Origin of the sequence: Christensenella intestinihominis, assembly GCF_001678845.1 — a bacterium.
Classification (GTDB): domain Bacteria; phylum Bacillota; class Clostridia; order Christensenellales; family Christensenellaceae; genus Christensenella; species Christensenella intestinihominis.
Map to the genome: position 1 here is coordinate 1 of NZ_MAIQ01000003.1, position 115,343 is coordinate 115,343.

Genomic DNA, 115,343 nt, shown 5'->3' on the forward strand with positions numbered 1-115,343 from the left:
CGGCTTCGCCTTTTTTGAACTCCCCCGCGCAGCGGGGGGATTTCGCTTCGCATTAAAAAAGCCCGGATATCCGGGCTTTCCAGTACAGTATCATTCTTGCCCCGCAGGGCCGCACACTGCCAAAACCTTTTTCATTGTTTCCCTTGTACAACGGAGAATTCAGGCTGTTATCACCTGTACGCCCGCGTTCGCCGCCTTGGCGCAATTCTCGTGCATTCACCCCAATATACTTCCCCTTAAAATTGTCTCAAGGATAATAAGCCCTATGGGCAAAGCGACCCATGAAATCTGATTCCTTTTCACTTTTTTTGCAATTTTCTTTTCTAAATCCGGTTCAGTATCGGTTTCGCTGTATTTTTGATATATTCTGAACGGAATATACTCTAATAGCATTATCATTCCCCACATCATACAGAATAGGATCGAAAAGAGAATTGAATACCATATTTCATAAGCATGAAAAAACAAGAATATTATGATTGCGGCGGCAATTCCTGCCCCTGCTACCTCCATAGCAATAAATAATTTTTCCTGCTCGTCGCAATCCAAATTCCTCAACGCAGTTCTTTCGGCTCTGTCCTGATATGGAAAATAGTTTTCCCGCGCACTAAGCATTGTCCAAAACCAGTCCCAATAATTAGGCCTTCTCTTTATTGCCTTCATAAACGCCTCCTAAAAGTCGGTCGTTAAAAATTGCCTGCATTCCTTTTCGTTCATTCCTATCCTCCCTTCATCATATAACACTTTTGCTGCAAAACAGCCGAACGGAGTTGTTTTTACATTGATACCGCAAGCAAATATACTGTCGACACGATCGAAAGGCAAATAACCACAGGGTATTTTGCCGTTTTTTGTCCCCATGAGTATACTAAATAAATGATCGACAAAACAAGGACTCCAAATCCTGCCACCAATGTTACGAGAATAGATAATCCTACAAGGAAGTCTCCCATATGCCCGGTTACCGGTATGTCTAAAAATATAGTCCATACCGGTGAAGTAACCCATACGGTCAGCAGGGCAATACAAATCGGTTTTATCTTTTCAATTCCCTTCATTTTCTTGTATCGTATAAAACTGACAGCCGCGATTACAGTCGTGACCGCGGCTGCCATCGCGCTTATATCGGATACTCTTGTAACTATTGCATGAGCCTTACTGTCCGTAAGATAGATTCCCTCCCCGGCAAAAATGCCTCCCACGTAGGCAACCATTAAAACGATTGTTGCAACAAATGAAATAATCCATATTTGTCTTGCCCTGCTTTGCTTCATTTCCTCCCCTCCCATATTTCGTTCGTAAATTAGGTTTAATTTCCCCATTTATCCGCGTCATCCATTCCCATCGTCTGGAAATACTTTATTTTTTGCACCCACCTCTATCGTCTGTCGATAATAATAACCTTTTTCATTCTCTTCCCTCCTTTTTGGATAATCCGTGTTTCGCCTGTTTTCATGGAAAGACTGCCGGGGCCGACGCTTCTATGATTCTCCGCTATACCGTAGTCGTCAAACAGGCCATGCAGAGCAATATCCCGAAAACAAGGCATACGACCATCCCACTCGTGCGCCGTCCCTGCTTCTTTGCTTTGATAAGATAAAAAACCGCTAACCCGATCACGATCAGGCTCGCCAACCCCCGCGTCCCACGTAGCCAAACCTGTGGATGATAAGGCCACGTTTCCGGCACCATGTGGGGGATCGGGCATATAAAGAACAATATAATTAATGCACCGCAAATCGGTTTCAGCGCCTCCAGCGCATCGAGGCGCAATGCTTTAATATAGACGATTGCTAAGGCAATCGCCGCACTGCTTCCCAAGCATGCACATACCAAAAAGGGAATACCTTCTATATCGCTAAATGCTGCCCATAGCGCAAAAATAACGACTGCAACTGCCGCAATATGAAGCGGGCTCATCCTTTTGGTATACAAATCCTGTTCCCATCTTTTCCTGTGTGCTTTTTCGTCCATTCCTATCTTCCCTTCACAATTTATGACTTAGCATATTAGGCTTAGATGGTATCATCCATTCATCTTTATCATTCATTCCCATCGTCTGGTAATACTTATCATAGATTTCACCACCGGCGGAGCCTATGCCCTTCTTCCCAAAATTTTTTAACCATTGGAAAAATGCATCTATGCTCGCGGCACCATATCCTTCCTGCTTGCTATATCCTTTTTTCGTTGCAATCACGCCCAGCGAATAGTTCCCAAGCTCCTCCGCATTCATAATCTTATCCCCTACGCGGAAATATCCGTAGCCCTCCTGCATCAGATAAGAAACTCCCTCGACCCCGCCGATGCGTTTTGCCTCGTCCATAATATCCTTCGGAATCTGGTCTCCGCACAAATCTTCAATTTTCTGCGGATCATCCTTCAAATAGTATTTTCCCCTAAACGGCCCAAATCCAAGCATTTCTGTCTGCCATACCGGATTATTCATCGAACCCTCTATCATTTCCTGGTATTTGTCGGTTACATCGACTACTTTTTCCGGGTCTGCATTTTGCTTATCGTGCTCCGCCCTTAAAAACAGTAATGTCCCTTCCAGCAAATCATTCCTGTCTTTTTCACTTACATCCGGGTATTGTTCCTCAATCCTGTCTTTGATTGCCTCCCGGTAGTCTCCAATTATATTCCCTTCATTATCCAGTTCAAAATTCATTTCCCGCCCAAACGATTCCTCTAATCCTTCAAATGAAATTCCTTTCCCGCTATCTCCTTCGCCAAGGATATCATACATCCGCTTTAATTCATCCGGCGCATCCTCATAGCCCGGTTGCTTATGCCCGTTATTTGTCTCCGCGGCCAAGGACTGCACCATATCCTTCCGGCCGCTCGCCCTCATCTTCTCGGCGTTCAGTCCGTTCGGAAGCGTTATGCCGGGGTTCCCCGCAAGATACTCCCGCAGCGTTCCCTCGTCCGTTCCCATTTTTCCTGCCGCTTCCGCAAGCGCTTCCCAGGCGTCGTATCCCTTCGTGTCGGCAGACCCTTCCCGCGGTTTCCGTTCCCCCGCGTTCCATGCATCCCGCGCTTTCCGGCCTTCCCCCTTGTGGACTGCGCGGAGCCGTCCCTTTGCATCCATTGCCAACCATTCCTGCTCCGAAATCCCTTCCGGTTTCCCGATTCGGTACGGCCCGCTCCACACCGCGTCCTTGTTTTCTTCCGGCCCGCGGCCTTCCTGCGTCCCACGCCCCGCGTTGCCTTTATTATATACCATTCCCGTGCTTTCCGGTATGCCTTTTCTCCGTCTCTCTTGCTCCTCCTGGATATACACCATCCGGTCATATTTTCCGCTGTCCGTCAGCTTGTCCCAGTTTCGCGTCCGTTCTACACGCCTGTTGAAATCCTTCCCGCCTTCCGGCATTCCGAACAGGTCGTAATAGTTTTGGTTATACACCGTATCCCCCGTGCTCCTGTCAAGGTGGTCGATAAGCCCTAAATCCCGTTCCCGCAGCATCTTTTGGGTTTCCTCCATCGCTTTGCTGAATGCCGCGTCAATTTCCTTCCGGTCCTTTTCCCGCTTCTTCCGTTTCTCCTCGTAATAATCGTTCGCCGTTTTTTTCTTTCCCGGCTGTGCCGTCTCCCATGTTTGCGTCCTGCCTCCCGCGGGCGCTGTGTTTGCCCGCGCCGCTGCCCGTTCCCGCCGCCGTCTCGCTTCCGCCTCTTCCCTGCTTCGTCTCTCGTTTGCTTCCCGCGCTTTCCTGCTTCTCTCTCCTCTCATTTCCTTTTCCTCCATTTTTTTCCATAACAAAAGAGAGCACGCTTTCACGTACTCCCTTCACTTCTTCCATACTAGCATTCTATCACAAATTCCCGGCCTTTTACATGACATCCTCCCGACATCTTTTGCTGGAACCGGAATCGCTTTTACTCCACAAACGCCAGCATCGTATTCAGGCGAATCACATCCTCCGGCCGCAGCTTAATCGTGTGGTTAGGGTCGCCCGTGCTCCCATAAATATAGTCGTGTATTGTCATTCCCTTATCAAATAAAATGGGCAGGCCGTGGCCGATAAGCGGCAGGAATTTCGCTTCATATCCCGTGGCCTGTTTAACAATTTTCGGGTCCGCCATGCCGCTTACCTTATATCCGAGTACATAATTGATCGATTCCGTATCCATGCTGGTTCTGCTGGCATTCACCACCATCGCCGCCAACCCACGCTCCGTATTGATTGCGTACACGGCGGTAACCAGCTCCGCGTCGAAATATTTCGCCGCGTCCTTTGCCCCGGCAAGCGGTTCCTCATGCTCCTGCAACTCGAAAACAACTTTATTTTCCGTAAGATACTCTTTTAACTGCTCTAAATTCATCATAATTGCAACGTTCCTTCAAATATCCTTCTATTCCCGTACAAGGTCGGCAATTTGCGCTTTTGCCGCGTCGGCCAAATCCTTCGGCGCAAGCTCTATCTGCTGCCCGATTTTTCCCGCGCTCACCAATATTTCCGAAAACGCTTCGCACGACCGGTCTATAACCGTTCCATAAGCCTTTTTCATCCCAATGGGCGAGCATCCTCCGCGGATGTAGCCTGTCACCTTGTTTAAATCTTTCACGTGGATCATCTCCACATTTTTTTCACCAACGGCGCGCGCCGCTTTTTTAAGGTCAAGCTCGCGTTCCACCGGGATGACAAATACAAAATACTGCCTGTCCGCGCCCTGGGTTACCAGCGTTTTAAACACCTTTTCCGGCGCAACTCCCAGCTTTTTCGCCGCGGTCACACCGTCCACAGCGCCATCCGCCGCTTCATAGGAATGCGTCTTATAAGCAATTCCCGCGCGGTCCAGCATGCGCATTGCGTTTGTCTTTACGTTTCCCATAAAAGCCTCCCCTACTATTATACCGGGCCGACATTTTTTTGCAAATACAAACGCCTGTTTCTTCCCTTATATAAAAAACCGTTTGCATACAGGGGGGCTGTGCGCAAACGGTTCTTTATTATGAAACTATTTGGACGTTTTACGTTGCACCGCGTTGTTGGCTTTTGTTCCGGCCTGGTGCATTTTGGACGACGCCTTGCTGATGCCTTCCTTGGTCTTGTCCGCCGCCTTCGTCATCGCTTCGTCCACTTTTCTGCCTGCTCTTTCCATCGCTTCCATGTTTAACACCTCTTGTTTTTGATTCATTTCAAAAACCGGTGAGATTCAGCGATACGTTGATTTAGGACGTTCGATTATCCGTGATCCGCCGGTTTTCTTTGGTATTAAGATACACCCTTCCTCCATACGGAAACATTAAAATTTCGAGACGCTCCCGGATGCGGCGTCATGCCGCGTCTGCCAGCGCGCCGCCCCAATCTTCTTCCACCAGACAGGCCTCGAACAGTTCTCCTATACGCCGTATTTCCCCTTCGTCAAACGGACTTGCAAGCCCTGCCGCCTGTGCGTTGGCAATAAAGTCCGTGCTTTCCTCCCGGAGAAGGAGTTTTTGGTAAACATCCATGGCGGCCTGCTCGTCCGCCAGCGAAAGCTCCCACAATTGCACCGCAATGTCGGCGGAGGTCGCATAGGCGAATGTATAGTAAGGCGACTCGTAAATATGCGGTATGGCAACCCAGTCGTATGCGTACTGGTCTTCATAACGGTTTGATGTAAGCCCGAACCGTTCCGCCTGCCGCCCGGCGATTTCTTCTACCGCTTCGAGCGTAACCCCTTCCGGGTCAAGGGAATACACCTCCTGTTCCACCGCCGTATAATAGGCCTGCTCAACAAAGGAGTCCAGTTTGTCAGAGAGCGTATTATACTGCATTTCATACCCGGTTTCTTCCCCAAAATACTCCCCGTAATGGTTGGACGCCAAAAGTTCCAGCGCCTGCGAATAGATTTCCGAAACATCCCTCGCTTCCGCAATCACTCCCGTTTCGAGGTAATTATTGAAATGCCCGAATTCATGGACAAGCGTTGTCATGCTGTATTCGTCTCCCGTATAAGACATCAGTACAAACGGTGAATAATATGTATCCAAATAGGTCGTATACGCTCCCGGGCTCTTATCCGTGCGCGGCTCCCAATCGATCAGGCCATACTCCCGCATCAGCTGGAAATTGCCGCCCAGCGTACTGTCCATATCATAAAACGTGCTCTGCAGGAAATCGGCCCACTTTTCATATTCGGCTTCTCCCTCGATCGGGTAATCCCAAATTTCCGTGTAAACAGGAACAAGGTACTCGACGATTTCACCGGTCATGGTTTCCATCATTTCAGGCGAATAATCTTTGCCATTCTGCGCGAATACCATTTCAGTATAATTATCATAGCCCAGCACCTGTGCCAGCTCGTTCCTGGTTTTAACGAGCTCCACATAAATATCACCCAGCACAGGCTCATACGCCTCATGCCACGCGGCAAGCGCGCCATAATATTCGTCTGTGTCTCCTATCATATTGATATCTTCATAGGAAAGCTCCTGCCCGTCCCACAAGACCTTCGCCGTCGCGCGCTTCTGCGCATATTCGGAGAGCAGGGCCGCCTCGCGCTCGTAAAGCTCCCGCGTCCCTTCCGCATACCATTCCTCGTCCTGAACTACATTGTCAAAATATCCCGGCTGCCAGTTTTGCTCGATTTCTTCACGAAACGGGGAGTAATACAGCGCGATATAATATTCCTCATACGCCATATCCACCGCTGTGAATCCCTGCGCGGTATACGCTTCCTCTTCCGCCCATTTTTCGTCCGCAAGGTCCATGGTGCTCATCAGCGAGGCGAGGTTCATCATGGTGTTATAATCCTGGTAAAGGGCTTCCCCCTCTTCAAACAGGTCCTTTAACTCCTGTGCATCCTCACATACGTCGATTTCATCCGCCATTTCATAAAACCGCGCGGCGGTTTCCTCCACATCGGGATGCACATATTCGATTTCGGAAAAAGGCGTCGCCTCCGTATCCTGCGGGTCAAGCGACGGAAACGGCTGCGGGGAAAAGGACGGAGATGGCCTTGCGCTGCTTATCTCGTCGAGCGTTTCTGTAACAATCGTGCGCATAAGGCCGCATCCGCCTGCCACTGCCGCCACAAGCAGGATCGCCGCCGCCAGGGCCGTAATACGTAAATGCTTTTTCATTGGGTCGTCCTCCGTGTTATCATTCTACCATAAATATCCTAGCATGGAAAACCGCCTTTGATTGTAGACAAAAGCAGAAAATCTCCGGTAAACCGGAGATTTCCACTCTCACTCTGGAGCACTGGCTCCTTTCAAGATTCATAAATAAGTCGATTGGACAGATATAGCTTTACCGGAATAATACGCGCCGCTCCCTTACCATCGCCACAGCATTATTCCATCCTTTACGTACGTAATTTCTAAAATACAGGGATGTTGGCACCAATGACCAGTGAATATATTCTTTGCTTTCAGACGATGCCGAGTAAGCAAAAGCCGGAAGTTTTTCCGAAAGTTCTGTAAATACGGCTCCAGTCACGCGCTGATCGATTCGGGGAACAAACGGCGGATCAAGCTCGTTCAATTTTTGAATAAAATCGTAATTCACGGTGACAGCCATATCCCCCGGAACCATTTCCGTAAAATGATAAGCCTCACGGCACCCTCCAAGAATCCGGCAATTTATATCCTGGTAGTTTTCATACCAAATCTTATAAAGCTCTTTCGCAATTTCGCATCCTGCGTTTGCAAGGATATCATGATCTATATCGATTCCATTGGCTTTGACGTATTTTTCCAAGTATTCATCAACATGTCCTGCCAATATTGTGACATATAACCGCGGAACGATACCTTTCGCTTTTTTGCAGCCACGGACATAGGCCTCCATTGCTTCCACGCCATATCGTACGGAAAACCCGCAGGTTGCAAGCGTCGCTTTCCCTTCGGCAGTCATCGTCTCAAGCGCTTGTATTGCTTCCGCCGTTGCCGGAAATTTAACACGCATATTGGGAATGCAGTGATAGAAACGTTTAGCTTCCGCAATCATAAAATCATAGTCCGTGTCACGGTTGGGGTTTCCCTGTATTGCCGCCCATCCAAATTCGCCCTGTGATTCTTCATACATCGGCATGAAGTATTTTGCGCAATTGCCTACGGCATGCTGGGCTGCAAGAGCAACAATCAGTTGGTCGTCCTCGATGCCTTCTTTGATATATTGGTCAATTACGGCAATCGTATCGTCCCGCGTCTCCGGCATTGTCAACATCCGCTGGAGATAATTACCATTGGTGACCATGCCAATTACATTGCCAACTTCCAGCGCGTCTTTCGCTTCGGAAGGAGTCGGATTATTTACAAAAAAGCGGGTTGGGCATTCCTGTTCAAGGCGTTTGGAATAAGTCATACTATACCTCCTGTATGGGTAGATTTTTTTCAGTTTTCCGGATTATACGTGGGTATCTGTGAATTGTGCACAGCCTTCCGGTTGGTTCGAATTCATTTTACATTTGGAGGCATCCAATTACATTGTCCTGCCTTAAGGAATACATTGTCGAATCATAATGAGTGCGTTGACATACCGAAATGAGTGGATTAAGATCGAAACAAAGGAAACGTCCTATCGAAAAATTCTCGCACACAGGGGGGAAATAAGATGGAAAAGAATCAGCTGAACCTGCTTGCATTAGACCTCGGGTCCAGCAACGGGAGGGGAATACTGGGGCGCTTTGATGGAAAAAAAATAACACTCGAAGAAATTCATAGATTTGAAAACAGTTATATTGAAATGGGTGGGATGGTATACTGGGATATCCTGCATATCTTTTCCAATATCAAATGTGCGTTTCAAAAATTCGGTCTGATGGATGTCGGCGCGCTATCATGTTTTGGAATCGACGCGTGGGGAAACGATTATGGATTGATTGATAAAAACGGATATCTGCTCTCCGATGCGCGCAGCGCCCGGCATACGACTGCCGAAGATATGGATCGAGTTCATAAAATCATTCCGGGCCGTGAGCTTTTTTACCAAACCGGGAACTCCAGCTACACGATCAATACGCTCTATCAGCTCTACCGCAGGGTATACGAAGGTGACCCCGGCATAGAAAATGCACAGGCAATGCTCATGATCCCGGACCTTTTAGCGTTCTTCTGTACCGGGGAACTGCACAGTGAATATACCATCTCTACAACAACAGCCATGTACAATCCAACCCTAAAAGACTGGAACCGTGAAGCAATCCGCAGACTCGGCATTCCCGAACATATCCTGCAGCCGCTTATGCCAGCGGGTACGCTTTGCGGAGAGCTCCTGCCCTCGATTGCAGAAACAGCGTCTTTAAGGCATGTTCCCTGCGCTCTTGTCGGTTCTCATGATACAGCCTCCGCTGTAGCGGCGGTACCGGTATCGAGCAAAAATGAAAGCTATGCTTTCTGTTCCTCCGGTACATGGTCTTTATTTGGCATCGAAACCGACAGTCCTATTTTTCAGGATGAAATGTATGAAAATGGTTTTTCTAACGAGGGAACGGTGCAGGGGGGCTTTCGCCCGCTTAAAAATATAACCGGGCTCTGGTTGCTCCAGGAATGCCGAAAAGAATGGAAACGCAATGGGAAAGATTGGTCCTATGGCGAGATTACAGCCGCAGCGGAACTTGCTTCTCCGCTTCGCTCTCTAATTGATCCAAGCCATAGTGATTTTTTTGGCGTAACAAGTATGCCGACACAAATCGCAAAATATTGCAAAAGAACCGGACAGCCTGTTCCTGAAACGGAAGGTGCGCTCGCCCGCTGTATTTATGAAAGTCTGGCTCTCAAATATCGTTGGACTATAGAACATCTCGAATCACTGACTGGCAAATCCATAGAACATATTTATATCGTCGGTGGTGGAACACAAAACAAATTATTGAACCAGATGACTGCCGATTGCACCGGGAAACCGGTTACAGCCGGACCAATCGAGGGAGCATGCGTCGGTAATCTTTTGACACAGGCAATGGCTCTCGGCGAAATCGCAAATATCGGTGAATTACGTGAGGTTGTCCGCAATTCCTTTGTTCTTGAGGAATACGAACCGAAACAGAGCACCGTTTGGGACGACGCCTCTGAAAGAATGAAAATTATTTCCAAAGACGGAAATATATCTGGAATATAGGGCGTTTTCCCATTCCGGCAACAAATATTTGCTTTACATTTTTCTCAAATTCAAAGCGCCGACTGCCGGAAGGAATTCGTGCGGAATTTTGAAGGAAGCACCTTGTATTTTTCTTTAAATATCCTATAAAAATGGCTGATGTTGGAGTATCCGACGAGCGAAGCAATTTCGCTGACCGGGATTTCAGAATGGTTGAGTAAAAGGCAGGCCTTTTCCAGTCTGTAACCGCGGACCAATTCAGTGAAATTCTTTCCCGTTTCCTTGCGCAGGAGTGCGCAAAGATAGTTTGGATGGTAATTGAACTTTTCCGCTGTTTCCTTCAGCGTCACATCAGCATAATTGCAGCGAAGGAAATTAAGGATTGGCAGGATCACATTATTCCTTTGCATATGCACATTAAGTATTGTGCAGTTCCTTGCTAGCAATGAAATCAGCGTTACGAACAGTCCGTCCAGAACACGCGTATAAAATCGATCCATTCGGGTATATTCAAACAGGATATTTTCTATGATCTGCCGTATATCGATACTTTTTTTTCCTTTTACGACCATATATTGCCCGATATTTCCGCTGCTCAATGGGTTCATAAAGAAATGCAGCATGTCCGTATCTTCCGGTATATACGATAAATAAGACCGCAGGCAAAGCTCCTTTTTTATTGCGAAATAGACGACACATGTATCCTGGGCAACCGGAGAGAGTTTTTGTCTGGATACACAGTGGCTGACATTTGGCTGCGCAAGGAAGGTGTCTCCTTCCTGGAGCAGCAGTAATTTTCCATTTATATTTTCATACACATATCCCCTATAGATATATTGGAATACAAAGAAATCACGTTCACGTGGTATTCCTGAAATATTGTCGCCGTCATAAACCCATATCACCACATCGTCCTTCCGGTGTGGCGGAACCGACGGCGGCATTTTTCGCGCTACTTCGTATTCATTTTTTAAAAAACCTTCTTTTGACACTTTCTGGAGAAAAAGGGCGTCTCTTTTTAGCTGTGTCAAAACGCCAGCCAAGGCCTGCTTCATGAACGTCCCTCCTTTTCTTTTAAACCTGAAGCCCATATCTTCTCAAGCTTTTTACATGCTCGCTTTGTATTTGATAAAAAAGGACGCCAGAGCCTGATTGAAATTGATTTCTTTCCGGCCCCGGCATCATATTTGTATGCAGCCTTCAACAGGCAGCCTGTTTCATCCTATCCATCTTGTCTTTTTATACCCTGGCTTCCGTCTTAATCTCAAGAAGAAAACCATCCGGGTCCTTAAAATAAAAAGCGCGTACTCCTTCGTGTGTTCCTCCCTCGATGCGGACTGCTTTGCTCGCGCAAAGCTCTACACCTTTTGCACTAAGCTCTTCGTACGCCTTATCCGCATCCTTGGCATGAAAACAAAGATGTGCTGTTCCTCGTATATACGGCTTCGTATCAATTACGATCTCCTCCGGGTAAACATACTCCAGAAATTCAAGGGTTATGCCATAGCCCTTCATAAACATAATCTTAAATTTTACCCCTGGAACCCCCGTCAGGTCTTCATAAGAAGGGTATGCCAGCACGTCGTCTCCGTTTTCCGTTTGTAATTGGCCTGCAAACTCGAATCCCAATATGTCTTCATAAAATTCTCGTGTCTTTTTCAAATCGCGTACAGTGATCGCATAGTGGTCAATCTCAAAAATATTATCTTTCATCATATCTTTTTCTCCTTTGATATTTTCCAAACCTTTTCTTAACTTTTTGTATCATCTGTTACCGCGGGTCGGCCCCGCAGAAGCCCCTTCCCCTCCGACTCAGCTTTCCGCATTTTTGGCTTTTCTTACCGGCCTGCGTATTGTATTAATATAGACAGAGAAGATAATAATGAGCCCTTTTACAATCAACTGTACAAATGCGTTAACTCCAACCAAATTAAGGATATTGCTGATAACGCCCATCAATACGGCACCAATCAGGGTCCCTGTCAATGTGCCCGATCCGCCCGAAAGGCTTGTGCCACCTACGATACAGGCGGCAATCGCATCCAACTCGGCGCCTTCGCCGATCGTCGGCTGGCCGGAATTCAGGCGTGATACCAATATGATTCCCCCGAAGGCGGAAAACACGCCTGTCAGCACATAAGCAAGAAAAATCGTCTTATCCGTATTAATCCCCGAATATTTAGCGGCCGTAAGATTTCCGCCTACCGCATAAATATGGCGTCCAAACCTTGTCCGGTTCAGAAGCATCCACAGAAAGACGAATGCAATCACTACATAAATAACTGCAATCGGCACTTGGCCCAGAAAGCCCGCTCCAATATTTTCAAACAGGCTATCCGCTGTTACGGAGACAGGCTTGCCTCCGGTGATTGTATAGGATATCCCACGCATTATGTTCATCGTCGCCAGAGTTGCAATAAACGGAGGCATATTCATTTTGGTAATAATCAGACCGTTTGCCGCACCAAACGCCAGTCCCACTCCAATTGAAACCACTATAGCCAGAAACGACGGAACCGCATACCATGAAATCAATATCGTAGTCAGGCATCCCGCAAGGGACATAAACGAGCCTACCGAAAGGTCGATTCCGCTTGTAAGCACGACAAAGGTCATAGCGAATGCACATAGGGCTGTTGTAGAGATTGTCCTCAGGATAATCATCTGGTTATTGAACGTTAAAAACTTTGACGAGACAATTGAGGCGATAAAAAATACAATAATAAATGCAAGAATAACGCCTCCATTCGTTTTTAACGCCCCCATAAAACGGACTTTAAAATTATTGAATTCGCTTTTTCCCGTTGTAATCTGATTCATTCTTCATACCCCCAAGGCATATTTCAGTATGGTGTTTTGTTCCAGTTCATCTTTATCAAGACACGCCTTTATTTCACCGTTACACATTACATAAATGCGGTCGCTCATGTTAATAAGTTCGGGCATTTCGGATGAAACCATAATGATGCTGACGCCGTTTTGCACCAGTTGATCGATCAGTGCGTAAATTTCCGCCTTAGCGCCCACATCGACACCGCGCGTCGGCTCATCAAGAATCAGGATATCCGGCGATATGGCAAGCCATTTAGACAGCACAACCTTCTGTTGGTTCCCACCCGACAGGTTCAGTGTCTTTTGCTGTATGGAAGAAGCTTTTATAGAAAGCATATCGACATATTTTCCGGCTATTTCATCTTCCTTCTGCCTGTTCAGACGGAATGTCGATAAAAATTTATCCAATACGCCGATTGTAATATTGAATTCGACGTCCCGTTCCAAAAAAAGTCCTTCCAGCTTTCGGTCTTCAGAGACAAACCCAATTCCCAGTTTCATCGCATCCCTGACATGTTTAATCCTGACAATCTGGTTATTAATCCTGATTTGCCCCGTCGAGGCCTTGTCTATTCCAAAAATCACCTTCATCAGTTCGGTCCGTCCCGAACCAACCAGACCGGCAAAGCCGATAATCTCTCCTTTGCGCAGTTCAAAGCTTGCGTTTTTCACCCGTTCATCCAGTCGCGTTACATTGCTCACTTCCATCAGGGTTTCGCCGATCTTGTGTTCGGTGCGCGTATAATATTCTTCCAGTTTTCTGCCAACCATCATGTTGATTAGTTGTTCATTTGTCGTCTTTTGGGTTTCCAGCGTATCAATCTTTGCTCCGTCGCGTAATACGGTGATTCTGTCGCAGATGCGAAAGATTTCTTCCATTCTGTGTGATATATATACGATTGAAATTCCTTCGGCCTTCAACGTTTCTATCAGGTGGAACAATGCGTCTACCTCTCGGTTGGAAAGCACTGCTGTCGGTTCGTCCATAATAATAATTTTCACATTCATACTGAGCGCCTTTGCAATTTCCACCATTTGCTTTTGCGCTGTCGAGATCATTCCAACCAACGAATAGGCGCTGATGTTTCCTCCAACTTTATCAATTAGCTCTTGCGCTTTCGAATGGAGAACTTTCCTGTCGGTCAAGCCAAATTTTCCTATCGGTTCCCTACCCATAAAAATATTGTCTGCAACGGAAAGCTGTTCACTTAAGGCAAATTCTTGATGGATCATACTGATCCCGTGATCCATGGCATCGTTCACTGTATTGATTGCAATTTTTTCCCCAAACAGAGTAATTTTTCCGCTGTCCGCCGGATATACACCGCTCAGGCACTTCATCAGTGTTGATTTTCCAGCCCCATTTTCACCCAGTAACGCGTGCACCTCTCCTGCCCGCAATTCAAAGTCTACATTTTGCAGTGCTTTTACACCGGGAAAGCTTTTTACGATGGATTCCATTCGCAAAATCGTTTCATTCATATTAGCCACCTTTTTTCCGGCCGGAGACCAAGGAGGTCCCCGGCCGGGACAATTTTCCCGTCTCTTCTAGAATTTTCAATTTTTAAAGATATTCGTCTACGTTGGAAGCGTCCACAAAAATTGTGGGGATATATACTTCCCATTCATGGTCAATAGTTCCGCCATTCAGCACAGTATATACATCTTCTGCAGAAGAAATTGCCATTTGATCCGGCTGTTGTTTGCTTGTGCCTGTCATTTCCCCATTTTTGATTGACGTCATTGCATCCGGCGATCCGTCTACGCCATAAACCAAGACGCCGTCCAGCATATTAGCCGCTTTCAGCGCCTGTACAGCTGCCAGGGATACCACATCATGATATGCAAAAATTGCATCGATATTATCGTACTTTTGCACCCAGATTTCCGCCAGTTCCAGCTTCGCTTCCACAGAATCCGCGCTGGGCTGGGACTGTTCCAGGATTTTGATGTTGTCATGTCCTGCAATCGTGTCGACGAATCCATTAACCCGCATCATGCCGCTGCTGTTTTGTTTCATTTCCATAATACATACATTCATTTCTTTGCTATCCGCGCGTTTGATCAGGTCTTCCGCCACGGCTACCCCAGCCTCATAATTCTGCGAAATCGTCTGCGAAAGAACCAGCCCTTCGTCTTCCGTTGTTTGCAAATACATATCGGCGGCGGCTACCGGGATACCCATTGCCTTGACTTCCTTCAGGATAGCAATAGGCGCTTCATCGTCGCATGCTTCAAGCACAATGCCATCCACCTGCTGCGACATCAAATCTGAAATACAGTTGATTAATGTTTCCGGATCGCCCACCGCATCCAATACAATCGCTTCGTCACCGTATTTGTCTTCCACAATGCTCCTGAAGCCTTCTTCAAATAAGGTACAATGCGGGTTGGTTCCATCTAGAACGACTGTACCGATCGTTCTTTTTTCTCCCGATTCCACTGCTGCGGAAGTCTCAGTCTCTTTTTCTGACGTTGCTGTTTCCTCGGCAGAGACCGAAGGTGCTTCAGACTCTTGTGCAGCGGGTTGTTCCGCGCCTGAGCACCCTGTTAAAAGCGTTGCAAAAACAATTAGCAACGCGAGCGATAATACTACTAGCTTTTTCATTTTCTTCCTCCTCATATTTTTTTATTCCGCTTTATAAGCGGCAAACAGGGATTGATTCAATTTAGTTTTGATTTATTGTCTTTTTGTTTTGATTTGTTATTTATTTTTTGATTTTTTATAATAGTAGCACAATGATTTCCATATTGCAATAGAAAAATTATATTATTTTACTTTTTCTTTCATTAATTTTTGAAATCACTTCCTTTTACTTTACTTATATAAACTTCTCAGAGGTCACTTTTACAGGATACCTTATCTCCTATTTTTTATTTTGATTTTATTTGTTTTTTTTAAATTATTTTTTATAACTTGGCGAAATGCTTATTTTATTGTATAATTTAATAAAGAGTTATTGGAAATTCGGTGGTGATGATAGCAGATGTTTGCAGGGCAACGCATTAATATTATAAAAAAAATATTGCTGGAGCAGAAGCAAGTAGATATCAATACGTTGACCTCCCTCCTCAATGTCAGTGATGTAACCGTCCGCAAAGATTTGGACAGCTTGGAAACCGATGGATTTCTACGCAAGGTTCATGGCGGAGCGATCCTGCTTGAAGATGCCCCTTTGGATATACCCAAAAGTGATATTCCGGACCTGCAGGAAAAAGAGATGATCGCTGATCTTGCAATAACTCTGATTGACGATGGCGATAACTTCTATCTGGGTCCCGGCTCTACCTGCTTAATACTGGCAAAAAAACTAAACCAGAAAAAAAATCTTACCGTCATTACGAACAACGCTTCCGCCCTTTCCTATATTGATTGTTCCTCTGTAAATTTGCTCTTTATTGGCGGGAATGTTGTTGATTATAATAATATGATGTTTACCCACGGGGAAAAAGCGCTGGCTTACCTGGAAGATATTTTTGTGAATAAAGCCTTTATCGGTGCCGATTGTGTTGATCTTGAAGCCGGCCTTACAATTAACCATTCCTATTCCTTGGACGTTTATAAAAAAATTCTCGACAAATCCAGACAGACCATCCTGCTGGCGGACAAAAGTAAATTCGATAAAATCGCCCTCCAGCTCCTTTGCCCTATCAGTGCAATCTCTGCTCTTGTTACGGAAGGGGACCTCCCTGAAAAATATAAGCGCTATTTATATCAAAATGACATTAAGCTGTTAACATCTTTTGATTTGTAAACATTTTTAGGAGAAAAAAATGTCTTCCGCAAATTCAGAATTATATGAGTCGGTTTTCAAATTAGCCGGTATATCAAAATCATTTGACGGCAGGCCCTTACTTAAAAATATTGATTTGGATTTTTATCCGGGCCAGATTTGCAGTATCCTCGGGGAAAACGGCGCAGGGAAATCGACATTAATTAAAATCATGGCAGGGATTTTGCAGCCAGATCAAGGCGACATTTTTATACAGGGTAAAAAGGTACGTCTTAAAAGTCCGTATCTTGCCAAAAAAATGGGAATTCATTTTGTCCTTCAGGAGCCCCATCTTGTTCCATTCCTCAATGTGGAGCAAAATGTCTTTTTGGGGAATGAGATGAACCACGGTTTATTTATTGATCAGAAAAAACATCTTGATGCCTACCATAAGGTAATACAATTCATGGAATTGGATATTGATCCTGCGATCCCCGTTTCCGAGCTTAATCCTTCCCAGAAAATGAATGTTGAATTAGCAAAGGCCATCGTTATGGGCGCGCAGGTTCTGTTACTGGATGAAATCACCGCGCCCTTCAGTGAGCAGCAGACCAAGAAAATGTTTCGGATCATCAAAAAATTGGCACAGCAGGGTGTCTGTGTTATATTCGTCTCACATAAAATGGACGAAATACGCGATATTTCCAAACGCCTTGTTATCATACGTGATGGAAATATTACGGCAGATATCGAAAACACGGAAGATGTCGTTTCCGATAAAATTGTACAGCTCATGACAGGCGATAGTTTTCGTAACCGTTATCCCAAGACCCGTGCACCCAAAGGCCGTATTTTACTTGAGGTTAATCATGTTTCCAACACCTCCGGAACAGTAAAAGATATCGATCTAAGACTCCATGAAGGCGAAATTGTTGGTCTTACAGGCCTGCGCGAATCCGGGAAGGGTACGTTGGCTCAAATGCTCGTAGGGATGGAAAAAATTGCCTCCGGCACATTGAAAATCAATAATGAAGCCGTCAAATTAAAAAATCCGCATGAGGCCATGAAGAATGGTATTGTTTTTTTCAGCGGCAATGATACGAATAATTTGTTTTTACAAAAAGACTCTTATTTCAACGTTACGATATCCAATCTGTTTCGTCTGGCTCACGGCGGTTATCTTTCGCCCCGTGAAGTACAGAAGGCTTCTGAGTCTTATTTGCATAAACTGAAGGCCGAAGTGGACCCCAATCAAAAGGTTCACGTCTTAAGCACGGGCAATAAACAAAAGGTCGCTTTTTCCAAAATTCTTTTTACAAACCGTAAGATATTGATTCTGGAAAATCCATCGGCCAATCTGGACATCCCGTCAAAGGTGGAACTTTACAACATCATGAATACGCTGGCCCATAAGAAATGCGGCATTCTCTTGATTTCCTCTGATATCCACGAATTGATCGGCATGTGTGATCGTATTTACATCATGAATAAAGGACAGGTTAAGAATGAATTGGAATATGACGAAGCCGATATCCACAAAATTTTTTACTATTAACTTATTTTACTGGTTTTTCCAAATAAAATACATTTTATTCGAAAACCAAACAAAACGGCGCAACTGAGTTGCGCCGTTTGTTTTATCCCTTTTCCGCTATTCCTTTTTTTCGGGCTCTGCTCCCGCAGGCGCATCCCCTGCCTTGGGCGCTTCCGGCACTGCTTCCGGCTTAGCCGCTTCAAGCTTGGGCGCTTCCTTCGGGCTGATTTTTTTGCCGAGGAACTCAGGAAGCTCCATCCCCGCCATCTCAAAAATTTCATTCATAGGCGGAATGCTCTTCATAAGCCCGGAAAGGAAGTTGGCTGTGGACGATTTCCCGTCTTTTCCTTCGCCGCTGTCCCATACGGTAACCTTGTCGATCTTAAGGTCGCGGATTGCTTCCACCTGTACCTTCATCAGGTCTTCCATCTTATCTGCAAGCATCAGCATCAGCGCATCCTTGGCGCTTCCGCCTGCCGCGTTTACGATGTCCGCAAAACCGGCGGCCTGCTTTTTCAGAATTTCCTGCGTACCGCGCGCTTCCGCCTCCATTTTCGCATAGATGGCGTCCGCTTCACCAGCGGCCTGCCTGCGCAGGCGTTCCGCCTCCGCCTCGGCGGCAAGCTCGATCTGGCGCTTCTGGATTTCCGCCTTAACGATAACATCCGCTTCGAGCGTCGCTTTCTCGCGTGACGACCTTGCAAGCTCCGCCGCTTTTTCCGCCGCATACGCTTCTTCAAGGGCCTTTGCGGATTGCACTTTTTCCGCCGCGGTTGCGAGCCTCATGGCCTCCGCTTCCTTTTCACGCCGCGCGGCGTCCGACTGAGCAATTTCAATCTTCGCCGTGTTTTCACCCGTGATCGCCTTGGAGTTCGCGGTCGCCACCTCTACGCGCTGGTCGCGCTGTGCGTTCGCCTCGCCGATGGAGCCGTCGCGTACCTTTTCGGCAACCGACTTCTTCGCGTCGTTGATGGCCTTCGCGGCCGCTTCTTTACCAAGCGCCGTGATGTAACCCGATTCGTCGCTGATATCCGTCACGTTCACGTTGATGAGCCGTAGGCCGATCTTCTTGAGCTCGGATTCCACGTTGCGCGAAACCGCCTCGAGGAATTTATCCCTGTCCGTGTTGATCTCCTCGATATCCATCGTGGCGATCACCAGACGCAGCTGTCCGAAAATAATATCCTTGGCAAGCTCCTGCACCTCTGCCATCTGGAGCCCCAACAGACGTTCCGCCGCGTTCTGCATCACACCCTGCTCCGTCGAAATGCCGACCGTAAAAATGGAAGGCACGTCGATGCGGATATTCTGGCGCGAAAGCGCGCTCTTGAGGTCCACCTGGATGGAAAGCGGCGTAAGGTCAAGGTACTGGTACGCCTGGATCACCGGCCACACGAAGGCCGCGCCACCGTGGATGCACTTTGACGTACGGTTCGTCCCGTCCGTGTTCTGCCCCACCTTACCATAGATGACCATGATCTTGTCCGACGGACATTTCTTATATCTCGTCAGGAAGATCAGCAGGCACATGAACACCAATACAACGATTACGACTATCAGGATTAATGATTCAATACTCATTTTGTCTACCCCTTCTCCGCATCTGCGGAAAACTCAGAACCTACTATTATTACATACCCTACCGTTTTGGAACAAGGCCTTGCCTCCGCTCCAAAAATCTTTTATTTTTTGGCCACGATCAGCGTGTTTCCATTGGATATTCCCACAACCGTCACTTCCGCGCCGGTCGGGATGGCCTGATCCCCGTCTGTGACCGCATCCAGCTCCACCAGCCTGTCCTGCACCATAATGGACACCTTTCCTGCCGCGCTCCGCTTTTCATGGATAGGCAGGTACACCGTACCCGACTTTCCAAGCGCGTTGCGGATATCAAGCGTCCCGTCGGACTGGAGCCGCATCATCGCGCGCATTGCGATGGCAATCAACACCATGGCAATGATACCGAAGACAATCGCCAGGATCACGCTCGCCACAGGCACTACGTCGGACTTGAGCATCAGCAGCCCCGACCAGCCGAATACCGCGAAAAACGCCACCAGGCCCTGCAATGTAAACAGGTGCAGCCCGCTTTCGCCAAAGTGCGTATGGCCTTGGCCGTCCATCGAATCGACACTGTCCGCCATTCCGCCATGGATATCCGTGCCGGACGAAATGTCTACATCCGATATTCCATCCGCCGTGATGTCGCCAATATGTATGTCCATATCCTGCGGCATGTCGGCATCTCCCGGCGCGTCAAGGTCAAAATGCGCATCCCCGGGGGAATCAAAATGTACGTCCCCGGAGGCGTCCGCACCGCCCACATCCGCGTCGCCGCCATGTCCTGCGCCAATCAGCAGCAGGATGACCTCGATCACAAGCAGTACCGTTGATGCAATGCCGACCACCGCGAAAATTTGTTCAATCAGCGTCATGGCCTCCCACCAAGCCAACATAATATGTTACCTCCTTCCTTCGTCGAAACACGCCCTTTTGCTCGCTTTTTCCCTTCGGTCAAACGTCTCGATTACAGGCGGTTTCTCCTCTTCCCCACAAAACTCATTGCGCTTCGCGCCATTCGAGTTTCGCGGGGGCCCCGTCTTATAAGCGTTCGCCTTGCTTGCTTTCTTAGGGCGAAACATGCCCTTTTGCTCGCTTTTCCCTTCGGTCAAACGTCTCGCTTACAGGCGGTTTCTCCTCTTCCCCACAAAACTCATTGCGCTTCGCGCCATTCGAGTTTCGCGGGGGCCCCGCCTTATAAACGTTCGCCTTGCTTGCTTTCTTAGGGCGAAACACGCCCTTTTGCTCGCTTTTTCCCTTCGGTCAAACGTCTCGCTTACAGGCGGTTTCTCCTCTTCCCCACAAAACTCATTGCGCTTCGCGCCATTCGAGTTTCGCGGGGGCCCCGCCTTATAAGTGTTCTTCCAAACAAGGGCGCTTTCTTATTTATTCCCGATACGGCGTGGCTTTCGCCGTTTTCTTCAAATGCTCGTGGGAATAGGAAAAACGTAGCTTTCGCCTTTCCCACTCCCGCGAATTCCGGACCGGCTTCTTTTTCATTCCAGCGCGCCCAGAAGCTGGTTCGCTTCCGCTTTGATTTCGGCGGATAAATGTGTGAGCAGCATAATTTTCAGCACCTTTTTGAGCCGGTCTCCCGCCTCGAGGCCGCCCGGTATTTTTTCGTCGACCACCTTCCCGATAATATCGTCAATTCCCGTCGCTTCACGAATCGCATCTCCCGGGACCTGCCGCAGCAGGTCGACAAAGCAGGTATAAATCAGCGTCGGAGCTCCCTTTCCGCACAGGGTTTCCACATAGCGGATCATCTGTGTTACCTGATCGATCTGGAAGATATCATTCATCATGTTAATCATCACAATGGTGCAAAACTGGTCGCAGTCATATTTCTTATTCACAGGCGGGGACACAAATTTCCGTTTAACCCAATTTTGGATCGTATGCGCCGATAGTCCCGTAAGCTGCAATACCTGCGAAAGCACCAGCCCGTTTGCCGCAAACAGGGAATTCAGGAAATCCTGTATGCCGTGGTCAATATTCATCTCAACCGTCGTGCCCGGTAAAAACCGTATCATTGGCTATCAGTCCTCCTTTTCCAGGGCCGGCCCTTTCCGCAAACCGGCAGGGCACCCTGTTGGACAGCTCCAACCCGTATCAGTCCGGTACGCCTTCCCCATGCCATGCCTTCGGGCGCCCGCGTGTTGTTTCCCGCGGCACGCCTTCTCCCGGACTACGCAGGTCTTTCTCCGTTCCTTTTATGTCCACATTATAGCACGTAGTCATATGACTGTCAAATAATTTCGCATGACTTTTCAGAAATATTTTTAACCAGATCAAAAAAGCTGCTTCCGTCTTTTGGAAACAGCTTTCCTTTCGTCTATTGAATGACATTTTGCGGCGTTCCCGCCAGCCACTTTTCCACATTACCGAGGACAATCGCCGCCCGTTTATAAAGCGCCTCTCCTGTCGCAAACCCCACATGCGGGGCAAGCACCGTACGCGGCGCATGCAAAAGAGGCTCGTCTCCCGCAAGCGGCGGCTCCGAGTCAAATACGTCGATCGCCGCCCCGCCAAGCTTCCCTTCGCCCAGCGCCCGGGCAAGCGCCGCATTATCCACCAGCGGCCCGCGGGCCGTGTTGATAAGCACCGCGCCGCGCTTCATCATCGCAAGCTCCCTTTCCCCGATCATATTCCGTGTCTCGCCGGTAAGCGGCGCATGCAGGGAAATAATATCGCAGGTCGAAAGCAGCTCGGGAAGCCCCACATACCGCACGCCCGGCACGTCCTTTTCCGTGCGGCTGTACGCGAGCACCTTGCAGCCAAACGCCCCGGCAATCCGCGCCACCCGCAGGCCGATCGCGCCCGTGCCGACCACGCCAAAGGTCTTTCCTTCAAGTTCGCTTCCAACAAGGCCGTCCCGCGTCTTGCCCGCACGCACCGCCCCGTCGCATTCGATGAGCTTCCGCTCCAGCGAAACCAGCATACCGAACACAAGGTCTGCAACCGCGGCCGTCGAATAACCCGCGCTGTTGCACACGGTGACCCCATTTCTACGGCAGGCGTCAAGCGCGATGTGGTCGACGCCTGTAAACGCCACGGTAAGCAGCTTCAAATTCTTGCATCCGTCGATCACCTCCGCCGGGAGCGGCAGGTTTGAAACCGCAATCACCTCCGCGTCCCCTCCGCGGCGTATGAGTTCCCCCGTGTCTGCCGTGCGCGTATCATAAAGCACAATTTCAGCGTCCCCCGGCAATGCCCTTTCCGCCATTTTCCGCAGCGTTCCTTCCCCGACCCCAAGTGGTTCTATCGCAACAAATTTCATGTCTGTTTCCTCCGCATCCAAATCTCTTATTTATCATATCACATCCGTTCCGGTTTTCCAGCCTGCATAAAAAAAGAGCAGCCTATGGCTGCCCTTTCGTTCGGAATCTAAATTACAGCGAAAAATTATCCGGATCGTTCGTGGGGCCGTCCGGGTCGACCATTGCGTTAATCACCGCCATATCGTCCGCCGCAATTTCAAAATCAAATACCTTGGCATTGTCTGCGATCCTCGACGGCGTAACCGATTTCGGAAGCGGCAGCACATCGTTTTGGAGCACCCAGCGGATGCAAATCTGCGCCACTGATTTTCCATATTTGTCCGCGATACCCTTAAGGGTTTCATTGCCGAGCATCTTGCCCGTGCCAAGCGGGCTGTAGGCCTCGATCAGCATGCCTTCCTTCTGCGAATATTCCACAACCTCTTTTTGCATCAGTCCCGGATGATATTCAATCTGGTTTACCATGGGCATAATTTTTGCCGTTTTCTTCAGCTCCTCCACATGGTGGGGAAGGAAATTGCTGACGCCGATCGCACGAATGCGCCCTTCATTATAAAGCTCTTCAAAAGCCTGCCATGTTTCGGCATTTTTCTTCTGCCAGTCGTTTCTGAATTTCACCGGAACCGGCCAGTGGATAAGGTACAGGTCGAGATACTCGAGTCCAAGGTCCTTCAGCGTCTTGTCGAACGCCCGCAGCGTGGTTTCATATCCGTGCTCGTCGTTCCACAGCTTGCTGGTCACAAACAATTCGTCACGCGGAACGCCCGACTCCGCAATTGCCCGTCCCACGCTTTCCTCGTTTCCATAGATAGCCGCCGCGTCGATGTGGCGGTATCCGTCCGCAAGTGCCGCCTTAACCGCATTCACTGCCGTTTCGCCGTCGGGTGTCTGCCATGTGCCAAAGCCTACGCATGGAATCTCCACGCCATTTGCCAATGTAAACGTCTCCATTAAACCTTTCAATTAAACCCCTCCTCTTATTTACATAATAATATGGATTATTCATACCCATTCTGTTTTAATCTTAAACGGTTTTGGAAAAGAAATCAATGGAAATCGCCGCCCGCAGCGGGTATAATAGCAAAGAGGTCATTTCAAAAATTCAGGAGCCGGGAGTATTTTTAATGCGGAAACAACAAACAACGCAGCTTTATATTGTCATTCTTCTTGCGACTTTTGTCTGTTATGCGCTGTATGTCGTGCTGTTTGGCACGCTTTCCACCACCATGATGGACTTTTACAGCATTGGCACCAGTGCGCAGGGCGTATTTACCATGGTCGGCAGCATCGGCGGTATTGCCGCGGCGCTTTTTTGCGCGCTGCTCGGCGAGCGTTATTTCAAACCGCGCGTCGTTGCCTTCGGGGTGCTGATCCTCGGAATCGCGACGACGCTGATCGGGTTTGCCCCGCCCTACCTTATCGTGTGCGTGTGCGCGCTGCTCGCCGGCGTCGGCTTTACGGTGATCGACGTCATGGGGCAGGCGACCGTCACGGAATATTTCCCGGATAAAACCAAAACCTTGCTGCCTATGGTGCAGATTTTCTTCGGCGCAGGCACCATGATTGGCCCTATTATGATGGCGGCCATGCTTTTTCCCGGTGATTCGCGCAGCTTTGTGAATCCGTTCCTGTTTGTGGGAATCCTCTCCCTTGCCGTCACGCTTGTGTATGCGCTTTCCCTCAAAAAAGCAATGCCGGAGCTTTCCCGCGTTGATCTCACCGCCATTGCGCAGAGCGCCCGGGAAAATCCTGCGGAAATTTTTAAATCCCCAAAATCCTGGGTCATCCTTCTTGGCTGCGGGCTGTTTTCCTGCTTCACCACTACTATGGCGGCATGGTATCCGGCATTTTTTTCCACTGTCCGCGGCTTTTCCGTGGATACGGCGGCGCTCATGCTTACGCTTTATTATGTAGGGACGCTCGCCATGCGGCTGCTCGGGCCGTTTATCTTTCGCAGGCTCCAGCCGCAGCGCGTATATGTGCTGTTCAGCATTATCAGCATCGCCTGCATGTTCGGCGCCGTCAATATTGCGTCCATCCCCGTCGCCATGGTACTGACCACCCTCGGCGGCGCGTTCTGCGCCCTCAATGTGGTCAGCGTCGTTATGATCTCCACCGCGCTTTTTCCTGCGCGCAAGGCGTCCGCAACCTCCCTTGCCGTATTTGCCTACAATATCGGCGGCATGGTGGCCCCGGTGGCGGTCGGCGCGCTCGCCGAGTCCTCCGGCCTCCAGCTTCCGCTGAACATGTTTATTGCCATATTTGCCGTAAGCGTCGCGGTAATGGCGGTATTGTGCGTCAAGTGCAAAAAAGAACTGGCGGATGCGTAGAACCGCCAAAGTATATCCGCACGGGAAGCCCCGCCAGCGGAAGTCCCTGCTTATGCAAAACAAACAATGCCGCATACATGAAGCTATGCGGCATTGTCATTATTGAAGAGCCCTGTTGCGTAGTTGAATTTTCCCGGCAGCGTTACGGCATGCGCCCTGCCTCAGGCCAGGGTGTCATACTCGTTGCAAAGCACGTATTTCCTGTCTTCGTCTTCCTCGATTTGTGAAAAGCGGCGTACCGGTTCTGCAAAATAGTTGTCGGTTTTATCGTCGTTCGTGGAGGAAACCTCTCCCACAACGGCGATGCCGCCCTTTCCGCCCCAAAAAGTATGGTACATATACGGGGTAAGCGTAATGCTTTGCCCGTTTTCGATTGTGATGCATTCTCCCGCATGCACCATCCGTTCCACACCGTCGCAGAACACCCGGACGTCTTTTTCCCGGTCCGGTTTTCCGTCGCTTCCGGTATTCCACAGGCGTATTTCAAAGCCCGCGCCTGCGCGGCTGATGATATCTTCCGTCTTGGTTTTGTGCATATGGATGGGAAGCCGTTGCTTTTCCTCGAGGATAATCAGCTTTTCCGCATACGGCGTTCCCGTTGCCGTCCCCGCCACGCCATTCCTCAGCGTGAACAGCACCGCGCCGGTATTCCTGAAATCATCATTGCCGAAATCGGTCACATCCCATCCCAGCATGCACCGCTTCAGGGAATCGATGCTCCGTCCCATTCCCATGTAATCTTCCCGGGACCATCCCGCAAAGGGCGGAAGCGAAATCCGGAAGGCCCCGAGGGCCTCCCGCGCCTTTTCGATCGCCGTCTGTATTTCCGAACGTTTCATAAACAGTCCTCCCGGATCAATCCTTTTTCTTGTTTTGGAACGAATTAATCAGCACCGCGCCGATAATCAGGGCGCCCTGTACAATATACTGGACATATTCGTCCACCCCGTTCAGCGTCATCGCATTGTTGATGATGCCAAGGAACAGCAGCCCGAGGAACGTCCCGCTGGCCGTACCCCGGCCCCCTGCGAGGCTGGCGCCGCCGATAATGACCGCCGATATGGCCGTCATTTCCCAGCCTCTTCCAAAGGAAAACGTCCCCGACATAACCTGGGAGGAAAGCAGGATGCCGCTGATTGCGCAGCATGCCTGCACAATCATCATAACGGACGTTTTGACTTTATTTACATTGATCCCCGAAAGCCTTGCGGATTCCGGATTACCGCCCACGGCGTAGACGGCGCGGCCAAACCGCGAATATTTGAGGATAATCAGAACAATGATAAACACGGCGACAAGGAACACCGCGGGTACGGGCAGTATCCCGCCGATCGAGCCTGCGCCGAACACGCTGTACCACGACGGCAGCGTCGTAACGGGGAAACCCGACGATATAACTGCGGCCACTCCATAAAGCAGGTTCAGCATGCCCAGTGTAATAATAAACGAGGGCATTTTGAATTTCGTCAGCAGGAAGCCGTTGAACAGTCCGATGCCGATCGACACGATGACCGCAAGAATCATTCCCAGCACCACAGCGCTTTCCATAGGCATAATCCCCGCTTCGGAAAGCTTCCCGGCGGTAAGGGCCGTAATTACGCCGCTCAGCGCGACGGTCGAGCCGACCGAAAGGTCGATCTCCCCGGCGATAATCACAAAGGTCATCCCAAACGCGATGATACCGGTCATGGAAACGTTCCGCAGGATATTCAGCAGGTTCCCCGGCTTTATGAATGCGTCCGACGTAATCGCCATGATAATAAACAATAAAATCAGTATGATCTCCAGCATATGCTTGCTGAGAATAGCCGGAGCATTTATTTTGGTCTTTGCTTGTGCGTCCACTTTACATACCTCCCATGCAATATGTATAAAGCTGTTCGTTGGTAAGCTCGTCGGGAATGACTTCGCCCACGAATTTCCCAGCCTGCATAATCAATATCCTCTGGCATACCTCCAGCAATTCTTCAAGCTCGGTCGAAACCATAATGCAGGAAACCCCTTTTCTGGATTGCTCCCATATGATTTTGAATATCTGCTGTTTTGCGTTGATATCGATGCCCCTTGAAGGCTCGTCGAAAATGATAACCGACGGATCGGTATTCAGCCAGTTGCCGACCACTACCTTTTGCTGGTTCCCGCCCGAAAGGTCGCTTACGGGCATGGAGGTGTCGGCCACCTTTATTTGCAGGTTTTCAACCTGCCTGTCAATGTATTGCTTCTGCTTGGCCTTGTCGATCATCCCGTTCGGGGTCAGCGCCTCAAGGCTCGCATAGCACAAATTATCCCCGATGGGCGCGTCCAGGATCAGCCCTTCGTGCTTCCTGTCCTCGGGCGTCAGCGCCATCCCGAGTTTTTTCATCCGGATCAGGTTGGCGCTTTTCACATGCTCGCCCCTGAATATAATTTCCCCGGAATGGAACGGGTCCGCGCCAAAGATGGATTTCAGCAGCTCGGTCCGCCCCGAACCCAGCATGCCCGCGATTCCAAGTATCTCGCCCTTTTTCAGCTGGAAGGAAATATTTTCAAATTTGTTCCTGCGCGTAAGGTTTTTTACCTCCAACACAACTTCGTCCGAAACCATCAGGTCGTCCGGCCGCTTGGGTATGCTCACCTGCCCGAACATCATGTTAATCAGGTCGCTGTGCGAGGTCTCCTGCATCATAACCTTGCCGATCAGTCTGCCGTCCCGCAGCACCGTGCATGTGTCCGCAACCTGCCACAATTCATCCAGCTTATGCGATACATAAATAATAATGACGTCTTTTTCCTTCAGGGAACGGATGATTTTGAACAGCGATTCCACCTCATGCTTGGCAAGGGAGGACGTGGGTTCGTCAAGCAGCAGCACCTTGGGATGAAAGCTCATCGCCTTGGCGATTTCGATCATCTGCATCTGCCACATGCTCAAATCCCCGACAATTGCGTCCGGCGATATTTCTATTTCCAGCTGTTTCAATAATTCCCGCACATTTTCCCTCGCCGCGTGCCAGTCCAGAAGACCGCCCTTTTTCACCGGAATGCGGTTAATAAGAATATTTTCCGTTACGGTAAGCGTAGGAATCAGACTTAACTCCTGGTATACGGTCGCAATTCCCTTCGACATAGCGTAGGTCGTATCAAATTTTTCGATTTTTTCGGAATCGAGGACAATTTCGCCTTCCGTCGGCGCGTGGGCCCCGGAAAAAATTTTCAGCAGGGTGGATTTCCCCGAGCCGTTTTTTCCAACCAGCGCATGGACCTTCCCGCTTTCAAACGAAACATTGATGTCATCCAGCGCCAGTGTGCCGGGAAATTTTTTTACAATGTGATGGGCTTCCAGTACACTACTCATAACAACCTCTTTTTATCAATTTATTACGGGAATGGGCGTCGGCCCATTCCCGTAACCAGTTTCTTCCACAAACAATCGGTATGCCTGTCCTCAGTTGCCCGTACGTTCTTTCAGGTTTGTCAGGAAGGTCTCGATTCCGGCCTGGTCCGCCCTGTCGAGCAGGATGCCGTCAACCGTGAGGATATCCCCGGTGGCGTCCGCGGTCCCCATAATGTTCTGGATCAGCATTTCCATTGATTTGTAGCCCATGCTGTATGCGTCCTGTCCGGTTACCGCCTGGAGGATATTGTCGTCCTCCTGGAGCATCGCGGCAATCTGTTCGCTGGCGTCGATGCCGAATACGAACACTTCGCCTGCCTTGCCCGCGTTTTTAACCGCCATGGTCGCGCCGACCGTGCCGCCGTCGTTGGCCGCAAATATGATATCCACGTCCGGATGTGCCGTCAGGATGTCGTTGGCAACCGTAACCGCCTTATCCTGCACCCATGCGTCCTGGTCCGCGATAACCTCCACGCCGTCCATTCCTTCAAGCTCGCCGAGGAAGCCGTCTACGCGCGCCGCGCTCTTTTCGGGAAGCAGAGATTTAAACTGCACCACCGCGATCTTGGCTTTTCCGCCCAGTTTTTCCTCGATGAATTTCTTGGCGATTTTGCCCGTGGAAGAGCCGAGTTGGCCCTGGTCGGACGTATAGCCGCCTACGATAAAGTCCGCATTGGAAAGCGTGCTGTCCGTAAGTGTGATTTTCATTCCCTTGGAAGCGGCGTCCTTAAGCGTCGTAATAGAGGATTCCTCGTTAAGCGGCGCGATCGAGATGCCGTCGAGGCCCTGCTCCACATAGGTGTTGATGAGCTGTGTTTCCTTGGACTGGTCGTTATTGACATTGCTGGTGGAGCACTCCACGCCCGCAGCGTCCGCAGCGTCCTGGTATCCTTTTGAAAGCAGCTTCATGAATTGGTCCTCAAGGTAAACGATCCCCGCTACCTTGATGTCCGCCGGGTCCTTCGCCCCGGCCTGGGATACCTCTGCGCCCTGCGTCTCCTCTGCCGGCGCCGTGGTCTCTGCCGACGGTTCGTTCGATGCCTCGGTCGATGTTGCGGGCGCGCCGCAGGCTGCCATTGATAATACAAGGACAAATACCATGCAAAGCATCAGAACTTTACTCATTTTTTTCATAATGTCTTCTCCTTTTTCTTTTTTTATTTTGAAAAACAATTGATGGTGAATTGATCTGTTGGTTTTATTGTATTGAAAACAAAAAACAATCACAATATGACTGTTTTTTGTTTTCTTGTATTATTTTTACCAATATGGGGCAAACGCAGTTATCTTACAACAGGAATCTTGATAAAGACTCCCGTGCCGACATTTTCCTCGCTGTAAATATCGAGGCCGTAATTTTTCCCGTACCGCAGCTGGATTTGGGTGTTGAGGTTTTTAATGGCAAAATTCCCGCTCTCTTCCATATTGTTGTCCCGCAGGGCTTTCCTGATCTCCTCCAGCTTGGCGGCAGGAATCCCGACGCCGTTGTCTTCCACGCAAATCTGGAGCGTTCCGCCGTCTTCATGGGCCGTAATGTTGATGGTTCCTTCCCCTTTTTTGGCTTCAAGCCCATGGTAAACCGCATTTTCGGCCAGCGGCTGCAAAAGCAGCTTCAATACCTTGCAGTCAAGGAGCTCCTCCGGAACGGAAAGGGAAAACCGGAATTTTCCGTTGAAGCGTATATTTTGTACGGTGAGGTAGCTTTTGACGATTTCCAGCGCTTCCTCCAGCCGGACAATTTCCTTTCCTCCCGAAAGGCTCACCCGGAAAAACTGGGAAAGTGCAAAAACCATTTTCGATATTTCGGGCACATCGTGCAGCTGCGCGATGCTGTAAATCGAGTCCAGCGTGTTGTAGAGGAAATGGGGGTTAATCTGTTCCTGCAAAAGCCTTATTTTTGCTTCCTTATTAAGCGCTTTCTCGTTGGTCAGGTTGCGGATCAGCTCATTGAGCTCGATCACCATGTCGTTGAAGCCCTGGAACACCTTTTGATATTCGTCCTTCCGCGGTTCGTTGATGCGGATGTCGAGGTTGCGGTTTTGTATTTCCTGCATTGCGTACACAAGCTTTTCCGTGGGCTTTATGATGGAACGGGAAATAATAATGGAAATGACGGGCGTTGCAATCGCCATCATCACAATAATAAGGATCAGCAGCTTTTTGGTTTCATAAAGACCGCCCAAAAAATCCGTCGTTTCAAGGATTGTCGTATAGGTCCAGCCCGTATTGGACGACCGATCGGTCACAACCAGATATTCGTTTCCCCCCTCGTTTGTCATGAAATACGGCCGCGGTCCGTCGGGGAGGCGCGCTTCTATATCCTTTTCAATCCGCAGCAGGCTGCTGTCCGTCAGATCGGGCAGGTTGTTCCTGCTCAAAAGCTTTCCGCCCGCGTCATAAACTGCCATGCCGCCCGGGACATTCAGCATCGTGTCGTTGTATGCCGTCCGGAATACGCTGCTTTTCAGGTTCAGGGCATAGATTCCAATCACCTCGCCCGCTTCGTTGTAAAGGGATTGGTTGTAGGTCAGCAGGGTTTCATCCACGGGCCGCCCCTGCAGCGTATCGAAGTTGATCGGGCTGCTCACATACCATTCCCCCGCGCCGGGGCTTTCCAGTTCATGTTCAAGGAAGGATATGTTTTCGTGGTCTACGCCCTCATAATAGGTGGTATTTGTGGTAATCACCGTGTTGCGCCCGGGCAGGAACAGGTACAGGGAATCGATATCCTGCACAATGTTCGGCGCTTTGATGCTTTCAAGGAATGAATTCAGTTTCGTATACAGCTCCGCATAGGCCGTATTCTTTTCCGCCTCGGAAGCCCTGTTCGCCTGCTCAACAGAAAGGATAAAGCCGTTGTCGTTCTGCATCCTTTTGCTCAATGAGACAAGCGCTTTCAGGCTCGAATCAAAGGACGACATGGCTTTATCCATCCCGGTAATCACGCCTGCCGCCGTCTGGTTGACCACCGAATTTTCCGCCTGCGTATAAATCAGCAGGTTGGTGATAATCGCGGGCAGCAAAATCGCGAGAAATATAACAAAAAACGTTTTGATTTTAAAACTCATATCATAATCTTAGTCGTTTATCATCACGGCCTTGACGGCATTCTCCGCATCCTTGAGGTACCGCTCGAGTCCCTCCACGGATTCAAGCAGGGGGAACGTATGGGTAATCAGCGATTTCGTATCCACAAGGCCCGCCTTCAGCATATCGATGCACATCGGGAAATAGAGGGCCGGTATGGCGTTCGAGCCCCTGATCTGGAGCTTATCCAGATGGACCTTGTTGGAATCAAACGAAACAACCGCGTCGGGGCCGTAGCTGATCCCGAGGAACGCCACCACGCCGCCGGTCCTGCATACATTAACGGCGCTCGTGATCGTGGAAGGCGGCGCCGATACCATGACTTTATCGACTCCTCCTTTTTCAAAGCCGTAATCCTCCAGTTTCACGCGGTCGGTATAGATCAGCTCGTCGGCGCCGAATTGCTTTGCCAGCTCGCATCTCTTTTTGTTGGCCGAAAATTCCGCCGCATAAATTTTCCTTGCCCCGCTTGATTTTGCCATTTGCAGCGCCATCAGGCCAATCGGGCCCGCCCCCAGCACAAGGACGTCGTCGTTCAGGCGGATATCCGCCGTTTTCACGAGGTCGAGCGCCACTCCGAGCGGCTCGATCACACTGGCTTCTTCAAAGCTGAGCCCGTCGTATTTCACGCAAAGCTCATGGGGAACGATGGCATATTCGGCAAACCCCATGCTGTTATCCTTAAGCTCCATGAAGCTTGGCCCGTTGACGGAAAAATCCACCCTGCCGTCGCGCGAGCAATCGGCAAGCGGATCAAAGGTCGAGGTTTCCACAACCACCGTGTCCCCTTCCGCGAGGCCCGCGGTTCCCTTCCCGGCCTTGGCGACGATACCCGAAAATTCATGGCCGAACGGCTCCCATTCCTTGGCGGCGTATTTGGCGAGAATATTGTCGTGTCCGCAATAACCGCATGCCTTGATTTTGACTAAAACCTCGCCGTCGCGCAGTTCCCTCAGGTCCACGTCCCGGATTTCAAATTGGTACGGCGCCCGTAAATAAACAGCTTTCATTGATACATCCTCCCCGAATTTAATATTGTATAGGAATATCATATACCGGCGCAAAGCCGGTAAGCCATAGTCTATCTTTGTTTTTTTTATATTATCTTATCCCGATACTGCGTAGGAGACATCCCCTTGAGCGTCTTGAATATCTTGGTAAAATACTGGACGTCGTTGTACCCGACCATATTCGCTATCTCGTATATCTTAAGCGTCGGGTCCTGCATAAACTCAATCGCCTTTTTAATGCGGTAATTCATAATGTATTTTGAAAACGTCTGCCCCGTTTCCAGTTTGAATATCTTGCACAGGTAGGTCGGATTCAAAAACACCTCCCCGGCAACGTCCGTAAGGACAATCGGTTCCCGGTAATGCTGTTCGATATATTCGATCACCAGCTGGATCACTTTCCTTTTATTGTCCGATGCGGACCGGCGGATATGCCCGGACAGCATTCCCAGCATGGCCAGCAGGCTTTCCCTGAAGCCGTCCGGGCTTTTAAGCTTATCGAGGTGGGTAAAAAATTCAAGGTTAAAGGAGGGGTAGGTTTCGGATATTTTTTCAAATCCATACGAGGTATTGACGATCCCCATAATAATTTCGGTGTACAGCGATTTCAGGTCGACAGGCTTGATTTCCTGCTCCGCAATCCTCCGCACCAGCTGGTCGACGTGCTGTTCGAGGCTGTCCGCGTCCTGCGTTTTCAATACGCCGAACCATTCGTCCGCATCGAAGGCAAATTTAATCCTTGCCCGGCTTTCGTCATTGACCCCGTCATACCGGTAAACCTTGTTTCCGCCTAAAAAAGACCGGTACAAAACGGCCTGCTTTGCCTGTTCAAAAGACCCGGCCAGGTCAAGGACGTCGGAGCAAAATTCCCCGATTCCTATGGTTACGGTAATTCCAAATAGTTTTTCGACAACGCTCTGTATTTTCCGGGAATTTTCTTCGGTCAGCGCAAGCGCCTCGCCGTCTTCCTCTTTCGTAAACAGGACGAACGCAATTTCCCCAAACTGCATAAATACGGATTCGCATTTCCCGGTCATCGAATAAAATTCGGCGGCAATATCCTTGATTCCCGCGCACATAAGGTGGACGTCCGGCTTCTTCGCGGAGTCGTCGTCCGGCTGGATTACAATACAGGCGCAGCGGTATTCCCCTCCGGCCGGGATATTAAAATATTCCAGGTCATACCCGATCGCCTGTTCATCCACATACCCGTTCAGCAGGTCAAACAAAAAACGTTCCTTCAGGACGGGCCTGTCCCGTTTCAATTTTTCCTGCAGGTCTTTCAGAATCGCCTTTTTCTTGCGCTCGTCTTCGATGTCGGCGATGCACCTTTTCACGATGCCCAAAAGCTCTTCGCCTTCGGCCGGCTTCAGCACATAATCATACGCGCCCAGCTTCAGCGCCCGCTGCGCATATTCAAAATCGTCGTACCCGCTCAGGAAAACCACCCTCGGGTTCATCCCGTGTTTCTTAATCTCATGGATAAAGTCAAGGCCGCTTAAATCCGGCATCCTGATATCGGTAATGATAATATCCGGCTTCGCCTCCAATGTGGATTGAAGCGCCTGCCGTCCATCCTCCGCTTCAAGGACGTCCCGGATTCCAATGCTGTCCCATTTTATCGTGTCGATCAGGCGGCGGCGAATCCACTCTTCGTCATCCACAATCAAAAGCTTGTACATAAAAAACTCCCCTTGCCGTGTCGTTCCCTTACTATAATATATCCTTTGTCCTTGTTTTTCCATGAAAATTCGCAAACGCGGCACGGAATGCCAAAAAACGCATCCCGCCGCCGGGCGGCACAGCCGCTTTACACCAGGCAAACAGGATGCGTTTTCATTTTATAATTGATCGGTTCTATTTCTTGGCCGAGGCCACAATCCCCCATTCGACGATGCTGAGGATGCCGTAAATGGTCAGGCACACGCCGAGCAAAATGCCAAGCGCGTTGGAGCCCGCGATGATTCCCACGATCATAATGATGCCAAGCACCAGCTCCGCAAGGCCGCTGATAAGCGCCACCTTCCATGCGCCCGTGCTGAAATCCTTCACCTGGGACGCTTCCATCAGGCTCATCACACCCGTAATGATCGCCCATACGCCGATAATAAACGGCAGGATCACATTTGCAACGCCGCCCCGGAAGACGATCAGCAGGATACCGATAATGATTGCGATTACCGGAATGGCAAGGCCCGCGTTGGCGTCGCCCCGGTTGCGTTTCGAAAGGTTGATTAACAGCTGGATAATACCATAGGCAAGCACCACAATGCCAATGATTACCACAATCACTTCCATTGCAAACGTCGGCGCGCCGAGCAGGATGAGACCAATAATCAAAAGAACGATGCTCAATATCAGACGTATCATTTCCCTGGATTTCCAAGACTCAGAATTCATAATTTCCCCCTCCTGTTTCTGGTGTGGATGATGCGATGCAGCACAAGCCGATTCAAATATGCCGCATCAGTTTCCCTGCAAGCAGCCCTGCGCGGCCGTTTTAGGGCTGTTATAATAATACCCTGCTAATGCCGCTTCAAACCGTTTTCATTAATCACATCTTATCATATTCTTTGGGGATAAGCAAAAGGCTTAATACCGCCGCAACAGCGGTCAGCGCAAAGATAACCCAGTAGGCCGCGTCGATGGAGGCAGCCTCGATCACATTGCCCACAATCACCGGGCCGAGGAAAATGCCGATCGCAAAAATGGACTGCAAAATCCCGGTTGCCGTGGAACGGTAGCGCGGTTCCACCGCCTTGATAACAAACCCGGCCAGCGCGCCGCAGGTAATGCCATAGCAAATGCCGGAAAGCGCCTGCATCACATAGATCGCCGCGAGGTTCATGTGGTAAAACATGGGCAGGCACGAGAACGCGCCGATCGCAAACGACAGCGCGATGCACTTGATCCCGCCGATTTTTTTATACAGCTTTGTTCCCACAAACAGGGACGCCGCGCTCGTCACCAGGAAATATACCACCATCAAAAAGCCCAGCTGCGAGGAATCCGCGCCGAGGTTCTGCGCCGCAACCGACGTGAAATAGCTCGGCAATGCAAAGCACAGCAGCTGCCCGAATACGGCAAGGATGGAAAAAATAATCAGGTGTTTGTTTTTCAGGAGGGCGACAAGCTCCCTGCCGCTTGGCGGCACGATTTTCTGCGTCTCCTTCGGCGTTTTGAACAATAAAATACAACCGATTCCCACAATGGCTACGATAAACGCAAAGTAAAACGGCGCGTGCAGGCCGAATGCCTGTGCGAGGAGCCCTCCCGCAAGGGCCGCGACCACCTTGCCCATGTTGGACGATGCGTTGAGGATTCCCTGCGCCTTCACCTGCTTGTCCTCGTCGTTATATTTCGCGTAGGATGCGCAGATCACGACCCACCACGCCGCGGCCGCCCCGCCCACGCCCCGGGCCATCATCACCCAAAACGTATCCTTCGCCATAATAAACATCAGTCCCGAAACGGCAAGGATCACAAACCCCACCAGTAAAAGCAGCTTATCCCTGCCAATTTTGTCGGATATAATTCCGAGCGGCACGCGCAGCGCAATCTGCATAACCCCGTATGCCCCGCCAATCGCGCCCACCACGGCGGCCGTCGCCCCGAGGGACGTCGCATACGCGGGCAGCGTCGGCACATAGGAATACATGGACATCCATAAAAACGCCGCCACCAGGTTGATAATAACAATATTCCTTTTCAAATCCTTCTCCAAAACCTTTCATAAATTCCCATATCACAGGCGTGCATGGGGCGGATACCAATCCGCAGCAGGCCGGACGGCCGTGCCGGGGTGCGCTTCATTTATATTCGCGTCTCCACCTCAAAGCTGTTCCACGGGATATCCACTTCTTTTCCGTTGCTGATAATATCGTCCACATGCAGCATCAGGGGGAAATCCTCCGCATTCGCCTCCCCCCGCGCAATCAGCTTCCTGACCGCGCGCGCCGTGCGTGTGGCGATCACAATGGATTCGAGGGTAATGCCGTCAAGCTCTTTCATGGCCTCGTCAAAGCTCATCCCGCGCCCGAGCAGCGTGCCGATCAGGCGCGTGCGCCCCCCGAACACCGTTACATACAGGTCTCCCGCGCCATACACAATGTTGTCGTCCCCGCCGCCCGCCAGCGCAAGCAGCTTGCGCATCTCGCGGACGCTCTGTCCAAACAGCGCCGCCTGCGAATTGTAATGCAGGGTGCCGCCCACGCCCTCCAGCCGTTCCGAAAGGCCGACCGCCAGCGTCACCGCCAGCGCGTATGCATTTTTCATGGCTACCGCGCACTCCACGCCCACAACGTCCGTGGAAAGGCTGATGTGGTAATAATCCGTTTCAAACATCGCCTTGATTCTGCGCAGGGTTTCCATATCTTCCCCGCAGAAACACACCTCCGTCGGGTCGTGGTCCGCAAGCTCATAGCTCGTACACGGCCCGCCGACCGCATTCAGCGAAAGCCTGCGGTCCAGTTTCTGTGCATAAAGGTGCGGATAGGGAACCAGCTTGCCCTCCTCCGTATCCTGCATCCCCTTCGTGACCGCAAGGACGGGCAGCGTTTCCGGGATCACCGGCAAAATTTCGTCAAGGAACCAATCCACACCGAAGCTCGATACCCCGCTTACCAGCAGGTCGGCGCCGGAAAGCGCCTCCTCCAGCTCTTCAATCTGGTAATATTTGTATCCCGCAGGAATTTTGCGTTTCAGGGTCAGGTGTTCCCCCGTTTTGCGCGCATGCCCGATGATCTCCCGGTCGAGCGGCGTCCCCACCAGCCGGATTTCATTGCCGTTGTCGCTCGCTGGGAAGCCGATGGCCGTTCCCATCATTCCCGCTCCTACAATTGTAATAATACTCATTGACCGCCTTCTCCATCCTTCGTTTTCTTTCCGGGGGAAAGCGGGATGTTTTTCCCGTGCTTCCTGTCCCGGAGCCATTAAATTTCCTTATTTATTTTACTCCCATTCCCCCGCAATGGAAAGCCTATTCACAAAAAAAGACCGCATATTGCGGCCTTTTCCCCATACATTATGATTTCTGATAAATGTTTAGAATGCTCTTACGGGCATGTGCTTCGGCCCCGTCTTATCCTCGAGGTATATCAGCACATCCTCCACCGTATCCAACAGCCGCAGGTCCCTGTCCGGAATTTCGATCCCGAACTCGTCTTCAAACGCCATCACAACCTCCATCAGTCCAAACGAATCCATTTCGAGGTCGCTGACTAAATGCTTTTCCGGCGTAATCTCTTCAATCTCCCTCGGAGAGGCCATTGCCAGAAGCTGCTGCACCTTTTCCAACTCTACCATTGTGGTTCCCCCCTTTCCATGGCGAAGGCGGACCCTCCTGCCGGTGTTCCGCCCGGCTCCTTATTCCCGCAGCCTTCCGCGCCGTATTTCCTTGGCGCCCCGGTCGCGTCTTCCCGGTTTCATTATACCACTTTTTACATCCCCGGGCACATATGCCCGCGTTTTACATTGCAAACCGTTTGATTGACTTTTTCGTGGTTTTTTCAAACTCCCTGCCGCGCACATGGAAGCGTCCGATGTGTTTATAGGTAGGCAGCGTTTTATTCACCGCGGAAATATCCTTCTCGAGGTTTTCCTCGATTTCCCGCGCGCTGCGGCCCGCCGAATATTCCTCCGCCACAAAAATTTCCGCGCAAAGCTCGGTTTCGTTGAGGCCGTCCGTAAGCGGCGCGTACACAACCACTTCTTTAATATAGGGAATCCGCATCAGGTATTCCTCGATTTCCTCCGGATAAATATTTTTTCCGTTGGAGAGGACGATCAGGTTCTTTTTGCGCCCCGTGATGTGAAGGAACCCCCCGCCGTCGATGCGGCCGATATCGCCGGTATTGAACCAGCCGTCCTTCATCACTTCCTTTGTGCCTTCCTCATTTTTGTAATACCCGAGCATCACATTCGGGCCCTTGACCCAAATTTCCCCGTCGCCGTCCTCGTCCGCGTTTTCCACCTTCACATCGCAGCAGGCGATCGGAATCCCAACCGCCCCGTCGCAATAGTAACGGTTTTTATTGACCGAAACAAGGGGGGCGCATTCCGTAATTCCATACCCGTTTAAAAGCAGGATACCGAACTCCCGGAACTCGCGCATCAGCCGCGCGGAAAGCGGCGCGCCGCCGCAGATAATAAGCTTCAGGTTCCCGCCGAAAGCGTCATGGATGTTTTTAAAATATTTCCCGCGGTTGTCCTCGCCGCGGCGAAGCTCTTCATTGCTTTTCCGGAGCAGCCCGCGAAGGGCGTCCGCCTGCCCGTCCCGCTCTGCGTTCTGCCAGATTTTGCGGTGCATCATCTCTACAAAAAGCGGAACAAGGCACAGCGTATCCGGCTTAAAAAGCTGGAGGTTCTGCATAAAATGCCGCAGGCTGTCATTCACACAGATCGTCGTGCCGTTTTGGATCATCATGGTAATGCCGTGCGTGCTTTCAAACGAATGGTGGACGGGCAGCACAGACATGCAGACCTGCCCGAGGTCAAGCAGGGAAAGCCCCCCTTCCGATGCGGAAAGGATGTTTTTCTGGGTCAGCATCACGCCCTTGCTTTTGCCTGTCGTGCCCGACGTATACAGCAGGGCGGACATTGCGTTTTCGTCAATTTCCCGCTGCTCATAGCCGCACGCCTCCGCCTCGCGGATCAGCTTGCGGAAACCGTGCGTTCCTTTGCCGTCTTCCCCTGCATGCATATCGATGTAATATTTCACCCCCGGCAGGCCGCCGCGGATATTTTCCACCGTATCCCCATACTCCGGGGAAAACACGAGCGCCTGCGCGCCGCTGTCTTCAAGGATATTCGCGATTTCATCGTCGGGCAGCTCCTTGTCGACCGGGACAATTACGCCCACGCCGCACAGCACCGCGTAATAGGTAAGCAGCCACTCATAGCTCGTCGGCCCGACCACCGCGATATGCGCATCCGCAAGCCCGAGGCCTAAGAGGGCATTCCCAAGCGCGTTCATGTCGCGCAGGAATTCCTCCGCGCCGATCCCCCGCACCGTTTTTTCTTTCGTGCGCACACGCAGCATATCCCTGCCGCCGTACGCCTCTTTTGCGGAAGCAAGCATTGTCCGCATATTCTTTTCATTCCTCAGGGGATAATTCGGATAATTTTCCATGCTTTGTTTCATTCCTTCATTAATCTGGAAGTCATTATAGCACACCCACGGAAAGATTTCCATATATGCCTTTTCTAGTCTGCTTTCTTCGCATAGATTCCCGCAAACACATAATATTTATATACGCAGTCCATCTGTGAAAACCCGGCCTGCCGCAGCCACGAAAGCTGGTCCGAAAGTGTGGACGGATCGTCGAACGCCTGCCGCTCATACGCCTTTTCAAGTTCCTTTTGGTCGATCCCGCTCTGCCCGACCTTTTCCTTCCACAGCCGGGAAAACAGTTCCTCCGTTTCCGGGTACGGGCTTAATACCTGGTCCGCGTTCAGGAAAACGCCGCCCGGCGCGAGATGGCGGAAGCACTTCCGGTAAAGCTTTTCCTTGTCCGCGGCATTCAGGTGGTGGATGGAGAGCGCGGAAATAATTATATCGAATTGGCCTCCAAAGTCGTGCTCCAAATAATCGGCAACAATATATTCAAAGGAAGGATAGGCGGCAAAACGCTTCTTTGCCACGCCGAGCATCCCTTCGGAAAGGTCGATCATCGTCACCTGCGCATTTTTATATTTTTCGAGCACAAAGGCAGCGAACAACCCCGTTCCGCTGCCGATATCCAGCACACGCGGCGCGTCTCCCCTGAAATCGAGCGTCTCCACCGGCAGCCTGTAAAAATCGTCGAAGCACGGAATAAGCAATTTCCGCTGCGCATCATATTTTCCGGATACCGCCTCAAATTTTTCCCTGATTCCCATTGCTTCACCCCTTTTTTGCATTATTATACCATATTTATCATATTTGGTTCCGCCACAAAAAAAGCAGGGTGTTTCCACCCTGCTTTTGCTGCTGTTTTTTTATGAATTCGCCGCTTTTTTTGCAGCAGTTTTGGTTGCGGCTGCGCTCTTTTTTGCAGCAGTTTTAGTAGCTGTAGCGCTCTTCCTTGCTGCCGTTTTGGTCGCTGCGCCCGTTTTTTTCGCCGCGGTTTTCGCAGCAGTTCCCGTCTTTTTGGCGGCTGTTTTGGCTTCCGTTCCGGTTTTCCTTACGGCCGTCTTGGTTGTCGTGCCCGTTTTTTTCGCTGCGGTTTTCGCAGCCGTTCCGGTTTTCTTTGCGGTGGTCTTGGTCCCCGTTCCGGTTTTCTTCACGGCCGCTTTTGCAGAGGACGCCGTTTTCCTGGCGGCTGTTTTGGTGGCGCTGCCCGCCTTTTTCGCCGCGGTTCCCGTTTCTTCCGCCTTTTCCTTGGCGGTGTCCATCCTGTCCGCCGCCTCGTCGTCCGCTTCGGCTTTCACCCGTTCAATTTCTTCGTCGATCTTTTTCAGTTCCGCTCCGTTGTTTTTGATGCGGTCTCCATGCTCTGCGAGGTCTTTTTTCAAATTTCCGGATTCATAGGTCGCTTTTCCAATTGCGCGGTAACTCTCGTCAATCTCACCGGAGAGCTTTGCTTTCTGCGCATTCAGCTTTGCTACGTCCATCATTTCCTTCGACCGCGTTGCAACGGTCCCCCCGAATGCCACGATGCTGTCCTTTGCCTTGCTCAAAACATCGCCGATCTTTTCCCCCGCGCTTTGCAGCGTGGATTTTGTACTGTCCTTTTTTGCCTGTGCCATTTTTGTACCTCCTGCCCGCCCTTGCGGTATATATTTCAAATTTCCCCATGCGTCCCGGATTTATTCCCTTCCGAAACCGGGTTACATTAAAATACACAGCCCGCATTTTCATGAAACCGTTTTTTTACATTTTAATCTTTTTATCCGCCGCAACGCCGGAATCCCACCGGCCTTCCATTTTCCGCGCTGTATTTTATGGTATAATAACTTCTGATTCCTGTACTAAGAGGTGTTTTCATGAATTCGTCCCAGCTCAGGCATTTTGCACGGTCGGGCGCGGAGAGCTTTGCCGGCGATCCGCTGTATGTAAGCTGTATTCCCGATGAAAAGGAACGCAAGAAAGTCCTTTACCACCTGCTGATGGTCCGCTTGTCCATTTCAAACAGGGAGGATATCCTTGTGGTCGATGAAAAGGAACGCGGCTTATGCGTTTTCCGGCCCGCCGGTCAAAAATATTCCATCGGGGATTTTTTCCGCTGCTTTAACACCCTGCCTTTGATAACGCGGTATATCCTCCCGGCCATGCGGATTTTGTCGTTTTCCAACCGGCTCGATCATTCCGTGTTCGGCGAGAACACATTGCTGGTCGAGCCGGTATTTGTCGTGCCCGAATACCAGGGCCAGGGGGTTGCGACCGGCTTGATTTCCAAAAAAACGGAAGAGTTCAGAAAAGCGGGAATTCCCTGCGGACTTATGATCCAAAACAAAAATAATGTGGGTTTCTATAAAAAATTAGGCTTTCACGTCATCAAAAAGGAATCCGTCGAAAGATATGGATTTGATAATTATTATATGAAAACGGAATAACCGATGTTCCAAACAAAAAAGGAGCCGCGTAAATACGCGGCCCCGCCGTTCTGTTCTGTTTACATCACGCGTGCGCCCACCGCACGCAGCGCCTTCTCATATTTTTCCTTGCAGTCCGAAAGCTCATATTCTTCCTTGATATCTCCGCGGGCAAGCTCGCCCATGTGCTCGCGCGCCGCTTTATTCCTAAGCTCCATCATGCAGTCGCAGCAGCGGTCCACATTTCCGACCTTCACAAGGTAGCCCGTTACGCCATTGAGGATATATTCGCTCGCACCCACCGTGTCCGACGCCACCACCGGCACCTCGCACGCCATGGATTCAATTCCCGGTACGCCGAAGGCCTCCGCGCTGCCCATCTGCACCGTCGCATCCATCGTATTCAAAACTGCCGGGATATCCGCATTCTTCACGTGTCCCGTAAATTCCACCTTATCGGCGATACCCATGCTTTGCGCTTTTTGCTTAAGATTGTTTTCAAGCGACCCCGTGCCCACGATCTTAAGGGTCGCCGCGCCCGTCGTTTTTTCGAGGTACTTCGCAAAAGCGTCCATCACAAGGTCGACGCCGTTCCCGTACTCAAGCGCTTTTAAAGAACCAAAGCACATCGAGTCCCCGGGCTTTTCCGTGTCGAGCTTTTTAAATACTTCCGTATCCACGCCAAACGGGGCTACAAAATATTGCTGCTCCTTTTTATAGAGGGACTGTACGCGCGTAATCACATTCGGGGCCGCCGCCAGCACGCCGGACGCATGCTTCACGCTTTTCTTCACAAGGCCCTTTCCGCCGCGGTCCGCGCCCTCGTATACGTCGGGGCCAAGCACCGTTAAAAGCACATTCGGGGCCTTTGCCTTTGCCGCCAGCACGCCGTATGTCATCGCGCCGAATGCGTTTACCACGCCGAAGCCGCCGGACGCGAGGTCGCTTTTCAGCTGTGCCGCATTTTTCTTATAACCGCCCTGCGCCGTGGTGAACGGAAGGTATTTCACCGTTACCTTTTCGCTGAGTTCACCCTGCTCGTCCTTTTGCTCGGGCAAGGAAAAGACCGTAACGTCGTGATCCTCCGCGAACGCGTTCGCCCATTTGATTGTGTGCGGCGAATTTGCCGCCGCCAGAAATGCGATTTTCATTATGATACTATCCTTTCCTACTTTAAATTTGCAAGGCGTTCAATTGCCTTTTCCGTATTTTCCTTGGTGTTGAACGCGGTCAGGCGGAAATATCCCTCGCCTGCGCTGCCAAAACCACTGCCCGGCGTTCCCACGACGTTCGCTTCCGAAAGGAGCTTGTCGAAGAAATCCCAGCTTTTCATATTGTCCGGCGTTTTCAGCCACACATAGGGGGAATTGACCCCGCCGTATGCCGTAATACCGATTTTTTCAAGTCCCTCGCGGATGATCTTCGCGTTTTCAAGATAGAACGCAATGGTTTCGTCCACCTGCTTTTTGCCTTCCGCCGAATAAACCGCCGCCGCGCCGCGCTGCACGATATAGGAAACGCCGTTGAATTTGGTCGTGTGCCGCCGCAGCCACATCGCGTTCATGCTCACCTTCTCGCCCCTGCTGTTTTCGCCCATGAGTTCTTTGGGGACGATGGTATACGCACAGCGCGTGCCCGTAAAGCCCGCCGTCTTGGAAAAGCTGCGGAATTCAATCGCGCACGTCTTTGCCCCGTCAATTTCATAAATGCTGTGCGGTACGTTTTCATCCGTAATAAAATGTTCGTACGCGCCGTCAAAGAGAATCAGCGCGCCCGTTTCGTTGGCCCAGTCCACCCAGACCTTAAGCTCCGCTTTCGTCATTGCCGTGCCCGTCGGGTTGTTGGGCGAGCACAGATACATCACGTCCACCTTTTTCCCGGGAAGCGCGGGCACAAAGCCGTTTTCCGCCGTGGTGGGGATGTAGGTGATCTCCGTGAATTTGCCGGTCTCCCCGTCAAATTCACCCGAGCGGCCCGCCATCACGTTGGTATCCACATATACGGGATACACCGGGTCTGTCACGCCGATTTTGCAGCCCGGCGCAAGCAGTTCCTGGATGTTGCCCGTATCGCATTTGCTGCCGTCCGACACAAAAATTTCATCCATGCCGATCTCCACCCCGCGCGCCGCATAGTCGTTCTCGCGGATGGCCGCGCGCAGGAACTCGTAACCCTGCTCCGGACCATAACCCATAAATGTTTTCTCGTCCGCCATTTCCTGTGTCGCCGCGTCGATCGCCTGCAATACCGCGGGCGCAAGCGGCCTTGTCACGTCGCCAATGCCGAGGCGGATAATTTCTTTATCGGGGTTCGCTTCCGTATACTCGCTTACCCTGTGCGCAATCTCCGAAAATAAATAGCTTCCCTGGAGACGGCCAAAATTGTCGTTTACCTTAAACATAGTTCTTTCTCCTGTCCCTTCCACGGACGCGCAGGCGTCCGGTTATTCAGCCAATACAGTGCTATTGTAACCCATCTTCCGCATAAAACTCAATAGATTTCATGAAATTAACGCAACGCCTCGCGTGCGGCAAACGATTTACCGGAAAAATTCCCCCTATGGCCGTTTTTTATACCGCTTTCCGGAGCCTTTTCCATGCACGCTGCAAAATCCGGCGCCGCTTTCCCAAAAATCCCTTGCGAAAAAAATGCGTATGTTGTATGTTTATTCTAATGAAGATAATAAAAGGACGGGGCTTCTCATGAAATATGCAATCATCGGCACTTCCTGGATCACGCAGGCCTTTATCGACAGCGCGAACACGCTGACGGATTTTACGCTGGGCGGCGTCTATTCGCGCAGTCTTTCGCATGCGGTGGAATTCGCTTCCAAAAACAATTGCGATTACGCTTACGACGACCTGACCACGCTTGCAAAGAGCGGTGTGGACGCGGTTTATATCGCAAGCCCAAACTCCCTGCATTACGAGCAGGCCAAATTGTTTCTTACGCACGGCAAGCATGTCATTTGCGAAAAGCCCGCCGCCGTATGGCCCGAGCAGCTTCGTGAACTGCACGACCTCGCGCAGGAAAACGGCCTCGTATTTATGGAAGCCATTATGATGCTCCACCAGCCCCATCTCGGCACGGTGAAAGAGGCCCTCAAAAAGCTGGGGAAAATCGGCATGGCGCGCTTCGATTTCTGCCAGTATTCCTCGCGCTACAAATTGTACCTCGAGGGCGGCCTGCCGAATATCTTTAACCCGGAATTTGCAACCGGGTGCATGATGGACCTGGGGATATATGTCGTTTATCCCGCCCTGTGCCTGTTTGGCCGCCCAAAAGAAATCATTACGCGTGCCACCCTGCTTCCCTCCGGCGTGGACGCCGGCTTTGCCAGCCTGTTCGTGTACGAGGATAAACAGGTTGTGCTCACGGCTTCCAAGGCGGCGGAAGACCGCATCGGTTCCGAAATCCTCGGCGACCGGGGCACCATGACCATTGACGCGCTGTTCGAGCTTTCAAAAATCGGTATTGAATATACCAACGGCAAAAAAGAGCCCATTATCGGCGAAGTTTCACGCCTTACGCTGATGGCAAACGAAGCCAGGGATTTTATCCGCTATATAAAGCATCCCCAGGAGTCCGCGCAGGAGCTCCGGGACGCGCAGCAGCTTTCCCTCGACGTACTCGAGGCCCTGACCGAAATGCGCAGGCAGGCGGGCGTTTCCTTCCCCAGGTAAAATCCTGCCGGGGTGCCGGTTTTGACGGTTGTCCAAATTCGCATACAAATAAAATAGACAGGAAAGCAAAAGAGGGAAACGGTGTCTCCCTCTTTTATTCTTTCGCGTCTTTTTCCGCGTAGTTATACGCTTTTTTGCCGCCCGCGGTTGAAGAAACCGTCTTTTTTTGTTATACTGTCCATAAAGTTGTCTATGACAAACTGTTTTGTGAAGCTGTTTACTGTCTATTATAAATGAAAAAAAGCGGAGAGGTTTATTCTGTTTGAATAAGAATTTAGCGGCAAAATTTAAAGAGGCCCTCGTATCGGTTCTGCCGATCACTGCCATCGTTTTGCTGCTCAATTTTACCGTTGCTCCCATGACGGGCGGTACAATTGCGCTCTTTCTTGTGGGCGCGCTGCTCCTGATCGTAGGTATGGCGCTTTTTTCCCTCGGCGCGGACATCGCCATGATGCCGATGGGCGAGCGGATCGGTTCCCAGCTTACCAAAACGCGCAAGCTTGGGCTGCTGGTCGTCGTCGCGCTTATTATGGGCATTGCCATCACCATGGCGGAGCCCGATTTGCAGGTGCTCGCGGACCAGGTCCCCTCGGTTCCGAATATGGTCCTCATCGTCGCGGTTGCGGTGGGGGTCGGCCTGTTCCTCGTGCTTGCGCTCCTGCGCATCATCTTCCAGAAGAAGCTTGCCGTCATCCTGATTTTGCTTTACGCGGCTGTGTTCGGCCTTGCCATTTTTACCTCCGAGGACTTCCTCGCCGTGGCCTTTGATTCGGGCGGCGTAACCACCGGCCCCATTACGGTGCCTTTCATCCTTTCCCTCGGCGTCGGCGTCGCGGCGGTGCGCGGCGGGCGCAACGCCCAGGAGGACAGCTTTGGCCTCGTCGCCATCTGCTCGGTCGGCCCCATTCTCGTAGTCATGATTATGGGCATGCTTTTCAATTCGTCGGGCGGCTTTGCGGCCGATCTCTCCATCCCTGAAGTAAACGATTTCGCAGGCCTCATGCACGCGTTCGGCGAAGGCTTCCCCGAATATTTCCGCGATGTCGGCATTGCCATCGCGCCTATTATCGCATTTTTTATTATTTTCCAGGTCATATTTTTAAAGCTGCCGAAAACGCAGCTCTTAAAAATGGCTGTCGGTATGGCTTACACCTATATCGGCCTTGTTCTGTTCCTCACCGGGGTAAGCGTCGGCTTCATGCCCGTCGGCAACTATCTCGGCGCGCAAATCGGTTCCCTCGGTTATAATTGGGTGCTGATTCCGCTCGGTATGGTCATGGGCTTTTTTGTGGTCATGGCCGAGCCCGCGGTCCATGTTTTAAACAAACAGGTGGAAGAAATCACCGTCGGGGCAATCTCCCGGAAATCCATGCTTTTAAGCCTTTCCATCGGCGTTGCGGTGTCGGTGGGGCTCGCTATGGTGCGCGTGGTGACGGGCCTCAGCATTTGGTACTTCCTTGTGCCCGGCTATGCCATTGCCCTCGGCCTTTCCTTCTTTGTACCGAAAATTTTTACAGCCATCGCGTTTGACTCGGGCGGCGTCGCGTCCGGCCCGATGACCGCCACCTTCCTGCTTCCCTTCGCAATGGGCGCATGCAGCGCGGTGGGCGGCAACATGCTGACGGACGCGTTCGGCATCGTTGCCATGGTCGCCATGACCCCGCTCGTTACAATCCAGATTATGGGTCTTTATTACAAAATCAAAACCAGGAATGATTCGGCGCAGCTCACAAAGGGTATCAAAGAAGCAGCGGCGGCGGACGAAGATGAGATCATCGATCTTTAAAGGGGGAGGAATATTTATGGCGGAACCGATGCACCGGAAAATCAAAATGCTGATTACCATCATAGACCGCGAAAAAGGCGAGGACGTCGTACGTGCGCTGCGGGGCGAAGGGCTTCACTATAATATGATGCTTATGGGCCGCGGCACCGCGCCTTCCGAGCTCCTTGACATTTTGGGGCTTGGCGAAACGGAAAAATATGTTATACTGAGCTTTATAAAGGAAGAAAAGGTCCCGCAGGTCATGCATATGCTGGAAACGCGCCACGAGCTGTGCGAGGCAGGGAACGGCATCGCTTTCACCATCCCCCTCGGCAGTGTCGGCGGGCCGACGACGCTTATGTTTCTCTCACAATTGGCTGAAAGGTTGAAGGAAGAGGGTAATATCCATGGAAACATCCCAAAGAGAATTTGAACTGGTAATTACGATTGTGAACCGTGGGTTTGCCGACGAGGTTATGGACGCGGCAAAGGCGGCGGGTGCGACGGGCGGCACCGTATTATATGCGCGGGGCACGGGCATACACGAAGCAGAGCAATTCTTCGGCATTACCATCCAGCCGGAAAAAGAGGTCGTCCTCATCCTGGCAAAGCACGAAACCCGCAACGCCATCATGAAGGCCATCTGCAAGGGCGCGGGCCTCACCACCGAGGGCCACGGGCTTTCCTTTTCCCTGCCGGTGGACGATGTGATGGGCATCGTGCATATGAACAGGGAAGGATAAGGCTCTTCTTTGGTATCGCCCCGGATAATTTTTGGAAATTTGGATGATACACAAAAAAGCCTGAAATAATATTTCCGGCTTTTTTTGTACATCGTTTAAAATACAGACGCAAACTCTTCAAAAAACGCATCCGGGTTTACTTCGTAAGCGACCTCATGCCTTCCGTTCTCATCCTCTTCAAAAAACGTATATCCCAGGAGGTCCCTGCTGGTCGTTTCTACGGTAATATTCCCTCTTTGGAACTTACAGATATTCTCGTTAAAGATCGTCGCGATAGCAACCGGATCATGGTAGCATAATTTCTTCGCTTCCAGCGGATCGTAGTCAATCCACGCTTTCGACATTTCAACCAGAATCGGCGGCATTTTTTTGGCCAGCGTATCTTTAAACTGCTCCGGCGTAAGATATACCTGTTGCGTAATATCCTCCCCGACAGCCCGGAAAAGCGGCAGGGTATGCCCCATCACCATAGCGGTCGCGTAACCGTCAATGCTTCCGTTCCAGTCCAAATTGCATCCCTTGGTCGCGATGCTGTAGGAATTATCGTTTACCTTTTTTGTCCACGTCCTCAACTTATACTGGGAATATTTCCCTCCCATCATATACATCCCCTTAAGAAGAGACGGCAGCTCGGGGTCCATCTGGAACAGTACGCCGATATTGCTGAGCGGCCCGATTGTCGCCAGGATAATTTCACCTGGGTTCTCCCGAATTGTCTGCTGCAAAAAATGCAGCGCCTGGTTCATCGGGAACTCTTCCTTATGTTCCCAGTGGTCCAGCAAATGTGTCTGGGGGCAAAAGCTCTGATGCTGCTTTTTCAGGATGCACGTTTCCAGCCCGGGATAAATCGGTATGTCCGGCTTTCCCATGGAATTACACACCGCGCTGACAAGCTTTGCCCGCGGCACGGCGTCCCCGGTGACGGTTGTAACTCCAATCAGGTCGCTTTCAGGATGCGCGCACAGGTAAGCGATTGCGCATGCGTCGTCCATATCCTGTCCAATATCAGTGTCCAATAGAATTTTCTGTTTCGCCATATTTAAACTCCTCTCCGTATTTCTTTTGAAACCCGGCGTCCGCTATAGCTTCCGGACGCCGGATTATCCACAGGTTGCTCCTGTCTCGCGCGTATTACGAAGGAAGGTCTGCAAGATACTTAATCTTGTCAAGGAATTCCTGTACGTTGTCTTTTGTGCAAAGCTGCTGGTCGATCGCAATATCGGATACCGCCTCGCCCTGAATGGACTTCAGTGCAAGATCAAAGGCATTCGTTATAATCTGTGTCCCATCCTGATAAAGCGTCGCCGAAAGCGTTCCGTCCTTTACGCCGTTTACGGCGTCTTCAATTCCGTCGATCCCGAAAATCTTGATTTGATCCTGGAGTCCCGCGCTTTTAACGGCCTCTGCCGCTCCAAGGGCCATTTCATCATTCTGGGCGATTACGGCATCAATGTTTTTCCCGCTGGAAAGCCAGTTTTCCATCAGCGCCAGTCCTTCCTCACGGGAATAGTTTGCGCTTTGATCGAATACGATGTTATATTTGTCGGGGTTCTGGTTTATCACATTGTCGTATCCCTCCGAACGCAGGATTTCCGCCTGGTGCCCAATTACCCCGCGCATAATTGCGACGTCGATTACTTTGTCGTCGTCAAACAGGGACGTCATATATTCAACCTGCTTTTCAGCGCCCGGAATATCGGGGCAACTGCTCCACACCTGACCGACTTTTTCGTTAATATCGGTTCCGACCGAAACAACCGGAATCCCCGCGGCGATTGCGGCTTCATAGGAAGGCTGCAGGGCCGTGCTTTCCTGGGGGTTGCAGATAATCGCATCCACCCCCTGGTTGATGAAGTTTTCCATCTGGCCGACCTGGTTTGACGCATCGCCCGCGCCATCAAGGATGAGCAATTCAATGTTCGGATAATTCTCCGCCACATAGGCCGTCAGTGCCTTTTTCTCGTTTGCGACAAATTCGTTGCTCAAATCCTGGAAGGTGATTCCTATCTTCGCCGTAATATCGTTTCCCGCGCCGGTATTATCCGCGCTGCCGGAAGCCGACGGTTCTTCTGCGGCAGGTGTTCCTGCGGCGGACTCCGTTTCCGCAGGCTCGTCTCCGGTTGTCTGCGGCTGCGAACATGCGGCAAACAGCCCCACGCACATAACGGCAACCAATGCCAAGGTTAGAATGCTTTTCATACTTTTTTTCATTTCTCTTCTCCTGTAATTTATTATTTATTGTCGGCCGCTTGTTTGCGGCCGGATAAACCGGGCGATATTAAACTTCCGAATTGTTTTTCCGGTCGAGGAAAACCGCGATTACAATGATGCAGCCTTTTACAATCTGCTGGTAGTAAGAGGAGACGTTCAGTATATCGAGTCCATTGCCGATTACGCCGATCAGCAGCGCCCCGATAATCGTTCCAAGAACATTTCCCCGCCCGCCGGAGAGGCTGCATCCGCCAATAACAGCCGCCGCGATTGCATCCAGCTCATATCCGTCGGCAGCCTGCGGAGAGGCCGCATTCAGCCTTGAAGTCAGCGCCACGCCGGCAATACCGCAAATAACGCCGCCTATTACATATGCAAGAATCCTTACCCTGTCCGCGTTGATACCGGCGGCAACCGCTGCCCGGTTATTGCCGCCGACGGCGTAAACATGTCGGCCGAATTTTGAATAATGCAATACAATAACCGAAAGCACAATCAGCACGATAAAGATTACGACCGGCGTCGGTATTACGCCGACAAAGCCCTGCCCGATCGCCTTGTAGGAGTCGTTCAGGTTTGTAATCGGCCGGCCGTCGGAATATACGAGGCTGATACCCCGTATAATCGTCATAATACCCATTGTCACGATAAATGCGGGCAGCTTTCCCTTCGCGATAAGCAGGCCGTTAATCAGACCAAACAATGCGGCGACGCCTACGCCGGCCAAAATGGCCAGCAGGATCGGCGATTCATCGGCTGCTCCGCTGACGGAGTAGTGGGCGGATACAAGTCCCGCCAGGCACAGCATCGCCCCGGCCGAAAGGTCGATACCCCCGGTAATAATAATGAAGGTCATGCCGAGCGCCACCATGCCGTTGAATGAAATTTGCCTCAGCACAGTCATCATGTTCGCGCCCGTCAGGAAATTCGGGGTCGCGATGCTGATAATAATGAATACCGCTGCAAATGCAATGTAGATACCAAATTTAGATATCGAGAGAGTGTTTTTCTTTGACAATGAATTGTTCATTGTGCATACCTCCAGTCAAAATGTTAATTTATTGGGTAATTCCTGAAGCAAATCGCATAATACGTTCCTGCGTAAGTTCATCCCTGTTGAGCGTCCCCGTAATCCTGCCCTCGCACATCACAACCGCGCGATCGCACATGCCGATAATTTCCGGCATTTCAGAGGAAATCATGATAATTGCTTTTCCCTGCCGGGCCAGCTCCCTGATTACGGTATAAATCTCATATTTTGCATTGACGTCGATTCCACGGGTGGGATCGTCCAAAATGATAACGTCGCTGTTTGTCAAAAGCCATTTCGCTATTACTACCTTTTGTTGGTTTCCACCTGAAAGGCTTTCCACAATTTGGGACAGGCCCGGTGTTTTAACATTTAATTTGCGCACCATCTCCGCACATGCATTTTTTTCTTTCCGGCGGTCCACCAGGCCGAATTTCGTATAATCCGACAGGCTGACAATAGACATATTGTCTTTTACGGAAGCAATAAGGTTGAGGCCGGTCAACTTCCTGTCCTCGGGCAACATGGCAATCCCGTTTTTGATCGCGTCAAGCGGCTTGCCGACCAGGATTGTTTTTCCATCCTTTTCTATGGTTCCCCTGCTGATTTTGTGCATCCCGAAAATGCTTTCCACCAGTTCCGTCCTGCCCGCGCCCATCAGTCCTGCAATTCCCAGTATTTCCCCGCGTTTCACAGAAAAACCGACGTCATACAAAAGATGATCCACACAGAAATTTTTTACTGTAAAATATGTTTCTCCCGGCTCCGAAAGGCTTTCCGGAAACATCATATTCATTTCCCTGCCCACCATGTCTTTAATCAAGCTGTTTACCGTCACGTCCTCTTTCCTGTTTTCACTGATTTTTGTTCCGTCGCGCAAAACGGTAATCCTGTCTGAAATATCAAATATCTCTTCCATCTTGTGGGAAATATAAATAATAGCAACGCCGTTTTTCGTTAATTTCCTGATTTGTTCAAATAGGTGATCGCTTTCCTTTTGTGTGATGGCCGAGGTCGGCTCATCCATAATGATAATTTTTGCATAACGCGAAACGGCCTTTGCGATTTCCACAAGCTGCATTTGGGCAACGCTTAATTCCTTCATCTTGGTTCTGGGATTGACTTCCAGATGAAACTCCGCCAGCAGCTTTTTCGTATCCTCAAGCATCTTTTTTCGATTCACAAGGCCGCCTATTTTGGCAACCGGCTCCCTACCCAGGTAAATGTTTTCCATAACGGTCATTTCCATGACGGGCATAAGCTCCTGATGTACCATGGCAACCCCGTGTTCCAGCGCATCGACGGTACGGTGGAATTTTACCGGTTTTCCCTCTAAGATGATTTCGCCCGAATCCGCGTGGTATAAGCCTGCAAGTATTTTCATTAATGTCGATTTTCCCGCGCCATTCTCTCCAACCAGCGCATGCACTTCACCGGCCCGTATATCGATGCTCACATTGTCAAGCGCCTTTACGCCGGGAAAGCTTTTGCTGATATTTTTCATGAATAAAACCGCATTCATAATCTGTACTCCTATCCGAATATTAGTGATTCCGCTATAACGTCGCCATATTTTATCGTATTTCTATTGTTTTATTTTCATTTTGCGAATTTTATATTGAATTAAAATTTGAAAACTTGGTTTTTTATCGTTTTTCGTGATCTCACCCAGAATTCTAATAAAATTATTTTCGTTTGTCAATACTTTTTTAATAATTTTATTAATTTACAACCGTGTTTTAATCTTTTTGCCGCATTTTCTCTTGATAAATTATCGTTTTTTTATCGTTTTGCTAATATTTACTTGACAATCGATAATTTTTTGGGTTATATTGAAAATATAATTTCGCAAGCTCCGCTGCAGAAAAGAGGTATCTATGAAAAAACCAAGAATCCTTGTTGTCGGAAGCATCAACCACGATATCATTTATCAGGATATGCAGGAAGAGGGTATGAACGGCAACGGCATGGTCCATGCCCGCTACGAGCATGCAAACGGAGGAAAGGCATCTATCCAGGCCGGAGCCTTGGCACGCTTGGGCGCAACGCCTTATCTTGCGGGATGTATCGGGCAGGATGCCTATGGAAATGAACAAATCGCCGAGCTTAAGCGTTTGGGTGTACGTACGGAATATATCAATACGTGCCCTGGGGAACAAACCGGATTAACCTTTATGCTGATGCTGAAGGATAACAGCTATCATAGTGCAACAGTGCTCGGCGCCAATCTTAAGGCGTCCCCTGAGCTTGTCGAAAAAGCGCTTTCCCAGACAAATTTCGATATGGTAATGATGCAATTTGAAATACCGATCGAAACCGTCTTTTATACCTACGAAATGGCCTCCCGAAAAAATATTCCCGTCATACTCGATCCCGGTCCGCCAAGGCGCGTCCCCCTGGAACGATTCAGGAACATTTTTATGATTTCCCCAAACGAGCATGAAGCGGAAGCTTTGACGGGAATTCCGGTTAAAACGGAACGGGATGCTTTAGCCGCTTCGCAAAAATTATTTGAGGAAACGGGCGCAAAGCGCATCGTTCTCAAGTGGGGAAGCACCGGCGCATATTATTATGACGGGCATTGCGGACGGCTGTATCCTTCCTTTAAGGTACGGGCCGTCGATTCCACAGGCGCAGGGGACTCCTTTACCGCCGAACTCGCGGTCTGCCTGGCGGCAGGCTGCCGCATAGAGGAAGCCATCCGGAAAGCAAATGCCGCCGGAGCCATCTGCGTTTCACGGTACGGCGGATTGCCGTCGGTTCCTTCCGCGGCGGACGTCGACCAGTTTATTGAGAAGTATCTATAACATATATTCGCCGGAACACAAAAAAACAAAAGGAGAAATAAACCATGAAAAAAAGTCAATTGGCCCTGTCGAATTATCCGTACTATAAGCACTCTTGGAAATATACGCTCGAGTCGCTGCACAAGCTTGGCGCGGAAGCCATAGAGCTCTATTGCTGCGACCCGCATTTCCACATCGACGATGTTGGGCTCCCCGAAGTATCGGCAATGAAAAAAGACCTCGGAAGCTATGGAATGCATCCCGTCTGCCTGACACCGGAGCAGGTCATGTATCCCATTAATATTGCCGCCGCCAATCCTTTCGCAAGGAAGCGCAGCATTGAAACCTATGTAAAGGTCCTGCAATATGCAAGCGAACTGGAATCGCCGCTTGTCCAGTTTCACGCAGGCTTTGCGCTGCTTGACGAGGACCGCGATATCGTATGGCAGCGTTCTGTCGAGGCGCTTTCCTATCTTGCGCATATTGCGGAAGGATATGGCGTTACGATTGCTATGGAATCCGCCCACAAGCTTTTTACCGTTTTGAATAGCAGCGCCGATATTGCCAGGATGCTGCATGATGTAGGCTCCCCTTCTCTGCGCGGTATGGTGGATACGCTTTGTCTGGAATTTTGCAATGAAGATATAGACACGCTAATCAGTAATCTGGGGAAAGAAAATATCGTTCATTTGCATATAAGCGATTGTATCGTCGGCGAGCCGCACGACCACTTGATTCCCGGGGAAGGCACAATGGACCTTGAAGGCGTTATGAATGCTCTCGACGCAATTGGTTACGATCAATATGTAACGCTGGAGATGATTTCCCCGCACGAATACCATCCCGAGGAGGCTACAAGAAAAGGCGCCGATTGGCTCCGGGCGCGCATGACGGATTAACCGCAATTGAGACCCGGTAAGAGATTTGTACAATTTACTGCATATCTTATATTGAATAAAACAAATTCAATATGAAATCAGTAAAATTCTTATCGATTTGGGAGGCGAATTCTTGACATGATTTGTGGTTATCTATAATATTGTAATTGTAATCAATGCATGGATTTCCCACCAAATCAATATGTCGAGGTATATAAAAATGGCTGATAACAATAAGGCGGCAAGACTGGAATTACAGGATTATGCTTTTTCTAAAAAAGGAATTCGGCAAAACAGGATTTTATTTCTGCTGCTCAAGCATAAATCCATGAGCAATAAGGAACTTTGCGATGAATTAAAATGCAGCGAGGCGACAATCCGCAACGACTTGCGTGAATTGGATCATCTGAAGCTTATTAAACGCGTTTTCGGCGGTGCCAAGACTCTGGATGACACGTACGGCTGCATCCCGATGTCGGAGCATCTCGAATATGCATACGAAGAGAAAGAGGCGATCGCAGCTTACGTCGTTGCAAATATCCTCAAGCCAAACCAGTCTGTTGTTCTTGACATGGGCTCGACCTGCCTCGCCCTTGCGCGCCAAATCGCGCAGCTGCCCTTTGATATCAACGTAGTAACCAACTCCCTGCTCAATGCGGAGGCGCTGTCCAAAAATCCGCATGTCTATCTCTCTCTTCCGGGCGGGACCTATAATATTACCGCCGATACGTTCGATTCGGCGCGGACGCTGGAATATTACGATAATATCCATCCTGATTATTACCTGATGTCCGCAAATGGGCTGACAGCCGACGGCATCACCATAACGATGACTGCCGATTCGACAAGGTCCATCATAAAGCAGCGCATTGCGCAGAGTGCTGAAAAGGTAATTCTGCTTTGCGACCATAACAAATTAAATAAAACCTGTTTCTATAAAATTTGTGATATTGGAGACATTGATTTGATCGTTACGGATGATAAATGTTCTCCCGAGGAACGCAATATCCTGACAAACCTCGGCGTTGAGGTCGCGTTTGCGCCAACCGTCGAACCAGTTTTGGAGTAATTGCGTGAAAAAGCGATAAAGGAAAATAACCATGCAATATACATCTGTTCAGAAACAAATTGTTGACGAATGCAGTTTTGCTTTGTCAAAAATCGATGAATCGGATACTGAAAAGCTTGTAGACGCCATCGTAACCGCAAAAAAAGTATTCTTTGTCGGCGTAGGGCGCGTCCTGCTTTCTTTGCAGGCAATATGCAAGCGGTTTAACCATATTGGCATCGAATCATATTTCGTAGGGGAAATCAACGAGCCCGCAATCACGCCCGACGATCTTCTTATCGTTGCGTCCGGCAGCGGTGAAAGTGCGATTCCTGTGGTAATCAGCGAAAAAGCGAATAAGATGGGCGTAAGGATCGGATTGATCGGCTCGAACCCCGACAGCACATTATCCCATTTAGCCGATATGTTTATACGAATTCCCGTTCAGACAAAGCTTGCCCTGCCGGATGAGCTGCATTCCGTGCAGCCCATGACGTCATTGTTTGAACAGTGCGTCCTCCTTTATGGGGATGCGCTGGCAAAAATGATTATCGACAGGAAAAAGCTGGACATGAAACTGCTATGGAAACACCATGCAAATTTGGAATAACATTTTCTTCATACTGCCCGGCCTTTCCTCCGCCGCAGCCGGTATGGGCCCGAAATTAATAACCGTTTACGGTAAAAGCCGCCTCATATGAGGCGGCTTTTACCGTTATGCTTCCGTTTTTATTGTTGTTCTTTTTGTGCTTCGATTTGCTCTTCAAGCGCCGCTGCCGCCGCACGGAAGGGCTCCTTCCCAAAGCTTCCGAATCCTTCGCCGATCAGGCAATAGGTGAAGCCGTCGTCGCCCCACTGGGCAATCTGCGTGCCCTCGAGATATCCCAGCCATGTATCATGGTTTCCGATTTTATGCATGCCGCCGTCTTTTGCACCCTCGATGCCGCAAATATCGTCGTTTACTTTTTTCACACGCAGCCGCAGCACCCTGCCGTCCGCATTTTCATAGATAATCTGCCCAAGCTCGCCGTCAAGCACCTGGTAGTTTTTCGCCTCATAGCCTTCAATCGACAGCGTCACCATCGAAAAGCCAAGCTGCTGCGACATTTCATCCTCCGAAGAAAACTCCATGACTGGCGTAACCGCGGGCGCTTCATCCGCAGGCGCGCATGCAGCCATAACGCCCGCAACAACCATCACTCCCACAATCACCGATAAAATCCGTTTCATAATTCTTCTCCTGATTCCCTGATGTCTGTTTCATTATAACAATAATCCCGAAATCATGCTGTAAACTTTTTATGAAAATAATCTTAAGATGCATTTTTCATTTTGGCGCGGTTCCCCATTGACGTTATACTCGTTCCTGCGTTATAATGTGACAAGACTGACCAGTCAGTCAGAAGCGTGCCCGGCAATCAACCGGCGGCAGGTTTCGCGGACGGCGGTGCCCGCAGCGGGCAAAACGGCGGCCCGGCCTATCGCAGGATGGAAGGCTCGCCCGGCGGCGAAGCAGTGCGGATACCGGCAGGCCGCGCCGCATTGATTTTGGATTTATAGTTTGAGATAAATTTATTAAAACGGCAACGGAGGAACGGCAATGTCAAAATTCAGTGTCAAAAAGCCAATGACCATCTTTGTGGTGGTTGTTTTGGTGTGCATCCTTGGCTTCATCTCGTTTACGAGCATGACCACGGACCTGCTTCCCAAAATGGACCTTCCCTATGTGATGGTCCTCACCACCTACCCCGGCGCAAGCCCGGAAAAAATCGAGCAAACGGTCACGAAGCCGCTTGAACAGACCCTTTCCACCACAAGCGGGGTGAAAACCGTCACCAGTTCGTCCAACGAAAATTCAAGCATGGTGCTCCTGGAATTCACCCAGGGAACCAACATGGACAGCGCCATGATCGAAATGAGCGGCAACATCGACATAGTAAAGGCGAACTTTGACGATGCGGTGGGCACGCCCACGCTGATCAAGCTCAACCCGGATATGATGCCCGTTATGGTCGCCAGTGTGGACATCGACGGCAAAGACATTACGGAGACGTCGAAAATCGTGGCGGACACCATCCTTCCCGAATTCGAGCGCATTGACGGCGTTGCCTCCGTGACCGCGACCGGCCTTGTGGAAGATTCCATCGAAGTCACCCTAAGCCAGGAAAAAATCGACGAACTCAACCGCCGCGTCCTCGCGTCCGTAGACGAAAAGCTCGCCGAAGCGCAGGAGAAAATAGACGACGCCAAGGCCGAGATCGAGAGCGGCAAGCAGCAGGTGAAATCCATGGGCCAGACGCAGTCCCAGCAGCTTGTGGACATGGGCCTCCAGCTTTCGGCGGGCAAGGACCAGATCGAGGCGGCCCTCGCAAGCCTTCCGCAGGCGCAGAAGGACCTTGAAGCGCAGCTTGCGGACCTGAAATCACAGCGTACGGAACTCGAAACACAGAAAAGCGCCCTCGAGGCGCAGCTTGCGGACGCAAAAACCGCGCTGCCCGCGCTCGAGCAGCAGGTTGCCGCCCTGGTGGCGGCGGGACAGCCCGTGCCGGACGAGCTTACCGCGCAGCTTGCGGCATTACAGGAGGGCATTCCCCAGCTTGAGGCGGGGCTCCAGCAAATCGAAGCGGGGCTTCCCCAGCTCAACGACGGCATTTCCCAGATCGAGGCGGGGCTTGCCCAGCTTCCCGGCCAGAAGGCGCAGCTCGAAGAAAAGCTTTCCGAGCTCACTGAGGGCGAACGCCAGCTTGAAACGGGTAAAATGACGCTGACAAACGAGCTTGCGCAGGCCTCCGGGCAGCTGGCAAGCGGCGAAGCGCAGCTTTCCCAGAAGGAACAGGAATTTGAAGACCAGAAGGACGCCGCCTATAAACAGGCGGGCCTTGACGGCAAGATTACGCAGGAAACCGTGAGCCAGATTCTCGCGGCGCAGAATTTTTCCATGCCTGCCGGTTACATCAGCGAAGGAGACCAGCGCTACCTGGTCAAGGTCGGCGACCAGTTCAAGGACATCGGCCAGCTCAAGGACCTGGAGCTGTTCAATATTGATGCGGACGACATCGGGGTTGTGACGCTCGTGGATGTTGCGGATGTGCAAATGACCGACAACCGGGACGATATGTACGCCAAAATCAACGGCAATGACGGCATCCTGCTTACCTTCCAGAAGCAAAGCACCTCGTCTACCACCGACGTTTCGGACCGCATCGGCGAGGTCATGAAGCAGGTCGAAGCGGACAACCCCGCCGTACACCTTACCGCCCTTTCCGACCAGGGCGTGTACATTGGCATTGTACTTGAATCCGTGCTTAACAACCTGCTTCTCGGGGCCATCTTCGCAATCCTGATCCTGTTCCTGTTTTTAAAGGATATAAAGCCCACGATCATCGTCGCCATCAGTATTCCGTTCAGCCTGCTCGCGGCGCTGACGCTGATGTATTTCTGCGGCGTGACGCTGAACGTTATTTCCCTCGCGGGCCTTGCGCTCGGCGTGGGTATGCTGGTGGACAACAGCATCGTGGTGATCGAGAATATTTACCGCCTGCGCTCACTCGGCGTCCCACCGGCGAAGGCGGCGGTTAAGGGCGCCCAGCAGGTCGCGGGGGCAATTTTCGCTTCCACCCTGACCACAATATGCGTATTCCTGCCCATCGTCTTTACCGAGGGCCTTACGCGCCAGCTTTTCTCCGATATGGGCCTTACCATCGCGTTCTCGCTGCTCGCCAGCCTGATTATCGCGCTGACGCTGGTGCCTGCCATGGGCTCCACCATGCTCAAAAAGACCAAGGAGAAAAAGCATCCGCTGTTTGATAAATTTACCGCAGGCTACCAAAAGCTGCTTTCCGGCGCGCTGAAGCGCAAATGGATTGTGATTGTAATCGTGATCGGCCTGTTTGTGTTCAGCGTGTCGAACATCTTTACGATGGGCACGTCGCTCATGCCAAAGATGGACAGCTCTGAAATCATGATAACCATGGAAATGCCCGAAGACAGCACCACGCAGGAAACGCGTGATATGAGCGACGAGGTGCTGGCCCGCCTGACCGAAATCCCGGGTGTGGAAACCATCGGCGCGATGGAAGGGGGCGTTATGTCGACTATGGGCATGTCCTCCGGCGGCGGAAACAACACCACTATGATGATGTACGCCCTGCTGAAGGACGAGCGTACGGAGTCCAGCGCGGAAATTGCGGAGGATATGAGGAACGCCGTCCGGGACCTTCCCGCCACGGTGGACGTAAGCGATTCCACGATGGATATGTCCGCGCTTTCCGGCTCGGGCCTCGAGGTCGCAATCAAGGGCGACAACCTCGACACTTTAAAAGAGATCGCGCAGGACGTCTCCGGCATGATGCAGGAAACGGAGGGCCTCACAAATATCGACGACGGCCTTTCGGACGCGACCATGGAAACGCGCATCGTGGTCGATAAGAACAAGGCCATGGACTTTGGGCTCACTACGGCGCAGGTTTACCAGCAGGTCGCGGCGGAGGTTTCCGCGGGTACGACGGCGACCACCGTTACCTTCGAGGCGGAGGATTACCCGGTAATCGTGAAAAACAGCCCCGCGGACACCGTATCCCTCGAAACCCTTAAGGACTTCGAGCTCAAGGGCACCAAGGACGGCGAGGATACGGACGTGAAGCTTTCGGAAATCGCCGATATTTCGCAGGAGCAGAGCCTTTCCTCCATCAACCATGTCGGACAGGTGCGGACCATGTCCGTTACGGCAGGCGTGGACACAGACCACAACATCGGCCTTGTGAGCAGGGATTTTTCGGCGAAGCTGGCGGGATATTCCGTTCCCGTGGGGTATACGGTGGAGATCGAGGGTGAAAACCAGACGATCACGGACACCTTTACAAACCTCATTTATATGTTCATGCTGGCGGTGGTGCTGATCTACCTCATTATGGTGGCGCAGTTCCAGTCCTTGAAATCGCCTTTCATCATCCTCTTCACCATTCCGCTGGCGTTTACGGGCGGGCTGCTGGCCCTGCTGATGACAGGCTCCGACCTCAGCATGATCGCGCTTCTCGGATTCCTGATCCTCGCGGGCATCGTGGTCAACAACGGCATCGTGTTTGTGGATTATGTGAACCAGCTGCGGCTTTCGGGCATGGAAAAACGCGAGGCGCTCGTGAAGACGGGGAAAGCGCGTATTCGCCCGATTCTGATGACCGCGCTCACCACTATCCTCGGCCTTGCGCCCCTTGCCTTCGGCATGGGGCAGGGTGCGGAAATGCTCCAGCCTATGGCAATCGTTACCATCGGCGGCCTCATTTACGCAACGTTTATGACGCTGTTCTTCGTGCCCGTGCTGTACGATATCCTGAATAAAAAAGACCTGAAACCGGTCGTAATCGAGGAGGGATTAGACGATGACATCCCCGTCTTATAAGGAAAAAGAGCTTCTTATCATGCGCGCGCTGCTGCGGCTCCTTTCGGGCGGCATGAGCATCGTGGAAATCAAGACGTCCGATATCGCACGGGAAGCGGGCATTGGCAAGGGCACGCTGTATAACTATTTCGACACCAAGGAGGACATTTTTGCCCGCACCATCGTCTACAGCATCGATACGCAGATGCATGACATTTTCGAGCAAATGAACCGTGCGGAGGGCTTCAAAAACAAATGCTATACCGTCCTGCGCATTGCGCATGAAATTGCGTCGAACGAGCGCTCGGATTTCCACCTGCTCCTTTTCAACCTCGGGGGCAGGGATATGAAACAGCTGATGGGCGAAGATATGTCGTTTGCGTGGAGGTATCTTGCCATGATCCGCGGCAAGGTGATGCAGCTTGCGCAGGCGGGCGTCGCGGAAGGGCTTTTTCCGCCGTTTTCCGATGAGGAATATACCTACAGCGTATTTGCCGCCGCTCTCATGAGTTTTGTGCACGCGCGCTGCCGGATGAACCCTCCGACGGATGAGACGCTTAAAAACGCAATGGACAACGCTTACAAGCTGCTGCTTAAGGCGCTTTGCTGAACGCTGATGTAAAAAAGACGCGGCCCGCAAATGGGCCGCGTCTTTTTCTTCTATATTGTCCTGCCCGTATTTACCGTGCAAAGCCTGCCTGCTTAAGGTCCGTTTCCCGCCGGTCCGTCCCCGGCCCGTAATAAGGACAATTTTTTCCAAGACACTGCCTGTTTTCATTTGAAAAACCGCATTGTATCTTTTCGGGCAGCTCCATCGCGATCCCAAGGTTTTTCCTTGTGAACAGGACGGCCTCTTTTGCTGCCGTAAAGGAATTCCGTTTACAGCACCTCGGACCGCCAAGTCCTGCAATCGCATCAAGCGCCCGGGCCGTCATTTGGTTGGAAAGGGCCCACGGCTTACTGCTGAGGGGCGTTGCCTCCGTAACAATGCTGACAAACATTCCCGCGCTGGCCGCAGCGCCGCAGCATCCCCACAGCCCGCATGCGCCGCCGGGATATCCGCTTCCCCTCGATTCCATTTCCCGCAGCGCGGCATCCAGGTTGATTTGTCCGCCGGAATTGCGGTAAGCTGTCAAGAGAGCCGCGCCCACCAAAACATGATGCTCCGGCCCGTGCATATAGATATAGGGATTCTCCATCACCGCCTGTATGATGGAAACGGGATTTTTAAGCGTGCTTTTTCCACATTGTTCCACGATCGCGCCAAGACCTTTTTCTTCATGGCACCGGTCGCATACATAATGCCCATGCCTGCAGCTTGCATAGCCGGTATATTTTTTATGGCAGATACTGCATTCCATTTCCTGCGCTTCCCTGAAATATTCCAGGGCTTCCCCGCATATCAGGCATGCGCCTTCGTTTCTTCCCATATCTTTCCTCCTTGTTACTTCCGGTTTTAAAACACGAACTGCACGAGCAGCATATAGCAAATGGTACCGCCCGCAATGGAGAGCAGCATCTGGCGTTTCCACAGGTGCAGTCCCACAACGAGGGCAATCGAAATCAATTCGGGAATGCCGTGGCTGCCCGCGAAAATGGAAACGTCCTTCAGGCAATAGACCACCAGCAGGCCGAACACCGCCGCCGGAAGCACCCTGCCTAGGTATTTGACGAATTTGGGCGTGGGTTTTCCCGCCGGGAACAACAGGAAGGGCAGGAAACGCGTGAGCATCGTGCCCGCAACGACCATTGCAACCGTAATAATTTGCTGCGCCAGCGTCATGCGGAATCACCGCCCTTCGCAAGGGGCTTTTTGAGCAGCGCCAGGATGCCGAGAATCGCAAGCATGGCGGGAACGATAAAGTTATCCGCCCCGAACGCAACCAGGAACAGGAGCGACAGCCCCAGCCCGAGGAGCGCGCTGGTGTGGTTTTTGTCCTTCAGCCACTGCTCGAGGAAAATGACGACAAACATGGCCGTCATTACAAATTCGAGCCCTTCGGTATTGAAATGGATCAGGGAGCCGAAAATCCCGCCCAGGGTCGAACCGGTAAACCAATACATATGGTTGAGGAAGGTCACAAAAAACATGAACCAGCCGCGGTCCACATCCGGGGGAATTTTGGCGGTGTAATTGATGGAAAAGCTTTCGTCGCACATCCCGAAAATAAGGTACGGCTTTTTCCACCCCGTCCCCTTATACCGGTCCAGCATGGAAATTCCATAAAACAAATGCCGCGCGTTAATCACCAGCGTCATGGCCAGCGCCTGCAAAGGATTGAACGCCCCCAGCAGCAGGTTCACCGCCACAAACTCCATCGAACCGGCAAAAATGGTCAGGCTCATCAGCATCGGATACCAGAAACTGAAGCCGGATACGTTCATATAAATACCATAGGTAAGCCCCAAAAACAAAAATCCCGCGAGGATCGGGATGGTATTGGGGAAGGCCGCTAAAAACGCTTTCTTTACCGTTCCCGCGGGACGGGAATCCGTTTTTTTTCCGGGAATTAATTTCATAAACAGCATCCTTCCGTTTTCCGGATACTATTTTACCGTTGTTTCCGCCGTAATTCAACGGTATTTTCCGGGAACCCTTCTCCCGCCGTTCCGGAACGCCTTTTACCGGTTTCCCGAAAAATTTCCAAAACATTTGTTAGAACGCGCCCTTTTGTGTCCACGAATGATATAGGAACGGAGGTAAACAAAATGTTTGAAAAAATATTCGACCATATCAACGAAGTGAACAAAGACCTGATCCTCGGCGCACTCAAGGAATGTGAAACGCCGGAAGACATCGAGCGCGTTGCGCAGGCATACAATGTGGAAATTTCCGATGCGGAAATGGATTACCTTTTAAACCGCAAACGCGGTGAGTCGTGCTCAGAATAAGGCACGGGAAAACAAACTGCAAATTTCCCTACGGAAATAAAAAGGACTGTTTCCCATAAAATTTTGGGGGAACAGTCCTTTTTTTACCGTTATGCCATTTCTTTCCGGATCAGCCGGGCAAGCTCTCCCGACGCCGGGATGCCCATATACGTTTCGATCACCGCGTCAAGGCCGTCTGTTTTCAGCGCCGTTTGTATCCCGGCCGCCGCCTTATCGCCTTCCGGCGCGAAACGGAGCGCCGCGGCGATCCCGACGACGATATTTTCAGGATCGATTCCCTGCTCCATGCAGTAGAGCGCCGCGCCCACGAGGCGGTCGTCACGGCGCAGCTTGCGCACCGGGTCCGCGCCCACGCGCACCGTCGTGTCGCGGAGCGCCTTGTTGCCAAAGCGGAACAGCAGGTCGCGCACATGCTCTTTGAGCTCGTTTTCCGGCACGCCGTATTCCTTTGAAAGCGCCGCCGCGCTGCCGTCCATAGCGGCCTGCGCGGTGTTTTTGATTGCGTCGTCCGCCACCGCCTCATAGATATATTCATATCCTTTCAGCCAGCCGAGGTATGCGCAAACCGCATGGCCCATATTGTGCACGAACAGCTTGCGCCGGATATAGAAAGAGAAGGGCGCATACGGGACGAGCCCCTTCAAATCCGGGATTCCCCCGCGGAAGGCTTCCCTGTCGACGGGAAGCTGGCAGTACGGCTCCACCGCAATGAGGAGCGGATCGCCCGCGCGGTCCTCCGGCGAAAGCGGGGGCACCATGCGGCCGATGGACGCTTCCACCAGCCCGAGGTTTTCGTCCGCCCACTTTTTCTCGTCCTCGTTTAAATACTGGTAAATATATCCCCGCATGATTTTATCCGCATCGAGCTGGTTTTCCGCAAGGATGATATCAAGCGGCCTGCCGCTTTCCTTCATGCGCAGGCGCATGCCCTTTGCAATATTCTCCGCAATATGCGGGAGTACGTTCACGCCTACCGCGCTCGCCATGATGTCGCACGCCGCGATGGTTTTAATCGCTTCCTCCGTGTTCGCGTTTACCGCGCGTACATTCCCGACCGTATCCAGCCGCTCTCCCTCGTTTGAGACGACGCGCACCCGGTATTCATGGTCCTTGTTGAACGCCTCGATTACCTCCGGCACGATATCGAGGAAGCAGACCTCGTATCCGCTTTCCGAAAGCGTTTTCCCGATAAAGCCCCTGCCGATATTCCCCGCGCCGTACATTACCGCTTGTTTCATTGTCCGTTTTCCTCCGCTGTTTCCTTGCAATCTTTTGCCGCACTGGCTGTAATTCCATTATAACAGCAAAAGCATTGGCCGTCTCCGGTCAATGCTTTTGTTTTTTTACTGGTTCAGTTCAGCCGTTCAGCAGCAGCTCGATCACATACATTTCGAGCTTCTCGAAGTTCTGCGTCTTTACGCATTCCTCCTGGAACTTGTAATCGAACTTCTTAACCTTTTCGAGCAGCAGCTCAAACGTGCGCTTGCTGTTGATGATGTGGCGGTAGCAGTCTTCCGCGGGCTGCGTGCGCATTGCCTTTACATCGAGACCCACGCATTCGCCGTTGTCGCCGAAGTTGTTTTCATACAGCACCTTGACCTGGTTGAAGTCTGCGCGCAGGTTCTCCGCGCCGAAGGTCTTATCCTGGTCGTAACGGATGCCGTTCTGGTCGTTGAGGTGAACGCCCCACAGCTTGCCCCACGCGATGGCGAACGCCATATCGGCCGCCGGGTCGAGCCCCGCGAGGATGGAGTGCGCGCTCTCGATGCACAGGCCCACACGGGACGGGTCAACCGTCTGTGCGCCGACCGCGAGGGCATGCCCCGCCGTTCCGCAATAGCTCCTGTCGATCGGTTCGTTCGGCTTGGGCTCGATCAGGATTTGTACGTCCGGGTCATATTTCAGGATCGTATCAAACGCGTCGCGCATTTGGATGATCTTTTCCACCGGGTTCTTGCCTTCCGCGCACAGCGTGCCTTCGCGTGCCAGCCAAAGCTGCACTTTTTTCGTGCCGAGCGCTTTCGCGATATCGACCGAGCGCAGCGCGCGCCAGATTGCGAAATCATAGTCCTCTTTCCTGCTTGCCGTAAAGCCGCCGTCGTTCGTATGTGCGTCGAACCACAGGCGCGGCGCAACGAATTCCGCAAAGAGGCCGTATTTGTCGAGCATCGCCTTTACATCCTTGGCATAATCGATGATCGCCTGCTCGGTCATGTTATTCATATCCGGAACTGCGTCGTCATCATGGAACTGTACGCCGTCCATGCCGATCTCTGCAAATGTCTTAATCTTTTCCTCGAGCGGAATCGACGGGCGGATTCCCGGTCCGAACGTTTCATTTCCTTCGTGAACGTTCCACGGTCCTACTGTAAATCTGAATTTAGCCATGTTACAATCCCTCCTATTCATTTGTCTATGGATTTTTCTGTTGGCTTGTCGCTTCTGTTTATTATAGGAAATCCCGCCCCTTATCTCCGGGACATCTTTGCTATTTTTCTGGGACAGCTTTGCGCATCACAGAACGCCGCGCCCGCCCAGGAATTCCAGTGCACGGCTTACTTCCATGACCGTATGCTGTTCATTCTGTTCGTCTACGCGCTGCGTGCTCGTGCGGTATTTTTTGCGGTATTCGCCCGGCGTACAGCCGAACTCCTTCATAAAGGTTTTATTGAGGTATTTGTAATCCGAAAACCCGCATTCCATGCAGATATCGATATGGCTGAGGTCCGTATGCAGCAGCAGGTATTCCGCCCGTTCGACCCGCATGCGGTTTAAATAGTTTTGGAAGGAAATTCCAAGGTGCGTCTTGATGAAATGGGAGAGGTAATACATATCGAGGTTTTCGTGCTCCGCGATTTCCTTGAGGGTGATGGGGTACATATAATTTTCGCGCATATATTCGATGATGCGGCGCAATCTTGTCTTGTTGCGGTTTTCCGCCGCCGCCGTCTTTTCGTCGAGCACCGTATATTCGTCATACCGCAGCATACAGAACAGCATGTGGTTTAAGAGCGACATCATTTCAATCGCGTATCCGTCTTCTTTTTTGCAATAGCAGGAAACGATCCTGTCCATGCATTCCCGGAACATGCCCCAATATTCGGGCGATGTGCTTTTCAGGATGTGCGTCTTGTTAAACCTTATGCGGGAGATGCGCGGGTAATATTCCTTGCACAGGTTCGGATCGAACTGGAGCACCATCAGAAGGTTGTTTTCCCGCGTCCGGCGCAGGCTGTGCACGGCGTTGCGGTTGCTGAGGAAGATATCGTTCTTTTTCAGCAAATGCCGCTGCTGGCCGTCGTCGATATTCACGCTTCCGTCGAGCACCAAAAAAATCTCCATATCGCTGTGGAAGTGCAGCTCACGCCAGTTAATGGTGACGACAAAGGTTTTCAGGCTTGTTCCCGCGATATGTTTTACGAATTCATATTCCATAAGATTCCCCGCCCGTGACAAAGTGATCTTGAAAAAATGGCAAACCTGTCATACTTTTTGTTCGCTTACCAAATTAAAATAGGTTATAATCATTATAACACTATTGTATCGGCATGCGAATTGTTTTTATCGCTTCCGCCGGTCTCTCTGGAGGAGTAAAAAATGAAAAATGGTATTTGTGTCGCCGGAAATGCGATTATCGATATTTTATATCCGATCGAGCGTTATCCCGGCAAAGGAGAGCTCACCACCATCACCGAAGGGATTATGCAGGCCACAGGCGGCGCGCTGTGCAATGTAATCATGGACCTTGCGCGGCTCGATCCGGCGCTCCCCCTGACGGCAATCGGGCGGATCGGCGACGACCCCGAGGGCAGGGTCATTATGGAGGAGCTTGCCAAGTTCCCCAATATCTCTACGGATCAAATGGTATATGAGGGGAAAACCTCGTTTACCGCCGTGATGTGTGAAAACGACAGCAAGCAGCGCACCTTCTTCCAGTACCGCGGCGCGAACGCGCAGCTGTGCGAGGAGGATTTTGACTGGAGCCGCATCGACTGCGGGCTCCTGCACATCGGGTACATCCTCCTGCTCGACACCCTGGACGAGGAACATGCGGAATACGGCACCAGGATGGCGAAGCTGCTGCATGACGCGAAAGCAAACGGCATCAAAACATCCATCGACGTTGTGAGCGAAACGGGCGACCGCTTCGCGCGGCTCGTTCCCCCCGCCCTGAAATACACGGACTATTGCATTATCAACGAAATCGAAGCCCAAAACGCAACGGGCGTCCCGCTGCGCACGGAGGACGACGCGCTTCTGGAGGAAAACCTTGAAAAGGCGCTCCGCCGCTTATTTGAAATGGGCGTTTCCACGTGGGCTGTGATTCATTGCCCGGAGGGCGGCTTTGGTATGGATGCGGACGGGAATTACACCCGGCTTCCGAGCCTCGTCCTTCCCAAGGGCTACATCAAGGGCACCGTGGGCGCGGGCGACGCATTCTGCTCGGGCGTGCTGTACGGCGCTTACGAGGGACGTCCGCTTAAGGACGCGATCCGGCTTGGAATCGCATCCGCCGCATGCTCCCTTTCGCGCGAGGGTTCCACCGAGGGAATGCGTACCGCAAAGGAAGCCATGGAGCTTTATACCGGAATGTCGGGCAAATAAAAAGGATACTGAAAAGGGCCGTCACGGGATGCTGTTTAGGCGCCGGGGCGGCCCTTTTTTATTGCAGGTCAGCCCCCGCTTTTAAGGCGTGTGTGGAGGGTGCGGTATTCCTCGAATTTCTCCTTATAGAATTCACGGTGTTCGCCGTTCGGCTCCAGCGTATCCACAATGTGGGTCATGCTTCCGGCCGCCTCTTCCACGGAGCCGTATACGCCGAGGGCAACCGCGCCGAGCGCGGCGCAGCCAAGCGCCCCCGCCTCGCGGCAGAGCGGCGTTGAAACGGGAAGCTGCATCACGTCCGCTTTTACCTGCAGCCACGGCCTGCTTTTGCTGCCCCCGCCCACGCAGGTCAGGCTTTCCGCATGGACGCCTTGCGCGCGCAGCAGCTCGAGGTTCAAATATTGGTCGAGCGCAAGCCCCTCCAATATTCCGCGATACAGGTCAAAACGCGTTGTTTCAAGGCCCGCGCCCGTCAGGGCAAAACGCGCGTGCGTATCGAGATACGGCGTTCCGCTGCCCGTAATATACGGCTGCACCATCAGCTTCGTCGGTTTTTTGGGGAAATTTGCTTCAAACAGCGCAAAGGGCGGTCCGCTCTTTTCCGTTTCCGCCGCGGCGAACGTCCTGAAAAACCATTCGACCAGCACGCCGCATGACGGATTATAGGCGAGTGTGCAGTATTTTCCGTTTTCCCACACCGGCTCGCTGGAAAGGCCGTTCCGCATGATGGCTTCCGGCTGGAATATGCCGGTAAAAATGGGGGTCAGGCACTCGGAGGTGCCCATGGAACAGGCGACGCTGCCCGCCGCGAGTCCCGTGCCGATTGCCGAGGCCGGCTGGTCGTGGATGCCCGCCACGATCTTCATGGTTTCGGGCACGCCCAGCTCCGCGGCCACTTTGGGGCTCACCGTGCCGATCACCGTGCCCGCGGGCACAGGCCGCGAAAAGAGGCCCCGGTCGATGCCGAAACGGTCCATCATTTCCCCGCTCCATGTGCAGCTTCGCGCATCGAACAGCATGGACCGCGACGCGATGGAATAATCCACCGCCGCACTGCCGCTGAGCATATAGCCGACATAATCCTCGATGAATAAAACCCGCTTTGCCCTGCCGTACAGCTCCGCCTTGCGTTCCTTGAGGTAAAGCAGCTTGGAAATGCTGTATGTGGGGGAAAAGGGCAGACCGCAGACGCGGGCAATTTCCCCGTGCGGAATATCCCGCGCCGCACGCAGGAATTCTTCCTCGCCGCGCGGATCGGTAAAGATCATGATATCGTGCAGGGGCTCGTCCCTTTCGTTGAGCATAACGAACGCCTCGCCGAATGAGGCGGCCGCAAGCGCGTCAATCTTTCCGGCTTTCGCGCATGCTTCCCCAATCACTTCTTTTGTCTTTTTCCATATTTCGCACGGGTCAAGGCCGCGCAGTCCATCCGGGTCGTATTCTGTTTCGTAGGCGCGGTACGCATCCGCAAGCTGCGTCCCCTGTTCATCAAACACAACCGCCTTTACGCCGCTCGTTCCCACGTCAAGTCCGCAGAAATTCATAATATGCCCCCCTTGCTTCACAAATGGCATAAAAGAGAACCGGCGAGCCGGCTCTCTTTTGTGCGCCTGGATTTTAAAATTGCAGCGCGGCTTCCTTATTCCCCAAACAAAAGGGCGCGCGTGCCGCTGATGCGCAGCGTGTCGCTCAAAAGTGCGCGTACCGCTTCATAAACCGCTTTGCGGCCCGCTTCGATATCGTCCCCGCTTGCCTTCATTGCCGCTTCATATGCCTGACGTACTTCCGTGCCTACGTTGATCTTCGTGATGCCCGCTTTAATGCCCGCGCGGATGTATTCCGGGTCGATTCCCGAGCCGCCGTGCAGCACAAGCGGAATACCCGTCGCCTGATGGAGCGCCGCGATATGGTCTACGTCAAGGCGCGCCGTGGGCTTCTTCTGGTCGCGCGTGGCGTCCGCAATCGCGCCGTGGATATTGCCAACCGCGACGGAAAGCCAGTCGCATCCGCTCTTTTCCACAAACTGTTTTGCTTCCGCAAGGTCTGTGAAGCCCGTTTTGGTCGCAAAGATTTCTTCATAGGGCATCATTTGCCCGCTTTCGTGCCCCATTACCGCGCCAAGCTCCGCCTCGCAGGGAATGCCTGCCGCATGCGCCTTATCCGCTACCTTTTTGGTTGCGGCGGCGTTTTCCTCAAAGGACAGGCGGGACGCGTCCACCATCACCGAGCCAAAGCCCGCCTTGATCGCGCGGTCAATGATCGGAAGGTAATCCACTTCCTTATAATCCTCGTCCACCACCGGGACGTGGTCAAGGTGCAGCATGGTGTGCTTTCCGTCCGCGTATTTCCTGTATTCCTCCGCCACTGCTTCAAGGCTCTGCGCGCAGAATTTTTCCCACTCCACGCGCGCCACCTCTACCATGGCGACCGAATTTTCATCCACAATTGCCTGCACGATCGGTTTCAGCATCGGGAGGTGCGGGACGTTGAACGCCGGGATTACCGTTTCATGCCGCCGCGCAAGCAGCATCGTTTCTTTCGTATCAATAGCCATTCGTGTACTCCTGTTTTTTTAAATAATAATTAGACAACAGGTAATAAGTGAGGATACCGGCTTCACCGGCGTTTTATTTGTGTCCGAAGGACTCCTTCTTTATTCCTTATTACCTGTTCCCTTCCTTCTCAGTCCATCACGAGGACGCCCTTGATCTTGTCCTCCTTGGATTCCTTCATGAACACAATCCCCTTTTCCGCATCCTCAAGCGAGAAGCGGTTGGTGATGATGGGGGAAAGGTCTACCTGGCCGGAGGCGATGACCGCAAACACATTGTCCCACACGAGGGGCGCGAGCCACGCGAATTTCAGCGTACGCTCGGACTGGATCGCGTCGAGGACCGGCACCTGCAGCTTATCGTCCGGGCCCGGGAGGCCAAAGTATACGATGGTCGAGCAGGGCCCCGTAACCTTGAGGGCGTCCTGCAGCGCATCCATATTGCTGGTCGCGACGATGGCGCGCGGCGCGGCTTCGCCGTTGTTGATTTCGGCAACGCGCGCGGCTACGTCCGCCGCATAATACTGGGAATTCGCGTCCGTATTGTTGATTACATGGGTCGCCCCGCACTCGAGGGCTTTTTTAAGGCCGTAGTCTTTCCTCGCGACCACGATCACCTTGCCGGCGCCCGCGGCTTTCGCAAGCTGCGCCTGCATCAGGCCAATGCCGCCCGTGCCGTAAACGACAACCGTCTGCCCGAGCTGTACATTAAGGCGCTGGACTGCGTGCGTCGCGCACGCAAGCGGTTCCGCAAGCGCCGCGTCTTCAAAGCTGACCTCGTCCGGTATCTTATATACGTGCGTATATTTTACTTTTACATATTCCGCGAAGCAGCCGTTCACGGAAACGCCGATGGTCTCCACATGGCTGCACGTGTTAAATTCGCCGCGCATGCATGCCGGGCAGGCGTTGCACTGCTGCACCGGGTTTAAGGCCACGCGGTCTCCCTCGTTGAAAAGCCCGAGCTTTTTCGGGATGCTTCCCACTTCCGCAACCACGCCGGACGCTTCGTGCCCGAGGTACATCGGGCCCTTTCCATTCGGCGTATCAAGCGGGCTGTGTCCGTAATAATAGGAAATGTCCGAGCCGCAGATGCCCACGGCCTTTACCTTAACCAGAACCTCGTTGTCGGCAATCTGGGGAATATCGTGCTCCTCCAGCTTCATGACCATGGGTTCATAAAAATTCTGAACTTTCATTTTTCCCTTCATAAGCTTTTCCTTTCTGGCTTGCGGCGCGCCCCGCGGCGCGCCTGCTAAACTTTTTCCTTTCGCAAAAAAACCACTGAACGATCACCATTTGCCCGCCGCCCTGCGGCCCCGGTCAAATTGGATATTTCATACCTGCGGCATCCCGCAGTCGGGGCCAAAGTGCTTTAAAATTACGAGCGGCTCCACAGGCGAGGTGTTTTTCACGAGCACGCCTTCCCGCGCACGCGCGTTTGAAACAAAGAATTCGTCCGCTGTCAGCTGGCCGTAGCGGATAAGCGTGGGGGATTCCACAACGAATTTCCCGAACTGGCCGCGGCCCTGCACCGCAAGGCAGCCGTAGGCCGCCGCGTCCTTAATCAGAACCTGGGCGCCCGGCTCGACCGTCAGCTCCTTTGCCGCGACAAAATCGTTGCCGTAGCAAATCCAATCCTGCTTATAGCCCTCGCCGGTTTCGTCCGTGACCGGGGGACGGAAGAACTTCTCGCGGTAATTTGTGATCGTGTTGAGCTCCCAATCCGCCGCGTCCATGATCGCGTCGAGGTCGCGCTCGCTGCCCGCGGGCACATAGCCGCACAGGCTCTGGTAATCAAACACTTCGCCTTCCACGATGTTTTCCCACATTGCCATGACGTCGCTGTTCCACTGCGGCTCGTAGGTGCACAGGGAACCGGGCGCGTGCACCACGCCCGCGGGCGTGAACCAACCGGTGCCAAGCTCCATACGGAACGCACGGGACAGCTCGAGGATGCGCCCGTCCGCCGTCTCAAACTTCGCCAGGCGTTCCTTTACCTGTTCCTTCGTGACCGACGGATCGAACCCAAAATACGTCACCGGGCGGATGCCCAGGTGGTTGTTATATTGCTTGGGGAAGAAATAATGCTCGTGCTTGGGGTTGACCCCCACCTTTTTGCACGCTTCCTCGCGGTGGTGTACATGGTGGAACAGCGGCTCGTTGTAATCGTAAAATTTGGAATACATCGGCCATGTGCCGTAGTCCCGGATCAGCTTTTCACCGATCAGTTCCGCGCCCAGCGCTTCGACAAATTCCTTGAACAGCACAAGGTGGTCCGCATTCCCGTCCACGTTGACAAAGCTCATTCCCTCGAATTCTTCCGCGCCTTCCGTTTCCACCTTTGTGATGGATGAGAACCAGCGTTCCACGATTGCTCCGCGCTTTAACCCCATCGCGTAATAATCATCCGGATGCAGGCGAATTCGCTTGCCCGGGCGGTTGAACGGCCGGGGCACCCACGTGGGAGCGAGGGAAAGTATGCCCTCCCCGCGCTCCAAAATATTCCTGATTTCCTTTGTTTCCATGTTGTCCACCCTTCAGCCGCAGTATTTTTTGTTGAATTTGTCCACGAACGCCTTGCAGTCCGCCGTTACGTTCCACGCATCCGGCCATTCGCACAGGTCGATCGCCCACCAGTCGCCCTTGTAATCCGCCTTATCGAGCAGCGCGGGGATGATTTCGTCAAAATCGATTTTGCCGAGGCCGAACGGCGCGTGCGTGCTTGTTTCCGCCACATTGAGCGTGCCATCCGAATCGATCACATGGACAAGGCCGATTTTTCCTTTCAGCATCTCTGCAAATTCCACAAGGCCGCCGTCGAGCTTATTCGGCTCGATATGCCGCGCGCCCATTACCGCGGACATATACCCGTGGCAGGTGTCGAACAAAACGCTGAAGTTCGGCTCGTTTACTGCTTCATACGTTTCCAGGATATACTTCGGCTCGTTAATCATGAAGCCGGGCTCAAATTCCCAGACCACCTCAAGGCCATAACCCTGCGCAATCTTCGCGATGCGCTTAAAGTTGTCCACAATTTTTGCACGCGCCTGCTGATACGTCATCCCCTCCGGAAGAATCGGCGGCGTGCCCGAATCCACACGGATGGTTTTAAAGCCCATCTGCGACGCAAATTCGGCGTTTTTCTCAAACAGCGCAATCCATTCCTCGGGCTGCTTTAAGGAGTCGAGGCTCCACAGGTCGCAGGCAAAGTCCGCAACCTCGAGATTGTATTTTTTGAGAAGCTGTTTCAGCTCTTCCCTTTTTTCGGGCGTATCATATAATTCAGGATTTGCATGCGGCTTGAATCCGCCCATGCTGATTCCGTCAAATCCGAGTTCGTTCAGTTTGTCGCACAGTTGCGGGAGCAAAACCGGATCGTCCGCAAACGCCCCAAATACATATGCCCAGCTTCCAATCGATACTTTTTTCATATTGTCCACCTCTCTTTTTGGATTTTATTTGAAATATAGATCATGGCCCCGCTGTAAACGAAGCCTCAATTTCCAGTTGGCGCGCATCCTTACCCTGCCGCTTCCCACGTCGCGGAAAGCTTTTGCGGCCGTCCATTTAATCGATTAAGCAACCCTTATAAAGAAACACACATTTTTCCCTTGCCGCTCTATCCTCTTTTTATGTACATGGCCTGTGCTCTATATGAAATAAAATTAAAAACATCACCACATGGAAAGGTTCCAGTCGCCGGGCTGGTCCGCAACAGTGGACTGGCGCACAACCAGTTTGGCTTCGAGGATAATCGCCCGCGGAGCCGCCTTTCCTTCCCCATCCATCAGCCGTTTCAGCTCTTCAAACGCCGTATAGCCAAGCTCGTATTTCGGGAGGTCAATCGTCGTGATCTGCGGGCTTACTAGCGTGCTCGCAAAAATATTGTCACAGCCTGCGATCGCCACCTGACCGGGAACCGCGATTCCCGCTTCTTTCAGCGCCTTGAGGGCGCCGATGGCCATCTGGTCGTTCAGTGTCTGGATGGCGTCGAAGCGCAGGTTTCTTTTCAGGGCCGCTTTCGTCGCATCATACGCCGAGAGGGCCGAAAAATCCGCTTCAAGCACAAACTCGCTGCGGAACGGAATCTCATTTTCTTTTAAGGCGTCCAGATAGCCCTGGTAGCGCTCCTGCCCATGTACAAGCTCTTTCCCGACCTTAATATAGAGGATGTTCCTCTTTCCCTGCTCAATCAGGTGGGAAGCGGCCGCTTTGCTGAGCTTCTCATAATCCACCAGCACCGATGAAATCTTGGACGAATCCATGATCTGCTCCATAGACACCACCGGGAAACGTTCCCCGCTGTTTTCCTCCGCCAGTTCCCCGGCCCATTGCGCCAGGTACTCCGCCTTGCAGCAGGAATCTATGATAATCCCGTCCACATAGCTTGCTTTCAGGTATTCTACGCTTTCCTGCTCCGTCACAAAATCAAAATTGCTCGACAGGAAATTCACCCGGTAACCCGCTTTCTTTGCCGCCGTCTCAATTCCCTTGAGGACATTCGGAAAAAATATCTTCGTGATATCGGGGAGCACGACGCCAATGGTATGCGTTTGCTTTACCTTAAGCCCGCGCGCGAGCAAATTAACCTTATAACCGAGTTCGTTAATCGATTTTTCTACTTTTTTTTTACTGTGGGGCTGACAAAATTTTTCCCCGTAATTACGTTGGATACCGTTGCGACAGAGACACCTGCATGTTCCGCAACATCTTTCATTCTTACCATCGTCTGGGTTCCTCTATTATACGAACGCTTGCGCACCGGCCTGTTTTCCGGCGCACTGACTGAAAATTGTTAGAGTCAAAGCCTTCTTAATCGTTTAATTAGACTATACCACATCACTTTCAATTTTGTCAATCATTTTATACGTTTCGGGGCGGATTGCGGCGCTTGCGCCGGGCGCGAAACATAGTCCCGACTTTTTGCAATATCGTGCGCGCCGGGCATGGGAATCCCGCCGAAAAAATGTGCCGGAAAATCATAATTATCCATTTTATCGGCGGCTGGACTTTTCCCGCCGGGGATACGCGCGGAAAGCATATTTTAAAAGTTTTACGGAACCTGCGGCCCGTACGTACCGCGCTTCCTGCCGCCCTTTTCCGCAAAAAAAATCCGCACACGCTGCATGCGGCGTGTGCGGATTTCCCGGTCTTATTTAAATACTTTTTTCAGGAACGGAATTCCGTTTTCCGCAATCGCTTCGGGGGATTCCGCAAACGGACGCCATACGGACGCCGCTTTTGCGATCTCCTTGCAGTCCGGCGTGAAGGACTCGATCAGGCAATAATCATCATAGCCCGCGTCCTTGATTGCCGCGGCAATCGCTTCCCAGTTGAAGTTATCTTCACCCGGTGTTCCACGGTTGTTCGCGCAGGTGTGGAAATCAAAGATTTTTCCTTTTGCGGCGCGAATCGCAGCGGGAATGTTGGATTCCTCCACATTCATATGGAAGGTGTCGAGCAGGAACCCAAGATTATCATAGCCAACGCGGCCGATGAGGTCGAGGCCCTGCTCTACCGTATTAATGAAGTCCGTCTCAAAACGGTTCAGCGGCTCAATCGCAAGCTTAACGCCTTTGTCCTGCGCATACTGCGCGCAATCCTTCAGGTTTTCCGTCGCCCAGTCCCAGGCCTGTTTCTTTTGGTCTTCCGTGATCTGGCGCGCCTTGCCAACCGCGGAATACAGCGGGCCTGCAACAACCTTTGCGTCAATCTTAACCGCGAAATCCACCATATCCTTGATATACTGGACGCCGCCCTTGCGGTACTCCGGGTTATCCGAAGACATATCCCGCGTGTCGCCGAACGCGCCCGTGATTGTAGGCGTTTCGATACCCGTTTCCGCTTTTGCGGCGTTGATTGCGTCTGCGTCGATCGTAGACCAGTCCTCGGGTACGATCTCATAGATGTCGCAGCCGTATTTTTTTGCCAGTTTGAACTGCCCGAGCGCATCGCTGAACGGCGACTGCCAGGCGAGTGATACCATACCAAATTTCATATTATTGTCCTCCTGCTTCTTAGCGCGCCAACGTGCGCCGGTGCGGGAGCCGCGCTCCCCTTTTCCCGAATCCTTCGGCCGGGTCCGCCGCACGCTGGCATTATGATGTCTTTGTTATTTTTCCATTGTCACCCATGCGCAGCCGGCTTCGGAGCTGTCTACGCACTTGTTCGAGAACTCCACGCCCTCGATGCCCATATCGATGGTCGGATAGCCATAGGCCGCTTCGTCCACCTGTTTTCCGTCGAGTTTATCGCGCAGCGCCGCGCAAAAATCTTTATAAATATTGGCGAACGCTTCCGTGAGGCCCTCCGGATGTCCGCAGGGAACGCGCACATATTTTGACGCTTCCTCCTCGAGGTATCCGCAGCCCCGGCTGTAAATCTTCGGCGGCTCGTGACGCATGGAAACGCGCAGGTAGTTGTTTTCTTCCTGTACGAATTCAAGAGTGCCCTTTTCGCCGAAAATACGGATTTTCAGGGCATTGTCAAACCCGATTGCAACCTGCGACGTCCAATACATCCCCGTCGCGCCGCCCCGGTATTTTACCATAACCTCAACGTTATTGTCGAGGACGCCGCCCTTGCCGAATACGTCAAGGTTGCAGCACAGCTTATCGATTTTAAGGCCCGTTACATAATTGACCCAGTTTTCAATGTGCGTTCCGAGGTCCGCAACGCATGCGCCGCGTCCGGAAAGCTTCGGGTCCGCGCGCCACGGCTTATTGTCCTCCGTGATCGTCTCCAGCGAGTCGAGCAGCCAGTCCTGCGGATATTCCGCCATCACCATGCGGATATCGCCGATCTGCCCCTTCCGGACCATTGCGCGCGCCTGCCGCGCCATGACGTGGCCCGTATAGGTGTAGGTCACGCAAAACAGGCAGCCATGCTCCTTGGCGGTTTTTTTCAGGTCTTCGCCTTCTTCTACCGTGAAGCACAGCGGTTTTTCACATACAACGCTGATTCCCTGTTCCAGGAACAGCTTCGCCGCCGGATAATGGAACCGGTTGGGGGTTACGATATCAACCCAGTCGATTTTATCCTCGCGTTTTCCTTCCGCTTCCGCCATTTCTTCAAATGTCGTATAGTTGCGGTCCGGATCGATGCAGAGCTCGCGCCCTGCCTGCTGGCGCTCCTCTTCAATATAGGAAAAGCAGCCTGCCACCAGCTCCGCCTCGTCGTTCAGGCGAACCGCCGCACGGTGTACGCCGCCGATAAACGCACCGGGGCCGCCGCCGATCATACCATATCTCAATTTACGTTCCATGATTCAATCCTCCTTATAACAATTTGTCAAAAGATTGGTTGCAACCTTTTGGTATAAATTGCATATGCAAGCGGTTTATCAAACGTTTCGCATAACCTGTGTTATGTTAAACCGCCGCAAAGCATCAGCGCGCCGCGGGAACGGCCCGACCGTCCCCACGCGCCCTGCAAATGAAATTTCAGGTTCCTCAGTCGTTTGCGATTGCTTTGTCGAATGCTACGTCGGACGGCTTGAAGTCAACGTCGCGTACAAAATCGCACGCTTCCGTCGCGCCATAAATGCGCTCCATGCCGCTGTCTTCCCATTCTACGGAAAGCGGTCCTTCATAACCGTACTGGTTCAGCTCACGGATAATTTCTTCAAAGTTCACGTCGCCGTGGCCGAGGGAACGGAAGTTCCAGCCGCGCGCCGTGTCGCCAAAGGTAATGAAAGAGCCGAGGATGCCCGCGCGTCCGTCGAGCGTTACCGCCGCGTCTTTCATGTGCACATGATATACCCTGTCGATGAAATCGCGCAGGAAAATTGTCGGGTTCACGCCCTGCCACAGCAGGTGGGACGGGTCAAAGTTGAAGCCCAGCGTTTCCCTGTAATCGAATTCGTCAAGAAGGCGCTCCGCCGTATAATAATCGAATGCGATTTCCGTCGGGTGCACCTCCAGCGCGAACAGAACGCCGTTTTTGTCGAACTCGTCAAAAATGGGAGTCCACAGGTCCACGATTTCCTGATAGCCCGCGTCGATCATTTCTTCCGTCGTCTGCGGGAAGGAATACCAATACGCCCAGATCGGCGAACCCATAAAGCCCGTTACAACGTCAACACCCATGTTCTTTGCCGCCTTAGGAACATACATCATTGTCTCGATCGCCCACTTGCGAATCTCTTCGGGCTTGCCCGCCAGCTCCGACGGCGCGAAATTGTCGAGACGCGGGTCCCATTTGTCGCCCACGCATTGTCCGACGATGTGCGCCGCAAGCGCCCATGTTTTCAGGCCATATTTCTCCATCGTGCCTTTGAGTTCATTGCAATAGTCCATGTCCTCCGCCGCGCGTTTGGGATCAATGTGCGAGCAGCACATGATTTCGAGCCCGTCATATCCCATTTCCTTTGCCGTCTTGCACAGGGTTTCAAAATCCATGTCGCCCCACTGTGCCGTCATTAATGTAACTGGTCTTGCCATCACTATTACTCCCTTCGTTTTTAGTCTTTTTATCGTCAGCTTGAAAAATTCAAGTTGGAACCTGTTTTTTTGGATTGTGTTTCTGCTTCTATTATAACAAGATCGTTTTAATTGTGCCCGTTTTTTTAGCGAAATGCGGAAAGTTTTTTCCGGGCCGCGGGCAGCGAAACGCCCCGGAAAACGAGCCGATCCTTCCTTACTTTATAGTGTAACGCCGGAAAATGAAATAACCATGACACATTTGTCTTTTCCGCAAGATGAATTTGTCGCGGAAACCATCTCCCTGTAAAAAAAGGCCCTTAGAGCATAACGCTCTAAGGGCCCTGTTTTATCCCTTTTGTAAGTGAATCAATTCGTTATACTTTCTAACTAATAGATTCTTTTCCTTAGTTAAACGTGATGAGCGCTTCCGCATCTTCAAACTTCGGATCATTGATGTCCGTAACGATGTCGGGTCTCAGCGTCATATAAGCAGTCGCGTCATAAGGCACAAGCGTCAGCTCCGTAACATTGGAGGAGTTGTAAGGGGTCAGATACGGGGAAACATACTTTCTGTATTCCTCGCCGTTGAAGTATGCTTTCAGCATCTGGTAAAGGGCGTCGCCTTCGAGCGCGGGCGTCTGGTTCACGTCCATCGTTACGCGGCCTTCTTCAGCCCATTTCCAGGACTTTTCTTTGCCGTTGGAGGAACCAAGCCAGTAATCAGCCGGGTTGAGGCCAGCTTCTTCGAGAGCCTGGATCGCGCCGTCCATCATTTCGTCGTTCTGTACATACATTCCGTCGAATCCGTCTGCGCCCAGAGCCGTGATTACGTCGGCAACAACCTTCTTGGCCGGGTCTGCCATCCAGTCGCCGGAGGACCACTGAACGATCTGCAGGTCCGCGCCGCCTTCGGTTTTGTTTACAGCAACGTCATTTGCCGTGCCGCCGATGTCCTTGCCCGCCGCTTCATAAGCCTGCAGGAAACCGAGGGACTGTGCGGAAGCCGTGCCCTGTCCGAGTTTGCCTTCTACCATAACCAGTTTCTTCACGCCTTCGCCATTGTTGTAGTTAAGGGCGTCTTCGCCAGCCATAACGCCCGTCTTAACGAAGTCATAACCGATGAAACCAGCGAGCTCACCGCCGGCCGGAACCGTCGGGGCATGCGTGAGGGCAAAGTACGGGATACCCGCGTCATTTGCCTTCGTGATGCACTCTGCCGTAATTTCCGGGGAGTTCTGAACCACAACGATCGCGTCAACGCCCGCCGTGATGAAGTCTTCAACAGCAGCCAGCTGTTCCTGGGACGTACCCTGGCCAACCTTGTCGATTACTTCCCAGTCCGCCGTCGCCGGGTCTGCCTTCAGGCATTCCATGAATACTTCGTAACCGGCTTTGTAATAGTCGTCAGCCGCATCCTTGTAGTAACCAATCGTCTTTTTTTCGCCGGAAGCAGCCGGTTCGGACGCTTCTGCGGACGCTTCTGTGGACGCTTCCGTCGATGCTTCCACGGACGCTTCCGTTGAAGCTTCCGCAGACGGAGTCTCAGTTGCCGGTGCGCAAGCTGCAAACAGTGCGACCGACATTGCTATGCATACAACAATAGCAATCATTTTTTTCATACTTTTTTTCCTCCTATAATTTTAGTTCCATGTGTGCTCACTTACACAAATTACAGGGATAATGTAATTCATACACACACCTTTATATCAACAGGGTCTCCTGTTAATATCCCTTTGGGATTATTTGTCTTCCGCAGTAGCAGCCTGTTCTGCCAGCGCTTCCTGCTTCTGCTGGCGGATTTCACCGCGCGCCGCAATCCTCGATGAAATCGCGCCGGCCGCAACCGCCGCGATGATGATCGCGCCCTTGGCGACGAACTGCCATTCGGACTGGAGCTTGAGCACCGTCATGCCGTTGGTAATCGCCCCGAGAAGGATGACGCCGAGGAACGTCCCCATGGCGTTGCCCTTGCCGCCTGACATCGCCACCCCGCCGATAACGACCGCGGCGATTACGTCGATTTCCATACGTTCACCGTTGGTAATAATAGCCGTGCCTACGCGGGAAAGCAGAAGCACGGAGGCGAGGCCCACCAGCAGGCCGTTGATGATATAAGATGATAGCTTAATGTTTTTAACATTGATACCCGCCAAATATGCCGCGCTCGGGTTTGCGCCAACCGCATAAATCCTGCGGCCGTATTTGGTATATTTCAGCACCCACCATACAATGACCGCAATCACAATAAAGATTACTACATAGATTGGCAACGTCATGCTAAGGCCGTCCGGCGCTTTGGCGCCCTCGATCAGGTTGGTTTTAAAGCCTTCGAGCTGGCCGCTCATGACAACCTCACGAGACTGGCACATCAAAAGAGCGATTCCGCGGAAGGCAATACTGCCGCCGAGTGTGATGATGAACGGTTCCACCTCCAGCCGGGCGATGATTGCGCCGAGCATTGCCTCGAGGCCAACGCAGATCAAAATCCCGAGGATGACAGCCGGGACGATCGGGATGCCCCAGTCTACCACACCCTTGGCGATAAAGATGCCGCCGAGGGACGCGAGATAACCGACCGAAAGGTCGATGCCGCCAGCGATCATAACGACCGTCATGCCCATCGCCATGATGCCGACAACTGCATTCTGCATCAAAATATTGAGCCAGTTGTTTGCCGTGAAAAATTTAAATTGTCCGCCGGCCAGTTCGATTACAAACATGACTGCTACGAAGCCGATCAGTATGGTAAGCACCATCGCCAGATCGCTTCTTCTGAATATGGATGATTTCTTGCCGGAAACGGCAGGCTCCTGCTTCATATTTTCTTACCCCCTATTGAATACTCAAGAATATTTTCTTCGGAAACCTCGTCGCGGTTAAGCTCCCCGACCAACTCCCCGTTTTTCATGACCATGACGCGATCGCTCATGGAAACAACCTCCGGCATATCCGAGGAAACCATGATAATTGCCTTGCCCTGTTTTAAAAGGTCCATCATGATCTGGTAAATTTCCTGCTTCGCGCCAACGTCGATTCCGCGGGTCGGCTCGTCAAAAATGAAAATCTCCCCATCCGTATTAAACCACTTTGCAAGGACGACCTTCTGCTGGTTTCCGCCCGACAGGTTGCCTGCCAGGACGGATGCGTCTTTCGCTTTCGTGCCCAGCTTTTTAACAAAATCGTTTCCTACTTCCATTTCCTGTTTCGGATTTATAAAAGACCCCTTCGTATTCACCATATTGGCAATCAGCGTATTACGGGCGATGGTGTGGATCAGGAACAGGCCCGTATGCTGGCGGTCTTCCGTAATATAGCACATCTTATTTTTGATCGCGTCGCTGGGGTTTCTGTAATGGACCTTTTTGCCAAGCACCCTGACCTCGCCGGTCAGCTTTTCCGCGCCGCCGAAAAGCAGCGTCATCAGCTCGCTCCGCCCGGAGCCGACCATGCCCGCAAATCCAACGATTTCCCCGCGGTTCACCTTGAACGACACATTCTTTACGCCGTTGCCGGTGAGGTTCCTGACCTCGAGGACCGTCTCGCCCTTGGGATAAAATTCGCGGCTGTAAAACGCGGAAGCGTCGCGGCCGACCATATCGCGGATCAGGTGCGGCTCGTCCGTTTCGTCTACGCCGATCGTTTTAATATACTGCCCGTCGCGGAGCACCGTGATTTTATCCGCAATACGGAACACCTCATCCAAATGGTGGGAAATATAAACGATGCCCATGCCGCGCGCCTTTACCTTGTGCACGATCTCGAGCAGGTTGTCGATCTCTGACGCGGAGAAGGACGCCGTCGGCTCGTCGAGGATAATAACCTTGCGGTCAAACACCAGAGCCTTTGCAATCTCTACAATTTTCTGTTCGCCGGAGGAAAGCTCTCCCACAATCTGATCCGGTTTCAGGTCGCTGTGCAGGTATTCGAGGACGTCGCGCGTTTTCTGCTCCATCTCCTGCTTCTGCATGACCCCGCCCTTTGTGATCTCCATTCCGGCAAAGATGTTCTCGGTGATGCTGAGTGTCTCGAACACGTTGTGTTCCTGGTAAATTGTCTGGATACCAAGATTCATCGCTGAAAAGGGGTCCAGTTTCACCTGTTTTCCTTCAAAATAAATGGCTCCGTCCACATCCGGCTGGTATGCGCCGGAAATAATTTTGATCAGCGTCGATTTGCCTGCGCCGTTTTCGCCGCAGATACAATGCACTTCACCGGCATTCAGGCTGAACTGAATACCGTTCAAGGCTTTCACACCAGGGAAAGTCTTAGAAATGTTTGACAGCTTCAAAATTTCTTCTGCCATTTCCTCACCTCCATACAAAATTTTCGTTTAAATCAAGCCTTTTTAGTCATATATATCATTATAGTTTTTTTTCGCATCGATACAACTATTGTTTTCTGCATTTCGTTCAATCCCGCACCACATTGCATTTTTGTACAAAAAATTACAGCGCGGCAAAAGCATCCGGTTATGTCAGTCCGCGGCAGGCTTTTCGCAATCTCCCGCCCCTGTGTTTTCCTTCTTGTCCAATGCTGTAGCCTTATGCTCCGTCAGTCTACAAAACCGGCCGCAACGCCGCCATATCATTCCAGTGCTTAGGATTCCGGTATTCAATTCCATGTTCCGCGTAAAAATTAGTTATATTATAGTTTACCATTAAAAGTCTAAGCGGCTATGACAATCTTGTCTTTTCTCAAAGATGGATTTGTCACAAATGGATTTTGAATTCCGGCATCGTTTCTTTTTCCATTTGGTTTCCCGGAATTCCTTCTCTCCCTATGCCCGGCCCATACCTCCTGATTTCTTTGGCATACACAAGGCCCATGCGCCATGAAAATTTCTTTGCTCTTTCTATTGTGTGCCCGTGCACACGCTGGTCGATTTTTTCCTCATCCTTTTAACAACGCCTGTAAATTCACCGGCGTTTTCCCCGGTTTGCAGCAAAAAACCTCTCCTTTAAACTAAACTGTCTTTCCTGTCAAATCATTTAGTTCGTCTTGCTGGGTGTCAAAGCAAAAAACCTCTTAATCGTTTAAACAAAGGATATCATACTGCATTTTTGTTGTCAATCTTAAATTTCCATTTTTTACATAAAAATTTTTCCCTCCTTTTTTTATTTTGATAGTCTATTGCCTTTGGGGGAGACTGGTGCTAGAATGAAGTTAATTTTTTCCAATAGGGGTGAAATTTTATGAAAAAAGTTAATGTTGCTGTAATCGGAATGAACTTTGGCAAGGAATTTGTCAAGCTTTACCAGAAACACCCGAATGTCGGAAAGGTTGCGATCTGCCAGCGCAACCCGGAAGCGCTGCGCCAGACCGGGAAAGAGCTGGGGATCGAAGAATCCATGCAGTTCACGAGTTTTGACGATGTATGCGCCTCCAAAGAAATCGACGCAATCCACATCATCACGCCCATCCTCGACCACTACAAGCAGTCGCTTGCGTCCCTTAAGGCCGGCAAGCATACCGCATGCACGGTTCCCATGGCAACCACGGTGGACGAACTCAAAGACCTGTGCGACGCCCAGGAAAAGAGCGGAAAAGTGTATATGATGATGGAAACCGCCGTCTATACGCGCGAATACCTGTATGTAAAGCATCTTGCGGAAAGCGGACAGCTTGGGCGTATCCAGCTTGTACGCGGCAGCCATATGCAGGATATGGGGCTTACCGGATGGCCGGAGTACTGGCTTGGCTTCCCGCCCTTCTGGTATGGCACACACGCGATTTCCCCGCTTTTGATGATTAACCAGACGCAGGCTGAATCCGTTATCGGCCACGGATCGGGACATATCTCCGAAGACCTCGCAAAGCGCTACGGTTCCCCGTTTGCCTGCGAGACGCTGACGTTCCGGCTGAAGGATACGGACGTTGTTGCGGAAGCGACGCGTTCCCTGTATGAAACGGTCCGCCAGTACCGCGAGAGTTTTGACGTATACGGCACCAAGATGTCTTATGAATGGGACCAGATTGCAGAGGAAGGTTCCGTCCTCTTCGAAGGCGGCGAATCCGCCCGCAGGTTCCATGCGCCCGACACGGACGATTTGTTGATTGATGAGCTGAAACCCTTTACCAAACGGGAAGTGATCCTCAACAAGGAAAACGTTTCCTTCATCCAGGGTTCCGGCCACGGCGGTTCGCACCCGCACCTTGTGCAGGAGTTCATCGCGTCGATTGTTGAAGAACGGCAGCCCCTCCTGAACGCAAAGATGTCTGCCAATATTACGGCGGCAGGTATTTGCGGCCACGAATCGTGCATCAGGGGCGGCGAAAAAATCATGATTCCTAAATTCTGATTCCAGCCATTGTAAAAAACCGCGCCGCAATTGCGGCGCGGTTTTGTTTTATCATAGAAAATCCATCAGTCCGTCCAAAGCCTGTACGGTAAAAGTGGGCTTCAATTCCTCATAAACACGCCGCTTGTCCTTCGCCCAGCCAATAGGCACATCCGCAAAACAGGAATCGCAGCCGATTGTGTTCGCAATCTCGATATCCCGTTCCGCATCCCCCACATAAAGCGCGCGTCCAGCGTCCACCCCATACTTTTCAAGCAGGCTCCGGCACCGCTGTTCCTTATCGAGCGAATGCCTGTCCGCGCCCGCTACCTCCGCAAAACAATAGCCGATCCCATGCAGCTCCAGGATTTTCTCCGTCAGCTCGGTGAAAGAATTTGTCACCACGCTCATCCGGTAACCCTTTTCGTGCAGTGCGGAAAAGGTTTCTTTGGCCCGGTCCCCGAAAGGGATTTCCAGGATCAGGTCGTCCGCATCCGTCAGGTAGAATTCCGCCAGGTGGTCGAAAGCTTTTTCCTCTTCCGCGCCTGTGATGCCAATCCTGTGGAAAATATCCAGTATCGTTACCCCCAGCGCGTCTTTTACCGCTTCCATATCCACATCTTTTCCGCATTGTTTAAAATACCGCTGGAACGCAAGCCCGTGGAAATTCCTTGAATCAACGAACGTCCCGTCCATGTCGAACATGATATGATCGTATTTAAGCATTATTCCTCCGTCCAAAGCGAAAATGGCCTTGCTGCGGTCCGGCCATTCCCCATGATACTTCCGTTTATATTCCGGCAAACCTGTTTGCGCCCCGGCACGGAACAATCCCGGAACCGTTTCGTCCCTCCGGGTTTTATCCGCGCGTTTCCGCCGCCCTGCGTCCCTTACTTCCACAGGGAAGGCACCCGCGTCCGCGTCCCGTGCCAAAGCCCCAGCTTTTGCGCTTTTTTCCCGTCCGGCGCCAAAGCAGGTTTATTCAAATGATTTTACAATCTCGATTGCGGACTGTGTGTTGATGCCGAAACGCTCCACTCCCATCGCCAGCAGCTCGTCGAATTCCGCGCGCGTGCGGATGCCCCCCGCCGCCTTCACCTTCACTCCCGTTCCCGCCAGCTTCTTCTTGATCCTGCGGATTCGTTCGATGTTCGCGTCTCCCGGTACCCAGCCCGTGCCTGTCTTGAGGAAGTCCGCTCCGCTCTCCACAACGATCTCGCACGCCTTGTCCGCTTCCTCTTCCGTTAAACAATTCAGCTCGATCAGCACCTTTGTGAGGATCGGCCGTCCCGCGTTCCGCGCCAGCGCGATGATCTGCTTGAGTTCGTTCAGGACGTAATCGTATTCCCGATTCTTAAAACGCCCTACGTTCATCACGATGTCCATTTCCTCGATGCCGTCCTCGATCAGCCCCGCCGCCTCGAGGATTTTCGTCTGTGTTTTATGCGCCCCCGACGGAAAACCCACCGGGCCGCCCGCGTACACCCCGTCCACGTCCTTCAGCATTTCCGAAAGCTGCTTCATCCAGTTCGGAAGCACATGCACGTTGATGAACTTAAATTCCTTTGCGTAGCCCACGATTTCTTCAATATCCGCCATCGTATGGTGCGTCCTCACCGCGCTGATGTCGATCAGGTGCGCCGCTTCTTTTGCATTCATGTTCCTGTTTCTCCTTAAAATCATATTTTGAAAGGATATTGCTCCTTTTCACGCGAAAATAAATTCCACACCCGCACGGCTGAGTTCTTCCTGCGCGTCTGCGCCCCTGCCCCGGCGGTCCGTTACAACCGTATCGATCCGTGAAACCGGGCAAATGTTATACGACCCAACCTTGCCAAGCTTTGTGTAGTCGCACAGCAAAATTACCCGCTCCGTGTGGGAAAGCACCGCTTTTTTAAGTTCCGCGAGCTCTATGGTGGGCAGCGTATAGCCGCGCCCGACCGTAAGGCCCTGCACCCCTAAGAACGCTTTTTTGAAATTGAAAGCGGAAAGGCCGTCGAGCGTCATTTGCGATGTCATGCTTTCGTCGAACGTTTTTACGATTCCCCCGGGCACGATTACCTGGAAACCCGGATTTCCCATAAAACAGTTTGCAATGTTCATCGCCGCAGTTACCACCGTTACATTTTCAAGGTTTGACCGGTGTGAAAGCGCCGAGGCGAAGGCAAAGGTGGAAGAGCCTCCCCCGATGTAAATCATATCGCCGGATTCCACAAGCCGCGCCGCGCGCCGCCCGACCGCCTCTTTTTCCCGGGCATGGCGCACCTTGCGCTCCGTAAAGGGCTCGTCGCCGATTTGCGCGGAAACGCCGCCGTGGAAGGAAACCACCTTCTGCTCCTCTTCCAGCTTTTTAAGGTCGCGCCGCACCGTGGATTGGGACATGTGGAGCGCCTCGCTGATATCCTGTATGGTGGTCAGGTTGCGGCCTTTGATATATTCGTAAATTTCATTTTGCCGGAGCTGTATCAGTTCGCCGTTCATGGTTTTCCGCTCTTTTCCCGTGGTCTTTCTTCTCTCATTTCCATGATACCGTTTTAGAAATAAAATGTCAATATGAAAATATATTTTCACTTTATAGCAAAAAAAGCTGCCTTTTTGCGGCAGCCGTTCCACACGTCTTACAATTTCAGGGAAAACCATACCTCTTACTCAGTTCCCTTTACGATGGCGAGCAATTCCTCCGGGCGGTCGATCATATAGTCGGCCCCCGCCTCTTCAAGGACCTCCCTGTCGCGAAAGCCCCATGTGACCCCCACGCAAGCGACTCCCGCGTTTTTTGCGGTCATCACATCCACCTCGGAATCTCCCACATAAAGCGTGGTTTCCGGTTTTCCGGAAAGCTCCCCGATTGCCGTTAGCACGCCGTCCGGCGACGGTTTCCTGCGCACCGTTTCACTTTCACCCACCGCGCTTTCCACAAGGCCGTCAAAATATTCCCTGCCCAGCATCTTCACCGCCCGGTCAAATTTATTCGATACGATGGCTGTGCGCACCCCCATATCGGCCAGGGCTTTCAGCAAAGGCAGTACGCCGTCATACGGCCGGGTTTTGTCCTGTAAATGCTGCGCATACCGTTCTTTGAACTCGCGCAGGCACCGTTCCATATCCGCCGCGGCCGTCCCTTCCGGCAATGAGGATGTAAGCAGGACCTTTACCCCATTTCCAAGGAAGCTCCTTACCTCCCGTGCGGTACGCGCAGGAAATCCATTTTTTACGAGTACATAATTCAGGCTGTCCTTAAGGTCCATGAGCGTATCGAGCAGCGTGCCGTCCAGATCAAAGATCACCGTATTATACACCATTTATGACTTTTCCTTTCTGTCCGGCATAGGGGCCGGAAGGCTTTACTGAGCCGAATTCGTGAATAATTTGTAAAATCCACTCCCTATTGTAACACAAATTTTCTGTATCTGTTATAATTGCATTACAAAGAGTACCAACAGCGGAGAAGCTGTATGATTTCGACGCTTAAGACAATATAGGAGCCCTTATGAAAAAATTTGTTGTGCTGACGGCCGTCCTGCTCGTTACGGCCCTCGGCGTTACGGCCTGCGCTGTTCCCAGCATGGGAAAGCTGGAAATTGTGGGAACCCCGGAACCCGCCGAAGCCGCGGCCGGCGAGGCTGAAGGCGAGGCTGAATCCGCGGATCAATCCGAGGAAGCTGCCGCCGCCCCGGCGAAGGAGCCTTCCGAGGAAGCCGCCCCCACCCTCGACCAGCAGCAGGTGCAAGAGCTGGTGGAAGACGGCATCGTTCCCAAGGACGCCGTGAAAGAGGAGGACGGAAATTCCGTCTATGACGAGCAGGAAGTGAATAACGCGCTTCAGAAATATGTGGACCGTATCAGCTGCAAGACTACGATGATCAGCGGAAACAACATGATTGTCCAGGTACAGAACGGAAACGACGTTACGATTCCTTTGGTTACGGTGCATGTGAACTACCCGGAGGGGGAGAAGCCGTATGACTTTTACCAGTTTGTGCCGGGCGGCCAGATTATTATTCCAGTTGAGAAAGGGAGCGGCGAGCTTCCTCCTGCCGTTACGGCAAGCGTATCTGTGTCGATGAACGCCAACCAATATACGGATATTTCACAAGACCTGACGATGGCGGAAAACAGCACCGGTACGGAATATCGGCTGACAATTACGAATTCTTCGACGCTTGTGTGCCAGAAAATCAGCGCGACGGTATTGTTCTCGGATGATTCCGGAATAATTTGCGCACAGATGACCTCGTCAGAAAACACAATCGCGCCCGGCAGGACGGTTACGCTTACGTTCGCCCTTCCCGAAAGCATGACGGCTGAGGGAAAAACGTTCACCAGCGCATCCTACCAGATCAACGAAGCAATCGGTTGAGGCCTGCCAGAGATTGACCGGTTCCATATAAAAAAGCGGGCAGCCTGTGCGATGGGCTGCCCGCTTTTTTGTGTTTATCTTTTATGCTGCGGTTTCCTCTTTTACAGCAGGCCACGGCATGGTTTTCAGACTGGTAAGGTTATTTTATCAAGCATTGATCCGGAATTCTCCGGTTCGTTTTAGTATGTCCAGTCTTTAATATCCTTCCATAATTCGGCCTTGCGCTCCGAGTCGCTGATGTTTCCGGCCAGAACAATTGTTCCGTCTTTCTTTAATCCCACCACTAAATCCGCGGAAGGCTCCAGCGTTACAATATCCGTCCATTCTTTTGTTTCAGCAAAATCCGGAAGATTTCCCAAGATTTTATCCGGATCATAAAAATCCGTCGAAAGCACCGTCCCATCCGTTTTAATTCCCCATGTCCGGTATTCTCCCGCCGCGACATAAGCGATCTCCGTCCAATGCCCGACATTTCCCTCTCCCGCACGTTTCCCGGCTTCTGTTCCCCCGGCAATCAATACGGTGCCTTCATTGGTTAATGCAGCAATGTAATTTAATCCGGCACTGATTTGTTTTATGTCCTTCCAGCTTTTGACTTCCCGGGCCATTTCATCATCTTGTGTAAAGACTTCAACTGTTCCGTCCCGTTTCAGGGCGGCAATACTTTCCATAACCGGATCACATGAAATAGCAACAACATCACGGGCCGTTTCCAGTTCCTTTTTGCGTTCCGGATTGGTCGTTCCTAACGTTCCATCGTTAAACAACGCAGTCGTTTCCGCAAAGCCTGCCGCAATCTGCTGCACGTCCTTCCAATTGCCGACATCGCATTGCCCGTAACGGTTATCTCCTGCAGCCACTACCGTCCCATCTTTTCTGAGGCCTGCCGTATGCGTACCGCCTGCTGTAATTTGGCGAATATCCTTCCACCCGTCTGTTTTATATTTATCCATGCCGGCCCCGCGGCTAAATCCCGCGGTCAGGATTTTTCCTTCACCTGTTACAGCCGTTATGATAGACGGACCTACAGCAATTTTCGAAGATGCGTTCTTATCAGGATTTTGCGGCGCTTTCTCAACGCCGCAACCCATACTTGCAGATACAATCAATACCGCAATCAAAATCGCGTATATTTTCCTTTTCATTTCCGACTCCCATAACCCTCTCTTCCTTTATATTCAGGCGGCAGCATTGCTTCTTGCATTTTATCCACTCCCCATTCCACAAATCCCCACGGATCAGATATGAGGGAAGTCCAAAATTTGAGCTTATCATTTGCTTCCCCATAGCCTTCCCGTTCCTGTAGGGGGCTGCCCCATCCCGCATTTCCGGTGTGCCGTCTAATTCACTAATCGTCATTGGTCTATTTTCGTCCAGTTGCTTTCTTAGATCATCGACTTCCTGTCGTTCATATACCGGCAGAATATCGTCTTGTTGTCCTGTATCCTCACTTTGTGCCTGAGTCATTTGCTTGTCCAGATATTTTGGAATGCCTGCACGTCCATCCCATTCGGCAATGTCACATCCGGATGCTCCCGCAAATACTCCCTCAACTCATCCATTCCGCCCGGTTTTCTCCGCCGCCGGGATCATTCGTCATTTCTCCTGCGCTTCGCCTGTTTTTATTGGGAGGCTGTCGAAGCAATCATGCAGGATATTCCGCCCAATACCAATTATCCGTTATCTTACGTGCATCTCCGAGCCCATAATACACCAAGCTCTTTCTGTTTAATGTAGAGTGAATCAACTCCCCCGGAAGATAAAATATTTCTGTGTGTAAAACCGGTCTTTTCCCTAACGTAAAACTTTGTATTTCATTCCCCGGGGAAATTTGTGTAATTCCGTAAGTTTTGTATAGACGCTCCACCTCAGGAAGAATTTCTTCCGCACATTTTTTTCCTTTTTCCCCTGCCCGATTCCAAAAAATATAATATTTCCAATTATACTGGATTTGCAGCAAATCGTCTTTTAACTTATTCCCATCTCTTTCTCTGGATTCTACAGTGCAATAGGCAAGACCGCCTGCCTGCATTTTTCCGCTTATCTCTTCAAGTGCCAACGCTTCTTTTTCTACTATTTCCTGCACACGTTTTTCTTCCATTTGCGGTTGCAGCCTCGCACACGCAACAATACTGATTACAATGACCACAGCAGCAATCAGCAGAATATAATATATCTTTACATCCGTCGATAACTCTTCGCTCCTTTTATTCTTTGAAATGTTGGTCATAATAGTCTATCCCTCTCTGAATAACACTTTGATCCTTTGCCTCATTTTCTTTCTGTTTTCTCAGTCTTTCCCAATAGTTTTCCCTTGTTGTTGGATTAGTTAAATTTCGCACTGTATCTACGCCAAACTGCACCACTTCACTTCCCATGTTTAGTGCAGTGGGCGAAAATCTTGTAACACCCGGTATAAAGATATAAAATTCCCAGAATATGTAAGATTAACGTCTATTTTTTCATTTGCTACTCTTTTTTGGATAACCTGTATGCACCCTCCGGGGTTCTGCATTGGTTTACTCTAAGTCCATCCGCTTTAAATAGAGTCCAAAGGGGACGTCGTAATAACTGTCCCCTTCTGTTATTCTATAACGCGGGGATTCTCCGTATAAATAATCTTTATTTTTGTCTTGTGACATCGCTGAAATCCCATAGTATATTCCTTGTTCAACAACTTCCGTGTCGTCCGGATTCCAGACATAGGCAAATGTCCCCTGTATTGTTCCTAAAGATTCCATCGGAAATTCATCTCCTGGAATACGTTCATAAAAAACCCCGTCTATTTCCACTCCGCCGCGTTCTGTGTCATATTGATAGACCGGCAGGTCCTCATAGGTGTCCATGCCCTCCAGGCTCCATGCCGGGCAAGAACGCATATAAATCACGCTTCCAAAAATAAATATTCCTATAATAGATAGGACTATAATAATAACTTTTTTCATTCTTTCCCCTCCTTTTTGGATAATCCGTATGCCGCGACCAGCATCCCGCCATTTTTCTTTGCGATATAATCATGCACACTATTATAGGATTGTGGCTCCGTATTTCTTTTCCCTGTATCGTCCACATAATCGTACACCCAAATTTTCCCGCTTTCCGGGTCTTTCTCTACCGCTACATAATGCGCGCCCAAACTGCCGTCTGAATTATTATAGGTATAACATATTATCCCATGCCCGTCCTCACCGATTACGCGCTGGGCGCGTTCCTCGAGCGGCAGGGTATTCTCTGTTTCCGGAACAACGACCGGATACTCCGCTGCCGCGTTTCGTATATTTACCCCTGGAACTTCCTCTTTGATATATTTCTCCACCCGCCACGGAACCGTTCCCGGCCAGTTTTCATCTTCGTTCTCCCGGTGCCACGCATAGGTTTCCTCAAACGGTACATCTATTCCCATAAGTCCCAGTGCGTTATGTGTCGCCGTCGTCGAGCATCCGTTTGCTCTCATACCGCTTTGGTCAAACGGCAGCCCCGCAATCCTTTCTTCATCCTGATAGATCAACCCGTCCGCCTGGTCCATCCGCTCCTTGTAAGCAAGATCAGTCTCACCATCCCAAATTCCTGTCTGCGCCACGCCCAAAACTTCCTGCATCTCACGTATATCGTCCTGCGTTTTCAAATAGCTGGGAGCAGCAGGATTCAACTGCTGTCCTTCTGTTTTTATCTTCCTATATGCGTCTATCCCACCAAGAATATCTGCGTTCATCCCATTCGGCAATGTCACATCCGGATGCTCCCGCAAATATTCCCTCAGCTCATCCATCCCGCCCTGGAAAAACAGCGGAACTTCTTCCGTTCCGTCCGCCTTCGCCTGCACTGCCGCGTTTGTTTGCCGCACATCGGACAGCTGTATCTTCTCGGCGTTCAGTCCGTTCGGAAGCGTTATGTCGGGGTTCCCCGCAAGATACTCCCGCAGCGTTCCCTCGTCCGTTCCCATTTTTCCTGCCGCTTCCGCAAGCGCTTCCCAGGCGTCGTATCCCTTCGTGTCGGCAGACCCTTCCCGCGGTTTCCGTTCCCCCGCGTTCCATGCATCCCGCGCTTTCCGGCCTTCCCCCTTGTGGACTGCGCGGAGCCGTCCCTTTGCATCCATTGCCAACCATTCCTGCTCCGAAATCCCTTCCGGTTTCCCGATTCGGTACGGCCCGCTCCACACCGCGTCCTTGTTTTCTTCCGGCCCGCGGCCTTCCTGCGTCCCACGCCCCGCGTTGCCTTTATTATATACCATTCCCGTGCTTTCCGGTATGCCTTTTCTCCGTCTCTCTTGCTCCTCCTGGATATACACCATCCGATCATACTTCCCGCTGTCCGTCAGCTTGTCCCAATTTCGCGTCCGTTCTACACGCCTGTTGAAATCCTTCCCGCCTTCCGGCATTCCGAACAGGTCGTAATAGTTTTGGTTATACACCGTATCCCCCGTGCTCCTGTCAAGGTGGTCGATAAGCCCTAAATCCCTTTCCCGCAGCATCTTTTGGGTTTCCTCCATCGCTTTGTTGAATTCCGCGTCAATTTCCTTCCGGTCCTTTTCCCGCTTCTTCCGTTTCTCCTCGTAATAATCGTTCGCCGTTTTTTTCTTTCCCGGCTGTGCCGTCTCCCATGTTTGCGTCCTGCCTCCCGCGGGCGCTGTGTTTGCCCGCGCCGCTGCCCGTTCCCGCCGCCGTCTCGCTTCTGCCTTTTCCCTGCTTCGCCTCTCGTTTGCTTCCCGCGCTTTCCTGCTTCTCTCTCCTGTCATTTCCTTTTCCTCCATTTTTTTCCATAACAAAAGAGAGCACGCTTTCACGTACTCCCTTCACTTCTTCCATACTAGCATTCTATCACAAATTCCCGGCCTTTTACATGACATCCTCCCGACATCTTTTCATTCCTGCCCGGTTTTTCGCCGCCGGGACCATCCGTCATTTCAGATGTGTGCCTTCCTTCATACGCTTACTCCGTTCGCTTCCGAAAGGCGGAAACGCTTTCCCCTTTCGGGACCCCGACGTACGGATAATCGTTGCAGAATGCCTCCCTTTCCTTCAAATCGCATTGCCGATCAATACCGGCATCATGTGGTTTCTTCTTTTTTCAGAGGCTTGGAACAGCCACCTCTACTTCCACGTCCGCCGCATAGTCCACGCCGTCCATGTGGAAGCCGAACATTTGGTAGAAATCCTCCCAATAACCGTCGATATCCGCCAGCCGGTCGAGGTTTTCATCCGTAATTTCATCCCATGCGCGGAGCACGGCGGCCTGAACGTCCGGCTCCATCTCCCAATCGTCAAGGCGCAGCATGCCGCGCCCGTCCACCGCCCGTGCGGGCAGCTTTTCCGCGTACAGGCGGTACATCTGTTCAATACAGCCCTCGTGCGTCCCCTGTTCCTTCATCACCTTATACAGGATGGAAATGTACAGGGGCACGATCGGAATTGCCGCGGACGACTGCGTAACCAGGGCCTTGTTGACGGAAATATAAGCCGTAACGCCGGGAAATTCCTGCGATATTTCCCGCGAGGTTTGGAACAGGTGCTCCTTCGCCCGGCCGATCGACCCATCCATATACATCGGATGCGTAAGCTCCGGCCCCAGGTAGGAATACGCAAGCGTCACCGCATCCGGCGCCAGCAAGCCTTTTTCGGACAGCAGGGAAATCCAGTCCTTCCAGTCTTCCCCGCCCATCACCTTTACCGTATCCGCAATTTCCGCTTCCGTCGCGGGCGTGACCGTCACTTCCGTAATCCTGCGCGACGCAAGGTCTATGGTCTTGTTCGTATAGTCCTTGTCCGTGGTCTTGAGCACGGAGGAAACCGTGGTGCCGTCCGCAAGGGTCCGGCGCGGGGACGCGAGGCTGTACACCACCATATCCACCTGCCCGAGGTCCCCGGCGATCAGCCCTGCCGCCTCTTCCTTTACCTCGCGCGAAAAGGCGTCGCCGTTGATGGTCTTGGCGTAAAGCCCGTCCGCCTGCGCGAATTCCTCGAACGCGGCGGTGTTGTACCAGCCCGCGGAAGCCGTGCGCTTTCCGTTCGACGGGCGCTCAAACATCACGCCGATGGTCGCCGCGCCGGACGAAAACGCCAGATCGATACGCGACGAAAGCCCGTAGCCGGTGGAACTGCCAATGACAAGCACCCTTTTGGGGCCGTCCGTTTTCGGACGGCTTTTTACATATTCTATTTGCTGCTTCACGTTTTCCCTGCATCCGGTGGGATGCGCCGTGGTGCAGATAAATCCTCTTACCTTGGGTTCAACGATCATAAAAACGTTCTCCTTTGCATGATTTCCCATTCATTTTACCACAGCGCGCTTTTTTTTTCAGCAAATAATCTCCCGCGGTTGAATATCCGCCGCGAATTGTGTTATCTTCCATATATAGGAAGGAGGACAGGTTTATGGAAACAAAGGAATACCTGCAAATGATGCGGGAGATGAAGGATTTTACATTCGCGACGCTGGACGAAGACGGCAGGCCCGCAACGCGTATTATCGACGTGATGCTTGTGGATGACGACCGTTTGTATTTCCTTACGGCGCGCGGCAAGGAATTTTACCGCCAGCTGATGGACCAGCAGTTCGTATCCATGACGGGCATGACCAAAAATTGGGAGATGCTGACCCTTAGCGGCAGGGTGAAACGGGTTTCGCAGGAGATGCTGACGCCTGTTTTTGAGGCAAACCCGTCCATGAACGACGTTTATCCCGGGGACAGCCGCGGCATCCTCGAAGTGTTTTGCCTGTATGAAGGACAGGGCGAATATTTCAACCTCTCGAAAACGCCCATCTACCGGGAAACCTTTTTCCTGGGAAATCCTGTGGAGCATAAAAAGGGCTATGAAATTACGGATATATGTATTTCGTGCGGGATTTGTGCCGGGCTGTGCCCGCAAAAATGCATCGGCGAGGGCGAACCGTATATAATCCGGCAGGAAAACTGCCTGCACTGCGGGCTGTGCGCGGAAAACTGTCCTACGGAAGCAATCAGGAGGCGGTAATATGGCTTACAGGATTATTTCGGGCGACATCACGGAGCAGCAGGTGGACGTGATCGTGAACGCGGCGAACACCTCTCTGCTCGGCGGGGGCGGCGTGGACGGAGCCATCCACCGCGCGGCCGGGCCGGAACTGCTCCGCGAATGCCGTACACTTCACGGCTGTAAAACAGGGGAAGCCAAAATCACGGGGGGCTACCGCCTGCCCGCGAAATATGTAATCCATACTCCCGGCCCCATATGGCGGGGCGGAAACGCAGGCGAGGACGCGCTGCTGCAGGGAAGCTATTTGAGCAGCCTGCGCCTTGCGGCGGAAAACGGCGCGAAATCCGTCGCCTTTCCGTCCATCAGTACGGGCGTGTACCATTTTCCCCTTGACCGCGCGGCGGGAATCGCCACCAGAACGATCCTCGGTTTTATGCAGGAGCATCCTGATATGGACGTTATCATGGTATGTTTCGACGAACACACGCGGGCGGCCTATGAAAAGGCGCTCGCCGGGTTTGGAAATACCGGCTGAAAAAACGAAATCCCCAAACACAGGTTTGGGGATTTTTCGTATGGTCAAAAAACGCATTTCCGCTATTGCAGCTGTTCCAGCCAATTCCGCGCCATAATATCGCCTGCGAGGTCCGCCTGGTCCTCGAGCGCGAGTTTTTCGCGCACAGCGGCCGGAAGCGTAAAATCATACTCCCCGTTTATCTCGTCGACCCGCATGCCGAGCGTCATTCCCCTGAGTTCCACGCTGTCCTTGTCAAGTCCCCTCGCCTCCAGCACCGCTTCCAGCGCTGATTTTACAACGTCCTTCAGGTCTATCTCATATTCCAGCATTTTTTTGTTTTCCGCATCCAGCCAAATCGTATACGCCGCCTCTGTTCCCTGCGTTTGCTCCCCATCGATTCCAAGGCTCTCGAAAGCTACCCCGGCAAACTTTTCCGCATCCACAAACCCCTTTATTTTCAGTGCCGCACGGCCGTCGGACGTATCCGTTTCCACAGTCTCCACCCGGAATTCATCCATACCGAGCATCCCGTTTACAAGGTCCATCTCCCCGGCGCTCTTTTCTTCAATATCCTGTGTCTCTATCGTCCAGTCCGAGGGGCGGTCCGTATCCCCGGTGCAGGAATAAACCGTTTGCGTCCCGTCGCCGTTGCTCAGGCTGTAGGCCTCCATCTCCGTGGGCACGCCGTCCATCGCAACCATTCCTTTAATATGCATTTTGTCCGGCGCTACCGCAACCACGCCCGTTTCGCTCATCTCCTCAAAATCGATCACCATACTCATGATATGGGTTTGCCACGACTCACTGAAGGAATAATTCATAAATATTTCCCCCTTGATGCTTTTGGCCTCCATCAATTCCTTATTGGCCGCAAGTACCTGCTTTTCAATTTCCGCTTTCTCCGCGTCGTTTACGCCCGCGCACCCGCCGGAGAGAACGGCTGCCAGCGCAAGCAGGCAGGCTATGGCTGCTGTGAACCGTTTTTTCTTTTTCATTTTACTTCCCCGCCTTATTTTGAGTAGCTTAATTCTACCAAAAAAGCCGCCCTGCGGCAACCTTACAGGCTGCCGCGGCGGCTCTGTACAATTCAAAATTCAGTCGTCCACAAACCGATAGCCGACCCCCACCTCCGTCATAATATAGCGCGGTTTTGCGGTGTTTTTCTCGATCTTGCGGCGGATATTGGCCATGAATACGCGCAGCGACTGGGAATCCTCCGTATACTCATATCCCCACACCTGTTTGTTGATATAGCTGTGTGTCAGCACCTTCCCCCTGTTTTCCACCAGCAATACCAGCAATTTATATTCGATGGGCGTCAGGTGCACGTCCTTCCCGTCCACCGTTACCTTCCGTTTTTCAAAATCGATCACCAGCCCGTCCAGCTCAAAGGTTTCTTTTTCCGCCGGGTGCGGAGCCCGTTTCCTGAGCGCCACCCTCACCCGGGCAAGAAGCTCTCCTATGCTGAAGGGTTTTGTGATATAGTCGTCCGCGCCCGCGTCAAGCGCCTCCACCTTCTCGCGCTCCTGCCCGCGCGCCGATACCACGATAACGGGAACATCCGACGACTGGCGCACCTGCTTTAACACCTCCAGCCCGTCGATATCCGGCAGCCCAAGGTCCAGCAAAATCACGTCCGGATGATTGGCAAGCGCGAGGGAAATGCCGTCAAGCCCGGTCTTTGCCGTTTCAAACCGGTATCCGTTCGTTTTCAGAGAAATACTTAAAAAATTAAGGATCGTCTGGTCGTCTTCTATAACCAAAATACGCGTATCTTCCATATTTTCCTCACTCCATAGGCAGCGCAAACTTGAAGGTCGCCCCGCCGCGGTTATTATTCAATGCGGCGATCACGCCGCCGTGCGCCTCAACGATAGACCTGCAGATGCCAAGCCCGATTCCCATACCCCGTTTCGCATCCCCGCTGACCGCGGGAGCGGTCACAAAATTGTCGAACACCTTATCCAGTATCTCCGGGGCGATTCCCTTGCCGTTGTCCGACACCTCAAACACCATATAGCCGTTGTCCGGATAAGCCCGCAGGTCGATCCGCGCGTTTTCAGGCGTATACTTCACCGCGTTGTCGAGGAGGTTCACCAGCACCTGTATGATAAGCCGGCCGTCCATCGGCACCTCCATTACCGTATCCGGCATATGGATGGCAATGTCGCGGTTCCCCCGGAGCCGCTCCACACGGCCATAGGCCTCGCTGACAATATCGTCCACAACCTCGGGCTGTTTTTTGAGGACGAGCTCCCCCTCCGAGATGTGCGTCATATTGAGCAGGTTTTCCACCATATTGTTGAGCCACTGCGCGTCGTTCCCGATATCCCCCACAAGGCTCAGCACCTGCTCCCGTGAAAGCTCGTCCAGGCTCTCCGCGATAAAGTTTGCCGATCCGGCAATACTGGTGAGCGGCGTGCGCAAATCGTGCGAGATAGCGCGCAGCAGGTCGTTCCGCAGGCGCTCTTTTTCGATCCGCAGCTTGCTCTCCTCCTGCTGCTTATACAGCATTTCACGCTGCATCGCCCCCGAAATCTGTGAAGCCACCGTCTGGATCAGCATCATTTCCCCGGCGGACGGCGGGCAGCTGCCGCAATGCACGCCGGCCACGCCGTACACGTCGTTTCCGCTCCGCAGGGGCAGGTACAGCCACTGCGACTCCGAAAAATATTCCGTTCCGCAGCCGCACGGCTTTACGTTCTCAAGGCACCATTTTGCCGCCTCATTGCTCTCGATCTCCGCGCCGTTTCCATCCCCCGCATGCGTTCCCTCCGTGAGGTCTTTGCCCGTATAAAGGATGCACTGGCGGCCCTGTACCCGCGAAAGCCCGGCAAGGCCGTGCCGCACGATGTCGTCCATGTCGGACACATTGAGGAGGCTTGTGCTGATCTCGTACAAAAGGCTCATCTGTTTTTCCCTGCGCTGCGCTTCCGCCATATGCCTGTGCAGCTTGCTGGTGAGCGCGCTTACAAGGAACGAGCCTACGAGAAGGATGACCAGCGTAACAACATAGTTTGGGTCGCTCACCCGGAACGTAAGCGTGGGCGCCGTAAAAAAGAAATTATAGGCAAACACACTGGCCACGGACGCCGCAATGCCGTATAAAAGCCGCTCTGTCGCCATCGTAACGAGCAGCACGCCCACCAGGTATACCATGGAAATATTTTCCGTGCGCAGTCCCGCAAGGTTAAACAGCCAGGCCACAACCGTGCACAGCACAAGGCCCGCCGCCGTTTTCAGTATATTGATCCATACTACTTTTTGTTTCGATTGTTCCATTTCATACCTGCCGTTCGCTTCGGGCGGCCTTGCGGCCAAAGCATTTTTTGATAGTTCCATCATAATACATCTGTCCCAAACTGCAAGCCTTTCTTATTCTTCATGGCTCAGCCAGTCTTCCCTGAGCTTTTCGCGCTGGAGCTCGAGGTTGTATTTAAGCTGCTCGTCCGACAGCCGCTGGCGTTCGAGCGCCATGGCAACCTGTGAGGCGATCATGCGCAGCAGCATCCGCTGGTCCTGTGAAAGCAGGCCCTTTTTGCACGATACCCCCATCACGCCGAGCACGGCGCCCTGCGACATAATCGGCATATAAAACGCGCCCGCGCCCATCAGGGTGTCCGTACCCGCGCCCGCGCGTTTTTTATTGAGAAGCACCCATTTTGCCACTGCTTTTTCATCGTCGCCAAGAAGGAAGGAGGCGTCTTCGTCATATTCCGCCTGCCACATCATCCCCGGTTTTTCCATATCCTGTAAATAGAAAATCACCGAGCGCTCCAATATTTTTGAAATATATTCGTTTATCGCGGAGATGATATTCACAAGGCCGCGCGTCGCCAGCAGTTTTTTGCTGATCTCGTACAGAATCTGCGTCCGCTGTTCAAGCAGCCCGAAATCCTTGCGCTTCTTCTGCTTCCCGTGCTTCCTGAACTCACCCGCATGGTCGGAATCCGGGATAATATGAATCTCCGCATGCTTTAAAAGCGCAATCAGCCGGTCCTCGAAATCTTCCCGGAAGAAATCCCGCAGGCGGCGCTTGTTCCGGGTCTTTCCGATGATAATGTTGGTCGCGCCCGTAAGGTTCGCATACCCGGCGACCACCTCCGCGAGGTCTTCCCCATACATGGTCACTACGTCCGCGCCCAGCTGCTCGGCAAGATTCATGTTGTCGCGCAGCAGCTTTCCCTGCCCGGGGCTGAGCTTCACGCGCGTTTCCACATACAGCGCTTCCCATGCCGCGTGGTAGGCCTCCGCCATACGCGCGCCCACGCGCAGGTTTTTGGCCGAGGAGGGGGAGGGTGAAAGCAGTACCAGCACTTTCGCGCTCACGCTTTTTACCTCCGCCTTGCCGTCCCGTCCGTAAATCCGGTCCGCCGTGCGGCGCATGGAGATTTCGCGCAGGGTGGAAAGGTTCTGCCGGGTGAAAAAGTTGTTCATCGCGGTCACGACCCGGTCGGGCTTATAAATTTTCCCGTCCGCAAACCGCTGCAGGAGTTCCTCCGGCTCGATATCCACAAGCTCCACGCTGTCCGCCTTGTCGAAAATATAATCCGGGATCGTCTCGCGCACCTCGATGTGCGTGATATCCTTGATGATATCGTTCAGGCTTTCAAGGTGCTGGACATTAACCGTTGTATATACGTCAATCCCGGCGTTCAGCAGTTCTTCCACATCCTGGTAGCGTTTTTTGTTGCGCACGCCCACCGCGTTCGTGTGCGCCAGCTCATCCACCAGGATCAGCTGTGGACGGCGTTCGAGCGCGCCGTCGAGGTCGAATTCACTGAGCACGATATTTTTATAGGCAACCTTCCTGGTGGGCAGGACAGGGAGTCCTTCCACCAGCTTCATGGTTTCGGCCCGGGTATGCGGCTCGATATAGCCGACCACCACGTCGGTTCCGTGGCCGAGGCAGTCGTGCGCCTCCCGCAGCATCGCGTAGGTCTTGCCGACGCCTGCGGAATAGCCGAAGAAAATTTTCAGTTTTCCTGTACGGTCCTTTTTTTCTTCCGGGCCAATCTGCCGCAGCAACTCATCCGGGTTCGGCCTTTCGCTTTCATCATACATGGTTTGATCCCTCATTTTGGCATTCAACTGATTTTTCCATCCAGTTCAAGGTTTACCATCAGCACATTCACACGGTCCTCGCCCAGGAAGCCAAGGTCTTTGCCGTCCGTATGCTTCGCAATCACGGCGCGCACCTCGTCCTCGCCCATCCCGCGTTCACGCGCAATGCGGGAAACCTGGTATTCCGCCGCAGCCGGGGAAATATGCGGGTCCACGCCGCTCCCCGACGAGGTAACAAGCTCCATCGGGATATCGGCCGTGTTGCCGGGGTCAAGCTCGTGCCACCATTGGATGCGCTCCCGGACGAGCTCTTCCTGCCCGGGCGAAACGGCGGACAGGTTTGAAGGCGAACCGTCGTCCGGCCTGCCGATCAGGTATTGCGGCTGTGTAAAGGTCTGCCCGATGAGCTCGGAGCCATAGCAGACCTTCTGTCCGTCCTCCTCCACTACAATCAGGCTTCCATTGGCCTGGCGGGGCATGGTAAGCTGTGCGATCCCCGTCATGATAAGGGGATAGACGAGGCCGCAGAACACGGTCATCACCGCCGCGCAGATGAGGCCGGCAAGCCATATTCCCCTCTTTTTGCTTTTATCCGTCTTTTTTTCTTCCATGTGAGACTCCTTCTTCCTTTTTGCAGTCCGGGGCCGTTATGCCACGCCGCAAACCGTGAGCAGCATATCCAGCAGCTTGATCGCGATAAACGGCGCGACCACGCCGCCGAGGCCGTAAACCAGCATATTGTGCCCGAGTATTTTTTTCGCGGGTTTTTCCGTATACTTTACGCCTTTGAGGGCCAGCGGGATCAGCGCCACGATGATCGCCGCATTATAGATAATCGCCGCGAGTATCGCCGTTGTCGCGCTGGTAAGACCCATGAAGTTGAGGGTCGAAAGCTGCGGGAAAATGCTTGCGAACAGCACCGGGATGATCGCAAAGTATTTTGCGATATCATTCGCGATGGAAAACGTGGTCAGCGACCCGCGCGTCATCAAAAGCTGCTTGCCGATGCGCACCACGTCGATCAGCTTGGTGGGGCTCGAGTCGAGGTCCACCATATTGCCCGCTTCCTTTGCGGCCTGCGTGCCCGAGTTCATCGCCACCGCCACGTCCGCCTGCGCCAGCGCGGGCGCATCGTTGGTGCCGTCGCCCGTCATGGCGACGAGATGGCCCTCCGCCTGGTATTTGCGGATCAGCTCCAGCTTTGCTTCCGGCGTCGCTTCGGCCATGAAGTCGTCCACCCCCGCCTCCGCGGCGATCGCCGCCGCCGTCGTGGGGTTATCGCCCGTTATCATGATGGTTTTGATTCCCATCTTGCGCAGGTCTTCAAATTTCTCTTTGACCCCGTTTTTTACGATATCCTTGAGGTAAATCACACCCATTACCCTGCCGTTTTTCGCCACGACGAGGGGGGTGCCGCCCTTTTCCGCAACCTGGCGCACCAGCCTTTCGCAGTCCTGCGGATAGGCGCCGCCCTTTTGCTGCACATAGTCTTTCACCGCGTCCGCGGCGCCTTTCCGGATTTCGTCCCCGCCAAAATTAATTCCGCTCATCCGCGTCTTGGCGGAAAATTCAATGAACTCCGCGTTCATTTTGGAAAGGTCGCGTCCGCGGATGTTAAAGCGCTCCTTCGCCAGCACCACGATGCTGCGTCCTTCCGCCGTTTCGTCGGCGATGGAGGAAAGCTGCGCCGCGTCGGCAAGCTCCTCCTCAGACACGCCCTCCGCCGGAAGGAATTCGCTCGCCTGGCGGTTGCCAAGCGTAATGGTCCCCGTTTTATCGAGCAGCAGTACGTCCACGTCGCCCGCCGCCTCGATTGCGCGCCCGCTCATGGCGAGTACGTTGGCCTGGTTCAGCCTGCTCATGCCCGCAATGCCGATCGCGGAGAGCAGCGCGCCGATGGTGGTCGGCGCGAGGCAGACCAGCAGGGCGATCACATTGGTGAGGCTGATCGCATGCCCCGCCCCTTCAAGGCCGCTGACGAAGCTCGAAAAAGGGAGCAGCGTCGCGCATACGACCAGGAAGATGATCGTGAGCGTTACCAGCAGGATTTGGAGGGCGATCTCGTTCGGCGTCTTTTTGCGCGCCGCGCCCTCGACCATCGCGATCATTTTATCGAGGAAGCTCTCTCCCGCCTTTGCCGTGATCTTTACGACCAGCCAGTCCGACACCACGGTGGTGCCGCCCGTGACAGCGCTGCGGTCGCCGCCCGATTCCCGGATCACCGGGGCGGATTCGCCCGTGATCGCGCTTTCGTCCACAGAGGCTACGCCCTCGATGACCTCGCCGTCCATGGGAACCTGCTCATTCGCTTTTACAAGTACGATATCCCCGGGCTTCAAGTCCTTGGACAGCACCTCCGTATATTCCGAATTGACGTCCGCACGTTCCAGTTTCCTTGCCGCAACGTCGCGCCGCGCTTTTTTGAGGCTGTCCGCCTGTGCGCGCCCGCGGCCTTCGGCAACCGCCTCCGCTATGTTTGCGAACAGCACCGTCGCCCACAGGATGACCGCAATGGTAAGCACATACCACGGGGCTTCCTCCCGCATCCCCGCAAAGCCGAGGAAATACAGCACCGTTACGAAAATCGCGCCGATATACACTACGAACATAACCGGATTTTTGACCTGCGTCCGCGGCGCCAGTTTTTTGAGCGACTGGACGAAAGCATCCCGTCCAATCGATTGATTCATCATTCTTTCTTTCATCGTCTCAACTCTCCTATCCTAACGTCGGCAATGTTTTGAAGAACTCCGCGATCGGCCCAAGGGCCAGTGCGGGCAGGAACGTGAGCGCTCCTACGACGAATACAATCAGGAGCAAAAAGATGATAAACATCGCATTCGACGTGGAAAGCGTGCCGCCCGATGCCGGTATCCGCTTTTTCTTCGCAAGGTTCCCGCCGAGGAAAATGACCGCCGCCATGGGGATAAACCGCACGAGGAGCATAACCGTGCCGATTCCAAGGTTGCTGTATACCGTATTTGCGTTAAAGCCCGCAAACGCGCTGCCGTTGTTCCCCGCGCCGGACGTATACGCGTAAAGCAGTTCGGAATACGCGTGTGCGCCCGTGTTGGTGAAGTCGTCCGTAATGGTCGGCACAAAGGTCGAGAGCGCCGTGCCAAGAAGCAGGCACAACGGCGGCGTCAGGATCACGAGGCATACCATTTTCATGTCGAACGCCTGTATTTTCTTGCCGAGGTATTCGGGCGTGCGTCCCACCATCAGGCCCGCGATAAACACGGTGAGGATCGCGAAGGCCAGCATGCCGTAAAGGCCGCAGCCTACGCCGCCGAACACAACCTCGCCAAGCATCATCAGGAACATCTGGATACCGCCCGCAAGCGGTGTGAAGCTGTCGTGCATCGCGTTGACCGACCCGTTCGAGGCTGAAGTGGTCGCCGTCGCCCACAGGGCCGACGTATCGACGCCGAGCCGCGCTTCCTTGCCCTCCATACTGCCGGAGACCGCAACGCCGTCATACTGCGGCGCGGCCACGTTCTCACTCATGGTCATGCCAATGAGGGCCATCAGGAAAATCACCAGCATAACGATGAAAATCGCCCTGCCCTGTTTGGAATCTTTTACCGCGCGCCCGAAGGAGAAGCACAGCGCCGCCGGAATCAGCAGCAGCGACAGGCATTCCACAAAGTTTGAAAGGGGCGTCGGGTTTTCCAGCGGAAACGCGGAATTTACCCCGAAGAAACCGCCGCCGTTGGTGCCAAGCTGCTTGATGGCGATCTGGCTTGCCGCCGGGCCCATGGGGATAACCTGCTCCGCGCCCGTTTCCAGCGTCGTCGCGTGTACATAGGCTCCGAGGTTCTGGATCACGCCCTGTGAAACGAGGATCAGCGTCACAATAATGGAAAGGGGAATCATCACATAATAGGTCGCCTTGACGAGGTCTACCCAGAAATTCCCGATGGTGTTGCTTTCCCTGCGCTGGAACCCGCGGATCAGCGCAAACAGGACCGCCGTTCCAACCGCGGGCGATACCACGTTCTGCACCGTAAGGCCCGCCATCTGCGTAAGGTAGGAAAGCGTCGTTTCACCGGAATACGCCTGCCAGTTTGTGTTGGATACAAAGCTGGCCGTGGTATTGTAGGCAAGGTCCGCGCTCACCCCGGGAAGGCCTTCCGGGTTAAGGGGCAGATAGCCCTGCAAAAGGTGCAGCAGGAACAGGATGGCAAAACCGAATACGGAAAACGCAATCGCGGAAAGCGCATATTTCCCGGCGGTTTGTTCCTCCTCCGGGTTGATGTGCATCACCCTGTAGGTAAAGCGCTCGAGCGCCGCAATGGGTTTCCACGTAAGCTTTCCCGTCATTACCTTGTAGATGTACAGCCCAAGCGGTATCCCAATACCAATCAGGGCCACCACATATACGATGTCCTGAATCACCCCGCTGCTCATAGCTTCTCACCTTTGAATAAAACACAGAAAAGATAGCCGAGCAGGGCAAGCATTACTACGCCTGCGACGATCATAACCGTTCCCATAATTTACTCTCCTTTACTCCTGAATTTTTTCACACTACGGATTATAAAGCGTTTTCCATAAATACAGTGTTAAGGATGGTATGGGCGGTGTTAAGACGGTGTTAAGATTTTTCCGGTAAATATGCGCAGCAAAAAACCGCCCGGGGGGCGGTTTCGCTGCAAACGGTAAATTTTATTTTGTATTATGCCGGGGCGGTAAAAGCCCCTTGTTTCCGCCTATTCCAGATTGGCGTGGTTTTTGAACATTTCTTCCGAGCTTATCCCGGAAAGCTCCATCATACGGACGATGGCGCCGTCCAGGAACAGCAGCAGGCTTTGCTCGAACAGCGAACCCATCGGCTGGATGGACGAAACGCCCGTTTCCTCTTCGGATTTGGCCGTAGGGGCATTGATCCACACCGCGCAATCCGCCATCCTGCCGATTGTCGCCCGGGGATAAATCGTTACCGTGGCGATCTTCGCGCCCAGCTTTTTCGCCTTATTCGCATGGGAAACAAGGCTTTCCGTTTCTCCCGACCCGCTCGCGATCACAAGCAGGTCCCCTTTGCGGATGGACGGCGTGGTTACGTCGCCCAGGACGTACGCCGTTTTTCCCATGTGCATGCAGCGCATGGCAAATGCCCGCACCATAAGGCCGCTGCGCCCGCAGCCCGCAAGGAATATGCGCGGCGCTTCGTGCACCATTTGCGCAAATTTTGCCGCCTGCCCTTCATCGATTTTCCCGAGCGTTCCCTTAAGTTCCCCAAGAATTCCCTTAAGCCTGCTATCCATTTCCTTTACCACCCTTCGTAATCGTCCTGTTGCCTGCCGCAAACCTGAAATTAATTTTATCGTAGCACCCGCATATGCGGTTGTCAATTGCATGCTTCTCTTTTCCGTTGACATTTACCCGCCCATACGTTATGGTAAAGAAAATGGCTGCCACAGGCTCCGGCGCCGGGGTGGGAATCCCGCCGGGCAACCGGACCGGGGCGGGCCGGAGCATTGTTATTCCAATTAAATTAAGAGGAGCGAGGATATGAAATACGGTTTATTGTACCACTACTGGTCGGACGGTTGGTCCTGCGATTACCCGAAGACTGCGGAGAAAATCAAAAAGGCCGGCTTTGACGTGATGGAGATCGGCGGCGACCACCTGAGCAGGATGGACGCGGCAGGGATGGACGCGCTCAAACGTGCGGCGGAGGACCTCGGCCTCGGGCTGTCCGTCAATATCGGCCCTGCGCGCGACCAGGACCTTGCCTCCGAAGACAAGGCCACGCGGGAGCACGGAATTGCTTACCTGACGGATGTGCTGCGGCGCATGGACGGCATCGGCTGCAAAATGATGATCGGCGCCCTGTATACCTTCTGGCCTGCGGATTTCAGCGCCGAAAACGATAAGGAACGCGCATGGGACCGTTCCGTCGCTTCCCTGCAAGAGCTCGCAAAGGTCGCGGAAGACCTCGGCGCAACCTGTTCCCTCGAAATCCTCAACCGCTACGAGGGTTACATCCTCAACACCTGCGAAGAGGGGCTTCGCTATCTTGAGCGCATCGGCAGCCCCAGCATGAAGCTTTTGCTCGACACCTTCCACATGGGCATTGAAGAGGACAGCCTTCCGGGGGCAATCCGCCTCGCGGGCGATAAGCTCGGGCACCTGCACCTTGGGGAAGGCAACCGCAAGCTGCCCGGCCTCGGCTCGTTTCCGTGGGCGGAAATCGGGCAGGCCCTGCGCGACGTCCGCTTCAGCGGTTTCGCGGTGATCGAGCCCTTTATGCGTTACGGGGGACAGATCGCAAAGGATATCCACCTGTGGCACGATTACTTCCCGGACGCCACCGAGGCGGATATGGACCGGATGCTGGCCGATTCGCTCGCTTTCCTGAAACAGAATTTCGAGGCGTAAGCCTGGACGGGCGGGGAATACCCCGCCCGTTTTTTGTGCGCAATATTTAACCCTGCGGTTGAATTGAATGCATATTTCCCCTGTTTGGTTATTGCCCGGCGCGGCGCTGCCCACCTGTTTTTGGCCCCGCTGCGCGGAAAATCCATGATTTTAATGATAAGTCCCGAAATTATGGTTACAAATAAATTGTTTTTATTTGAACATAAGGAGTGACTATTTTGAACTATTTTAAACTGCGGACGACCGATACGGACGTCTCCGTGATGGCGCTTGGCTGCTGGGTGTTCGGCGGGGGCGATTACTGGGGAAACAACGAAGACGACGCCGAGTCCCTCCGTACCATAGACAAGGCCCTTGAGCTTGGTATTAACTTTTTCGATACTGCGGATTCCTATGGCGACGGGCACTCAGATGAGGTGCTTGGCCGTGCCATGAAGGGACGGCGCGGCAAATTTTTTGTCGCATCCAAAGCATATCTCGACCAGCTGGGCGAAAAAAACCTCACTGAAACGGTAGAGCGTGGGCTTAAGCGCATGGGCACGGATTATATCGACCTTTTTTACCCCCATTTTGCGAGCAGGGAAATCCCCTTTGAGGAAACCTTCGGCACATTGCTGAAGCTTCAAAAGCAGGGGAAAATCCGCGCCATCGGCATGAGCAACTTCGGCGTAAAATCCATTCGAAGGGTTGCGGAGCTCGGGCTCATGGACAAAATCGCCATCCACCAGCTTCCCTACAGCCTGCTGTGGCGCGCCATTGAATTCGGCATCCAGCAGGAAACTGCTGAAAACGGCGTGGGGATCATCTGCTACAGCACCCTCGCGCAAGGGCTTTTGTCCGGGAATTTTGCGGAAGCAGACGACGTGCCGTCCAATCTTAAGGTGCTGCGCTTTTTCGACAGTGCGCGCGTGGAAGCCGGGCACGGTGAAAAAGGCTGTGAAAAAGAAACGTTCCGGGCCATCCGCGACCTGAAGGAGCTTTGTGCGGACGCAGGCGTTACAATGCCCGCCGCGTCCCTCGCGTGGCTGTTCCTCCAGCCGGATGTGCAGTGCGTCCTCACCGGCCCGCGCTGCCCGCAGCGCCTGCTTGAAAACGTGGAGGCGCTTGAGACAAAGGTGTCGCCCGCATTTGGGGAACAATTGAGCGCCGCAACCGACAGGCTCAAAATCTGCCTCGGCAAGAACCCCGATATGTGGATGTCCGAGAAAGACAGCCGTTTCTTCTGATCCTGGTTTGGACACAAAAAAAGCTTTCCTTTCGGAAAGCTTTTTTGATTACCGGAAATATTTTACGCCGCTCTCGAAGATTTTCTGGTCGTAATCCCCGGGAATATTTTTGGCGATGTTGAGCCCCGCGCGCTCGCTGTGGCCCATTTTGCCGAGCACCCTGCCGTCCGGGCTCATGATGCCCTCGACCGCCGCCATCGACCCGTTGGGGTTGAATTCCACATCCATGGTCGGGTTGCCGTCAAAGTCCACATACTGCGTAGCCACCTGCCCGTTCTTTATCAGCTGCTTCAGCTCCTTTTCCGCCGCCACAAACCGGCCTTCGCCGTGTGATACGGCGACCGACTGGATTTCGCCGGGCTCGGACAACGCCAGCCACGGGGAATTCGCGCTGGTGATGCGCGTGCGCACGATGCACGAAACGTGCCGCCCGATGTTGTTATACGTGAGCGTGGGCGAATCGTCCCGCATCTCGCGGATTTCGCCGTACGGCACAAGGCCCAGCTTGATAAGCGCCTGGAACCCGTTGCAAATGCCGAGCATCAAACCGTCTCGGTTCTTAAGGAGGTCGTGCGTCGCATCCTTGATGCGGTTATTGTGGAAGGTGGTCGCGATGAATTTCCCGCTCCCGTCCGGCTCGTCGCCGCCCGAAAAACCGCCGGGCAGCATAATCATCTGCGCATTGCTGATTTCGCTGGCCAGCAGCTTAATGCTTTCCTCGATCGCCAGGGGGGAGAGGTTGCGCATAATAACCACGCTGGCGATTGCGCCCGCTTTTTCAAACGCTTTTGCCGTATCGTATTCGCAGTTGGTCCCGGGAAATACCGGAATTACCACCCGCGGAATCGCGGTCTTATATTTGCTGGTAAAGATATCCTTCTTTTTATAGATGGGCGTTTCTATCCTGCCTTTATCCCCCGTTTTGGTGGGGAATACCGGCTCGAGGACGCTGGTGTATACTTCAAGCGCCCGCCCAAGCGGGATACTTTCGCCCATTGCCTCGATAAACGGCTCTTCGCGGATTTCGCCCACCAGCGTAAAATCCGGATCGGCAATATCCGCCGCCTCCACAAGCACCGCGCCGTACGCCTTGCGCGTAAGCTCCGCCAAGTCCTGCGGGAACAGCTTCACCCCGAGGCCGTTGCCGAACGCGCATTTCGCCGCGCCCGCCAGCACGCCCCCGCGTTCCACCGCGTATGCGGAAACCACCGCCTTGTCCTGTATCATCTTATGCAGCTTATCATATTTTTGTTTGACGTCCTCGAAATCGGGCATGCCGTCCTGGTCGCGCACAATATCCAAAAGGTAAAGCTTGTTGCCCGCCTGCTTGAACTCGGGCGTGATGACGTTTGCCGCCAGCACCGGGGCCACGCAGAACGAGCACAGCGTAGGCGGCACATCGATATCCTTGAAGCTGCCGCTCATGGAATCCTTGCCCCCGATTGCCGCAACGCCGAGCTCCTTTTGCGCGTAATACGCGCCGAGCAGCGCCGCAAGCGGCTTGCCCCAGCGTGCGGGATCGTCCGTCATGCGCTCAAAATATTCCTGCAATGTCAGCCATGAATCGCTGACCGCGCCGCCGCCCGCCGTAAGCTTTGCTTCGGAAAGCAGTATGGCATATACCGCGCCGAGGAACGGGCTTTTCGTCATGAGGTACGGGTCCATGCCATAACTCATCAGCGTCGCGGATTTGCTGTCCGTATCCTGCACGGGAATCTTCGCGCACATCGCCTGCACGGGCGTCATCTGGTGCTTGCCGCCGAGCGGCATGGTCACGCTGCCCGCGCCGATGCTGCCGTCGAACATTTCCACGAGGCCCTTCTGCGAACAGATATTGAGGTCGGAAAGCAGGGAAAGAAGCGTTTTTTCCACCGTATCTTCCGTTTTTTCCTCGAACAGACCGTCCGTATTCCCCTGCTCGACTATGGCCTTCGCGTGCTGTGTCGCGCCGTTGGAATTTAAAAATTCGCGGGTAATGTCCACGATGGTTTTCCCGTTCCACATAAGGCGCATACGGCCCTTGTCCGTCACGCGCGCGACGAGCGTCGCCTCGAGGTTCTCGTCCCCGGCCAGCTTCAGCACCTTGTCCTTGTCCTGCGGACGGATCACCACCGCCATACGCTCCTGCGATTCGGAAATCGCGAGTTCCGTGCCGTCGAGTCCTTCATATTTTTTCGGCACCGCGTCGAGGTTAATATCGAGCCCGTCCGCCAGTTCGCCGATGGCCACGCATACGCCGCCCGCGCCAAAATCGTTGCAGCGCTTCACCAGCCTGGAAAAATTCCTGTTGCGGAACAGCCTTTGCAGCTTGCGCTCGGTGAGCGGGTTGCCCTTCTGCACCTCCGCGCCGCATTTTTCAATCGATTTTTCATCGTGCGCCTTGGACGAGCCTGTCGCGCCGCCGCAGCCGTCGCGCCCCGTGCGTCCGCCGATCAGGATCACAAGGTCGCCTTCCGCGGGCTCCTTGCGTTTCACCTGCTCTGCCGGCGCCGCCGCGATGACCGCGCCGATCTCGAGCCGCTTTGCCTTGTATCCCTCGTGGTAAACTTCCTCTACCAGCCCTGTGGCAAGCCCGATCTGGTTGCCGTAGGAGGAATACCCGTGCGCCGCCTCCCGCGTAATCTTACGCTGCGGAAGCTTATATTCCATGGTGTCCGCGAGGCCCTCGCGCGGGTCCGCGCAGCCGGTCACGCGCATGGCCTGGTATACGTACGACCGCCCGGAAAGCGGGTCGCGGATCGCCCCGCCAAGGCACGTCGCCGCGCCGCCGAACGGTTCGATCTCCGTCGGGTGGTTATGGGTTTCATTTTTAAACATAATGAGGTAATCGCGCTCCCCGTCGTACGTCTGGATTTTGTGGCGGATGGAGCATGCGTTGATCTCTTCGGATTCGTCCATATGCGAAAGCCTGCCCGTACGCTTTGCTTCCTTCACATAGATGGTTGCGAGGTCCATCAGGCAGACGTCCTTTTGGCTTCCCAGTTTGCGCCGCGTATCGAGGTAATCTTCATATACGCGCTGCGCCGCCTTGGAAAGCGGGTCGCTGCCGAATTCCACCTCGTCGAGCCTGGTTAAAAACGTTGTGTGGCGGCAGTGGTCCGACCAATAGGTGTCGAGCACCTTTAATTCCGTCACCGTGGGGTCGCGCTTTTCGCTTTTAAAATAATCCTGCGCACACAGCATATCCTCCGCTGTCATGGCATAGCCGTTTTCCACAACATAAGCGGCGATCTGCGGCTTGGTCATTTTGATAAAGCCCTTCACCGTTTCGACCCCGGTGGGGACGTCCAGTTCCATTTTAAGCGTATCGTAGGGTTCCATGGACGCTTCGCGCGAATCGACCGGGTTGATAACGTACTTTTTGATGGCCTCCGCCTGCGCCTTGGTCACGCCTTTGAGCATATACACCTTGGCGGTGCGTACGTCCGGGCGCTCCCCGTGCGTTAAAAGCTGCACGCACTGGGCCGCGCTGTCCGCGCGCTGGTCATACTGGCCGGGCAGGTATTCCACCGCAAACACTGTGTAGCCCTTGGCGTCCGGCAGTTCGTCCATATATACCATATCGACGGCAGGCTCCGAGAACACGCCCCGGACCGCGGCGGCAAACGATTCATCGTCCATGCCCTCCACGTCGTAGCGGTTTAAAATCCGCACTTCCCTGACCGGCACGCCGAGGTTTTGCGTGAAATCCGCATATCTTTCCTGCGCCTCAACGTCAAAGCCCTTCTTCTTTTCCACAAACAGTCTCTTTACGCTTTTTTCTTTCATACTATATCTCCGATAAAATATTCGGCTTTGCCGACGATTCCGTTTACGCCCAAAGGGCGCACCCTGATTTTAAATTCTACATTTATTATATCATAACTTATTCCCGCGACGAACCCCAAAGCGCAAAATCATAAATACGTGAACAGCAAAATATAAATGGGGATGGTAATAAACGACAGCAGCGTCGTGACCGCGACGCCCCGCGCGGCAAATTCCGTGTCCGCGCCCGCCGCCTCGGCGAAGATGGTCGCCGTCACCATAGCGGGCAGGCTCATTTGGATGGTAAGGACCTCGGACGGGAAGGCCGCAAGGCCCATGCACGCCGTTACGCCCAGCATCACGAGCGGCGACACAAGGTACCGTCCCACCAGTGTCCACGAAATTCCCCGGTCGATTTTCCTGACGCACGAAATTCCCGTGCGCTGCAAAACCATCCCCACAAACATCAGCGCCAGCGGCGAGGTGATCCCCCCGATATACGAAAGCGCGGAATCGAGGAACACGGGAAGCCGCACGCCCAGCATCACAAGGATAAAG

106 protein-coding genes (1 of these 106 running past the window's edge) are annotated in these 115,343 nt (G+C 52.4%); 25 read left to right on the forward strand and 81 right to left on the reverse strand.

Annotated elements, in window-relative coordinates:
- Positions 1 to 216: 216 nt before the first annotated feature.
- The 9 genes from BBD38_RS05110 to BBD38_RS05145 form a co-directional block, all read right to left on the reverse strand.
- Positions 217 to 663, reverse strand: a complete 447-nt coding sequence (locus BBD38_RS05110) for a hypothetical protein (RefSeq protein WP_066685440.1) — start codon at positions 661 to 663, stop codon at positions 217 to 219.
- A 113-nt stretch (positions 664 to 776) separates the two neighbouring features.
- Positions 777 to 1,274 (reverse strand): hypothetical protein, encoded by a 498-nt coding sequence (locus BBD38_RS05115; RefSeq protein WP_147568094.1) that lies wholly within the window; start codon positions 1,272 to 1,274, stop codon positions 777 to 779.
- 220 nt (positions 1,275 to 1,494) lie between these two features.
- On the reverse strand, positions 1,495 to 1,974 hold the full coding sequence (locus BBD38_RS05120; RefSeq protein ID WP_066685444.1) for a hypothetical protein: 480 nt from the start codon (positions 1,972 to 1,974) through the stop codon (positions 1,495 to 1,497).
- Positions 1,975 to 1,987: 13 nt separating this feature from the next.
- A complete protein-coding gene (locus BBD38_RS05125; RefSeq protein ID WP_147568095.1) occupies positions 1,988 to 3,730 on the reverse strand; it encodes a hypothetical protein in 1,743 nt (580 codons plus the stop codon).
- A 146-nt stretch (positions 3,731 to 3,876) separates the two neighbouring features.
- Positions 3,877 to 4,326, reverse strand: a complete 450-nt coding sequence (locus BBD38_RS05130) for an aminoacyl-tRNA deacylase (protein ID WP_066685448.1) — start codon at positions 4,324 to 4,326, stop codon at positions 3,877 to 3,879.
- A gap of 27 nt (positions 4,327 to 4,353) precedes the next feature.
- Positions 4,354 to 4,833: a Cys-tRNA(Pro) deacylase gene (gene ybaK / locus BBD38_RS05135; RefSeq protein ID WP_066685450.1), complete on the reverse strand. Its 480-nt coding sequence runs from the start codon at positions 4,831 to 4,833 to the stop codon at positions 4,354 to 4,356.
- Positions 4,834 to 4,959: 126 nt separating this feature from the next.
- Positions 4,960 to 5,139, reverse strand: coding sequence for a hypothetical protein (locus BBD38_RS14455; protein WP_172807762.1), 180 nt, complete (start codon positions 5,137 to 5,139; stop codon positions 4,960 to 4,962).
- A 139-nt stretch (positions 5,140 to 5,278) separates the two neighbouring features.
- Positions 5,279 to 7,069, reverse strand: a complete 1,791-nt coding sequence (locus tag BBD38_RS05140; RefSeq protein WP_066685452.1) for a M3 family metallopeptidase — start codon at positions 7,067 to 7,069, stop codon at positions 5,279 to 5,281.
- A 169-nt stretch (positions 7,070 to 7,238) separates the two neighbouring features.
- The gene (locus BBD38_RS05145; protein ID WP_066685454.1) at positions 7,239 to 8,294 is read right to left on the reverse strand and encodes a transaldolase family protein; all 1,056 of its coding nucleotides are present in this window, start codon (positions 8,292 to 8,294) and stop codon (positions 7,239 to 7,241) included.
- 249 nt (positions 8,295 to 8,543) lie between these two features.
- Between BBD38_RS05145 and BBD38_RS05150 the strand changes: the two genes are divergently transcribed.
- A complete protein-coding gene (locus BBD38_RS05150; protein ID WP_066685456.1) occupies positions 8,544 to 10,049 on the forward strand; it encodes a rhamnulokinase in 1,506 nt (501 codons plus the stop codon).
- A 50-nt stretch (positions 10,050 to 10,099) separates the two neighbouring features.
- Here BBD38_RS05150 and BBD38_RS05155 read toward each other — a convergent pair whose 3' ends face one another.
- The 5 genes from BBD38_RS05155 to BBD38_RS05175 form a co-directional block, all read right to left on the reverse strand.
- Positions 10,100 to 11,083, reverse strand: coding sequence for an AraC family transcriptional regulator (locus tag BBD38_RS05155; RefSeq protein ID WP_066685461.1), 984 nt, complete (start codon positions 11,081 to 11,083; stop codon positions 10,100 to 10,102).
- A gap of 184 nt (positions 11,084 to 11,267) precedes the next feature.
- Positions 11,268 to 11,744, reverse strand: a complete 477-nt coding sequence (locus BBD38_RS05160; RefSeq protein WP_066685465.1) for a VOC family protein — start codon at positions 11,742 to 11,744, stop codon at positions 11,268 to 11,270.
- Between the two features lie 96 nt (positions 11,745 to 11,840).
- Positions 11,841 to 12,848 (reverse strand): ABC transporter permease, encoded by a 1,008-nt coding sequence (locus BBD38_RS05165; protein WP_082989497.1) that lies wholly within the window; start codon positions 12,846 to 12,848, stop codon positions 11,841 to 11,843.
- A gap of 3 nt (positions 12,849 to 12,851) precedes the next feature.
- Positions 12,852 to 14,342 (reverse strand): sugar ABC transporter ATP-binding protein, encoded by a 1,491-nt coding sequence (locus BBD38_RS05170; protein WP_066685467.1) that lies wholly within the window; start codon positions 14,340 to 14,342, stop codon positions 12,852 to 12,854.
- Positions 14,343 to 14,424: 82 nt separating this feature from the next.
- Complete coding sequence (locus BBD38_RS05175; RefSeq protein ID WP_172807763.1) at positions 14,425 to 15,468, reverse strand: substrate-binding domain-containing protein; 1,044 nt, start codon at positions 15,466 to 15,468, stop codon at positions 14,425 to 14,427.
- A gap of 379 nt (positions 15,469 to 15,847) precedes the next feature.
- Here BBD38_RS05175 and BBD38_RS05180 point away from each other — a divergent pair, with 379 nt between their 5' ends.
- Both BBD38_RS05180 and BBD38_RS05185 read left to right on the forward strand, forming a co-directional pair.
- Positions 15,848 to 16,615 carry a DeoR/GlpR family DNA-binding transcription regulator gene (locus BBD38_RS05180; RefSeq protein ID WP_066685472.1) on the forward strand — a complete coding sequence of 256 codons (768 nt, stop codon included), beginning with the start codon at positions 15,848 to 15,850 and terminating at the stop codon, positions 16,613 to 16,615.
- 19 nt (positions 16,616 to 16,634) lie between these two features.
- Complete coding sequence (locus BBD38_RS05185) at positions 16,635 to 18,128, forward strand: sugar ABC transporter ATP-binding protein (protein WP_066685473.1); 1,494 nt, start codon at positions 16,635 to 16,637, stop codon at positions 18,126 to 18,128.
- 96 nt (positions 18,129 to 18,224) lie between these two features.
- Here BBD38_RS05185 and BBD38_RS05190 read toward each other — a convergent pair whose 3' ends face one another.
- The 6 genes from BBD38_RS05190 to BBD38_RS05215 all read right to left on the reverse strand — a co-directional run bounded on the left by BBD38_RS05190 (position 18,225) and on the right by BBD38_RS05215 (position 23,911).
- A complete protein-coding gene (locus BBD38_RS05190) occupies positions 18,225 to 19,688 on the reverse strand; it encodes a flotillin family protein (RefSeq protein WP_066685474.1) in 1,464 nt (487 codons plus the stop codon).
- 101 nt (positions 19,689 to 19,789) lie between these two features.
- A complete protein-coding gene (locus tag BBD38_RS05195; RefSeq protein ID WP_066685475.1) occupies positions 19,790 to 20,563 on the reverse strand; it encodes an NfeD family protein in 774 nt (257 codons plus the stop codon).
- A gap of 600 nt (positions 20,564 to 21,163) precedes the next feature.
- Positions 21,164 to 21,700 (reverse strand): DUF1836 domain-containing protein, encoded by a 537-nt coding sequence (locus BBD38_RS05205; protein WP_066685482.1) that lies wholly within the window; start codon positions 21,698 to 21,700, stop codon positions 21,164 to 21,166.
- A gap of 79 nt (positions 21,701 to 21,779) precedes the next feature.
- A complete protein-coding gene (locus BBD38_RS15030; protein ID WP_268873179.1) occupies positions 21,780 to 21,908 on the reverse strand; it encodes a hypothetical protein in 129 nt (42 codons plus the stop codon).
- A 94-nt stretch (positions 21,909 to 22,002) separates the two neighbouring features.
- On the reverse strand, positions 22,003 to 22,947 hold the full coding sequence (locus tag BBD38_RS05210; RefSeq protein ID WP_066685484.1) for an NAD(P)-dependent oxidoreductase: 945 nt from the start codon (positions 22,945 to 22,947) through the stop codon (positions 22,003 to 22,005).
- A 112-nt stretch (positions 22,948 to 23,059) separates the two neighbouring features.
- Positions 23,060 to 23,911 (reverse strand): aldo/keto reductase, encoded by an 852-nt coding sequence (locus BBD38_RS05215; protein WP_147568096.1) that lies wholly within the window; start codon positions 23,909 to 23,911, stop codon positions 23,060 to 23,062.
- A 161-nt stretch (positions 23,912 to 24,072) separates the two neighbouring features.
- Here BBD38_RS05215 and BBD38_RS05220 point away from each other — a divergent pair, with 161 nt between their 5' ends.
- Positions 24,073 to 25,278 carry an MFS transporter gene (locus BBD38_RS05220; RefSeq protein ID WP_172807764.1) on the forward strand — a complete coding sequence of 402 codons (1,206 nt, stop codon included), beginning with the start codon at positions 24,073 to 24,075 and terminating at the stop codon, positions 25,276 to 25,278.
- 161 nt (positions 25,279 to 25,439) lie between these two features.
- Here the strand turns inward: BBD38_RS05220 and BBD38_RS05225 are convergent, their stop codons facing one another.
- From BBD38_RS05225 to BBD38_RS14460, 14 genes are all read right to left on the reverse strand, one after another.
- The gene (locus tag BBD38_RS05225; RefSeq protein ID WP_066685492.1) at positions 25,440 to 26,117 is read right to left on the reverse strand and encodes a D-lyxose/D-mannose family sugar isomerase; all 678 of its coding nucleotides are present in this window, start codon (positions 26,115 to 26,117) and stop codon (positions 25,440 to 25,442) included.
- Between the two features lie 16 nt (positions 26,118 to 26,133).
- Entirely contained in the window at positions 26,134 to 27,123 is a 990-nt protein-coding gene (locus BBD38_RS05230) for an ABC transporter permease (RefSeq protein WP_066685494.1), read from the reverse strand.
- 1 nt (position 27,124) lies between these two features.
- Positions 27,125 to 28,612: a sugar ABC transporter ATP-binding protein gene (locus tag BBD38_RS05235; protein WP_066685497.1), complete on the reverse strand. Its 1,488-nt coding sequence runs from the start codon at positions 28,610 to 28,612 to the stop codon at positions 27,125 to 27,127.
- Between the two features lie 90 nt (positions 28,613 to 28,702).
- Complete coding sequence (locus BBD38_RS05240; protein WP_066685499.1) at positions 28,703 to 29,785, reverse strand: substrate-binding domain-containing protein; 1,083 nt, start codon at positions 29,783 to 29,785, stop codon at positions 28,703 to 28,705.
- Positions 29,786 to 29,934: 149 nt separating this feature from the next.
- Positions 29,935 to 31,719: a cache domain-containing sensor histidine kinase gene (locus tag BBD38_RS05245; RefSeq protein WP_066685501.1), complete on the reverse strand. Its 1,785-nt coding sequence runs from the start codon at positions 31,717 to 31,719 to the stop codon at positions 29,935 to 29,937.
- Positions 31,720 to 31,728: 9 nt separating this feature from the next.
- The gene (locus tag BBD38_RS05250; protein ID WP_066685502.1) at positions 31,729 to 32,748 is read right to left on the reverse strand and encodes a zinc-dependent alcohol dehydrogenase; all 1,020 of its coding nucleotides are present in this window, start codon (positions 32,746 to 32,748) and stop codon (positions 31,729 to 31,731) included.
- 86 nt (positions 32,749 to 32,834) lie between these two features.
- The gene (locus BBD38_RS05255; protein ID WP_066685503.1) at positions 32,835 to 34,430 is read right to left on the reverse strand and encodes a response regulator; all 1,596 of its coding nucleotides are present in this window, start codon (positions 34,428 to 34,430) and stop codon (positions 32,835 to 32,837) included.
- 175 nt (positions 34,431 to 34,605) lie between these two features.
- Entirely contained in the window at positions 34,606 to 35,148 is a 543-nt protein-coding gene (locus tag BBD38_RS05260) for a DUF308 domain-containing protein (RefSeq protein ID WP_066685506.1), read from the reverse strand.
- 154 nt (positions 35,149 to 35,302) lie between these two features.
- On the reverse strand, positions 35,303 to 36,460 hold the full coding sequence (locus tag BBD38_RS05265) for an MFS transporter (protein ID WP_066685508.1): 1,158 nt from the start codon (positions 36,458 to 36,460) through the stop codon (positions 35,303 to 35,305).
- 101 nt (positions 36,461 to 36,561) lie between these two features.
- The gene (locus BBD38_RS05270; RefSeq protein ID WP_066685933.1) at positions 36,562 to 37,602 is read right to left on the reverse strand and encodes a glycerol-3-phosphate dehydrogenase; all 1,041 of its coding nucleotides are present in this window, start codon (positions 37,600 to 37,602) and stop codon (positions 36,562 to 36,564) included.
- A gap of 189 nt (positions 37,603 to 37,791) precedes the next feature.
- Positions 37,792 to 38,052 (reverse strand): acyl carrier protein, encoded by a 261-nt coding sequence (locus tag BBD38_RS05275; RefSeq protein WP_066685510.1) that lies wholly within the window; start codon positions 38,050 to 38,052, stop codon positions 37,792 to 37,794.
- Between the two features lie 163 nt (positions 38,053 to 38,215).
- A complete protein-coding gene (locus BBD38_RS05280) occupies positions 38,216 to 39,940 on the reverse strand; it encodes an AMP-binding protein (protein WP_082989501.1) in 1,725 nt (574 codons plus the stop codon).
- An 11-nt stretch (positions 39,941 to 39,951) separates the two neighbouring features.
- Positions 39,952 to 40,626: a class I SAM-dependent methyltransferase gene (locus BBD38_RS05285; protein ID WP_147568098.1), complete on the reverse strand. Its 675-nt coding sequence runs from the start codon at positions 40,624 to 40,626 to the stop codon at positions 39,952 to 39,954.
- A 99-nt stretch (positions 40,627 to 40,725) separates the two neighbouring features.
- The gene (locus BBD38_RS14460; RefSeq protein WP_066685514.1) at positions 40,726 to 41,475 is read right to left on the reverse strand and encodes a hypothetical protein; all 750 of its coding nucleotides are present in this window, start codon (positions 41,473 to 41,475) and stop codon (positions 40,726 to 40,728) included.
- Positions 41,476 to 41,712: 237 nt separating this feature from the next.
- On the opposite strand from BBD38_RS14460, the gene BBD38_RS05295 reads away from it, so the two are divergent.
- On the forward strand, positions 41,713 to 42,282 hold the full coding sequence (locus BBD38_RS05295; RefSeq protein ID WP_066685516.1) for a GNAT family N-acetyltransferase: 570 nt from the start codon (positions 41,713 to 41,715) through the stop codon (positions 42,280 to 42,282).
- Positions 42,283 to 42,341: 59 nt separating this feature from the next.
- On the opposite strand, the gene BBD38_RS05300 is transcribed toward BBD38_RS05295, so the two are convergent.
- On the reverse strand, positions 42,342 to 43,412 hold the full coding sequence (locus tag BBD38_RS05300) for a glycosyltransferase (protein WP_066685519.1): 1,071 nt from the start codon (positions 43,410 to 43,412) through the stop codon (positions 42,342 to 42,344).
- Positions 43,413 to 43,429: 17 nt separating this feature from the next.
- Complete coding sequence (locus BBD38_RS05305; RefSeq protein WP_066685520.1) at positions 43,430 to 44,662, reverse strand: LL-diaminopimelate aminotransferase; 1,233 nt, start codon at positions 44,660 to 44,662, stop codon at positions 43,430 to 43,432.
- A 301-nt stretch (positions 44,663 to 44,963) separates the two neighbouring features.
- Between BBD38_RS05305 and BBD38_RS05310 the strand changes: the two genes are divergently transcribed.
- From BBD38_RS05310 to BBD38_RS05325, 4 genes are all read left to right on the forward strand, one after another.
- Positions 44,964 to 45,944 carry a Gfo/Idh/MocA family protein gene (locus BBD38_RS05310; protein WP_172807765.1) on the forward strand — a complete coding sequence of 327 codons (981 nt, stop codon included), beginning with the start codon at positions 44,964 to 44,966 and terminating at the stop codon, positions 45,942 to 45,944.
- A 262-nt stretch (positions 45,945 to 46,206) separates the two neighbouring features.
- Positions 46,207 to 47,730 carry a DUF1538 domain-containing protein gene (locus BBD38_RS05315; RefSeq protein WP_066685523.1) on the forward strand — a complete coding sequence of 508 codons (1,524 nt, stop codon included), beginning with the start codon at positions 46,207 to 46,209 and terminating at the stop codon, positions 47,728 to 47,730.
- Between the two features lie 16 nt (positions 47,731 to 47,746).
- The gene (locus BBD38_RS05320) at positions 47,747 to 48,142 is read left to right on the forward strand and encodes a hypothetical protein (protein WP_066685525.1); all 396 of its coding nucleotides are present in this window, start codon (positions 47,747 to 47,749) and stop codon (positions 48,140 to 48,142) included.
- Positions 48,117 to 48,452, forward strand: coding sequence for a P-II family nitrogen regulator (locus tag BBD38_RS05325; protein WP_066685526.1), 336 nt, complete (start codon positions 48,117 to 48,119; stop codon positions 48,450 to 48,452). The genes BBD38_RS05320 and BBD38_RS05325 overlap by 26 nt, the downstream gene beginning before the upstream one ends.
- A gap of 95 nt (positions 48,453 to 48,547) precedes the next feature.
- Here the strand turns inward: BBD38_RS05325 and BBD38_RS05330 are convergent, their stop codons facing one another.
- The 4 genes from BBD38_RS05330 to BBD38_RS05345 all read right to left on the reverse strand — a co-directional run bounded on the left by BBD38_RS05330 (position 48,548) and on the right by BBD38_RS05345 (position 53,215).
- Positions 48,548 to 49,489, reverse strand: a complete 942-nt coding sequence (locus tag BBD38_RS05330; RefSeq protein ID WP_066685528.1) for a nucleoside hydrolase — start codon at positions 49,487 to 49,489, stop codon at positions 48,548 to 48,550.
- Positions 49,490 to 49,583: 94 nt separating this feature from the next.
- Positions 49,584 to 50,663: a substrate-binding domain-containing protein gene (locus BBD38_RS05335; protein ID WP_066685530.1), complete on the reverse strand. Its 1,080-nt coding sequence runs from the start codon at positions 50,661 to 50,663 to the stop codon at positions 49,584 to 49,586.
- Positions 50,664 to 50,730: 67 nt separating this feature from the next.
- A complete protein-coding gene (locus BBD38_RS05340; RefSeq protein ID WP_066685531.1) occupies positions 50,731 to 51,693 on the reverse strand; it encodes an ABC transporter permease in 963 nt (320 codons plus the stop codon).
- A gap of 28 nt (positions 51,694 to 51,721) precedes the next feature.
- Positions 51,722 to 53,215, reverse strand: a complete 1,494-nt coding sequence (locus BBD38_RS05345) for a sugar ABC transporter ATP-binding protein (protein ID WP_066685532.1) — start codon at positions 53,213 to 53,215, stop codon at positions 51,722 to 51,724.
- Between the two features lie 355 nt (positions 53,216 to 53,570).
- Here BBD38_RS05345 and BBD38_RS05350 point away from each other — a divergent pair, with 355 nt between their 5' ends.
- The 4 genes from BBD38_RS05350 to hxlB (BBD38_RS05365) all read left to right on the forward strand — a co-directional run bounded on the left by BBD38_RS05350 (position 53,571) and on the right by hxlB (BBD38_RS05365) (position 57,015).
- Entirely contained in the window at positions 53,571 to 54,500 is a 930-nt protein-coding gene (locus BBD38_RS05350) for a ribokinase (protein WP_066685534.1), read from the forward strand.
- 44 nt (positions 54,501 to 54,544) lie between these two features.
- The gene (locus BBD38_RS05355; RefSeq protein WP_066685535.1) at positions 54,545 to 55,378 is read left to right on the forward strand and encodes a sugar phosphate isomerase/epimerase family protein; all 834 of its coding nucleotides are present in this window, start codon (positions 54,545 to 54,547) and stop codon (positions 55,376 to 55,378) included.
- A 199-nt stretch (positions 55,379 to 55,577) separates the two neighbouring features.
- Positions 55,578 to 56,426 carry a DeoR/GlpR family DNA-binding transcription regulator gene (locus BBD38_RS05360; RefSeq protein WP_172807766.1) on the forward strand — a complete coding sequence of 283 codons (849 nt, stop codon included), beginning with the start codon at positions 55,578 to 55,580 and terminating at the stop codon, positions 56,424 to 56,426.
- Positions 56,427 to 56,457: 31 nt separating this feature from the next.
- Positions 56,458 to 57,015, forward strand: coding sequence for a 6-phospho-3-hexuloisomerase (gene hxlB, locus BBD38_RS05365; RefSeq protein WP_066685537.1), 558 nt, complete (start codon positions 56,458 to 56,460; stop codon positions 57,013 to 57,015).
- Positions 57,016 to 57,134: 119 nt separating this feature from the next.
- On the opposite strand, the gene BBD38_RS05370 is transcribed toward hxlB (BBD38_RS05365), so the two are convergent.
- On the reverse strand, positions 57,135 to 57,635 hold the full coding sequence (locus BBD38_RS05370) for a hypothetical protein (RefSeq protein WP_066685538.1): 501 nt from the start codon (positions 57,633 to 57,635) through the stop codon (positions 57,135 to 57,137).
- A gap of 118 nt (positions 57,636 to 57,753) precedes the next feature.
- Between BBD38_RS05370 and BBD38_RS14665 the strand changes: the two genes are divergently transcribed.
- From BBD38_RS14665 to BBD38_RS05380, 3 genes are read left to right on the forward strand one after another with little or no spacing between them, the layout of a single operon-like run.
- Positions 57,754 to 57,951 carry a hypothetical protein gene (locus BBD38_RS14665; RefSeq protein ID WP_172807767.1) on the forward strand — a complete coding sequence of 66 codons (198 nt, stop codon included), beginning with the start codon at positions 57,754 to 57,756 and terminating at the stop codon, positions 57,949 to 57,951.
- Positions 57,952 to 58,005: 54 nt separating this feature from the next.
- Positions 58,006 to 61,803, forward strand: a complete 3,798-nt coding sequence (locus BBD38_RS05375; protein ID WP_066685539.1) for an efflux RND transporter permease subunit — start codon at positions 58,006 to 58,008, stop codon at positions 61,801 to 61,803.
- Entirely contained in the window at positions 61,784 to 62,392 is a 609-nt protein-coding gene (locus BBD38_RS05380; RefSeq protein ID WP_066685540.1) for a TetR/AcrR family transcriptional regulator, read from the forward strand. The genes BBD38_RS05375 and BBD38_RS05380 overlap by 20 nt, the downstream gene beginning before the upstream one ends.
- A 70-nt stretch (positions 62,393 to 62,462) precedes the next feature.
- On the opposite strand, the gene BBD38_RS05385 is transcribed toward BBD38_RS05380, so the two are convergent.
- Genes BBD38_RS05385 through azlC form a run of 3 tightly spaced genes read right to left on the reverse strand, consistent with a single transcriptional unit; the run spans position 62,463 to position 64,302 of the window.
- Complete coding sequence (locus BBD38_RS05385) at positions 62,463 to 63,212, reverse strand: DUF5714 domain-containing protein (protein WP_066685545.1); 750 nt, start codon at positions 63,210 to 63,212, stop codon at positions 62,463 to 62,465.
- 26 nt (positions 63,213 to 63,238) lie between these two features.
- Entirely contained in the window at positions 63,239 to 63,565 is a 327-nt protein-coding gene (locus BBD38_RS05390) for a branched-chain amino acid transporter permease (RefSeq protein WP_066685553.1), read from the reverse strand.
- Positions 63,562 to 64,302, reverse strand: a complete 741-nt coding sequence (gene azlC / locus BBD38_RS05395) for an azaleucine resistance protein AzlC (protein ID WP_066685939.1) — start codon at positions 64,300 to 64,302, stop codon at positions 63,562 to 63,564. Before azlC ends, BBD38_RS05390 begins: the two co-directional genes overlap by 4 nt.
- 189 nt (positions 64,303 to 64,491) lie before the next feature.
- On the opposite strand from azlC, the gene BBD38_RS05400 reads away from it, so the two are divergent.
- Positions 64,492 to 64,674 (forward strand): hypothetical protein, encoded by a 183-nt coding sequence (locus tag BBD38_RS05400; RefSeq protein ID WP_066685554.1) that lies wholly within the window; start codon positions 64,492 to 64,494, stop codon positions 64,672 to 64,674.
- A gap of 89 nt (positions 64,675 to 64,763) precedes the next feature.
- On the opposite strand, the gene BBD38_RS05405 is transcribed toward BBD38_RS05400, so the two are convergent.
- The 3 genes from BBD38_RS05405 to BBD38_RS05415 form a co-directional block, all read right to left on the reverse strand.
- Positions 64,764 to 65,912, reverse strand: a complete 1,149-nt coding sequence (locus tag BBD38_RS05405; RefSeq protein WP_066685556.1) for a mannitol dehydrogenase family protein — start codon at positions 65,910 to 65,912, stop codon at positions 64,764 to 64,766.
- A gap of 118 nt (positions 65,913 to 66,030) precedes the next feature.
- Positions 66,031 to 67,062 carry a TIM barrel protein gene (locus BBD38_RS05410; protein WP_066523512.1) on the reverse strand — a complete coding sequence of 344 codons (1,032 nt, stop codon included), beginning with the start codon at positions 67,060 to 67,062 and terminating at the stop codon, positions 66,031 to 66,033.
- 126 nt (positions 67,063 to 67,188) lie between these two features.
- On the reverse strand, positions 67,189 to 68,109 hold the full coding sequence (locus BBD38_RS05415; protein WP_066685563.1) for an AraC family transcriptional regulator: 921 nt from the start codon (positions 68,107 to 68,109) through the stop codon (positions 67,189 to 67,191).
- A gap of 162 nt (positions 68,110 to 68,271) precedes the next feature.
- On the opposite strand from BBD38_RS05415, the gene BBD38_RS05420 reads away from it, so the two are divergent.
- Positions 68,272 to 69,279 carry a carbohydrate kinase family protein gene (locus BBD38_RS05420; RefSeq protein ID WP_066685565.1) on the forward strand — a complete coding sequence of 336 codons (1,008 nt, stop codon included), beginning with the start codon at positions 68,272 to 68,274 and terminating at the stop codon, positions 69,277 to 69,279.
- A gap of 68 nt (positions 69,280 to 69,347) precedes the next feature.
- Here the strand turns inward: BBD38_RS05420 and BBD38_RS05425 are convergent, their stop codons facing one another.
- From BBD38_RS05425 to BBD38_RS05485, 13 genes are all read right to left on the reverse strand, one after another.
- A complete protein-coding gene (locus BBD38_RS05425) occupies positions 69,348 to 70,823 on the reverse strand; it encodes an FGGY-family carbohydrate kinase (RefSeq protein WP_066685567.1) in 1,476 nt (491 codons plus the stop codon).
- 95 nt (positions 70,824 to 70,918) lie between these two features.
- Positions 70,919 to 71,833, reverse strand: a complete 915-nt coding sequence (locus BBD38_RS05430) for a class II fructose-bisphosphate aldolase (protein ID WP_066685569.1) — start codon at positions 71,831 to 71,833, stop codon at positions 70,919 to 70,921.
- A 128-nt stretch (positions 71,834 to 71,961) separates the two neighbouring features.
- Positions 71,962 to 73,029, reverse strand: a complete 1,068-nt coding sequence (locus BBD38_RS05435; RefSeq protein WP_172807768.1) for a zinc-dependent alcohol dehydrogenase — start codon at positions 73,027 to 73,029, stop codon at positions 71,962 to 71,964.
- Between the two features lie 138 nt (positions 73,030 to 73,167).
- Positions 73,168 to 74,358 (reverse strand): cupin domain-containing protein, encoded by a 1,191-nt coding sequence (locus tag BBD38_RS05440; RefSeq protein WP_066685573.1) that lies wholly within the window; start codon positions 74,356 to 74,358, stop codon positions 73,168 to 73,170.
- 12 nt (positions 74,359 to 74,370) lie between these two features.
- Entirely contained in the window at positions 74,371 to 75,264 is an 894-nt protein-coding gene (locus BBD38_RS05445) for a sugar phosphate isomerase/epimerase family protein (protein ID WP_066685575.1), read from the reverse strand.
- A 243-nt stretch (positions 75,265 to 75,507) separates the two neighbouring features.
- Positions 75,508 to 76,416: a LacI family DNA-binding transcriptional regulator gene (locus BBD38_RS05450; protein WP_066685578.1), complete on the reverse strand. Its 909-nt coding sequence runs from the start codon at positions 76,414 to 76,416 to the stop codon at positions 75,508 to 75,510.
- Between the two features lie 35 nt (positions 76,417 to 76,451).
- Positions 76,452 to 76,559, reverse strand: coding sequence for a LacI family DNA-binding transcriptional regulator (locus BBD38_RS15180; protein WP_082770986.1), 108 nt, complete (start codon positions 76,557 to 76,559; stop codon positions 76,452 to 76,454).
- Between the two features lie 426 nt (positions 76,560 to 76,985).
- Positions 76,986 to 77,831, reverse strand: coding sequence for a sugar phosphate isomerase/epimerase family protein (locus BBD38_RS05460; RefSeq protein ID WP_066685583.1), 846 nt, complete (start codon positions 77,829 to 77,831; stop codon positions 76,986 to 76,988).
- A gap of 114 nt (positions 77,832 to 77,945) precedes the next feature.
- Entirely contained in the window at positions 77,946 to 79,097 is a 1,152-nt protein-coding gene (locus BBD38_RS05465; protein ID WP_066685586.1) for a Gfo/Idh/MocA family protein, read from the reverse strand.
- A gap of 187 nt (positions 79,098 to 79,284) precedes the next feature.
- A complete protein-coding gene (locus BBD38_RS05470; RefSeq protein ID WP_066685588.1) occupies positions 79,285 to 80,274 on the reverse strand; it encodes a sugar phosphate isomerase/epimerase family protein in 990 nt (329 codons plus the stop codon).
- Between the two features lie 386 nt (positions 80,275 to 80,660).
- Entirely contained in the window at positions 80,661 to 81,875 is a 1,215-nt protein-coding gene (locus tag BBD38_RS05475; RefSeq protein WP_066685590.1) for a substrate-binding domain-containing protein, read from the reverse strand.
- Between the two features lie 120 nt (positions 81,876 to 81,995).
- Complete coding sequence (locus BBD38_RS05480; protein WP_066685593.1) at positions 81,996 to 83,075, reverse strand: ABC transporter permease; 1,080 nt, start codon at positions 83,073 to 83,075, stop codon at positions 81,996 to 81,998.
- Positions 83,072 to 84,559 carry a sugar ABC transporter ATP-binding protein gene (locus BBD38_RS05485; protein ID WP_066685595.1) on the reverse strand — a complete coding sequence of 496 codons (1,488 nt, stop codon included), beginning with the start codon at positions 84,557 to 84,559 and terminating at the stop codon, positions 83,072 to 83,074. Before BBD38_RS05485 ends, BBD38_RS05480 begins: the two co-directional genes overlap by 4 nt.
- 889 nt (positions 84,560 to 85,448) lie before the next feature.
- Between BBD38_RS05485 and BBD38_RS05490 the strand changes: the two genes are divergently transcribed.
- Entirely contained in the window at positions 85,449 to 86,555 is a 1,107-nt protein-coding gene (locus BBD38_RS05490) for a Gfo/Idh/MocA family protein (RefSeq protein WP_066685596.1), read from the forward strand.
- A 51-nt stretch (positions 86,556 to 86,606) separates the two neighbouring features.
- Here the strand turns inward: BBD38_RS05490 and BBD38_RS05495 are convergent, their stop codons facing one another.
- The 4 genes from BBD38_RS05495 to BBD38_RS05510 form a co-directional block, all read right to left on the reverse strand.
- On the reverse strand, positions 86,607 to 87,434 hold the full coding sequence (locus tag BBD38_RS05495; RefSeq protein ID WP_172807769.1) for an HAD family hydrolase: 828 nt from the start codon (positions 87,432 to 87,434) through the stop codon (positions 86,607 to 86,609).
- A gap of 78 nt (positions 87,435 to 87,512) precedes the next feature.
- Positions 87,513 to 88,193, reverse strand: coding sequence for a deoxyribose-phosphate aldolase (gene deoC / locus BBD38_RS05500; RefSeq protein ID WP_172807770.1), 681 nt, complete (start codon positions 88,191 to 88,193; stop codon positions 87,513 to 87,515).
- A gap of 48 nt (positions 88,194 to 88,241) precedes the next feature.
- Positions 88,242 to 89,105 carry a DeoR/GlpR family DNA-binding transcription regulator gene (locus BBD38_RS05505; protein WP_172807771.1) on the reverse strand — a complete coding sequence of 288 codons (864 nt, stop codon included), beginning with the start codon at positions 89,103 to 89,105 and terminating at the stop codon, positions 88,242 to 88,244.
- A 74-nt stretch (positions 89,106 to 89,179) separates the two neighbouring features.
- A complete protein-coding gene (locus BBD38_RS05510) occupies positions 89,180 to 89,836 on the reverse strand; it encodes an HAD family hydrolase (protein WP_066685602.1) in 657 nt (218 codons plus the stop codon).
- A 188-nt stretch (positions 89,837 to 90,024) separates the two neighbouring features.
- Between BBD38_RS05510 and BBD38_RS05515 the strand changes: the two genes are divergently transcribed.
- Positions 90,025 to 90,894 (forward strand): hypothetical protein, encoded by an 870-nt coding sequence (locus tag BBD38_RS05515; protein ID WP_066685603.1) that lies wholly within the window; start codon positions 90,025 to 90,027, stop codon positions 90,892 to 90,894.
- 179 nt (positions 90,895 to 91,073) lie between these two features.
- On the opposite strand, the gene BBD38_RS05520 is transcribed toward BBD38_RS05515, so the two are convergent.
- Positions 91,074 to 91,847 carry an RCC1 domain-containing protein gene (locus BBD38_RS05520; RefSeq protein WP_066685605.1) on the reverse strand — a complete coding sequence of 258 codons (774 nt, stop codon included), beginning with the start codon at positions 91,845 to 91,847 and terminating at the stop codon, positions 91,074 to 91,076.
- Positions 91,848 to 91,905: 58 nt separating this feature from the next.
- Here BBD38_RS05520 and BBD38_RS14805 point away from each other — a divergent pair, with 58 nt between their 5' ends.
- On the forward strand, positions 91,906 to 92,142 hold the full coding sequence (locus BBD38_RS14805; RefSeq protein WP_207644634.1) for a hypothetical protein: 237 nt from the start codon (positions 91,906 to 91,908) through the stop codon (positions 92,140 to 92,142).
- Positions 92,143 to 92,539: 397 nt separating this feature from the next.
- On the opposite strand, the gene BBD38_RS05530 is transcribed toward BBD38_RS14805, so the two are convergent.
- From BBD38_RS05530 to fabV, 5 genes are all read right to left on the reverse strand, one after another.
- Positions 92,540 to 93,124, reverse strand: a complete 585-nt coding sequence (locus tag BBD38_RS05530) for a hypothetical protein (protein ID WP_066685610.1) — start codon at positions 93,122 to 93,124, stop codon at positions 92,540 to 92,542.
- Positions 93,102 to 93,272, reverse strand: coding sequence for a hypothetical protein (locus tag BBD38_RS14810; protein ID WP_207644635.1), 171 nt, complete (start codon positions 93,270 to 93,272; stop codon positions 93,102 to 93,104). The genes BBD38_RS05530 and BBD38_RS14810 overlap by 23 nt, the downstream gene beginning before the upstream one ends.
- 141 nt (positions 93,273 to 93,413) lie before the next feature.
- Positions 93,414 to 93,839: a hypothetical protein gene (locus BBD38_RS05535; protein WP_066685611.1), complete on the reverse strand. Its 426-nt coding sequence runs from the start codon at positions 93,837 to 93,839 to the stop codon at positions 93,414 to 93,416.
- Positions 93,836 to 95,629 carry a hypothetical protein gene (locus BBD38_RS05540; RefSeq protein ID WP_147568101.1) on the reverse strand — a complete coding sequence of 598 codons (1,794 nt, stop codon included), beginning with the start codon at positions 95,627 to 95,629 and terminating at the stop codon, positions 93,836 to 93,838. Before BBD38_RS05540 ends, BBD38_RS05535 begins: the two co-directional genes overlap by 4 nt.
- A gap of 332 nt (positions 95,630 to 95,961) precedes the next feature.
- Positions 95,962 to 97,131 carry an enoyl-ACP reductase FabV gene (fabV, locus tag BBD38_RS05545; protein WP_066685613.1) on the reverse strand — a complete coding sequence of 390 codons (1,170 nt, stop codon included), beginning with the start codon at positions 97,129 to 97,131 and terminating at the stop codon, positions 95,962 to 95,964.
- A 134-nt stretch (positions 97,132 to 97,265) separates the two neighbouring features.
- Here fabV and BBD38_RS05550 point away from each other — a divergent pair, with 134 nt between their 5' ends.
- On the forward strand, positions 97,266 to 97,865 hold the full coding sequence (locus BBD38_RS05550) for a 4Fe-4S binding protein (RefSeq protein ID WP_066685614.1): 600 nt from the start codon (positions 97,266 to 97,268) through the stop codon (positions 97,863 to 97,865).
- A 1-nt stretch (position 97,866) separates the two neighbouring features.
- On the forward strand, positions 97,867 to 98,382 hold the full coding sequence (locus BBD38_RS05555; protein WP_066685620.1) for an O-acetyl-ADP-ribose deacetylase: 516 nt from the start codon (positions 97,867 to 97,869) through the stop codon (positions 98,380 to 98,382).
- Between the two features lie 62 nt (positions 98,383 to 98,444).
- On the opposite strand, the gene BBD38_RS05560 is transcribed toward BBD38_RS05555, so the two are convergent.
- The 9 genes from BBD38_RS05560 to hxlB (BBD38_RS05600) all read right to left on the reverse strand — a co-directional run bounded on the left by BBD38_RS05560 (position 98,445) and on the right by hxlB (BBD38_RS05600) (position 108,695).
- Positions 98,445 to 99,359, reverse strand: a complete 915-nt coding sequence (locus BBD38_RS05560; RefSeq protein ID WP_066685622.1) for a hypothetical protein — start codon at positions 99,357 to 99,359, stop codon at positions 98,445 to 98,447.
- A 99-nt stretch (positions 99,360 to 99,458) separates the two neighbouring features.
- Positions 99,459 to 100,145 carry a response regulator gene (locus BBD38_RS05565; RefSeq protein WP_066685624.1) on the reverse strand — a complete coding sequence of 229 codons (687 nt, stop codon included), beginning with the start codon at positions 100,143 to 100,145 and terminating at the stop codon, positions 99,459 to 99,461.
- Between the two features lie 7 nt (positions 100,146 to 100,152).
- On the reverse strand, positions 100,153 to 101,709 hold the full coding sequence (locus BBD38_RS05570) for a DUF4118 domain-containing protein (protein WP_082989507.1): 1,557 nt from the start codon (positions 101,707 to 101,709) through the stop codon (positions 100,153 to 100,155).
- 30 nt (positions 101,710 to 101,739) lie between these two features.
- Positions 101,740 to 103,428 carry a sensor histidine kinase gene (locus tag BBD38_RS05575; RefSeq protein ID WP_082989531.1) on the reverse strand — a complete coding sequence of 563 codons (1,689 nt, stop codon included), beginning with the start codon at positions 103,426 to 103,428 and terminating at the stop codon, positions 101,740 to 101,742.
- 23 nt (positions 103,429 to 103,451) lie between these two features.
- The gene (kdpC, locus tag BBD38_RS05580) at positions 103,452 to 104,039 is read right to left on the reverse strand and encodes a K(+)-transporting ATPase subunit C (RefSeq protein WP_066685626.1); all 588 of its coding nucleotides are present in this window, start codon (positions 104,037 to 104,039) and stop codon (positions 103,452 to 103,454) included.
- A gap of 36 nt (positions 104,040 to 104,075) precedes the next feature.
- Complete coding sequence (gene kdpB / locus BBD38_RS05585; RefSeq protein WP_147568107.1) at positions 104,076 to 106,121, reverse strand: potassium-transporting ATPase subunit KdpB; 2,046 nt, start codon at positions 106,119 to 106,121, stop codon at positions 104,076 to 104,078.
- Positions 106,122 to 106,146: 25 nt separating this feature from the next.
- The gene (gene kdpA / locus BBD38_RS05590; protein WP_066685630.1) at positions 106,147 to 107,838 is read right to left on the reverse strand and encodes a potassium-transporting ATPase subunit KdpA; all 1,692 of its coding nucleotides are present in this window, start codon (positions 107,836 to 107,838) and stop codon (positions 106,147 to 106,149) included.
- The gene (locus BBD38_RS15070; RefSeq protein ID WP_066685631.1) at positions 107,835 to 107,924 is read right to left on the reverse strand and encodes a potassium-transporting ATPase subunit F; all 90 of its coding nucleotides are present in this window, start codon (positions 107,922 to 107,924) and stop codon (positions 107,835 to 107,837) included. The genes kdpA and BBD38_RS15070 overlap by 4 nt, the downstream gene beginning before the upstream one ends.
- Positions 107,925 to 108,140: 216 nt before the next feature.
- Positions 108,141 to 108,695: a 6-phospho-3-hexuloisomerase gene (hxlB, locus tag BBD38_RS05600; RefSeq protein ID WP_066685632.1), complete on the reverse strand. Its 555-nt coding sequence runs from the start codon at positions 108,693 to 108,695 to the stop codon at positions 108,141 to 108,143.
- 247 nt (positions 108,696 to 108,942) lie between these two features.
- Between hxlB (BBD38_RS05600) and BBD38_RS05610 the strand changes: the two genes are divergently transcribed.
- Positions 108,943 to 109,812 (forward strand): D-psicose 3-epimerase, encoded by an 870-nt coding sequence (locus BBD38_RS05610; protein ID WP_066685634.1) that lies wholly within the window; start codon positions 108,943 to 108,945, stop codon positions 109,810 to 109,812.
- 218 nt (positions 109,813 to 110,030) lie between these two features.
- Entirely contained in the window at positions 110,031 to 111,038 is a 1,008-nt protein-coding gene (locus BBD38_RS05620) for an aldo/keto reductase (protein ID WP_082989508.1), read from the forward strand.
- Between the two features lie 48 nt (positions 111,039 to 111,086).
- On the opposite strand, the gene BBD38_RS05625 is transcribed toward BBD38_RS05620, so the two are convergent.
- Complete coding sequence (locus BBD38_RS05625; protein WP_066685637.1) at positions 111,087 to 114,806, reverse strand: phosphoribosylformylglycinamidine synthase; 3,720 nt, start codon at positions 114,804 to 114,806, stop codon at positions 111,087 to 111,089.
- A 128-nt stretch (positions 114,807 to 114,934) separates the two neighbouring features.
- Positions 114,935 to 115,343: the final stretch of an AEC family transporter gene (locus BBD38_RS05630; RefSeq protein ID WP_066685638.1), read on the reverse strand. The gene runs 551 nt beyond the window's last position; 409 of the gene's 960 nt are visible here — the last part of the coding sequence; the start codon falls outside the window, past its right edge; the stop codon is at positions 114,935 to 114,937.

Excerpts from the sequence above, each read along its gene's own strand:
- BBD38_RS05110 (WP_066685440.1), bottom strand. The coding sequence starts at position 663 with ATGAAGGCAATAAAGAGAAGGCCTAATTATTGGGACTGGTTTTGGACA.
- BBD38_RS05115 (WP_147568094.1), bottom strand. The coding sequence starts at position 1,274 with ATGAAGCAAAGCAGGGCAAGACAAATATGGATTATTTCATTTGTTGCA.
- BBD38_RS05120 (WP_066685444.1), bottom strand. The coding sequence starts at position 1,974 with ATGGACGAAAAAGCACACAGGAAAAGATGGGAACAGGATTTGTATACC.
- BBD38_RS05125 (WP_147568095.1), bottom strand. The coding sequence starts at position 3,730 with ATGAGAGGAGAGAGAAGCAGGAAAGCGCGGGAAGCAAACGAGAGACGA.
- BBD38_RS05130 (WP_066685448.1), bottom strand. The coding sequence starts at position 4,326 with ATGATGAATTTAGAGCAGTTAAAAGAGTATCTTACGGAAAATAAAGTT.
- ybaK (WP_066685450.1), bottom strand. The coding sequence starts at position 4,833 with ATGGGAAACGTAAAGACAAACGCAATGCGCATGCTGGACCGCGCGGGA.
- BBD38_RS14455 (WP_172807762.1), bottom strand. The coding sequence starts at position 5,139 with ATGAATCAAAAACAAGAGGTGTTAAACATGGAAGCGATGGAAAGAGCA.
- BBD38_RS05140 (WP_066685452.1), bottom strand. The coding sequence starts at position 7,069 with ATGAAAAAGCATTTACGTATTACGGCCCTGGCGGCGGCGATCCTGCTT.
- BBD38_RS05145 (WP_066685454.1), bottom strand. The coding sequence starts at position 8,294 with ATGACTTATTCCAAACGCCTTGAACAGGAATGCCCAACCCGCTTTTTT.
- BBD38_RS05150 (WP_066685456.1), top strand. The coding sequence starts at position 8,544 with ATGGAAAAGAATCAGCTGAACCTGCTTGCATTAGACCTCGGGTCCAGC.
- BBD38_RS05155 (WP_066685461.1), bottom strand. The coding sequence starts at position 11,083 with ATGAAGCAGGCCTTGGCTGGCGTTTTGACACAGCTAAAAAGAGACGCC.
- BBD38_RS05160 (WP_066685465.1), bottom strand. The coding sequence starts at position 11,744 with ATGATGAAAGATAATATTTTTGAGATTGACCACTATGCGATCACTGTA.
- BBD38_RS05165 (WP_082989497.1), bottom strand. The coding sequence starts at position 12,848 with ATGAATCAGATTACAACGGGAAAAAGCGAATTCAATAATTTTAAAGTC.
- BBD38_RS05170 (WP_066685467.1), bottom strand. The coding sequence starts at position 14,342 with ATGAATGAAACGATTTTGCGAATGGAATCCATCGTAAAAAGCTTTCCC.
- BBD38_RS05175 (WP_172807763.1), bottom strand. The coding sequence starts at position 15,468 with ATGAAAAAGCTAGTAGTATTATCGCTCGCGTTGCTAATTGTTTTTGCA.
- BBD38_RS05180 (WP_066685472.1), top strand. The coding sequence starts at position 15,848 with ATGTTTGCAGGGCAACGCATTAATATTATAAAAAAAATATTGCTGGAG.
- BBD38_RS05185 (WP_066685473.1), top strand. The coding sequence starts at position 16,635 with ATGTCTTCCGCAAATTCAGAATTATATGAGTCGGTTTTCAAATTAGCC.
- BBD38_RS05190 (WP_066685474.1), bottom strand. The coding sequence starts at position 19,688 with ATGAGTATTGAATCATTAATCCTGATAGTCGTAATCGTTGTATTGGTG.
- BBD38_RS05195 (WP_066685475.1), bottom strand. The coding sequence starts at position 20,563 with ATGTTGGCTTGGTGGGAGGCCATGACGCTGATTGAACAAATTTTCGCG.
- BBD38_RS05205 (WP_066685482.1), bottom strand. The coding sequence starts at position 21,700 with ATGATACGGTTTTTACCGGGCACGACGGTTGAGATGAATATTGACCAC.
- BBD38_RS15030 (WP_268873179.1), bottom strand. The coding sequence starts at position 21,908 with ATGACTACGTGCTATAATGTGGACATAAAAGGAACGGAGAAAGACCTG.
- BBD38_RS05210 (WP_066685484.1), bottom strand. The coding sequence starts at position 22,947 with ATGAAATTTGTTGCGATAGAACCACTTGGGGTCGGGGAAGGAACGCTG.
- BBD38_RS05220 (WP_172807764.1), top strand. The coding sequence starts at position 24,073 with ATGCGGAAACAACAAACAACGCAGCTTTATATTGTCATTCTTCTTGCG.
- BBD38_RS05225 (WP_066685492.1), bottom strand. The coding sequence starts at position 26,117 with ATGAAACGTTCGGAAATACAGACGGCGATCGAAAAGGCGCGGGAGGCC.
- BBD38_RS05235 (WP_066685497.1), bottom strand. The coding sequence starts at position 28,612 with ATGAGTAGTGTACTGGAAGCCCATCACATTGTAAAAAAATTTCCCGGC.
- BBD38_RS05240 (WP_066685499.1), bottom strand. The coding sequence starts at position 29,785 with ATGAAAAAAATGAGTAAAGTTCTGATGCTTTGCATGGTATTTGTCCTT.
- BBD38_RS05245 (WP_066685501.1), bottom strand. The coding sequence starts at position 31,719 with ATGAGTTTTAAAATCAAAACGTTTTTTGTTATATTTCTCGCGATTTTG.
- BBD38_RS05250 (WP_066685502.1), bottom strand. The coding sequence starts at position 32,748 with ATGAAAGCTGTTTATTTACGGGCGCCGTACCAATTTGAAATCCGGGAC.
- BBD38_RS05255 (WP_066685503.1), bottom strand. The coding sequence starts at position 34,430 with ATGTACAAGCTTTTGATTGTGGATGACGAAGAGTGGATTCGCCGCCGC.
- BBD38_RS05260 (WP_066685506.1), bottom strand. The coding sequence starts at position 35,148 with ATGAATTCTGAGTCTTGGAAATCCAGGGAAATGATACGTCTGATATTG.
- BBD38_RS05270 (WP_066685933.1), bottom strand. The coding sequence starts at position 37,602 with ATGAGTATTATTACAATTGTAGGAGCGGGAATGATGGGAACGGCCATC.
- BBD38_RS05275 (WP_066685510.1), bottom strand. The coding sequence starts at position 38,052 with ATGGTAGAGTTGGAAAAGGTGCAGCAGCTTCTGGCAATGGCCTCTCCG.
- BBD38_RS05280 (WP_082989501.1), bottom strand. The coding sequence starts at position 39,940 with ATGGAAATCTTTCCGTGGGTGTGCTATAATGACTTCCAGATTAATGAA.
- BBD38_RS05285 (WP_147568098.1), bottom strand. The coding sequence starts at position 40,626 with ATGGGAATCAGGGAAAAATTTGAGGCGGTATCCGGAAAATATGATGCG.
- BBD38_RS14460 (WP_066685514.1), bottom strand. The coding sequence starts at position 41,475 with ATGGCACAGGCAAAAAAGGACAGTACAAAATCCACGCTGCAAAGCGCG.
- BBD38_RS05295 (WP_066685516.1), top strand. The coding sequence starts at position 41,713 with ATGAATTCGTCCCAGCTCAGGCATTTTGCACGGTCGGGCGCGGAGAGC.
- BBD38_RS05300 (WP_066685519.1), bottom strand. The coding sequence starts at position 43,412 with ATGAAAATCGCATTTCTGGCGGCGGCAAATTCGCCGCACACAATCAAA.
- BBD38_RS05305 (WP_066685520.1), bottom strand. The coding sequence starts at position 44,662 with ATGTTTAAGGTAAACGACAATTTTGGCCGTCTCCAGGGAAGCTATTTA.
- BBD38_RS05310 (WP_172807765.1), top strand. The coding sequence starts at position 44,964 with ATGAAATATGCAATCATCGGCACTTCCTGGATCACGCAGGCCTTTATC.
- BBD38_RS05320 (WP_066685525.1), top strand. The coding sequence starts at position 47,747 with ATGGCGGAACCGATGCACCGGAAAATCAAAATGCTGATTACCATCATA.
- BBD38_RS05325 (WP_066685526.1), top strand. The coding sequence starts at position 48,117 with ATGGAAACATCCCAAAGAGAATTTGAACTGGTAATTACGATTGTGAAC.
- BBD38_RS05330 (WP_066685528.1), bottom strand. The coding sequence starts at position 49,489 with ATGGCGAAACAGAAAATTCTATTGGACACTGATATTGGACAGGATATG.
- BBD38_RS05335 (WP_066685530.1), bottom strand. The coding sequence starts at position 50,663 with ATGAAAAAAAGTATGAAAAGCATTCTAACCTTGGCATTGGTTGCCGTT.
- BBD38_RS05340 (WP_066685531.1), bottom strand. The coding sequence starts at position 51,693 with ATGAACAATTCATTGTCAAAGAAAAACACTCTCTCGATATCTAAATTT.
- BBD38_RS05345 (WP_066685532.1), bottom strand. The coding sequence starts at position 53,215 with ATGAATGCGGTTTTATTCATGAAAAATATCAGCAAAAGCTTTCCCGGC.
- BBD38_RS05350 (WP_066685534.1), top strand. The coding sequence starts at position 53,571 with ATGAAAAAACCAAGAATCCTTGTTGTCGGAAGCATCAACCACGATATC.
- BBD38_RS05355 (WP_066685535.1), top strand. The coding sequence starts at position 54,545 with ATGAAAAAAAGTCAATTGGCCCTGTCGAATTATCCGTACTATAAGCAC.
- BBD38_RS05360 (WP_172807766.1), top strand. The coding sequence starts at position 55,578 with ATGGCTGATAACAATAAGGCGGCAAGACTGGAATTACAGGATTATGCT.
- hxlB (WP_066685537.1), top strand. The coding sequence starts at position 56,458 with ATGCAATATACATCTGTTCAGAAACAAATTGTTGACGAATGCAGTTTT.
- BBD38_RS05370 (WP_066685538.1), bottom strand. The coding sequence starts at position 57,635 with ATGAAACGGATTTTATCGGTGATTGTGGGAGTGATGGTTGTTGCGGGC.
- BBD38_RS05375 (WP_066685539.1), top strand. The coding sequence starts at position 58,006 with ATGTCAAAATTCAGTGTCAAAAAGCCAATGACCATCTTTGTGGTGGTT.
- BBD38_RS05380 (WP_066685540.1), top strand. The coding sequence starts at position 61,784 with ATGACATCCCCGTCTTATAAGGAAAAAGAGCTTCTTATCATGCGCGCG.
- BBD38_RS05385 (WP_066685545.1), bottom strand. The coding sequence starts at position 63,212 with ATGGGAAGAAACGAAGGCGCATGCCTGATATGCGGGGAAGCCCTGGAA.
- BBD38_RS05390 (WP_066685553.1), bottom strand. The coding sequence starts at position 63,565 with ATGACGCTGGCGCAGCAAATTATTACGGTTGCAATGGTCGTTGCGGGC.
- azlC (WP_066685939.1), bottom strand. The coding sequence starts at position 64,302 with ATGAAATTAATTCCCGGAAAAAAAACGGATTCCCGTCCCGCGGGAACG.
- BBD38_RS05400 (WP_066685554.1), top strand. The coding sequence starts at position 64,492 with ATGTTTGAAAAAATATTCGACCATATCAACGAAGTGAACAAAGACCTG.
- BBD38_RS05405 (WP_066685556.1), bottom strand. The coding sequence starts at position 65,912 with ATGAAACAAGCGGTAATGTACGGCGCGGGGAATATCGGCAGGGGCTTT.
- BBD38_RS05410 (WP_066523512.1), bottom strand. The coding sequence starts at position 67,062 with ATGGCTAAATTCAGATTTACAGTAGGACCGTGGAACGTTCACGAAGGA.
- BBD38_RS05415 (WP_066685563.1), bottom strand. The coding sequence starts at position 68,109 with ATGGAATATGAATTCGTAAAACATATCGCGGGAACAAGCCTGAAAACC.
- BBD38_RS05420 (WP_066685565.1), top strand. The coding sequence starts at position 68,272 with ATGAAAAATGGTATTTGTGTCGCCGGAAATGCGATTATCGATATTTTA.
- BBD38_RS05425 (WP_066685567.1), bottom strand. The coding sequence starts at position 70,823 with ATGAATTTCTGCGGACTTGACGTGGGAACGAGCGGCGTAAAGGCGGTT.
- BBD38_RS05430 (WP_066685569.1), bottom strand. The coding sequence starts at position 71,833 with ATGGCTATTGATACGAAAGAAACGATGCTGCTTGCGCGGCGGCATGAA.
- BBD38_RS05435 (WP_172807768.1), bottom strand. The coding sequence starts at position 73,029 with ATGAAAGTTCAGAATTTTTATGAACCCATGGTCATGAAGCTGGAGGAG.
- BBD38_RS05440 (WP_066685573.1), bottom strand. The coding sequence starts at position 74,358 with ATGGAAACAAAGGAAATCAGGAATATTTTGGAGCGCGGGGAGGGCATA.
- BBD38_RS05445 (WP_066685575.1), bottom strand. The coding sequence starts at position 75,264 with ATGAAAAAAGTATCGATTGGAAGCTGGGCATATGTATTTGGGGCGTTT.
- BBD38_RS15180 (WP_082770986.1), bottom strand. The coding sequence starts at position 76,559 with ATGGTAAGAATGAAAGATGTTGCGGAACATGCAGGTGTCTCTGTCGCA.
- BBD38_RS05460 (WP_066685583.1), bottom strand. The coding sequence starts at position 77,831 with ATGAAATTTGGTATGGTATCACTCGCCTGGCAGTCGCCGTTCAGCGAT.
- BBD38_RS05465 (WP_066685586.1), bottom strand. The coding sequence starts at position 79,097 with ATGGAACGTAAATTGAGATATGGTATGATCGGCGGCGGCCCCGGTGCG.
- BBD38_RS05470 (WP_066685588.1), bottom strand. The coding sequence starts at position 80,274 with ATGGCAAGACCAGTTACATTAATGACGGCACAGTGGGGCGACATGGAT.
- BBD38_RS05475 (WP_066685590.1), bottom strand. The coding sequence starts at position 81,875 with ATGAAAAAAATGATTGCTATTGTTGTATGCATAGCAATGTCGGTCGCA.
- BBD38_RS05480 (WP_066685593.1), bottom strand. The coding sequence starts at position 83,075 with ATGAAGCAGGAGCCTGCCGTTTCCGGCAAGAAATCATCCATATTCAGA.
- BBD38_RS05485 (WP_066685595.1), bottom strand. The coding sequence starts at position 84,559 with ATGGCAGAAGAAATTTTGAAGCTGTCAAACATTTCTAAGACTTTCCCT.
- BBD38_RS05490 (WP_066685596.1), top strand. The coding sequence starts at position 85,449 with ATGAAAAAAGTTAATGTTGCTGTAATCGGAATGAACTTTGGCAAGGAA.
- deoC (WP_172807770.1), bottom strand. The coding sequence starts at position 88,193 with ATGAATGCAAAAGAAGCGGCGCACCTGATCGACATCAGCGCGGTGAGG.
- BBD38_RS05510 (WP_066685602.1), bottom strand. The coding sequence starts at position 89,836 with ATGGTGTATAATACGGTGATCTTTGATCTGGACGGCACGCTGCTCGAT.
- BBD38_RS05515 (WP_066685603.1), top strand. The coding sequence starts at position 90,025 with ATGAAAAAATTTGTTGTGCTGACGGCCGTCCTGCTCGTTACGGCCCTC.
- BBD38_RS05520 (WP_066685605.1), bottom strand. The coding sequence starts at position 91,847 with ATGGATAAATATAAAACAGACGGGTGGAAGGATATTCGCCAAATTACA.
- BBD38_RS14805 (WP_207644634.1), top strand. The coding sequence starts at position 91,906 with ATGATAGACGGACCTACAGCAATTTTCGAAGATGCGTTCTTATCAGGA.
- BBD38_RS05530 (WP_066685610.1), bottom strand. The coding sequence starts at position 93,124 with ATGACCAACATTTCAAAGAATAAAAGGAGCGAAGAGTTATCGACGGAT.
- BBD38_RS14810 (WP_207644635.1), bottom strand. The coding sequence starts at position 93,272 with ATGGGAAGTGAAGTGGTGCAGTTTGGCGTAGATACAGTGCGAAATTTA.
- BBD38_RS05535 (WP_066685611.1), bottom strand. The coding sequence starts at position 93,839 with ATGAAAAAAGTTATTATTATAGTCCTATCTATTATAGGAATATTTATT.
- BBD38_RS05540 (WP_147568101.1), bottom strand. The coding sequence starts at position 95,629 with ATGACAGGAGAGAGAAGCAGGAAAGCGCGGGAAGCAAACGAGAGGCGA.
- fabV (WP_066685613.1), bottom strand. The coding sequence starts at position 97,131 with ATGATCGTTGAACCCAAGGTAAGAGGATTTATCTGCACCACGGCGCAT.
- BBD38_RS05550 (WP_066685614.1), top strand. The coding sequence starts at position 97,266 with ATGGAAACAAAGGAATACCTGCAAATGATGCGGGAGATGAAGGATTTT.
- BBD38_RS05555 (WP_066685620.1), top strand. The coding sequence starts at position 97,867 with ATGGCTTACAGGATTATTTCGGGCGACATCACGGAGCAGCAGGTGGAC.
- BBD38_RS05560 (WP_066685622.1), bottom strand. The coding sequence starts at position 99,359 with ATGAAAAAGAAAAAACGGTTCACAGCAGCCATAGCCTGCCTGCTTGCG.
- BBD38_RS05565 (WP_066685624.1), bottom strand. The coding sequence starts at position 100,145 with ATGGAAGATACGCGTATTTTGGTTATAGAAGACGACCAGACGATCCTT.
- BBD38_RS05570 (WP_082989507.1), bottom strand. The coding sequence starts at position 101,709 with ATGATGGAACTATCAAAAAATGCTTTGGCCGCAAGGCCGCCCGAAGCG.
- BBD38_RS05575 (WP_082989531.1), bottom strand. The coding sequence starts at position 103,428 with ATGTATGATGAAAGCGAAAGGCCGAACCCGGATGAGTTGCTGCGGCAG.
- kdpC (WP_066685626.1), bottom strand. The coding sequence starts at position 104,039 with ATGGAAGAAAAAAAGACGGATAAAAGCAAAAAGAGGGGAATATGGCTT.
- kdpB (WP_147568107.1), bottom strand. The coding sequence starts at position 106,121 with ATGATGAATCAATCGATTGGACGGGATGCTTTCGTCCAGTCGCTCAAA.
- kdpA (WP_066685630.1), bottom strand. The coding sequence starts at position 107,838 with ATGAGCAGCGGGGTGATTCAGGACATCGTATATGTGGTGGCCCTGATT.
- BBD38_RS15070 (WP_066685631.1), bottom strand. The coding sequence starts at position 107,924 with ATGGGAACGGTTATGATCGTCGCAGGCGTAGTAATGCTTGCCCTGCTC.
- hxlB (WP_066685632.1), bottom strand. The coding sequence starts at position 108,695 with ATGGATAGCAGGCTTAAGGGAATTCTTGGGGAACTTAAGGGAACGCTC.
- BBD38_RS05610 (WP_066685634.1), top strand. The coding sequence starts at position 108,943 with ATGAAATACGGTTTATTGTACCACTACTGGTCGGACGGTTGGTCCTGC.
- BBD38_RS05625 (WP_066685637.1), bottom strand. The coding sequence starts at position 114,806 with ATGAAAGAAAAAAGCGTAAAGAGACTGTTTGTGGAAAAGAAGAAGGGC.